Annotated in this window: 108 protein-coding genes, 3 pseudogenes and 1 riboswitch (1 of these 112 running past the window's edge); of the genes and pseudogenes, 65 read left to right on the top strand and 46 right to left on the bottom strand. The window is 61.0% G+C overall.

Translation table 11 applies throughout. The features are described from left to right. The first annotated feature begins 299 nt into the window (after positions 1-299). The 11 genes from GA0061105_RS00885 to GA0061105_RS00935 all read left to right on the top strand — a co-directional run bounded on the left by GA0061105_RS00885 (position 300) and on the right by GA0061105_RS00935 (position 14,737). A complete protein-coding gene (locus tag GA0061105_RS00885; RefSeq protein ID WP_092747419.1) occupies positions 300-1,535 on the top strand; it encodes an ABC transporter substrate-binding protein in 1,236 nt (411 codons plus the stop codon). A gap of 142 nt (positions 1,536-1,677) precedes the next feature. Then, on the top strand, positions 1,678-2,583 hold the full coding sequence (locus tag GA0061105_RS00890) for a carbohydrate ABC transporter permease (protein WP_064691904.1): 906 nt from the start codon (positions 1,678-1,680) through the stop codon (positions 2,581-2,583). Further along, a complete protein-coding gene (locus tag GA0061105_RS00895; protein ID WP_064691903.1) occupies positions 2,576-3,520 on the top strand; it encodes a carbohydrate ABC transporter permease in 945 nt (314 codons plus the stop codon). The genes GA0061105_RS00890 and GA0061105_RS00895 overlap by 8 nt, the downstream gene beginning before the upstream one ends. Positions 3,521-3,524: 4 nt before the next feature. Then, positions 3,525-4,631: an ABC transporter ATP-binding protein gene (locus GA0061105_RS00900; protein WP_064691902.1), complete on the top strand. Its 1,107-nt coding sequence runs from the start codon at positions 3,525-3,527 to the stop codon at positions 4,629-4,631. A gap of 335 nt (positions 4,632-4,966) precedes the next feature. Continuing rightward, on the top strand, positions 4,967-7,423 hold the full coding sequence (locus GA0061105_RS00905) for a beta-mannosidase (RefSeq protein WP_167358501.1): 2,457 nt from the start codon (positions 4,967-4,969) through the stop codon (positions 7,421-7,423). Between the two features lie 38 nt (positions 7,424-7,461). Continuing rightward, on the top strand, positions 7,462-8,223 hold the full coding sequence (locus GA0061105_RS00910) for a sugar phosphate isomerase/epimerase family protein (RefSeq protein ID WP_092748261.1): 762 nt from the start codon (positions 7,462-7,464) through the stop codon (positions 8,221-8,223). Positions 8,224-8,231: 8 nt separating this feature from the next. Then, positions 8,232-9,365 carry a Gfo/Idh/MocA family protein gene (locus tag GA0061105_RS00915; protein WP_064691899.1) on the top strand — a complete coding sequence of 378 codons (1,134 nt, stop codon included), beginning with the start codon at positions 8,232-8,234 and terminating at the stop codon, positions 9,363-9,365. Positions 9,366-9,662: 297 nt separating this feature from the next. Beyond that, positions 9,663-10,694, top strand: coding sequence for an L-glyceraldehyde 3-phosphate reductase (gene mgrA / locus GA0061105_RS00920; protein WP_092747423.1), 1,032 nt, complete (start codon positions 9,663-9,665; stop codon positions 10,692-10,694). Between the two features lie 209 nt (positions 10,695-10,903). Then, positions 10,904-12,517, top strand: coding sequence for a glycoside hydrolase family 43 protein (locus GA0061105_RS00925; protein ID WP_092747425.1), 1,614 nt, complete (start codon positions 10,904-10,906; stop codon positions 12,515-12,517). A 535-nt stretch (positions 12,518-13,052) separates the two neighbouring features. Continuing rightward, a complete protein-coding gene (locus GA0061105_RS00930) occupies positions 13,053-13,979 on the top strand; it encodes an ABC transporter ATP-binding protein (protein ID WP_092747427.1) in 927 nt (308 codons plus the stop codon). After that, positions 13,976-14,737 (top strand): ABC transporter permease, encoded by a 762-nt coding sequence (locus tag GA0061105_RS00935; protein ID WP_064691895.1) that lies wholly within the window; start codon positions 13,976-13,978, stop codon positions 14,735-14,737. The genes GA0061105_RS00930 and GA0061105_RS00935 overlap by 4 nt, the downstream gene beginning before the upstream one ends. A gap of 34 nt (positions 14,738-14,771) precedes the next feature. Here the strand turns inward: GA0061105_RS00935 and GA0061105_RS00940 are convergent, their stop codons facing one another. Beyond that, positions 14,772-15,209, bottom strand: coding sequence for an EamA family transporter (locus GA0061105_RS00940; RefSeq protein ID WP_092747429.1), 438 nt, complete (start codon positions 15,207-15,209; stop codon positions 14,772-14,774). Positions 15,210-15,638: 429 nt separating this feature from the next. Here GA0061105_RS00940 and GA0061105_RS00945 point away from each other — a divergent pair, with 429 nt between their 5' ends. After that, the gene (locus tag GA0061105_RS00945) at positions 15,639-16,922 is read left to right on the top strand and encodes an MFS transporter (protein ID WP_092747431.1); all 1,284 of its coding nucleotides are present in this window, start codon (positions 15,639-15,641) and stop codon (positions 16,920-16,922) included. Positions 16,923-16,934: 12 nt separating this feature from the next. Here GA0061105_RS00945 and GA0061105_RS00950 read toward each other — a convergent pair whose 3' ends face one another. From GA0061105_RS00950 to GA0061105_RS00960, 3 genes are read right to left on the bottom strand one after another with little or no spacing between them, the layout of a single operon-like run. Beyond that, entirely contained in the window at positions 16,935-17,636 is a 702-nt protein-coding gene (locus GA0061105_RS00950; RefSeq protein ID WP_064691892.1) for a TIGR02281 family clan AA aspartic protease, read from the bottom strand. Beyond that, positions 17,633-17,848 carry a DUF1289 domain-containing protein gene (locus GA0061105_RS00955; protein WP_064691891.1) on the bottom strand — a complete coding sequence of 72 codons (216 nt, stop codon included), beginning with the start codon at positions 17,846-17,848 and terminating at the stop codon, positions 17,633-17,635. The genes GA0061105_RS00950 and GA0061105_RS00955 overlap by 4 nt, the downstream gene beginning before the upstream one ends. 18 nt (positions 17,849-17,866) lie before the next feature. Further along, a complete protein-coding gene (locus GA0061105_RS00960; RefSeq protein WP_064691890.1) occupies positions 17,867-18,649 on the bottom strand; it encodes an adenosylcobinamide-GDP ribazoletransferase in 783 nt (260 codons plus the stop codon). 158 nt (positions 18,650-18,807) lie between these two features. On the opposite strand from GA0061105_RS00960, the gene cobT reads away from it, so the two are divergent. Both cobT and GA0061105_RS00970 read left to right on the top strand, forming a co-directional pair. Continuing rightward, positions 18,808-19,824: a nicotinate-nucleotide--dimethylbenzimidazole phosphoribosyltransferase gene (cobT, locus tag GA0061105_RS00965; protein ID WP_092747433.1), complete on the top strand. Its 1,017-nt coding sequence runs from the start codon at positions 18,808-18,810 to the stop codon at positions 19,822-19,824. Positions 19,825-19,834: 10 nt separating this feature from the next. Continuing rightward, entirely contained in the window at positions 19,835-20,224 is a 390-nt protein-coding gene (locus GA0061105_RS00970; protein ID WP_064691888.1) for a diacylglycerol kinase, read from the top strand. Between the two features lie 15 nt (positions 20,225-20,239). On the opposite strand, the gene GA0061105_RS00975 is transcribed toward GA0061105_RS00970, so the two are convergent. After that, positions 20,240-21,775, bottom strand: a complete 1,536-nt coding sequence (locus GA0061105_RS00975; RefSeq protein WP_092747435.1) for a sensor histidine kinase — start codon at positions 21,773-21,775, stop codon at positions 20,240-20,242. A 106-nt stretch (positions 21,776-21,881) separates the two neighbouring features. Between GA0061105_RS00975 and GA0061105_RS00980 the strand changes: the two genes are divergently transcribed. The 5 genes and pseudogenes from GA0061105_RS00980 to GA0061105_RS32260 form a co-directional block, all read left to right on the top strand. Further along, on the top strand, positions 21,882-22,439 hold the full coding sequence (locus tag GA0061105_RS00980; protein WP_092747437.1) for a thermonuclease family protein: 558 nt from the start codon (positions 21,882-21,884) through the stop codon (positions 22,437-22,439). 4 nt (positions 22,440-22,443) lie between these two features. Beyond that, positions 22,444-23,076 (top strand): uracil-DNA glycosylase family protein, encoded by a 633-nt coding sequence (locus tag GA0061105_RS00985; protein WP_092747439.1) that lies wholly within the window; start codon positions 22,444-22,446, stop codon positions 23,074-23,076. A 69-nt stretch (positions 23,077-23,145) separates the two neighbouring features. Then, positions 23,146-23,634 (top strand): Lrp/AsnC family transcriptional regulator, encoded by a 489-nt coding sequence (locus tag GA0061105_RS00990; protein WP_004678404.1) that lies wholly within the window; start codon positions 23,146-23,148, stop codon positions 23,632-23,634. Between the two features lie 712 nt (positions 23,635-24,346). After that, positions 24,347-25,369: a porin gene (locus GA0061105_RS00995; RefSeq protein WP_064691884.1), complete on the top strand. Its 1,023-nt coding sequence runs from the start codon at positions 24,347-24,349 to the stop codon at positions 25,367-25,369. 287 nt (positions 25,370-25,656) lie between these two features. Continuing rightward, positions 25,657-25,740: pseudogene (locus GA0061105_RS32260) on the top strand (LysR substrate-binding domain-containing protein); the annotation flags it as partial. A 39-nt stretch (positions 25,741-25,779) separates the two neighbouring features. Here the strand turns inward: GA0061105_RS32260 and GA0061105_RS01000 are convergent. Together GA0061105_RS01000 and GA0061105_RS01005 are read right to left on the bottom strand one after the other, a co-directional pair. Further along, the gene (locus tag GA0061105_RS01000; protein ID WP_092747441.1) at positions 25,780-26,463 is read right to left on the bottom strand and encodes a DNA alkylation repair protein; all 684 of its coding nucleotides are present in this window, start codon (positions 26,461-26,463) and stop codon (positions 25,780-25,782) included. Then, positions 26,460-27,329 carry an NAD(P)-dependent oxidoreductase gene (locus GA0061105_RS01005; protein WP_092747443.1) on the bottom strand — a complete coding sequence of 290 codons (870 nt, stop codon included), beginning with the start codon at positions 27,327-27,329 and terminating at the stop codon, positions 26,460-26,462. Before GA0061105_RS01005 ends, GA0061105_RS01000 begins: the two co-directional genes overlap by 4 nt. A 162-nt stretch (positions 27,330-27,491) precedes the next feature. Between GA0061105_RS01005 and GA0061105_RS01010 the strand changes: the two genes are divergently transcribed. From GA0061105_RS01010 to GA0061105_RS01035, 6 genes are all read left to right on the top strand, one after another. Next, positions 27,492-27,863 (top strand): hypothetical protein, encoded by a 372-nt coding sequence (locus GA0061105_RS01010; protein ID WP_092747445.1) that lies wholly within the window; start codon positions 27,492-27,494, stop codon positions 27,861-27,863. 308 nt (positions 27,864-28,171) lie between these two features. Continuing rightward, positions 28,172-28,495, top strand: coding sequence for an ArsR/SmtB family transcription factor (locus tag GA0061105_RS01015; RefSeq protein ID WP_064691881.1), 324 nt, complete (start codon positions 28,172-28,174; stop codon positions 28,493-28,495). Beyond that, the gene (locus GA0061105_RS01020; RefSeq protein WP_064691880.1) at positions 28,492-28,902 is read left to right on the top strand and encodes an SRPBCC family protein; all 411 of its coding nucleotides are present in this window, start codon (positions 28,492-28,494) and stop codon (positions 28,900-28,902) included. The genes GA0061105_RS01015 and GA0061105_RS01020 overlap by 4 nt, the downstream gene beginning before the upstream one ends. Before the next feature lie 48 nt (positions 28,903-28,950). Further along, a complete protein-coding gene (locus tag GA0061105_RS01025) occupies positions 28,951-29,160 on the top strand; it encodes a hypothetical protein (protein ID WP_092747447.1) in 210 nt (69 codons plus the stop codon). A gap of 11 nt (positions 29,161-29,171) precedes the next feature. Then, the gene (locus tag GA0061105_RS01030) at positions 29,172-29,642 is read left to right on the top strand and encodes a DUF1801 domain-containing protein (RefSeq protein ID WP_092747449.1); all 471 of its coding nucleotides are present in this window, start codon (positions 29,172-29,174) and stop codon (positions 29,640-29,642) included. A 34-nt stretch (positions 29,643-29,676) separates the two neighbouring features. Further along, on the top strand, positions 29,677-30,129 hold the full coding sequence (locus GA0061105_RS01035) for a DUF1801 domain-containing protein (RefSeq protein ID WP_092747451.1): 453 nt from the start codon (positions 29,677-29,679) through the stop codon (positions 30,127-30,129). 4 nt (positions 30,130-30,133) lie between these two features. Here the strand turns inward: GA0061105_RS01035 and GA0061105_RS01040 are convergent, their stop codons facing one another. The 4 genes from GA0061105_RS01040 to GA0061105_RS01055 form a co-directional block, all read right to left on the bottom strand. Further along, positions 30,134-30,610, bottom strand: a complete 477-nt coding sequence (locus tag GA0061105_RS01040; RefSeq protein ID WP_064691876.1) for an SRPBCC family protein — start codon at positions 30,608-30,610, stop codon at positions 30,134-30,136. After that, positions 30,607-30,948: an ArsR/SmtB family transcription factor gene (locus tag GA0061105_RS01045; protein ID WP_064691875.1), complete on the bottom strand. Its 342-nt coding sequence runs from the start codon at positions 30,946-30,948 to the stop codon at positions 30,607-30,609. Before GA0061105_RS01045 ends, GA0061105_RS01040 begins: the two co-directional genes overlap by 4 nt. Continuing rightward, complete coding sequence (locus GA0061105_RS01050; RefSeq protein ID WP_064691874.1) at positions 30,945-31,631, bottom strand: glutathione S-transferase family protein; 687 nt, start codon at positions 31,629-31,631, stop codon at positions 30,945-30,947. Before GA0061105_RS01050 ends, GA0061105_RS01045 begins: the two co-directional genes overlap by 4 nt. Before the next feature lie 103 nt (positions 31,632-31,734). Continuing rightward, positions 31,735-32,553, bottom strand: coding sequence for a class I SAM-dependent methyltransferase (locus GA0061105_RS01055; RefSeq protein ID WP_092747453.1), 819 nt, complete (start codon positions 32,551-32,553; stop codon positions 31,735-31,737). 114 nt (positions 32,554-32,667) lie between these two features. Between GA0061105_RS01055 and GA0061105_RS01060 the strand changes: the two genes are divergently transcribed. Then, complete coding sequence (locus tag GA0061105_RS01060; RefSeq protein ID WP_064692094.1) at positions 32,668-33,390, top strand: DUF2270 domain-containing protein; 723 nt, start codon at positions 32,668-32,670, stop codon at positions 33,388-33,390. Here the strand turns inward: GA0061105_RS01060 and GA0061105_RS01065 are convergent, their stop codons facing one another. The 4 genes from GA0061105_RS01065 to GA0061105_RS01080 form a co-directional block, all read right to left on the bottom strand. Continuing rightward, complete coding sequence (locus GA0061105_RS01065; RefSeq protein ID WP_064691872.1) at positions 33,391-33,657, bottom strand: usg protein; 267 nt, start codon at positions 33,655-33,657, stop codon at positions 33,391-33,393. A 200-nt stretch (positions 33,658-33,857) separates the two neighbouring features. Then, positions 33,858-34,688: an ABC transporter permease gene (locus GA0061105_RS01070; protein WP_064691871.1), complete on the bottom strand. Its 831-nt coding sequence runs from the start codon at positions 34,686-34,688 to the stop codon at positions 33,858-33,860. Continuing rightward, the gene (locus tag GA0061105_RS01075; protein ID WP_092747455.1) at positions 34,685-35,491 is read right to left on the bottom strand and encodes an ABC transporter permease; all 807 of its coding nucleotides are present in this window, start codon (positions 35,489-35,491) and stop codon (positions 34,685-34,687) included. Before GA0061105_RS01075 ends, GA0061105_RS01070 begins: the two co-directional genes overlap by 4 nt. A gap of 112 nt (positions 35,492-35,603) precedes the next feature. Further along, a complete protein-coding gene (locus GA0061105_RS01080; protein ID WP_092747457.1) occupies positions 35,604-36,377 on the bottom strand; it encodes a transporter substrate-binding domain-containing protein in 774 nt (257 codons plus the stop codon). Positions 36,378-36,709: 332 nt separating this feature from the next. On the opposite strand from GA0061105_RS01080, the gene GA0061105_RS01085 reads away from it, so the two are divergent. Continuing rightward, positions 36,710-38,884 (top strand): OmpA family protein, encoded by a 2,175-nt coding sequence (locus GA0061105_RS01085; RefSeq protein WP_092747459.1) that lies wholly within the window; start codon positions 36,710-36,712, stop codon positions 38,882-38,884. An 85-nt stretch (positions 38,885-38,969) separates the two neighbouring features. Here the strand turns inward: GA0061105_RS01085 and GA0061105_RS01090 are convergent, their stop codons facing one another. Together GA0061105_RS01090 and GA0061105_RS01095 are read right to left on the bottom strand one after the other, a co-directional pair. After that, positions 38,970-39,728: an alpha/beta hydrolase gene (locus tag GA0061105_RS01090; protein WP_092747461.1), complete on the bottom strand. Its 759-nt coding sequence runs from the start codon at positions 39,726-39,728 to the stop codon at positions 38,970-38,972. A gap of 53 nt (positions 39,729-39,781) precedes the next feature. Then, entirely contained in the window at positions 39,782-41,557 is a 1,776-nt protein-coding gene (locus GA0061105_RS01095; protein ID WP_092748263.1) for a cytochrome c biogenesis protein DipZ, read from the bottom strand. Positions 41,558-41,903: 346 nt separating this feature from the next. On the opposite strand from GA0061105_RS01095, the gene GA0061105_RS01100 reads away from it, so the two are divergent. From GA0061105_RS01100 to maiA, 5 genes are all read left to right on the top strand, one after another. After that, the gene (locus tag GA0061105_RS01100) at positions 41,904-42,956 is read left to right on the top strand and encodes an alpha/beta fold hydrolase (protein ID WP_092747463.1); all 1,053 of its coding nucleotides are present in this window, start codon (positions 41,904-41,906) and stop codon (positions 42,954-42,956) included. Positions 42,957-43,173: 217 nt separating this feature from the next. After that, positions 43,174-43,914, top strand: coding sequence for a response regulator (locus GA0061105_RS01105; RefSeq protein ID WP_092747465.1), 741 nt, complete (start codon positions 43,174-43,176; stop codon positions 43,912-43,914). Continuing rightward, positions 43,911-45,233 (top strand): ATP-binding protein, encoded by a 1,323-nt coding sequence (locus GA0061105_RS01110; RefSeq protein ID WP_092747467.1) that lies wholly within the window; start codon positions 43,911-43,913, stop codon positions 45,231-45,233. The genes GA0061105_RS01105 and GA0061105_RS01110 overlap by 4 nt, the downstream gene beginning before the upstream one ends. Positions 45,234-45,423: 190 nt before the next feature. Beyond that, positions 45,424-45,840, top strand: a complete 417-nt coding sequence (locus tag GA0061105_RS01115) for an organic hydroperoxide resistance protein (protein WP_092747469.1) — start codon at positions 45,424-45,426, stop codon at positions 45,838-45,840. 227 nt (positions 45,841-46,067) lie between these two features. Then, on the top strand, positions 46,068-46,703 hold the full coding sequence (maiA, locus tag GA0061105_RS01120; RefSeq protein ID WP_092747471.1) for a maleylacetoacetate isomerase: 636 nt from the start codon (positions 46,068-46,070) through the stop codon (positions 46,701-46,703). A 76-nt stretch (positions 46,704-46,779) separates the two neighbouring features. Here maiA and GA0061105_RS01125 read toward each other — a convergent pair. Beyond that, positions 46,780-47,174 (bottom strand): annotated as a pseudogene (locus GA0061105_RS01125) ((R)-mandelonitrile lyase). A 164-nt stretch (positions 47,175-47,338) separates the two neighbouring features. Here GA0061105_RS01125 and GA0061105_RS32700 point away from each other — a divergent pair. Genes GA0061105_RS32700 through GA0061105_RS01135 form a run of 3 tightly spaced genes read left to right on the top strand, consistent with a single transcriptional unit; the run spans position 47,339 to position 51,202 of the window. Beyond that, positions 47,339-47,503 (top strand): hypothetical protein, encoded by a 165-nt coding sequence (locus GA0061105_RS32700; protein ID WP_167358502.1) that lies wholly within the window; start codon positions 47,339-47,341, stop codon positions 47,501-47,503. 50 nt (positions 47,504-47,553) lie between these two features. After that, entirely contained in the window at positions 47,554-49,065 is a 1,512-nt protein-coding gene (locus GA0061105_RS01130; RefSeq protein WP_092747473.1) for an ATPase domain-containing protein, read from the top strand. Continuing rightward, the gene (locus GA0061105_RS01135) at positions 49,043-51,202 is read left to right on the top strand and encodes an ATP-binding protein (protein ID WP_342587626.1); all 2,160 of its coding nucleotides are present in this window, start codon (positions 49,043-49,045) and stop codon (positions 51,200-51,202) included. Before GA0061105_RS01130 ends, GA0061105_RS01135 begins: the two co-directional genes overlap by 23 nt. Here GA0061105_RS01135 and mobB read toward each other — a convergent pair. From mobB to GA0061105_RS01150, 3 genes are read right to left on the bottom strand one after another with little or no spacing between them, the layout of a single operon-like run. After that, the gene (gene mobB, locus GA0061105_RS01140; RefSeq protein ID WP_064691859.1) at positions 51,134-51,655 is read right to left on the bottom strand and encodes a molybdopterin-guanine dinucleotide biosynthesis protein B; all 522 of its coding nucleotides are present in this window, start codon (positions 51,653-51,655) and stop codon (positions 51,134-51,136) included. The genes GA0061105_RS01135 and mobB overlap by 69 nt on opposite strands. Then, positions 51,652-52,281, bottom strand: coding sequence for a molybdenum cofactor guanylyltransferase MobA (gene mobA / locus GA0061105_RS01145; RefSeq protein ID WP_092748267.1), 630 nt, complete (start codon positions 52,279-52,281; stop codon positions 51,652-51,654). Before mobA ends, mobB begins: the two co-directional genes overlap by 4 nt. Before the next feature lie 16 nt (positions 52,282-52,297). After that, positions 52,298-53,206, bottom strand: coding sequence for a DMT family transporter (locus GA0061105_RS01150; protein WP_092747476.1), 909 nt, complete (start codon positions 53,204-53,206; stop codon positions 52,298-52,300). 339 nt (positions 53,207-53,545) lie between these two features. Here GA0061105_RS01150 and GA0061105_RS01155 point away from each other — a divergent pair, with 339 nt between their 5' ends. Further along, a complete protein-coding gene (locus tag GA0061105_RS01155) occupies positions 53,546-54,310 on the top strand; it encodes an SDR family oxidoreductase (protein WP_092747478.1) in 765 nt (254 codons plus the stop codon). A gap of 60 nt (positions 54,311-54,370) precedes the next feature. On the opposite strand, the gene GA0061105_RS01160 is transcribed toward GA0061105_RS01155, so the two are convergent. From GA0061105_RS01160 to GA0061105_RS01180, 5 genes are all read right to left on the bottom strand, one after another. Then, positions 54,371-55,153, bottom strand: coding sequence for a glucose 1-dehydrogenase (locus GA0061105_RS01160; protein ID WP_092747480.1), 783 nt, complete (start codon positions 55,151-55,153; stop codon positions 54,371-54,373). 209 nt (positions 55,154-55,362) lie between these two features. Beyond that, on the bottom strand, positions 55,363-56,151 hold the full coding sequence (locus tag GA0061105_RS01165) for an SDR family oxidoreductase (protein WP_092747482.1): 789 nt from the start codon (positions 56,149-56,151) through the stop codon (positions 55,363-55,365). A 147-nt stretch (positions 56,152-56,298) separates the two neighbouring features. Then, entirely contained in the window at positions 56,299-57,777 is a 1,479-nt protein-coding gene (locus GA0061105_RS01170) for a sugar ABC transporter ATP-binding protein (protein WP_092747484.1), read from the bottom strand. Between the two features lie 28 nt (positions 57,778-57,805). Continuing rightward, complete coding sequence (locus GA0061105_RS01175; RefSeq protein WP_092747486.1) at positions 57,806-58,735, bottom strand: sugar ABC transporter substrate-binding protein; 930 nt, start codon at positions 58,733-58,735, stop codon at positions 57,806-57,808. A gap of 114 nt (positions 58,736-58,849) precedes the next feature. Then, positions 58,850-59,830: an ABC transporter permease gene (locus GA0061105_RS01180; protein ID WP_064691852.1), complete on the bottom strand. Its 981-nt coding sequence runs from the start codon at positions 59,828-59,830 to the stop codon at positions 58,850-58,852. A gap of 212 nt (positions 59,831-60,042) precedes the next feature. Between GA0061105_RS01180 and GA0061105_RS01185 the strand changes: the two genes are divergently transcribed. The 4 genes from GA0061105_RS01185 (at position 60,043) to GA0061105_RS01200 (ending at position 64,307) form a co-directional block, all read left to right on the top strand. Beyond that, the gene (locus tag GA0061105_RS01185) at positions 60,043-60,852 is read left to right on the top strand and encodes a transketolase (protein WP_092747488.1); all 810 of its coding nucleotides are present in this window, start codon (positions 60,043-60,045) and stop codon (positions 60,850-60,852) included. Continuing rightward, positions 60,852-61,808, top strand: a complete 957-nt coding sequence (locus tag GA0061105_RS01190; RefSeq protein WP_092747490.1) for a transketolase family protein — start codon at positions 60,852-60,854, stop codon at positions 61,806-61,808. Before GA0061105_RS01185 ends, GA0061105_RS01190 begins: the two co-directional genes overlap by 1 nt. A 63-nt stretch (positions 61,809-61,871) precedes the next feature. Further along, on the top strand, positions 61,872-63,335 hold the full coding sequence (locus GA0061105_RS01195; RefSeq protein ID WP_092747492.1) for an FGGY family carbohydrate kinase: 1,464 nt from the start codon (positions 61,872-61,874) through the stop codon (positions 63,333-63,335). Positions 63,336-63,356: 21 nt separating this feature from the next. Beyond that, positions 63,357-64,307 carry a sugar-binding transcriptional regulator gene (locus GA0061105_RS01200; protein ID WP_092747494.1) on the top strand — a complete coding sequence of 317 codons (951 nt, stop codon included), beginning with the start codon at positions 63,357-63,359 and terminating at the stop codon, positions 64,305-64,307. A gap of 44 nt (positions 64,308-64,351) precedes the next feature. Here the strand turns inward: GA0061105_RS01200 and moaA are convergent, their stop codons facing one another. After that, positions 64,352-65,398, bottom strand: a complete 1,047-nt coding sequence (gene moaA / locus GA0061105_RS01205; protein ID WP_092747496.1) for a GTP 3',8-cyclase MoaA — start codon at positions 65,396-65,398, stop codon at positions 64,352-64,354. A gap of 174 nt (positions 65,399-65,572) precedes the next feature. On the opposite strand from moaA, the gene GA0061105_RS01210 reads away from it, so the two are divergent. Together GA0061105_RS01210 and GA0061105_RS01215 are read left to right on the top strand one after the other, a co-directional pair. Beyond that, positions 65,573-65,947: a gamma-butyrobetaine hydroxylase family protein gene (locus GA0061105_RS01210; RefSeq protein ID WP_064692090.1), complete on the top strand. Its 375-nt coding sequence runs from the start codon at positions 65,573-65,575 to the stop codon at positions 65,945-65,947. Positions 65,948-65,975: 28 nt separating this feature from the next. Further along, positions 65,976-67,166, top strand: a complete 1,191-nt coding sequence (locus GA0061105_RS01215; RefSeq protein ID WP_092747498.1) for a low temperature requirement protein A — start codon at positions 65,976-65,978, stop codon at positions 67,164-67,166. Between the two features lie 102 nt (positions 67,167-67,268). Here the strand turns inward: GA0061105_RS01215 and GA0061105_RS01220 are convergent, their stop codons facing one another. Continuing rightward, the gene (locus GA0061105_RS01220; RefSeq protein ID WP_064691845.1) at positions 67,269-67,736 is read right to left on the bottom strand and encodes a MarR family winged helix-turn-helix transcriptional regulator; all 468 of its coding nucleotides are present in this window, start codon (positions 67,734-67,736) and stop codon (positions 67,269-67,271) included. Positions 67,737-67,783: 47 nt separating this feature from the next. Between GA0061105_RS01220 and GA0061105_RS01225 the strand changes: the two genes are divergently transcribed. Together GA0061105_RS01225 and GA0061105_RS01230 are read left to right on the top strand one after the other, a co-directional pair. After that, positions 67,784-68,758, top strand: coding sequence for an alpha/beta hydrolase (locus tag GA0061105_RS01225; protein ID WP_064691844.1), 975 nt, complete (start codon positions 67,784-67,786; stop codon positions 68,756-68,758). Positions 68,759-68,794: 36 nt separating this feature from the next. Further along, entirely contained in the window at positions 68,795-69,406 is a 612-nt protein-coding gene (locus tag GA0061105_RS01230; protein WP_092747500.1) for a pyridoxamine 5'-phosphate oxidase family protein, read from the top strand. Positions 69,407-69,580: 174 nt separating this feature from the next. On the opposite strand, the gene GA0061105_RS01235 is transcribed toward GA0061105_RS01230, so the two are convergent. Next, positions 69,581-70,648: a GGDEF domain-containing protein gene (locus tag GA0061105_RS01235; RefSeq protein ID WP_064691842.1), complete on the bottom strand. Its 1,068-nt coding sequence runs from the start codon at positions 70,646-70,648 to the stop codon at positions 69,581-69,583. A 348-nt stretch (positions 70,649-70,996) separates the two neighbouring features. Here GA0061105_RS01235 and GA0061105_RS32705 point away from each other — a divergent pair, with 348 nt between their 5' ends. Continuing rightward, entirely contained in the window at positions 70,997-71,161 is a 165-nt protein-coding gene (locus GA0061105_RS32705) for a hypothetical protein (RefSeq protein WP_167358503.1), read from the top strand. 246 nt (positions 71,162-71,407) lie between these two features. On the opposite strand, the gene GA0061105_RS01240 is transcribed toward GA0061105_RS32705, so the two are convergent. Next, complete coding sequence (locus GA0061105_RS01240; protein ID WP_064691841.1) at positions 71,408-73,015, bottom strand: fumarate hydratase; 1,608 nt, start codon at positions 73,013-73,015, stop codon at positions 71,408-71,410. A gap of 203 nt (positions 73,016-73,218) precedes the next feature. Between GA0061105_RS01240 and GA0061105_RS01245 the strand changes: the two genes are divergently transcribed. Next, positions 73,219-74,046, top strand: a complete 828-nt coding sequence (locus GA0061105_RS01245; RefSeq protein ID WP_092748269.1) for an Ig-like domain-containing protein — start codon at positions 73,219-73,221, stop codon at positions 74,044-74,046. Between the two features lie 333 nt (positions 74,047-74,379). Here GA0061105_RS01245 and fumC read toward each other — a convergent pair whose 3' ends face one another. After that, on the bottom strand, positions 74,380-75,771 hold the full coding sequence (gene fumC / locus GA0061105_RS01250; protein ID WP_092747502.1) for a class II fumarate hydratase: 1,392 nt from the start codon (positions 75,769-75,771) through the stop codon (positions 74,380-74,382). Here fumC and GA0061105_RS32270 point away from each other — a divergent pair. Both GA0061105_RS32270 and GA0061105_RS01255 read left to right on the top strand, forming a co-directional pair. Next, entirely contained in the window at positions 75,770-76,099 is a 330-nt protein-coding gene (locus tag GA0061105_RS32270; RefSeq protein ID WP_141130173.1) for a hypothetical protein, read from the top strand. The genes fumC and GA0061105_RS32270 overlap by 2 nt on opposite strands. 94 nt (positions 76,100-76,193) lie before the next feature. Continuing rightward, on the top strand, positions 76,194-78,101 hold the full coding sequence (locus GA0061105_RS01255; RefSeq protein WP_092747504.1) for a L,D-transpeptidase family protein: 1,908 nt from the start codon (positions 76,194-76,196) through the stop codon (positions 78,099-78,101). A 206-nt stretch (positions 78,102-78,307) separates the two neighbouring features. Here GA0061105_RS01255 and GA0061105_RS01260 read toward each other — a convergent pair whose 3' ends face one another. Further along, positions 78,308-79,012: an HAD family hydrolase gene (locus GA0061105_RS01260; protein ID WP_064691838.1), complete on the bottom strand. Its 705-nt coding sequence runs from the start codon at positions 79,010-79,012 to the stop codon at positions 78,308-78,310. A 226-nt stretch (positions 79,013-79,238) separates the two neighbouring features. Here GA0061105_RS01260 and rpiA point away from each other — a divergent pair, with 226 nt between their 5' ends. The 3 genes from rpiA (at position 79,239) to GA0061105_RS01275 (ending at position 80,888) form a co-directional block, all read left to right on the top strand. Further along, entirely contained in the window at positions 79,239-79,937 is a 699-nt protein-coding gene (rpiA, locus tag GA0061105_RS01265; RefSeq protein WP_092747506.1) for a ribose-5-phosphate isomerase RpiA, read from the top strand. Positions 79,938-79,952: 15 nt separating this feature from the next. Beyond that, positions 79,953-80,510 carry a DUF2059 domain-containing protein gene (locus GA0061105_RS01270; RefSeq protein ID WP_064691836.1) on the top strand — a complete coding sequence of 186 codons (558 nt, stop codon included), beginning with the start codon at positions 79,953-79,955 and terminating at the stop codon, positions 80,508-80,510. Positions 80,511-80,603: 93 nt separating this feature from the next. Beyond that, positions 80,604-80,888 carry an acylphosphatase gene (locus tag GA0061105_RS01275; protein ID WP_064691835.1) on the top strand — a complete coding sequence of 95 codons (285 nt, stop codon included), beginning with the start codon at positions 80,604-80,606 and terminating at the stop codon, positions 80,886-80,888. A 42-nt stretch (positions 80,889-80,930) separates the two neighbouring features. Here GA0061105_RS01275 and GA0061105_RS01280 read toward each other — a convergent pair whose 3' ends face one another. Then, the gene (locus tag GA0061105_RS01280; protein ID WP_064691834.1) at positions 80,931-81,149 is read right to left on the bottom strand and encodes a hypothetical protein; all 219 of its coding nucleotides are present in this window, start codon (positions 81,147-81,149) and stop codon (positions 80,931-80,933) included. 178 nt (positions 81,150-81,327) lie between these two features. Here GA0061105_RS01280 and gor point away from each other — a divergent pair, with 178 nt between their 5' ends. Next, complete coding sequence (gene gor, locus GA0061105_RS01285; protein ID WP_064691833.1) at positions 81,328-82,713, top strand: glutathione-disulfide reductase; 1,386 nt, start codon at positions 81,328-81,330, stop codon at positions 82,711-82,713. A gap of 5 nt (positions 82,714-82,718) precedes the next feature. On the opposite strand, the gene GA0061105_RS01290 is transcribed toward gor, so the two are convergent. Further along, positions 82,719-84,008 (bottom strand): vWA domain-containing protein, encoded by a 1,290-nt coding sequence (locus GA0061105_RS01290; RefSeq protein ID WP_092747508.1) that lies wholly within the window; start codon positions 84,006-84,008, stop codon positions 82,719-82,721. Positions 84,009-84,228: 220 nt separating this feature from the next. On the opposite strand from GA0061105_RS01290, the gene GA0061105_RS01295 reads away from it, so the two are divergent. Beyond that, positions 84,229-85,602 (top strand): class II 3-deoxy-7-phosphoheptulonate synthase, encoded by a 1,374-nt coding sequence (locus GA0061105_RS01295; protein ID WP_064691831.1) that lies wholly within the window; start codon positions 84,229-84,231, stop codon positions 85,600-85,602. Positions 85,603-85,659: 57 nt separating this feature from the next. Here GA0061105_RS01295 and GA0061105_RS01300 read toward each other — a convergent pair whose 3' ends face one another. After that, positions 85,660-87,498 carry an ABC transporter ATP-binding protein gene (locus GA0061105_RS01300; RefSeq protein ID WP_092747510.1) on the bottom strand — a complete coding sequence of 613 codons (1,839 nt, stop codon included), beginning with the start codon at positions 87,496-87,498 and terminating at the stop codon, positions 85,660-85,662. Positions 87,499-87,801: 303 nt separating this feature from the next. Here GA0061105_RS01300 and GA0061105_RS01305 point away from each other — a divergent pair, with 303 nt between their 5' ends. Continuing rightward, positions 87,802-88,200 (top strand): GFA family protein, encoded by a 399-nt coding sequence (locus GA0061105_RS01305; RefSeq protein WP_092747512.1) that lies wholly within the window; start codon positions 87,802-87,804, stop codon positions 88,198-88,200. An 11-nt stretch (positions 88,201-88,211) separates the two neighbouring features. Here GA0061105_RS01305 and GA0061105_RS01310 read toward each other — a convergent pair whose 3' ends face one another. Next, positions 88,212-88,742: a DUF1003 domain-containing protein gene (locus GA0061105_RS01310; RefSeq protein ID WP_064691828.1), complete on the bottom strand. Its 531-nt coding sequence runs from the start codon at positions 88,740-88,742 to the stop codon at positions 88,212-88,214. 177 nt (positions 88,743-88,919) lie between these two features. Between GA0061105_RS01310 and GA0061105_RS01315 the strand changes: the two genes are divergently transcribed. Beyond that, on the top strand, positions 88,920-90,599 hold the full coding sequence (locus GA0061105_RS01315) for an NAD+ synthase (RefSeq protein WP_092747514.1): 1,680 nt from the start codon (positions 88,920-88,922) through the stop codon (positions 90,597-90,599). A gap of 56 nt (positions 90,600-90,655) precedes the next feature. After that, positions 90,656-91,483, top strand: coding sequence for a TolB family protein (locus GA0061105_RS01320; RefSeq protein WP_092747516.1), 828 nt, complete (start codon positions 90,656-90,658; stop codon positions 91,481-91,483). Between the two features lie 63 nt (positions 91,484-91,546). Here the strand turns inward: GA0061105_RS01320 and GA0061105_RS01325 are convergent, their stop codons facing one another. The 3 genes from GA0061105_RS01325 to GA0061105_RS01335 form a co-directional block, all read right to left on the bottom strand. After that, positions 91,547-92,611 carry a 3-deoxy-7-phosphoheptulonate synthase gene (locus GA0061105_RS01325; RefSeq protein WP_092747518.1) on the bottom strand — a complete coding sequence of 355 codons (1,065 nt, stop codon included), beginning with the start codon at positions 92,609-92,611 and terminating at the stop codon, positions 91,547-91,549. A gap of 313 nt (positions 92,612-92,924) precedes the next feature. After that, positions 92,925-93,506: a hypothetical protein gene (locus GA0061105_RS01330; protein ID WP_064691824.1), complete on the bottom strand. Its 582-nt coding sequence runs from the start codon at positions 93,504-93,506 to the stop codon at positions 92,925-92,927. Between the two features lie 58 nt (positions 93,507-93,564). After that, positions 93,565-95,439 (bottom strand): methyl-accepting chemotaxis protein, encoded by a 1,875-nt coding sequence (locus tag GA0061105_RS01335; protein WP_092747520.1) that lies wholly within the window; start codon positions 95,437-95,439, stop codon positions 93,565-93,567. 297 nt (positions 95,440-95,736) lie between these two features. Further along, positions 95,737-95,922, top strand: a riboswitch (cobalamin riboswitch). A gap of 42 nt (positions 95,923-95,964) precedes the next feature. Here GA0061105_RS01335 and bluB point away from each other — a divergent pair. Continuing rightward, positions 95,965-96,654 (top strand): 5,6-dimethylbenzimidazole synthase, encoded by a 690-nt coding sequence (gene bluB / locus GA0061105_RS01340; RefSeq protein ID WP_092748271.1) that lies wholly within the window; start codon positions 95,965-95,967, stop codon positions 96,652-96,654. A 3-nt stretch (positions 96,655-96,657) separates the two neighbouring features. Here the strand turns inward: bluB and GA0061105_RS01345 are convergent, their stop codons facing one another. The 3 genes from GA0061105_RS01345 to GA0061105_RS01355 form a co-directional block, all read right to left on the bottom strand. Further along, positions 96,658-97,749: a DUF2865 domain-containing protein gene (locus GA0061105_RS01345; RefSeq protein WP_092748273.1), complete on the bottom strand. Its 1,092-nt coding sequence runs from the start codon at positions 97,747-97,749 to the stop codon at positions 96,658-96,660. A 264-nt stretch (positions 97,750-98,013) separates the two neighbouring features. Next, positions 98,014-98,922, bottom strand: coding sequence for a myo-inosose-2 dehydratase (gene iolE / locus GA0061105_RS01350; protein WP_064691820.1), 909 nt, complete (start codon positions 98,920-98,922; stop codon positions 98,014-98,016). 96 nt (positions 98,923-99,018) lie between these two features. Beyond that, positions 99,019-100,014 carry a LacI family DNA-binding transcriptional regulator gene (locus GA0061105_RS01355; protein ID WP_092747522.1) on the bottom strand — a complete coding sequence of 332 codons (996 nt, stop codon included), beginning with the start codon at positions 100,012-100,014 and terminating at the stop codon, positions 99,019-99,021. Between the two features lie 174 nt (positions 100,015-100,188). Between GA0061105_RS01355 and GA0061105_RS01360 the strand changes: the two genes are divergently transcribed. From GA0061105_RS01360 to GA0061105_RS33870, 6 genes are all read left to right on the top strand, one after another. Further along, positions 100,189-101,142 (top strand): sugar ABC transporter substrate-binding protein, encoded by a 954-nt coding sequence (locus GA0061105_RS01360; RefSeq protein ID WP_092747524.1) that lies wholly within the window; start codon positions 100,189-100,191, stop codon positions 101,140-101,142. 126 nt (positions 101,143-101,268) lie between these two features. Further along, the gene (locus GA0061105_RS01365) at positions 101,269-102,390 is read left to right on the top strand and encodes an ABC transporter permease (RefSeq protein WP_092747526.1); all 1,122 of its coding nucleotides are present in this window, start codon (positions 101,269-101,271) and stop codon (positions 102,388-102,390) included. Then, positions 102,390-103,178 carry an ATP-binding cassette domain-containing protein gene (locus tag GA0061105_RS01370; protein WP_092747528.1) on the top strand — a complete coding sequence of 263 codons (789 nt, stop codon included), beginning with the start codon at positions 102,390-102,392 and terminating at the stop codon, positions 103,176-103,178. Before GA0061105_RS01365 ends, GA0061105_RS01370 begins: the two co-directional genes overlap by 1 nt. A gap of 88 nt (positions 103,179-103,266) precedes the next feature. Further along, entirely contained in the window at positions 103,267-104,061 is a 795-nt protein-coding gene (locus tag GA0061105_RS01375) for a TIM barrel protein (RefSeq protein WP_092747530.1), read from the top strand. Positions 104,062-104,088: 27 nt separating this feature from the next. Further along, on the top strand, positions 104,089-105,108 hold the full coding sequence (locus tag GA0061105_RS01380; RefSeq protein WP_092747532.1) for a Gfo/Idh/MocA family oxidoreductase: 1,020 nt from the start codon (positions 104,089-104,091) through the stop codon (positions 105,106-105,108). A 178-nt stretch (positions 105,109-105,286) separates the two neighbouring features. Then, a complete protein-coding gene (locus GA0061105_RS33870; protein WP_342587627.1) occupies positions 105,287-105,451 on the top strand; it encodes a hypothetical protein in 165 nt (54 codons plus the stop codon). A 21-nt stretch (positions 105,452-105,472) separates the two neighbouring features. On the opposite strand, the gene GA0061105_RS01390 is transcribed toward GA0061105_RS33870, so the two are convergent. Then, complete coding sequence (locus GA0061105_RS01390; protein ID WP_092747534.1) at positions 105,473-107,785, bottom strand: NADP-dependent malic enzyme; 2,313 nt, start codon at positions 107,783-107,785, stop codon at positions 105,473-105,475. Between the two features lie 271 nt (positions 107,786-108,056). Between GA0061105_RS01390 and GA0061105_RS01395 the strand changes: the two genes are divergently transcribed. Continuing rightward, on the top strand, positions 108,057-109,496 hold the full coding sequence (locus tag GA0061105_RS01395; protein ID WP_064691811.1) for an FAD-binding oxidoreductase: 1,440 nt from the start codon (positions 108,057-108,059) through the stop codon (positions 109,494-109,496). A gap of 351 nt (positions 109,497-109,847) precedes the next feature. On the opposite strand, the gene GA0061105_RS33205 is transcribed toward GA0061105_RS01395, so the two are convergent. The 3 genes and pseudogenes from GA0061105_RS33205 to GA0061105_RS01410 all read right to left on the bottom strand — a co-directional run bounded on the left by GA0061105_RS33205 (position 109,848) and on the right by GA0061105_RS01410 (position 111,441). Continuing rightward, a complete protein-coding gene (locus tag GA0061105_RS33205) occupies positions 109,848-110,162 on the bottom strand; it encodes a hypothetical protein (protein ID WP_245304199.1) in 315 nt (104 codons plus the stop codon). Between the two features lie 39 nt (positions 110,163-110,201). Beyond that, the gene (locus tag GA0061105_RS01405; RefSeq protein WP_092748275.1) at positions 110,202-110,951 is read right to left on the bottom strand and encodes a histidine phosphatase family protein; all 750 of its coding nucleotides are present in this window, start codon (positions 110,949-110,951) and stop codon (positions 110,202-110,204) included. Between the two features lie 158 nt (positions 110,952-111,109). Next, positions 111,110-111,441, bottom strand: a pseudogene (locus tag GA0061105_RS01410) (hypothetical protein). Positions 111,442-111,685: 244 nt separating this feature from the next. On the opposite strand from GA0061105_RS01410, the gene GA0061105_RS01415 reads away from it, so the two are divergent. Further along, positions 111,686-111,882, top strand: partial view of a UDP-2,3-diacylglucosamine diphosphatase gene (locus tag GA0061105_RS01415; RefSeq protein ID WP_092747536.1) — the start only. It continues 616 nt past the right edge of the window; 197 of the gene's 813 nt are visible here — the first part of the coding sequence; it begins with the start codon at positions 111,686-111,688; its stop codon lies beyond the right edge, outside the window.

Raw genomic sequence — 111,882 nt, forward strand, 5'->3', positions numbered from 1 at the left:
CATCCTTCGCTCAGGTTGAATCGGCGACGTGCGCTCCATTTTTCTGCGGGTGCGAAAAGAGCGGAATACGCTCCAGGCCTGACACGGGAAAAATATCGAGCTTTTTCAGTTTGATGCAGATATCTCGCACATGCGATAAATTTTGTGTAGTTGCTGATTCACTGGATGTGTGGGGTCTTCCTATGCATTCAGAAGTGGTAAACCGGCTCTTTAAAGAAAAATTTACGGGCGGGCAGTTGCGTGGGGAAATCGATTGATCTAAGTTTTTCCGGCAACGTTTCAGTGAGGGAGGAGAACTCATGAAAATCCGTATGATGGCGGCCATGCTTGCCGCTTCGGCAGCACTGCCGCTCAGCGCCGCCAGCGCGACCGATCTCGAAGTCACGCATTGGTGGACATCCGGCGGCGAATCCGCTGCCGTCGCCGAGCTGGCAAAGGCATTCGACGCCACCGGCAACCACTGGGTGGACGGCGCTATCGCCGGTTCCGGCGGCACCGCGCGTCCGATCATGATCAGCCGGATCACTGGCGGCGATCCGATGGGCGCCACCCAGTTCAACCATGGCCGCCAAGCCGAGGAACTGGTTCAGGCGGGTCTGATGCGCGACCTGACCGATGTCGCCACCGCCGAGAAGTGGAAAGACATCATTCGTCCGTCGAGCCTGCTCGATTCCTGCACGATCGACGGCAAGATCTATTGCGCTCCGGTCAATATCCACTCGTGGCAGTGGCTGTGGCTTTCGAACGCGGCCTTCAAGAAGGCCGGCGTCGAGGTTCCGAAGAACTGGGACGAATTCGTCGCCGCTGCTCCGGCTCTCGAAAAGGCCGGCATCATCCCGCTCGCCGTCGGCGGCCAGCCGTGGCAGGCCGCAGGCGCGTTCGACGTGCTGATGGTTGCGATCGCCGGCAAGGATACGTTCAACAAGGTCTTCAAGGACAAGGACGCCGAAGCTGCCGCCGGTCCTGAAATCGCCAAGGTCTTCAAGGCTGCCGACGACGCCCGCCGCATGTCCAAGGGCAGCAATGTCCAGGATTGGAACCAGGCGACCAACCTCGTCATCACGGGCAAGGCCGGCGGCCAGATCATGGGTGACTGGGCGCAGGGCGAATTCGCGCTCGCCGGTCAGAAGGCCGGCACCGACTACACCTGCCTGCCGGGCCTCGGCGTCAACGAAATCATCTCGACCGGTGGCGACGCCTTCTACTTCCCGTTGCTGAAGGACGAGGAAAAGTCCAAGGCGCAGGCAGTCCTTGCCAAGACCCTGCTCGATCCCAAAACCCAGGTTGCCTTCAACCTGAAGAAGGGTTCGCTGCCGGTGCGCGGCGACGTCGACCTCGCCGCCGCCAATGATTGCATGAAGAAGGGTCTCGACATCCTGGCGAAGGGCAACGTGATCCAGGGCACCGACCAGCTGCTTTCGGCCGACAGCCAGAAGCAGAAGGAAGACCTCTTCTCCGAATTCTTCGCCAATCCGTCGATGACGCCGGAGGACGCCCAGAAGCGTTTCGCCGAAATCATCTCTTCGGCCGACTGATCGGCAGACTTGCTGTCCTTGTGGTCCGGCTCCTCGGAGCCGGATCCTCCCGGATGGTTTCGCCGGTAATTCCGGCAGATCACGGGGCAGGGATGAGAGACGGCCGTCACCGGCCGCAGCTGCCATTTGAGGAGGAGCGCTCATGACGGGTCAAGCGCAAGCAGGCCGGCCAAACAAGTTACTACGCAATCTGAACGCCAAGATTGCGTCCATCCCGATGATCCTGACAGCGCTGGTGATCTTTGTCGGCGGCACACTCTGGACGGTTTTTTATTCCTTCACCAATTCGAAGCTCCTGCCGCGGTTGAGCTTCGTCGGTTTCGATCAGTACGAGCGGCTCTGGGCCGCGCCGCGCTGGGTGACGGCGATCGAGAACCTGGCCCTCTACGGTATCCTCTCGCTGATCTTCAGCCTGGTCATCGGCTTCCTGCTCGCCGCGCTGATGGATCAGAAGATCCGGTTCGAAAATACCTTCCGCACCATCTTCCTTTATCCCTTCGCGCTGTCCTTCATCGTGACGGGTCTCGTCTGGCAATGGGTTCTTAACCCGGATTTCGGCATTCAGTCGGTGGTGCGTTCGCTCGGTTGGACGAGCTTCACCTTCAATCCGCTCTATACGCCAGAGATCGTCATCTACGGCATTCTGATTGCGGCGCTCTGGCAGGGGACGGGGCTGGTCATGTGCCTGATGCTTGCCGGCCTGCGCGGCATCGACGAGGATATCTGGAAGGCGGCGCGTGTCGACGGCATTCCGATGTGGAAGACCTATCTGCTCATCGTCATACCGATGATGCGGCCGGTCTTCATCACGACGATCGTCATCATCGCCTCCGGCATCGTAAAGGTCTACGATCTCGTCGTGGCGCAGACATCGGGCGGACCGGGTATCTCCTCGGAAGTGCCGGCAAAATACGTCTACGATTATATGTTCCAGGCGCAGAACCTGGGGCAGGGCTTCGCCGCATCGACCATGATGCTGGTCACGGTCGCGATCATTATCGTTCCGTGGGCCTATCTGGAATTCGGAGGAGGGCGCAAGCGTGGCTAATATCGGAACCCTCAACACCACCGCAGCCGGTATCGATGCGGTCGCGCCGAGACTTGGCGACGGCCCGAGCGGCCCGAAGCCGCGCCCGAGGCTGTCTGCCCGCAATATCATGCTCTACGGCACTCTGACGGTGGCAGCACTCTACTATCTGCTGCCGCTCTATGTGATGGTCGTCACCTCGCTCAAGGGCATGCCGGAAATCCGCCTTGGCAACATCTTCTCGCCGCCAATGGAAATCACCTTCCAACCCTGGGTGAAGGCTTGGGCGGAGGCTTGCACCGGCCTCAATTGCGACGGCCTGTCGCGAGGTTTCTGGAACTCCGTGCGCATCACCGTGCCGTCTGTGATCATCTCGATCGCCATCGCCTCGGTGAACGGTTACGCGCTGGCAAACTGGCGCTTCAAAGGCTCGGAACTGTTCTTCTCCATCCTGATCATCGGGGCGTTCATTCCCTATCAGGTGATGATCTATCCAATCGTCATCATCCTGCGCGAAATCGGCATCTACGGCACGCTAAGCGGCCTCGTCATCGTGCATTCGATCTTCGGCATGCCGATCCTGACGCTGCTCTTCCGCAACTACTTCGTGTCGTTGCCGGAGGAGTTGTTCAAGGCGGCGCGTGTCGACGGGGCGGGCTTCTGGCAGATCTTCCTGAAGATCATGATGCCTATGTCGCTGCCGATCTTCGTGGTCGCGATGATCCTGCAGGTGACCGGCATCTGGAACGATTTCCTGTTCGGCGTGGTCTTCACCCGGCCGGATACTTATCCGATGACCGTACAGCTCAACAACATCGTCAATTCCGTCCAGGGCGTGAAGGAATACAACGTCAACATGGCTGCGACGATCCTCACCGGTCTGGTGCCGCTGATCGTCTATTTCGTCTCCGGCCGGCTTTTCGTTCGCGGCATCGCCGCAGGCGCAGTGAAGGGGTGATCACATGAACATGAATTCAACCGTCTCCAATTCGAGCGTCTCGATCAAGGATCTGTCGCTGAACTTCGGATCGGTCAGCGTGCTGAAGGATCTCAACCTCGACATCAATGATGGCGAATTCCTGGTGCTGCTCGGATCGTCCGGCTGCGGCAAGTCGACCTTGCTCAACTGCATCGCCGGCCTGCTCGACGCCTCGGAAGGCCAGATCTTCATCAAGGGCAAGAATGTCACCTGGGAAGAACCGAAGGACCGCGGCATCGGCATGGTCTTCCAATCCTATGCGCTTTATCCGCAGATGACCGTCGAGAAGAACCTCTCCTTCGGTCTTCGCGTCGCCAAGGTGCCGCAGGCAGAGATCGACAAGCGCGTGGCGCGCGCAGCCGAGATCCTGCAGATCCAGCCGCTCCTGAAGCGCAAGCCAGCCGAACTATCAGGCGGCCAGCGCCAGCGCGTGGCGATCGGCCGGGCGCTGGTGCGCGATGTCGACGTCTTCCTGTTCGACGAGCCGCTGTCCAACCTCGACGCCAAACTGCGCTCGGAACTTCGCGTCGAAATCAAGCGCCTGCACCAGTCGCTGCAGAATACGATGATCTACGTCACCCACGACCAGATCGAGGCGCTGACGCTTGCCGACCGCATCGCCATCATGAAGAGCGGCATCATCCAGCAGCTCGACGATCCGACGACGATCTACAACCGGCCGCGTAATCTCTTCGTCGCCGGCTTCATCGGCTCGCCGTCGATGAATTTCCTGCGCGGAGAGCTGGTCAAATCAGGCGACGGCATCGCTTTTGTCGCGAACGGGGTGAGCTTCTCGCTCGCCGCCTATGATGCCAACGAGAGGCTGCAACCCGGCCGAAAGGTGGTGCTCGGCGTTCGCCCCGAACACATCAAGGTCAACGAGAATACCGGCGGCGAAGAACATGACGCCACCGTCGATATCGAGGAACCGATGGGTGCGGACAATCTTCTGTGGCTGAAACATGCCGGTCACACGATGTCGGTCCGCGTCAACGGCGCTCGCCGCTTCAATGTCGGGGCCAAGGTGAAGCTCAGCTTCGACATGACGGTCGCTTCGGTGTTCGATGCGGAGAGCGAGTTGCGTCTTTAGAGGAATTCTGCGGGCGGCGCCGGAGATGGCGCCTGCCTGATGTGAGGCCAACAGGCTGGAGCGAGTTCGGCGAGAAGCCCAACCCCGTTCTCCGTCATCCTCCGGCTTGACCCGAGGATCTATGCCCGCTGCTGCTGGTGGATGCGGTTTGGATCCTCGAGTCAAGCCCGAGGATGACGGAGCGCGTTGCGGACGGAGGGAGACAAGGCGCTGCCACACATCTCTTCTCCCCGCTGGGGAGAAGAGGGAGCAAACCGCCCCTGACGAACGACAGCTACGGGACGGCGATCATCCGCCGTCCATATCCAAAAACGTAATTCGGAATGAACATCGTGATGCAACAATCGACCCCCTCCAGCATTGACCTTTCCGGTTCGTGGCAGCTCACCTCCGTCGACGGCGAAATCCGAACCGTCATCACCTTGCCCGGCGACGTGCACACGGCGCTGCATCGGGCAGGGCTGATCCCCGATCCATATTTCGGCCGTAACGAGGAGAAGGTGCAATGGGTCGCCCAGCGTGAATGGGCGGTCGAACGCAGCTTCACGCTGCAGGAGGTCGAAGGCGACTGGTACCTCGATATCGACTATCTCGACACTGTCGCCAGCGTCCATGTCAATGGTTTCCTGGCCCTCGAAGCCGACAACAGCTTCCGCCGCTACCGGCCTGATGTTTCCAGCATGCTGAAATCAGGCGACAACAGCATCCGCATTGTCTTCGCCTCCAACCCCGCCATCGGCGCCGAGCGGCAGAAGCAGCAGCCTTTCTACATTCCCTACAGCACCGGCAATTCGCCGATCCCCGACGGCAATATGCTGCGCAAGCCGCAATGCCATTTTGGCTGGGACTGGAACATCGCCATTGCCCCCTTCGGGCTCTACGGCACGATCGCGCTGAAGAAGCTCGAGACGGCGCGCATCGAACATGTTGTCACCCGACAGGTCCACAACAATGACGGCTCGGTCGACCTGACGGTGACGGCGAGCCTGTTTTCCAAACATGCCGGCGTCGCCCAGGTCTATTTCGATCTGGACGGCGAACGCGCCCGCCTCGATGTCGGCGTCAAGGGCGAGACCGATGTCAACTATCTCTTCCACATCGATGAACCGCGCCTCTGGTGGCCTTCGGGCAGCGGCGAGCAGGCACTCTACACGCTTTCGGTGGAAGTGTCGGACGAAGTGGTGATCAGGCAAATCGGCCTTCGCACCATCGAACTGATCACTACGCCGGATGCAGCAGGCGCCCGTTTCGCTTTCAAGGTTAACGGCCGCGAGATCTTCTGCCGCGGCGCCAACTGGATCCCGGCCGACGCGCTTTATTCGCTGTCTTCGCCCGAGAAAACGGAAGATCTGCTGCAATCGGCAAAAGCCGCCAACATGAACATGATCCGCGTCTGGGGCGGGGGCTTCTACGAGCAGGATCATTTCTACGATCTCTGCGACCGGCTCGGCCTCCTAGTCTGGCAGGATTTCATGTTTGCCTGCAACCTCTATCCCTCGACCGAAGACTTCCTCGACAATGTGGCAATCGAGGTGGATTACCAGGTGCGCCGGCTCTCCTCGCATCCTTCGATCGCGCTCTGGTGCGGCGACAACGAACTTGTGGGAGCGCTGACCTGGTTCGAGGAATCGCGGAAGGACCGCGACCGCTACCTCGTCTCCTATGATCGCCTCAATCGGACGATCGAGCAGGCGGTCAAGAAGGCGCTGCCCGGCGCGCTCTGGTGGCCGTCGAGCCCGGCTTCCGGCTATCTCGATTTCGGCGATGCCTGGCATGCCGATGGCTCGGGCGACACGCATTACTGGTCGGTCTGGCACGAGAACAAGTCGTTCGACAATTACCGTTCGGTGCGGCCGCGCTTCTGCTCGGAATTCGGCTTCCAGTCCTATACGTCGCTGCCTGTCATCAGGACTTATGCCGAGGAGAAGGATATGAACATCGCTTCTCCCGTCATGGAGCTGCACCAGAAGAACGCTGGCGGCAATGAGCGTATCGCCGCCACGATGTTCCGCTATTTCCGCTTCCCCAAGGATTTCCCGAACTTCGTCTATCTCAGCCAGATCCAGCAGGGACTCGCCATCAAGACGGCGGTGGAATATTGGCGGTCGCTCAAGCCTCATTGCATGGGCACGATCTATTGGCAGCTCAACGACACCTGGCCGGTCGCCTCATGGTCGAGCCTCGATTACGGCGGGCGCTGGAAGGCGATGCATTATCTCGTAAAACGCTTCTTCCAGCCGATCGCGGTTGCCGCCATTCCAGCCGAGGACGGCAAGACGATCCGCTTCTCGCTTGTTAACGACACGCTTTCGGATGTCAGCGTCGATCTTTCGATCTCGCTGCTGACGATGAAGGGCGAGCGGCGGCACCTTAAGGACGTGCAGGCGGTCTGCTCTCCGGATGCGGCGGTGACGGCTGCGACGATCGATGTGTCCGATATCGCCGAAAGAACGCTGCTCGCCTGGCATTTCACCGCCTCGAACGGCATGGGCGGCGAGGGGCACTATGTTAACGGCACCTATAAGGCGCTGGAGCTGGAGCCGCCGGGGCTGACCGTTACCCATGAATATGTCGAGGCGAGCGGCGCCGTCGACATCAACGTCACCGCCAGGGGACTTGCGCTCTTCGTGATGATCGAAAGCGAGACGGACGGCAAATATTCCGACAACGCCTTCGATCTTGCGTCAGGCGAGAGCCGCCGCATCACCTTCACCCCGGCGCATCAGCTTGAACGCGGCAAACTGCCGGAGTTCCGGTTCTACGACCTGCATTCCTGCCAATCGGCGGATTGATCCTTCCAAGAAATGGGCACGAAGCCCAAGGAGATATGATGACGAAACTCAGCTACCAGCTCTATAGCGCCCGCAACTTTCAGCCTTATTCGGCAGTTTTCGAAAAGCTCGGCAAGGCGGGCTATGCGGAAGTCGAAGGCTTCGGCGGCATTTATGCTGATCTCGATGATGCGGGGCTGAAGAGCCTTCGCGCCGAGCTCGACAAGAACGGCCTTGTGATGGCGAGCGGCCATTTCAGCCCCGACTTCCTGGAAAGGGAAGTCCAGAAGTCGCTCAACATTGCCAGGATTCTCGGCATGGACTCGATTTATGCTCCACATCTGGCGGCCGACCAGCGTCCCTCGGACGGAGCCGGTTGGCTCGCATTCGGCAAGCGTCTTCAGGAAATGAGCAAGCCTTACAAGGACGCCGGCTATGAATTCGGCTGGCACAATCACGATTTCGAATTCGTCAAGCTGGCCGACGGCTCGCTGCCGATCGAGCGCATTTTCGAAGGGGCGCCCGACATTTCCTGGGAAGCCGATATTGCCTGGGTCATTCGCGGCGACGGCGACCCCTTGGCCTGGATCGAGAAGCCCGGCTCGCGCATCACTTCGGTTCACGTCAAGGACATCGCGCCGGCCGGCGAGGCGAAGGACGAGGACGGCTGGGCCGATGTCGGCCATGGCGAGGTGGAGTGGGCCAAACTGATCGCGGCGCTGCGCGCCACCAAGGCGAAGCACTTCGTCGTCGAACATGACAATCCTAAGGACATCGATCGCAACATCAGCCGCTCGATCGCATCCTTCCAGACCTATTGAGGCACATCATGACCAGGGAACTTGGCGTCGGCATCATCGGATGCGGCAACATCTCCACCACCTATTTCTCGCTGGCACCGCTCTTCAAGGGGCTGAAGGTGCTGGCCTGCGCCGATATCAATATTCAGGCCGCCGAGGCGCGCGCCAAGGAATATGGCGTTAAGGCGCAGACGATCGACGCGCTGCTCGCCAATGACGAGATCGACGTCGTCGTCAATCTGACGATCCCGGACGCGCATTTTCCGGTGTCGAAGGCGATCCTCGAAGCCGGCAAACACGTTTATTCCGAAAAGCCGCTGGTGCTTTCGCTGGAGCAGGGTGAGGAGCTTCGCCGTCTCGCCAAGGCCAAGAACCTTGCCGTCGGCTGCGCGCCCGACACCTTCCTCGGCGGCGCCCACCAGCTCGCCCGCAAGTTCATCGACGACGGCGGCATCGGCCGGGTGACCTCGGGCGCCTGCTACGTGATGAGCCCCGGCATGGAGATGTGGCATCCGAACCCGGATTTCTTCTTCCTGCCGGGCGGCGGCCCGATCCTCGATCTTGGCCCCTATTACATCGCCAACCTGATCAACCTGATCGGCCCGGTGAAGCGCGTCGGCGCCATGACCTCGATGGCATCGGAAACCCGCACCATCACCAGCCAGCCGCGCCATGGCGAGATCATCCCGGTCAAGACGCCGACGACGATCCAGGCGCTGCTCGAATTCGTCAGCGGCGCCACCGTGACGCTGTCGGCGAGCTGGGATGTGTGGTCGCACCGCCATGCAAACATGGAACTCTACGGCACCGACGGCTCGCTCTATGTGCCGGACCCGAACTTCTTCGGCGGCACCGTCGAGGCGAGCGGCCGCGACAAGGACATCAAGCCGCTGGAAGACTGGGAGCATCCGTTCGGCAAGATCAACCAGGAAAACCCAAACGGGGCGCGGGCCAACTACCGCACGGCCGGCCTTGCCGATATGGCGATGGCGCTGATCGAGGGCCGCGACGCGCGCTGCTCGCTCGACCGCACGCTTCACGGCGTCGACGTCATGACCTCGATCCTGAAGTCGGGCGAGGAGGGTCGCTTCATCGACCTGACGACGACCTGCACCCAGCCGGCCGCGCTCGGCATCGAAGAGGCGCAGGCGCTGTTGAGATAGCCGAGGCGTATTGATATGGGGCTCGTTTCGCCCGAGACTTTTACCCTAAGGACGCCACGTTAGCGTCGTCGTCCTCGGGCTTGTCCCGAGGATCTATCGAGAGCACGGCAAGATGCTCGGCGCAAGGCCGAGCATGACGACGTCTGAGGCAGTGCCTGCCGTCAAGGAAGGTCGGCGCGCGCAATCATGGAGCGCGCGCGGTATGCTTGCCGGACCGGTCCGCTTGCTCCAATAGTGCCATTACGCCCGGGCAAGTGCCTGACATGATGACTACAAAGTTTATCCAAGGAGAGTTTCATGAGCTGGCAACCGGCCGCAGACCGTTATTCGAAGATGAAATATAACCGCACAGGCCGTTCGGGCCTGAAACTGCCGGCCGTCTCGCTCGGCCTCTGGCACAATTTCGGCGGCGACACGCCGCATGACCGCAAGGTCGACATGTGCCGCACGGCATTCGATCTCGGCATCACCCATTTCGATCTCGCGAACAATTATGGCCCGCCTCCCGGCAGCGCAGAGACCGCCTTCGGTGAGATCCTGCGGAGCGAATTTTATGGGCTTCGCGACGAGCTGATCATATCCTCAAAAGCCGGCTACAATATGTGGTCGGGGCCTTATGGCGAATGGGGCAGCCGCAAGTACCTGATTGCCTCCTGCGACCAGAGCCTGAAGCGCATGGGCCTCGACTATGTCGACATCTTCTATTCCCACCGCTTCGATCCGGAGACGCCGCTTGAGGAAACCTGCGGCGCGCTCGACCATATCGTCCGCTCCGGCAGGGCGCTCTATGTTGGCATCTCCTCCTATAATTCGCAGCGTACCCGCGAAGCAGCCGCCATCCTTAGGGAACTCGGCACGCCCTGCCTGATCCATCAGCCGAGCTATTCCATGCTCAACCGCTGGGTCGAGGACGACAGGCTGCTTGACACGCTGGACGAGGTGGGCATGGGCTCGATCGTATTCTCGCCGCTGGCTCAGGGCATGCTGACGGCGAAATATCTCGGCGGCATTCCCGAAGACAGCCGGGCGGCGCAGAACCACTTCCTCAAACGCGAGTTCATCCGCCCCTCGATCATCGACAATATCAGGAAGCTCAACGAGATCGCCGAAAAGCGTGGCCAGACGCTGGCGCAGATGGCGATCGCTTGGGTCCTGCGCGGCGGACGCGTGACCTCGGCGCTGATCGGCGCCAGCCGCTCGTCACAGATTGTCGATTGCGTCAAGGCGCTGGATAATATCGATTTTTCGGCTGAGGAGCTGAAGGAGATCGATGTGTATGCCCGTGAGGCTGATATCAATCTCTGGGCGAAGTCGGCGGAGCGGGTATGAAGTCGGGGAGCACATTGGTTGCTCCCTCATTCCTGTGCTCGTCACAGGAATCCAGCCACCGCGCGTCCGCCGGGTGAGAAGATATCTTTCCGGCCCAAGGACTGGGGCCGGCGAATGACCTAGGCAAAGCAATGGAGATGGGGGTGGGGAGGCAAGTAACCCGCACCTTCCTGATGTACGTACCGCAATAATAGCTTAGAGGAGCCGCCATGATCCGCAATCCCATCCTGCCCGGGTTCAATCCCGATCCATCGATCTGCCGCGTCGGCGACGATTATTACATCGCCACCTCGACCTTCGAATGGTATCCGGGCGTGCAGATCCATCATTCGCGGGATCTGGTGAACTGGACGCTGGTGCGGCGGCCGCTGGAGCGCGCGTCGCAGCTCGACATGCGCGGCAACCCCGACAGTTGCGGTGTCTGGGCTCCCTGCCTTTCCTATGCCGACGGGCAGTTCTGGCTTGTTTATACCGACGTCAAGCGCTTCGACGGCAATTTCAAGGATGCGCATAATTACATCGTTACTGCGCCCTCGATCGAGGGCGAATGGTCGGAGCCCGCCTATGTCAATTCCTCCGGGTTCGACCCTTCGCTCTTCCACGACGACGACGGCCGCAAATGGTTCGTCAATATGCAGTGGAACCACCGTACCGAAAGCTATGGTGGCTCGCCGAAATCGCCCGCTTTCGACGGCATCCTGCTGCAGGAATGGGACCCGCTGACGAAGGCGTTGAAAGGACCAATCAGAAACATCTTTTCCGGCAGCCCGCTTGGCCTCGTCGAAGGCCCGCATCTCTTCAAGAAGAACGGCTGGTACTATCTGACCACCGCCGAGGGCGGCACCGGCTACGACCACGCCGTCACCATGGCACGCTCGCGCGGGATTGAAGGGCCTTATGAGATGCATCCGAACATGTATCTCATTACCTCGAAGGAGCATCCGGGCGCCGTGCTGCAGCGGGCAGGACATGGGCAATATTTCGAAACATCAGGCGGCGAGGCCTATCACACCCACCTCTGCGGCCGGCCGCTGCCGCCGAAGCGCCGCTGCACGCTTGGGCGCGAAACGTCCCTGCAGAAATGTGTCTGGCGTGATGATGACTGGCTCTATCTGGAAAACGGCACGTCGGTGCCCGATGTCGATGTGCCAGGTCTCTTCGACGCGGCACCGATGGAGAAACCGATGCGCACCGAGTACGGTTTCGATGGGGCAATGCTGCCGACCGATTTCCAGTGGCTGCGTACACCCGAGCCCGCCCGCATCTTCAATCTCACAGAGCGTCCCGGCCACCTGCGCCTGATTGGTCGCGAAAGCATCGGCTCCTGGTTCGAGCAGTCGTTGGTCGCCCGCCGCCAGGAGCATCATAGTTTCCGCGCGGAAACCGTAGTCGAGTTCTCGCCCGACACCTACCAGCAGGTCGCGGGGCTGACGCATTACTACAACCGCCACAAGTTCCACGCGGTCGCCGTGACGCTGCACGAAACACTCGGCCGCTGCGTCACCATCCTCTCCTGCAATGGCGACTATCCGAACGGCCGCCTCAGCTTCCCCGCCGGAAGCGGCGTGGCAATTCCCGCCGAGGGGAGGGTACAGCTTGCCATGGAAATCCGCGAAAACGACCTGCAATTCTTCTGGCACACGGAAGGCAAGGGCGCCTGGCAAACGATTGGCCCGCTCCTCGACGCCGGCGTGATTTCCGACGAGGGCGGGCGCGGAGAGCATGGCTCCTTCACCGGCGCCTTTGCCGGCCTGTTTGCTTTTGATACGTCGGGGCGGGGAAAGACGGCGGATTTCGATTGGTTCAATTATGATGAATTGTGAGAGTGGCATCTGCCGCCTCCACCCGCCCCCGTCCTTCGGAGCCCCGCAGGACGAGGTCGGTCAGCCGCTTCAACGACGACACAAAAAGAAAGCCGGCGCAGAGGCCGGCTAAGACGAACGCGGCCCAACAGGATAATGGCCGGTTCAAAACGCTTCGTGAATGAACAATAACTTTCATTACATGCCGAGGCAGCGGAAAAGGGCGCAACGAGAACGCTGGGAAGACGGCTCCGCAAAGGAATGGGCGGCGGGGCGGATGCCGGTGCTTGCCTCGGCTCTCTTATCGGGCACAAATATCACCGGATGATGACATCCCGAACCGGCCGCTGCCTTTCTTTTCACAGGAGGGTGCGCGTGGTGCCTGAGCAATCGAAAGCCGCTATCGCAAGCTTGTCACCGGTGGGTGATCGGGTCGACGAGTGTGACGGTGTTGGCGAGGCTTGAATGCAGTGTTCACGTTGCCGAAGGATGTCAAAGCGTCAAAGAGCGACTATATAGCGGGCCGAAATACTTCGAGAATCTGCAAGAGTCCTGCATGGCCCCCATTATTTCCGTTCGAAATCTGACCAAGACCTATGCCAACGGGTTCGAGGCCCTGAAGGGCATCAGCCTCAACGTGGAGAAGGGCGAGATCCTGGCTCTGTTAGGGCCGAACGGCGCCGGCAAGACGACGCTGATCTCGATCATCTGCGGCATTGCCAATCCGAGCGGCGGCCAGGTGCTGGTGGCCGGCCATGACGTCGTGAAGGATTTTCGCGCCACACGCTCGATGATCGGGCTGGTGCCGCAGGAGCTGACCACGGATCAGTTCGAGACGGTGTTCAACACGGTGAGCTTTTCGCGCGGACTGCATGGCAAGAAGGCCAATCCAGCCCATATCGAGAAGGTGCTGCGGGCGCTCTCGCTCTGGGACAAGAAGGACAATATGCTGCGTCAGCTCTCCGGCGGCATGAAACGACGCGTGCTGATCGCCAAGGCGCTCTCGCATGAGCCGGATATTCTTTTCCTCGATGAGCCCACAGCCGGCGTCGACGTGACGCTGCGCAAGGATATGTGGCACGTCGTCGAAGAACTTCGGGCTGCGGGCGTCACCATCATTCTGACCACCCACTATATCGAAGAGGCCGAGGAAATTGCCGATCGCGTCGGTGTCATCAATGGCGGCAAACTGCTGCTTGTCGAGGACAAGGCGGAGTTGATGGCGAAGCTCGGTCGCAAGCAACTCATTCTCGATCTAGCTGAACCGCTCGACCGGCTGCCGGATTGTTTTGCCGGCAACGGCCTGACGCTGGAAGCGGACGGGAGCCGCCTGACTTATGATTTCGACGCCGATAACGAGCAGGAAAGCATTGCGGCGCTGCTGACCCGGCTCAGCGAGAACAATATCCATTTCAAGGATCTCTCGACGCGGCAGAGTTCGCTGGAAGACATCTTCGTAGCGCTGGTGGGAGCGGGAAAATGAACTTCGAAGCGGTCAAATCGATCTACTTCTTCGAGATGGCGCGTACGCGCCGCACACTGCTGCAGAGCGTCATCTCGCCGGTCATATCGACCTCCCTCTATTTCATCGTCTTCGGCGCCGCGATCGGCTCGCGCATCCAGGAAGTGGAGGGGGTCTCCTACGGCGCTTTCATCACGCCGGGCCTCATCATGCTGACGCTGCTCGGCCAGTGCATCAGCAACGGCTCCTTCGGGATCTATTTCCCGAAATTCACCGGCACGATCTACGAGGTGTTGTCGGCGCCTGTGGCGATGACGGAGATCCTGCTCGGCTATGTCGGGGCGGCGGCGACCAAGGGGATGATCATCGGCGTCATCATCCTGCTGACGGCCAATCTCTTCGTGGACGTCAGGATCGAGCATCCCTTGATGATGATCCTGTTTTTCCTGCTGACGGCGATCACCTTCAGCCTGTTCGGTTTCATGATCGGCATCTGGGCCGGCAATTTCGAGCAGCTGAACCTCATTCCGATGCTGGTCGTGCCGCCGCTGACCTTCCTCGGCGGCAGCTTTTATTCGATCAACATGCTGCCGCCCTTCTGGCAGGCCGTCAGCCATTTCAACCCGGTGCTTTACCTCGTCAGCGGCTTCCGCTGGAGTTTTTACGGGATTGCCGACGTCAATCCCTTGGTGAGCCTCGCAATGATCTCGCTGTTCCTGGTCATCTGCCTCTGTACGCTCGGCTGGATCTTCAAGACCGGCTACCGACTGCGCAACTAATCGTTAGTTCGGGCGCAGAATAACGGCATCTCCGTCAGGCGCTGCTGACGAGCAGGGCGCCTGACAGGATGAGGAGGGTGCCTATGGCAAGCTTGACCATGTTCAGTTCGGAGGCTTCGCCGAGATAAACGGCAGCGATTGCCAGCGTCACCAGCACGTTGCAGCTCCAGATCGGAGCGAGTTTTGAGACCGGGACGCCGTATGCGATGAGCGCGAAGCTGATGAGACCGGTGCCGAGGGCGAAGCAGGCGCCGGCGGTGGCGACAAAACCAAAGCCCTCAACCGTCCACGGCTGGGGACGCCAGATGAGTGCGGCGATCAGGCCGACAACAGCACAAGCCGCGCCGAAAGCGATCAGGTAGACGGCGGAGCCGGTGGCTGCCATGCCACTCTGCTTCTGGAAGATGGCGGTGATGCCCCAGAAAATGGCGGGCAGAATGCCGCCGATGACGATCGGCCAGGATGAATGCATGGCGAAACTCCTGTCGCACCCATGGGTAAGGCCTTCGCCTGAAGCGAGGGCCGGTCGGACATGCGGGGTGCCACCAGACTAGGAGTTTCTTCTTGCTCTTTGTGGTCTTGTTGTTTTGCGCTTGAAGGTGCCAGATCCGCCTGCCGCCGTAAAGCCGCGTCGCGCCAGCGCGGGCGCGTCGACTCGTATTTTCAACCAGCATTGAAACCGCACGTTGACGCGGCGGAAATTTCGCTCTAGCTGTACGGTCATGAAGATCGCAATGGTTCTTGTCGTGGTGATAGGGCGCATGGGCAGGATGGTGTAACCATCCGGCGATCAGCCCATGCGCGGTAAATCAAGCTCCTGACGGGGCTTTTTTTGTGCCCTGAATTTGCGCTCCGCCTCGTCAGACTCCCGAAAATCTCGCTGACAAAACCGGGCAAGACCATGACACGCGACAGTTCTGCTCAAATTTCCGGCAACCGCCTGGCCGAGAAAACGGCTGCGACTTCGGCCCCGGCGCCTCGGCGCACGATCCTTCTTCTGTTGACGGCGCTCTCGGTATTGCCGGTCAACATATATCTGCCGGCGCTGCCAAATATCGCCGCGACCTTTCAAGCCGATTTCGCGCTCGTCAATCTTTCGATTGCCGGCTATGCGATCATCAACGCCATGACGGAAATCGTCGCTGGCGCGATGTCTGATCGCTACGGACGTCGGCCGGTCGCGCTGATCGCCGTATCCATTTTCATCGTCGCGTCGATAGGCTGCGCGCTGGCTCCCAATATCGTCATCTTCCTGTTGTTTCGCGTGATGCAGGCGTCGATCGCCGCCTGCTTCTGCGTCGCTCTCGTCGCCATCAAGGAGACGGCGGGCGACCGTGGGGCTGCCAACAGGATCGGCTACGCCGCCATGGGATGGGCCATCGCGCCGATGCTCGCTCCAAGCTTCGGCGGCGTTCTGGATGAAGCGTTTGGATGGCGGGCGATCTTCGTCGCTCTTGCGCTGCTTGGCGCAGCCATCCTCGCCATTTCGATGCACGAGCTAAAGGAAACCGCCAGTTTTGCATCGAGGCCGAGAGGCAATTACTTTGCCTCCTATCGGCAGCTTATCGGTTCATCTCGATTCTGGGCGTATACGCTGTGCATGGCCTGCTCCACCGGCACTCTCTATATCTTCCTGGGAGGCGCGTCCCTGGCCGCCAATTCGTCGCTCGGCGGATCGAGCGCGAAACTGGGCTTCTTCATGGGAATGGTTCCGGCTGGATTCATTCTGGGCAGTTATCTCGCTACCCGATTGACGAGGAAATCGCTCGGCACCACGCTCGTCATTGCGCGTTTGTCGACGTGCATGGGTCTGCTCCTGGGGCTGATCCTGTCGATCTCGGGCGTTACGCATGTCCTGGCATTTTTCGGCCCCTGTATGTTCATCGGCATCGGCAACGGCTTGACCTTTCCGGCCGCCAATCTGGGCGTGATGTCGGTTCGCGCCCATCTCGCCGGCACCGCTGCAGGCCTTGCTGCAGCCATGTCGATCGCCGGCGCCGCGCTGATCGCTTCGATCGCCGGGCTGCTTCTCCGGGAGCCAAGCGCAGTGTCGACGCTGTTCGCGGTGTTGCTGGGATCGGCGTCACTTGCCTTGTCGGCGGCGCTTTTTGCGGCTTTTGTCGATCGGCGACTTGCGATCCGCGCTCTTGATAGAGAGCGTGCCGAAAGCCGATCGGGGGGATGATCTTCTGCCCGCTCAATCCCGCATGCGCAGTTCATCCGTCTGCATCTGCAACGAGCCCAACGTTTCCAGGAAGCTCATGCCGAGCAGGCTCTGGTCGAGCCGACCGTCCTCGGCGACGCTGGCTGCGACATTGTTGCGGACGATCGGACCGATCGCCACCTGGTCGAGCGTGATCGGGGCTGCGCGGCTACGGCCGTTGGCGGTCATGACTGTCATCGAATAGGTCAGGCCGGTGAGATCGATGCCGATGCGTTCGGCATCCTCGTGCGAGAGCGCCACCATGCTGGAGCCGGTGTCGACGAGCATCTCGACCATTCGGCCATTGACATTGACCTCGGCCTCGAAATGTCCGTTCAACAGCTTGTGCAGAATAATTTCCTTGCCCCCCTCGCTCGTCATGACGACGACGGCGCGGCCGGGAATGAGGCCTGCGAGCACTCGATTTCCGACGCCGAGCGCTTCCTGGCGATAGAGATAGACGGTCACAAGCGCCAGGATGATGACCAGCCAGATCATCATCTGGCGCATGGTTTCACCGACGGTGCGCCGGCTCGCCCAGATCCCGGCCGACAGCATCAACGCGATCGGCAGCAGGTAAACGACGCGGCCGAAATCGTCGCTTTGCAAGCCAAGAATGCGGCCGCTGTCGTCGTTGAGGATCAGCACGGCGAGGCCGATGCCGATCACGGCGAGAAAGAGGGTCAAACGGATCATAAAGGCCCCTCCGGCCGCTCGACGAGGCTTGATTTCATCGGGTTCCTCACGGCGGCCGTCGCGAGCCTCGCCGGCAGCTGCGCCATGATCCGGCGCTGCTCGGTATCGGTATAGTTCATCCAGCCACCGATTTCCTGAAGAGTGCGGCCGCAACCGGCGCAAATTCCGGTGGCCGAAACCAGGGAGCAGACGTGAATGCAGGGTGTTTGCATGGAGGATATATCGGAGTTTCAAAGAGCGGTGGCAAGGGCGCAAAGGGTGGCGATTTCGCAAATCTGCTGCGTCGCGCCCAGCGTGTCGCCGGTATGGCCAGCAAGCTTGCGGCGGATGATGGCGGTGAAGGCTAATCCTGCAACGCCCGTGGCGAGCAAGCTGGCGACGAGCGGTCGCAGGCCGAATGCCGGCCAGATCAGAAGCGCGGCGAGCAGACCGGCCGAGACGAGCGCAAAATGCATCGCCGCCTCATTCGGCTGGCCGGTCGAGGCGGCCACGCCATCGGCCTTTGCCGGCGGCAGCCGTTGCCAGTGCCAGGCTATGGCGCCACGGCTCAGCGCTGCGACGGCGGGAACGGCGAGGGCTGCGGCGAGCGGCGAGGAATGGCGGACGATGGCGGCGAGTGCGGCTGCGCGGATCGCGAAGGAGAGAATCAGCGCTATCGCGCCATAGGTGCCGATCCGGCTGTCCTTCATGATGATGAGGCTCTGTTCGCGGCTCTTGCCGCCGCCGATGCCGTCGGCCGTATCGGCCAGGCCATCTTCGTGCAGCGCGCCAGTGGCAAGAGCCTGGACGGAAAGCGCGATCAGCGCCGCCATCAGGGGGTCGGCACGCAGGCCTGAAAGAAGGAGGAGGGCGAGCGCTGGAATAAGGCCGATGACAAGGCCGGCGAACGGAAAGGCGCATACCAAGCGGCCGAGCCTGCCGTCATAGCTTTTAAATAGCGTCGGCGGCATTGGAAGGCGGCTCAGAAAGGCGACGGCGCGAGCGGTATCGACCGCATAGTCCTTGATCTTCATTTGTTTCGTTCTGCCGAGGGGAGGTGCGGCGCTTTTGGTGTTGTTCGCTTCGTCAGCCAGCTTTAAGAGAGAGCCACCGCAAAGAAGCTGATTTGCTCGACGCAAACAAGTGGTTTGCGTGAAAACAAGACTAGCCGATTCATAGGAACACCGCACAGATGAGCGTTTCAGGCCTGCCGTTCGACGATTTCCGTACCCTGCTCCGCGACCTGCCGGGGCCGGATGCCCGCGCGCTGGTGGCCGCACGCGAACGCGACGCGCAACTGACCAAGCCGCCCGGTGCGCTCGGAAGGCTCGAGGAGATTGCCTTCTGGCTTGCCGCATGGACGGGTCGCCAACCTGCCGTCAACCGGCCGCTGGTGGCAATCTTTGCCGGCAATCACGGCGTCACCAGGCAGGGCATCACCCCGTTTCCGCCGGCGGTGACGCAGCAGATGGTCGAAAATTTTGCCGCCGGCGGTGCGGCGATCAACCAGATTTGTGTTGCCCACGACCTCGGCCTGAAGGTCTTCGATCTGGCGCTCGATTATCCCACGGGCGACATCACCGAGGAAGCGGCGCTTTCCGAGCGTGACTGCGCCGCCACCATGGCCTTCGGCATGGAGGCGATCGCCGGCGGTACCGATCTGCTCTGTATCGGGGAGATGGGCATCGGCAACACGACCATTGCGGCAGCGATCAACTACGCGCTCTACGGCGGTTCGGCGCGAGACTGGGTGGGACCCGGTACAGGCTCGGAAGGCGAAATGCTGGAGCGCAAGATCGCGGCGGTGGAAAAGGCGGTTGAGCTGCATAGCGACCATCTCGACGACCCCTTGGAGATCATGCGCCGGCTTGGCGGCCGCGAGATTGCGGCGATGGCCGGAGCCATCCTTGCCGCGAGGATGGAGCGCATCCCGGTGCTGATCGACGGCTATGTGGCGACCGCCGCGGCGGCGATCCTCAAAGCCGCCAATCCCTCCGCGCTCGATCATTGCCTGATCGGCCATGTCTCCAGCGAGCCCGGCCATTTGCGCGCGATCGAGATGCTCGGCAAGACACCGCTTTTGGCGCTCGGCATGCGGCTCGGCGAGGGCACCGGGGCGGCGCTTGCCGCCGGCATCGTCAAGGCGGCCGCTGCCTGCCATTCGGGCATGGCGACGTTTGCACAGGCAGGTGTGAGCAACAAGCATTAGGGGATCAATCTTGACGAAGCCCGCGGTGACGAAAGAGACCGGATTTCGACATTTCATCGCCGCCGCCAGCTATTCCTGGGCGGGCTTCTTGCGCGTGCTGAAAGAAGCGGCCTTCCGCCAGGAGCTCGGCTTCTTCGTTATTTCGATGGCGGCGCTGGTACTGGTGGGGGCGAGCGTCGGCGAAATCGTCGTCGCGGTGCTGTTGTTTCTCGGGCTCTTTTCAATGGAAGCCATGAATACCGCCGTCGAAGAGGTGATCGACCGGATTTCGCCGGAGATTTCGATTGTCGGCAAACATGCCAAGGATCTCGGCTCCTTCGCGGTGGCCTGCATGATCGCCGCCTGCTGTCTTTATCTCGGCTTCGTCATCGGCAAGCACCTGTTCTTCGGCCCCGCGTGACATACCCAAGTTCAATCAGGCAAAACTCTTGCGCTTGCGTGCGACAGCCTGAGCCTCTTCGACGGCGGGTAGGCTCTGGAGCACGCGCTTGGCGGGCAGGATGGCGATGACCTCGGTGCCTTCACGCAGCTTCGATTTCAGCAGGAACTGTCCGTCATGCTTGGCAAGGATTGCCTGAACGATCGGCAGGCCGAGACCGGTGCCTTGTTCGGCGCTCTTGATGGCGATCGAGCCCTGGCCAAAGGCCGACAGGACAACGGGAATCTCTTCTTCCGGAATGCCGGGGCCATTGTCCTTGATTGAGATGTACTGTCCGCCGCCGGCCGTCCAGCCGACCTTGACGTGGATTTCGCCTCCCTGCGGCGTGAATTTGACGGCATTGGAGAGGAGATTGAGCACCACCTGGCGCATCGACTTCTCGTCTGCCCAGATGGCCGGCAACTGCCGCTCGAATTGATCCGAAATGGCAATATTCTTGGCGCGGGCGCGCAGCTGGACCATGCCGATGCAATCCTCGGTGATATCGAGCAGCGAGATCGCTTCCTCGCTCAGTTCGTATTTGCCGGCCTCGATGCGCGACAGGTCGAGGATTTCGTTGATGAGATCGAGCAGATGCTGGCCGGAGCGATGGATATCGCCTGCATATTCCTTGTAGGTCGGGTTGGCGAGTGGTCCCATGACTTCGGCCGACATCACCTCGGAGAAGCCGAGGATGGCGTTGAGCGGCGTCCTGAGCTCGTGCGACATGGAGGCAAGGAAGCGGGACTTGGCGAGGTTTGCCTCTTCGGCGCGGCGGCGGGCCTCGTCAGACATCGATTTTGCCACTTCGAGCTCGGCGATCAGGTCGTCCTTCTCCGACTGATAGGAGAGGATCTTGAGGTTCGATTTGAAGAGCCGGTCGCTGATATAGTTGAAGAAGACGAGGGTGGTGGTGAAAAGCCCGGTCAAGCTGATTTCGAGGAGGTCGCGCGACAGGCCGCTCTTGACGCCAAGCGCCACGACCGCCGGTGCGAAGGCAACCAGCACGGCAGGCGTCAGCATGAAGTTCGACATCGCCGTGACCGAGAGCGCAATCAGCAATGTAGCGCCCTTATAGAGAATGAAGCTCGACGGCTCGCAGGTGTCACATTCCTGCAGCGCGAAGACGGCCCAGCAGCAGCCGACCAGGAATTGACCGAGCAGCAGCAGGCGGCGCCATTTGCGGGCGCTTTCGGAGGTGATCTCCTGCCGGCGCGCCCGGCGCGCGAGCAGGATGTTGCCTGCATGACAGGTGAGCGTCAGCAGCGCCCAGAAGAGCAATTGGGTCTCTTGAGTGAAATAGACGCCGAGAGCGGTGGTGATGACGACGAAGAGCGGCATGATCGTCGCGCCCTGCAGCATCGACGCTATGTACATTCTGAGGACATCACGGTCGAATACGGAATTCGACGCATGACCGGACTGCAGGCGTTCGCGCGTCTGCCGCACAGCCTTGGAAACGGCCTTATTGCGGTGGCTGCGCGACCTGTCGACGATAATCTTGTCGGTCGATGTGCTTACGCCGGTACTCATGTGCACGTTGAAACTTCATCCCTGGGTGGATAAGAGCTTAACCGGCAATTCTTAAGAAGATGTTTGCCATCTTTGCCAAGGATTTGTTTTTTAAGGAGGCGAAAGCGTGACACGGGGCCTGCGCCTGATTCGCGACGGGGTGACCGCTTTTGCCCTGCTGGCGCTCCTGGCGCTGATTGCCGCGAAGGTCAACGATAGCGCTGCCATCAGGCGGGCGGGCGCCTTTCATGCTGCCGATGGCGACAGTCTGACATTGGGGCAGGAGCGCTTGCGCCTCGAAGGCATTGATGCGCCCGAGCTTAACCAGAGCTGCGAGCGGGCGGGAAGGGCCTGGGCTTGCGGACACGTGGCGCGCGAGGCGCTGCAGGCGATGGTGCTGGCATCGGGGACGTTTTGCCAGGGCGACCGGCGCGACCGCTATGATAGGCTGCTCGTCGTCTGCCGGAGCGGGACGGACGGCGACATCAATGCCGCCATGGTGCGCCGGGGTATGGCCGTTTCCTACGGCGGTTACGGCAAGGAAGAGCTCGAGGCGAGGGGTGCGAAGGCGGGGCTGTGGGCCGGGACATTCGAGCGGCCGCGTGATGTGCGCGATCACGCCGGTGATAATTCCGGTTACGACGAGGCGCTGCGCTTCATCGGGTGGATCGTTGGCTGGGAGTAAAGCAATGACCGACGAAGCCGAGCTGGAAACTCTGCGGCGGGAAATTGCCGCCTGTCGCATCTGCCGCGACGCCCCGGCAAAAGGGCCTGTGCACCGGCTGCCGCACGAGCCGCGGCCGGTGGCGGTGATTTCGTCAAGCGCACGCATCCTGATCGCCGGGCAGGCGCCTGGCCTTCGGGTGCATGAGAGCGGTCTGCCATTTGACGATGCCTCGGGCGACCGGCTGCGATCATGGCTCGGCGTTGACAGGGTCAGCTTTTACGACCGCAACCGATTCGCCATCGTGCCGATGGGCTTCTGCTTTCCCGGCTACGACGGCAAGGGCGCGGACCTGCCGCCGCGTCGCGAATGTGCGCCGTTCTGGCGGCAAAGAGTAATGTCGGCGATGCCGCAGATCGAGCTGGTGCTGGTCATCGGCCAATATGCTCAGGCCTGGCATATGGCAGGCGAAGAACGGGGCACTATGACCGAGACGGTATGGGCGTGGCGTGAGGGCCTCCTGTCCGGTCGGTCGCCCGCGGTGCTGCCGCTGCCGCATCCGAGCTGGCGCAACAGCGGCTGGCTGAAGCGCAATTCCTGGTTCGAGCAAGAATTGCTTCCTTACCTGCAGGAGCGGGTAAAAATGCTGCTTTCCTGAAACAAAATTCTTTTCCTCGCGCGGAATCGGGTTATACAAAGAAAATAATTCGAAAGGACCGACGTGCGCATGGACCGCCTCGACCGCAAAATACTGCGTCTGCTGCAAGAAGATTCAACCCTGGCTGTCGCCGACCTCGCGAAAAAGGTGGGGCTTTCGACGACGCCATGCTGGCGGCGGATCCAGAAAATGGAGGAGGATGGCGTCATCAAGCGTCGGGTTGCCATCCTCGATCCAGAGAAGGTCAACACCAAGGTCACGGTTTTCGTGTCGATTCGCACGGCGACTCATTCGATCGAGTGGCTGCGCCGCTTTTCCGAGGTGGTCGCCGAATTCCCCGAAGTGGTCGAATTCTATCGAATGAGCGGCGATGTCGACTATCTCCTGCGAGTCGTGGTGCCCGACATCGCGGCCTATGACGCCTTTTATAAGCGGATGATCGCGAAGATTGAGATTCGCGACGTCTCCTCAGCCTTTGCGATGGAGCAGATCAAGTATTCCACGCAGCTGCCGCTCGACTACATGATTCTTGAGAACGCCAAATCCAACGAGGATTGAAGCTCGGGTGTGCGATCAGCGATCACTCGCGTGTCGCCAATAGGTTGCGTCCGAGGCGCGGCCAGCAGTCCTGTAATTTGCCCGGAAAGCGGGCCGTCTGAGACTATTCGGCCGCATGCAGCAATGCTTCGCCGAAATGCGGCTTTCAGACGAATGTGGACCCGGCCTGCAGAAAAAGCCGGAAAAACCGCGAGAAAACGCTCCAATTTCGCCAAAAAGGTCGAAAAATATATAGCTTGATAACAATTGCGGCGCTATGATCTGTGGCATCAGTGAGCGTCATGTCATGATTTTGACTCATTGGTATCGAATTCAGAACACCATGTTCTACACCGCTACCTTGTATATGTTCATTTGTCGGCGGTAGAATTTATATGCTTCACCAATAGTGTTCGATGGGATCGGACGGTGAAGATTTGAGATGGGGCGTAGCGTTTGCGGCTTGCGATGGAGGTTTCCATTGCGAGGCCGTTTTTGTGCGTTATTCTCTTAAATATCTGAAGTTGTTGTATAAAAATCACGTTGCTGGCGAAAGTTGCTCCGATGAACCCCTCTCACATGTATCGAGAATTGCTTGATAGAGCCTTCTATGTGATGACGGTTTGGCGGTTCGATCGATCCGCACGCCGAGATGGCTGTTCAAACTGGGCCGGCTTCGAATTGACTACCCGACGAGACGTCAGCCCCGATCGACAAAGGAATGGATTGGTAAATGAACATCAGAATGGTTTTGCTTGCATCAGCAGCAGCATTTGCTGCATCGACGCCGGTTCTTGCAGCTGACGCTATTGTTGCTGCTGAGCCGGAACCGGTTGAATATGTTCGCGTCTGCGACGCTTACGGCACCGGCTACTTCTACATCCCCGGCACCGAAACCTGCCTCAAGATCGAAGGCTACATCCGTTTCCAGGTTGATATTGGTGAAGAGCCGCTCAACGGTTCGGTCAGCAACGACTCGGATTGGGATGCCCGTACTCGCGGTCAGGTTCAGTTCACGGCCAAGAGCGACACCGAGTATGGTCCGCTGACCGGCGTCATCGTCATGCAGTTCAATGCTGACAATGCCTCCGACCAGAGCGCCATCCTCGACTCCGCTTACCTCGACATCGCGGGCTTCCGCGCTGGTCTGTTCTACAGCTGGTGGGACGACGGTCTCTCGGGTGAAACCGACGACATCGGCTCGATCGTAACGCTGCACAACTCCATCCGCTATCAGTATGAAAGCGGCGACTTCTACGCTGGTATCAGCGTCGACGAACTGGAAGACGGCTTCTACAAGACCGGCGAAGAGCCGAACAACGTTGGCGTTGCCTTCGGCGTTGGCGGCACTGCAGGTGCCTTCAGCTACCAGGTCACCGGCGGCTGGGACTTCGACAACGAAGACGGCGCTATCCGTGCAATGGGTACGGTTGAAATCGGTCCCGGTACGCTCGGCCTCGCAGCCGTGTACTCTTCCGGCCCGAACTCCTACTACTCCGCAGCTGAATGGGCTGTCGCTGCCGAATACGCTATCAAGGCAACCGACAAGCTCAAGATCACTCCTGGCGTCCAGTACTACGGTGACTACTACGTCACCGGCGACGACTTCAGCGACGGTGATGCCTGGAAGGTTGGTCTGACGGTTGATTACCAGATCGTCGACAACTTCTACGCCAAGGCTTCGGTTCAGTACCTCGATCCGGAAGATGCTGACGACTCCACGACGGGCTACTTCCGTCTGCAGCGTTCGTTCTAATCCACTTGGTGGATGCCCCCGGTCTTCGGGCCGGGGGCACTTCAAAACAGTTTCTGATCCGAGTGACCTCCGATCAGCTACGGGGACGGGTCCGGTCTTCCCTGCCGGACCGTCCTTGCAGCGTTTTAACACGCATCTTGCGGCCGTTTTTTCAGGTCGCCATCCAGGCAGGTAGATCGGCATGTCGTGTACCGGCCGTCGGCAACTCGCCAGCCGCCATTGAGGCCATTTCTTAATATCAATAGATTTTGGATCGACCGCTGGACATCGGTTGGCTTTGCCGCAACATCGCCTTCACGACAGCCAAGGGCATGCCGCCGGCTGTAAGAGTGCTGATCGATTTTCTGGTCGAAAAATCCAGACCCCATTGACGACGCGGCGAAAGCCTCAGCCTTTGACGCGGCATTGCTTTAATTCAGCCGGGCCATCAGCTTTTCGCCGCTCAGTTCCCTGACCGCATCCCTACCGATCCAGCGGGCGGTTCTGTCAGGACTTTCGGCCAGAAGCTTCGCCAGCCCCAGCGCCGGGCCGTGGCAGGCGCGATTGCGCTTGCCGATGCTGCGCAGTGCCCAATTGACCGCCTTGCGAACGAAGTTGCGGGAATCGCCGGAATGCGCCTCGATCAGCGGCAGCCAGACGAGTATGGCCGCGTCGGTCTCTTCCTTCCGATGGACGGCGGCGCCGGCGATCATGGCGAAGGCGGCGCGACGGACAAATTCGCGCTCGTCGGCAGCGAATTCCGGGATGAGGTCATCGAGGTGCGCCTCAACGAAGAGATCGGCGGCGCAGTCGACGACCTCCCAGGAATTGAAATCATTGGCCCAGTTTCTTGCCTCTTCCACCGTCAGCCGCTTCGGCTCGGCGGTGTAGAGAGCGAGCAGGCGGGCCTCGCGGATATCGCTTTGCCAGAGCTGCGTTGCCCTGGCGTGATCTCTCTTCGCCAACCTGGCGACCGCCCTGATGTCGGGATTGGAAATGCCGAGGGCGCGGCCGGTGACGATGCCGAACCGTACCATCGCGGCGATAGTCTCCTCCGAGCGCAGCGTTTCGAGATGCGCGATCAGCTCAGCCGGATCGGAGGAGGGACCGATCATTTCTCAAGTCTGGCGAGCAGCGAGGATGTGTCCCAACGATTGCCGCCCATTGCCTGCACGTCGCCGTAGAACTGGTCGACAACGGCCGTGACTGGCAGCTTGGCGCCGTTGCGGCGCGCTTCCGCAAGCACGATGCTGAGATCCTTGCGCATCCAGTCGACCGCGAAGCCGAAATCATATTTGCCTGCATTCATGGTCTTGTGGCGATTTTCCATCTGCCAGGAACCCGCCGCACCCTTGGAAATCACCTCAACGACTTTCTCGATATCGAGGCCGGCCCGCTTGCCGAAATGCAGCCCTTCGGCAAGCCCTTGGACAAGGCCGGCGATGCAAATCTGGTTGACCATCTTGGTCAACTGCCCGGAACCTGCCGGCCCCATCAGGCCAACCATTCGGGCATAACTTTCGATGACGGGGCTGGCGCGCTCGAAGACAGCCTCGTCGCCGCCGCACATGACGGTCAGGACCCCGTTTTCGGCGCCGGCCTGGCCGCCGGAGACCGGGGCGTCGATGAAGTCGACACCTCTTTCCTTCGCCGCGGCATAAAGTTCGCGAGCAACTTCGGCGCTGGCGGTCGTGTTGTCGATCAGGACCGAACCCGGCTTCATGCCGCGCAGGGCACCGTTCTCGCCAGAGGTCACCGACCGAAGATCTTCGTCGTTTCCGACGCAGACGAAGACGAAATCAGCACCCGCCGCCGCCTCGGCCGGAGTGGCGGCGGATTTGCCGGAGAATTTCTCGGTCCAGGCAGACGCTTTTTCGGCCGAACGATTGTAGACGGTGACATCATGGCCGCCCTTCGTCTTCAGATGACCGGCCATGGGGAAGCCCATGACGCCGAGACCGATGAACGCGACTTTAGCCATATGTCCTATCCTTTCCTGAGTGTGAGGCCCCGAGGATTAACCGAAACGGGGCGAGCAGAAAAGCCGTGAAGACGGACTTCCTGCCGATTGGCGCATATGAGCTGGTCGCCACTCGGCCAAGCCCTAGATGGGAACGAAGAATAATGTTTCCCGGGGGATGACATGACCGAAATTCCGACGATCGAGCCGCGCCGCAGGGGGCGCAGCGGCACGCAGGCGATGCTTATTCCGTCGCGGCAGATGGTCGAGGAGCAGATTCGATCGGCGCCTGAAGGTGTTCTCACCGAGGCCGGCGTCTTGCGCCGCCGTCTCGCCACTAAATACGGAGCGGATGCCTGCTGCCCGGTGACGGTCCAGCGGCAATTGCGTGCGATCGCCGAGCTCTCCTTTAATGCGCTGGAAAAGGGCGAGCCGGTTTCGATGGTGACACCCTATTGGCGCATGGTGGATCCGGCGAGCCTGCTTGCGACGCGCCTTGCCGGCGGTCCCGCCTTCATTCGCGAGCGATTGGCCGCCGAACTCCGAGAGAAGTAGCGAGGCGGGCGAGAGGGCGCGAGGAACCCGTCTGAGGTGATTTCGGGCGAGTTTGCGGAAGGCGGTATGCCGGGAGCCTTCATCACGTCAGAAGCGAGGCCTGGGATGCGGCCGAAGCTGGCGGCTGGCGATGACGTATAGCTTATGAGCTATATTTTATCTGTCCGTAACCTTTCCAATTATCTCGTCCGTTGCGGGGTCGACAATGAAACGTACCCCTCGGCTTGCAGGTCTTCTCCCCGGCGCTTGACATTCGCATCGCTCGATGGCTATAGGTTAATTCATAGTTATATAGATATGGATCTTCAATGGCGCACGTTCAGGATGTACTCTTCAGAACGCTTGCCGATCCCACCCGGCGGGCCCTCTTCGAGCGGCTGTGCCGGGAGGGGGAGAAGACGGTTGGGGCGTTGACGGCGCAGGCCGGCGTCTCGCAGCCGGTCGTTTCGAAGCATCTCGGGCTGCTGAAGCAAGCCGGCCTGGTGCGCGACCGCCATGAAGGGCGGCAGACGCATTATAGCGCGCAGCTCGGGGCGCTGGCGCCGCTGGTCGACTGGACGAGCGAGATGGCCGGCTTCTGGCAAAGCCGCTTCAATGCGCTCGAAGATTTGCTGAAGAGGATGGATCAATGACAGACATATCGACCGAAACGCGTTCCGTCGTCATCGAGCGGGAGATGCCTTTTCCCGCAGAAAAGATCTGGCGGGCGCTGACTCAGCCGCACCTGATGCAGGAGTGGCTGATGAAGAGCGATTTCAAGCCAGTCGTCGACCATCGTTTCAACTTCACTGCCGACTGGGGCGCGGTCGACTGCCGGGTTCTGGAGGTCGAGCCGAACAGGACCCTCGCTTACAGCTGGGGTGCATATGGCCTCGAAACCGTCGTGACCTGGACGCTCACGCCGACGGGAGTGGGCACGCATTTGCGCATGGAACAGTCGGGTTTCCGGCCGGATCAGCGACAGGCTTATGGCGGCGCCAGGACCGGATGGCCGCAGTTCTTCGACAAACTGGAACAGGTGCTGGCGCGGGTTGACTGAGCCTCGCCGACGGACGGTACGTCGGGCTCATTTGAGGAGAACGTTTCATTGAACTGGACAGCCGGTTACGGTCGGCTGTCGGTTGCCTTTACGCTGGCCGTCATGATCAATATCGTCGCAATGGTGCAGGAGAAGTCGGCGTTCTGGGTGAGGTTCTTGGTGCTCCTGCCGCTCGGCCTGCCTCTCGTTACCGGTCTCACCTTGCTTGTGCTGCCCTATGCCGTCAAACGGCGCGACGCGGTACGCATCGGCGAATAGGAGGAAGTGCTATGGCGAGTAGAAGCTCTAAGGGCGCGGAGAAGGTCACGAAAAAGACCGCCGCCACGTCGGCGGCCGCGGAGCCAATCCTTCTTTCGGGAGGCAATCCGCAAATCCCCAAGGGTTATGGTGACGCGCCCGTGCAAGCCTATATCGCCGCCATGCCGGGTTGGAAAAGCGACATTGGTCGTCGCCTCGATGCACTCATTACCCGCACGGTGCCTGGCGTTTCCAAAGCGGTCAAATGGAACTCGCCTTTTTATGGCATGGAAGGCCAGGGTTGGTTCCTCGGCGTTCATTGCTATGCGAGGTACGTGAAGGTGGCTTTCTTCAAGGGCGCGTCGCTGCATCCTCTGCCGCCAGGCGAGTCCAAGCAGAGGGAGGTGCGCTACCTCGACATCCGTGAGGACGATCCTTTCGACGAGGCGCAGATCGCCTCCTGGGTGGCGCAGGCGAGCCGATTGCCGGGCGAACGGATGTGAGGTTTTCGATGCGCAGCGACGGGAAAATGTGAACATGAAGAAGGCGACAGCAACAATGAAGAAGATCGATTCCGGCAATGGAAACCATGGAGCCTCCCCCTCGCAACTGATCGATGCGAGGATCGAGGAGCTCAAGGATTGGCGCGGCGAAATGCTTGCTCGGGTCCGAGCGCTCATCAAGGAGGCCGAGCCCGAAGTCGTCGAGGAGTGGAAGTGGCGAGGGGTACCGGTGTGGGAGCGCGCCGGCATCATCTGCACCGGCGAGACCTACAAGAGCGTGGTCAAGCTGACTTTTGCCAAGGGCGCATCGCTGGAGGATCCCAATGGCCTTTTCAATTCCAGCCTCGAAGGCAACACCCGGCGCGCCATCGATTTTCATGAGGGCGACGAGATCGATGGAGAGGCGTTGAAGGCACTCATTAGCGCTGCCGCTACGCTGAATACCTCGATGAAGCCGGGCGCCTCGCGGAAGAAATCAAGCGGCTGAGGCTCTAATGGATCGGGCTCGTCTCGCGTTCGAGAAAGAGCGCGAGATTGTCGAGGCCGATCTCCGTGCCTTGGAGGCGGGCGCCGTTATCGGCGTAGCCGTCGAGGAAGACCACCTGCTCGGTGAAGACCATTCTGGTGCCGGTGGCTTCGGATTGGAAGGCCACGGTGGCGAGCGAGGCGGAGATCCGGGTTTGCCCGAGCTTCATCTCATAGGCATAGATGATGCGGGTATCCGGCACGATGTCGATGTAATGGGCGTCATAGGCGTGCAGAAGGCCATCGGTGTCGGCGGTGTAGTTCCTTTCCGCGCCGCCCGGTCTGAAGTCGAGAGCGTATTCCAGCGGCACCCATTCGCCGTGGCAGGCAAACCATTGCCGCTTGGACTCCGGCATCGACCACGCGCGGAAGACGCGGGCGACCGGCGCCTTCAGGCGGCGCTCGATGACGAAGGTGGTATGTTCGGCGGAGCGTGTCGTCATTCTGGAAGGGTCTCCGTTTCATCGGCGAGAAGTTGGTCCAGCCTGTCGAAGGCGGCGGTCCAGCGGACTTTTCGCTGTTCCACCCAGCGCTCGACGGCGGCAAGCGCGTCCTGCTGCAAACGGTAAGTGCGCACGCGACCGGACTTTTCCGAAAGCACGAGGCCGCTCTCCTCCAGCACCTGAAGGTGCTTCATCACGGTCGGAAGGGCGACGGCGAGCGGCGCGGCGAGTTCCGTGACGGAGGCGGGGCCGCGGCCGAGCCGGTCGATCATGCCGCGGCGGCTACGGTCGGAAAGCGCGTGGAACATGCGGTCGAGATCCGCCTGGCTGTCGATCATTCCGCCGCATCCCGAAAGCGGGCGGGAAGCCTGTCATGATAGGGGTAGAACTTGAAATAGGGGCGGGCCTCTTCCAGCGTCCTGGCTACGGAAGGACGCGCCAGCAACTGCTCGTAATAGGCGCGCAGCTTCGGCTGCTCCTCGCAAAACGGGACCAGCGTCTCGGCATAGAAGAGCGCGGGGGCTGCGGCGCAATCGGCGATGGTGAAGGCCTCGCCTGTTATCCATGAGCTTTCGTCCAGCTGCTTTTCGATCATCGCATAGGCAGTCGTGAGCGTCGCCCGGCAGGCGGCCACCTCTATCTCGTCTGCCTTGCCCTCAGGCCGCCGGCGGTGGCTGACGATCGTCTGCATCGGCACCTGGACATAGTGGTCGAAGAACCGGTCCCAGAGGCGGACCTGCAGCGCCCGGTCGATTTCGAGCGGCAGCAGGCGCACCGGGCCTGGGTAATAATGGTCGAGATATTCGATGATGATCGTCGTTTCGGGGATGGTGCTGTCGCGCGCTTCGTCCCTGAGCAACGGCATCTTGCCGATCGGCCAGAAGCGGAAGAGATCGGCGCGCGAGGTCTCGTCGGAAAGATCGACGAGACGATTTTCGAAGGGTGTCGCGTTTTCATAAAGCGCGATCAGCACCTTGTGGCAGAAGGAGGCGAGCGGATGCCCATAGAGCACGAGCGACATGCGGCGACCTTTCCTGTTTGGCTGAAAACTTTGCCGACCGACTAAGTATCAGGTCCGCAACCATCGCGCAACAGATAGTTCACCGATCGTGCAACTATTCTATTCAGCCGATGTATCTGGCGATCACCAGATGGCCTGGCGTCGGCTGCCCGTCTTCCATGCGCACATTGATATCGGATATCTCGACAAGGTCGAAACCTGTGGCGGTCAGCCGTTCTTTCACATAGGCGTCGGCATGGGCGAAGCGCTGGTGCGGTCCGACCATATAGGCGCGGCCGGCGAGCAATTCGTCCGGCAGGGTCTCCGAAGAGAAAATGAAGAGACCGCCCGGCGTCAGGTTTTCGGCAGCGCCGAAGAAGAGCGGTTCGAGCGCGCCAAGATAGGGCAGCACATCGGTCGCAGTGATGATGTCGAAAGCCTCCTCGTCATTGTCGTCGAGGAAATCCTCGACCTCGGCGACGAAAAGCGTCGCGTAGAGATCCTTCTCGTGAGCGATCTCGACCATCTTCTCCGAGATGTCGATGCCGGTCATGTCTTCGCAGAGATCCCGAAGGGCGCCGCCGGTGAGGCCGGTGCCGCAGCCAAGATCGAGCAGCCGCTTGAACGGCCCGAGCTTCAAGGCCTGCAGGCGCTGGCGCACGAGCATCGGCACGTGATAGCTGAGCTGCTCTACGAGCACGTCCTCGAACACCTCGGCATGCTGGTCGAACAGGGTCTCAACATAAGCATCCGGCGCCTTGGCCGGCGTTTCGCCGCGGCCCATCGCGGCAATGCGAACGGCGGCTCCGCCATGGTCGTCGGGATCGATCGCCAGGACTTCCTCATAGGCCGCCACGGCCGCGTCGACATCACCTGATTTCTCCAGCGCCAGTGCGCGGTTATAGGCCTCGGCAAGGGCTTCTTCGTCAATCTTCTTGGCCATCGCGGTCTACGTCCTTTTGTTTTCAGGCATGGCTCTACGGCGGCTTTGGATGTTTTGCAATGGCGCCGCTACGGGCGCAGAATGGCCAAAAAGAAGACGATGGAAGGAAATGCCATGAAAGCGGAGCAAGACAGGATGCCACTGGCAAGGGAAGCAGAGGGTGAGCGCCCCTTGCTGCTGCCCACGACGCCGGGCGAGATCACCAATTCCCTCAGCCATTATTACCGCGGTGAGCTCGGACGAATGACGAGCTGGCGCGACCGCATCGACCGGACGTCCAACTGGGCGATCACCGTGGTGGCGGCGCTGCTCTCGGTCTCGCTGTCGACGCCAACTTCGCACCACGGCGTACTGCTGTTCGGGGTGATGCTGATCACGCTGCTTCTGATGATCGAGGCGCGACGCTACCGCTTCTTTGATATCTACCGCGCCCGAATCCGGCAGATCGAACGCTGTTATTTCGCGCAGATCATGGCGCCGAACGCGGCGGTCGGCAGCGAATGGGCCGCGGTGATCGCCAACAGCCTGCGTCATCCGCGCTTCCTGCTCAGTTATGGAGAAGCAATGCATCGGCGGCTCAAACGCAATTACGGCTGGATGTATTTTATCCTGCTGCTTGCCTGGTGCCTGAAGATTTCGACACCGAAATTGCAGACGGAGGGCGCGCCGCTGCAGGCGCAGTCCTGGACCTATGTTATTGACAATGCCGTGCTCGGACCGCTTCCCGGCCTTGCGGTCATTTCGATCGTCGTTATCTTCTACCTCGGCATGCTCTATTTCGCGCTGCGTCCGGACCGGGACGAAGGCGAATTCGGCCGTGGCGAGGCGCATGTCTGATCAGTGAAGGATGAACTCACCCTTCAAGGCCCGCCACTCGGTTGCCGAGATCAGCTTGCGGTGGACGTAGCGCACCGAATGCAACGGCCCATCGAGCTTTTCCTGCCAGAATTGCAGGAAACCGCGCATCTCGGGAAAGTCGGGGGCGAGGTCGTAATCCTGCCAGACGTAGGTCTGCAGGATCGTCGGGTGGTCCGGCAGGTGGTAGAGGATCTGGGCGGTCGTCAGACCATAACCTTGCAGTTGTTTTTCCATGTCTTTGTGCATCGTATTCAGCTTCTTGTCGTTCCCACTCGCGCTTTATTAGCGCCACGTGAAATGGAAGCACGCGAATGGTTAACGCAAGCTTAACAGATGCTTTGCTGACGAAGTATTGTTTTTTATTTCAATAACTTGGCAGCATCCTTATAGAAGTGCTGCCAAGCGCCCGCATTGCCCCAATGCGTCCATTATTCCGAAGCCGCGATTCAGCGTTTCAGATGCCGCGTCAATCGACGCTCGATCCAGGCCCAGAGATGGCGCAACGCCTCAACGATGGTGAGGTAGAAAATCGCGGCCCAAAGATAGGTCTGGTAGTCGAAGGTGCGGGAGAAGGCGTAGCGGGTCTCGCCCATCAGGTCGAGCACGGTTATAATGGCGACGACAGCCGAGCCCTTGATCAGCAGGATGATTTCGTTGCCGTAGGGGCGAAGCGCCACGATGAAAGCCTGCGGCAGGATGATCTTGCGGAAGGCGATCGTCTTATGGATGCCGAGGGCTGCTGCTGCCTCGCGCTGGCCATGGGGGACGCTCTCGATCGCGCCGCGCAAGATTTCCGCTTGATAGGCTGCGGTGTTGATGGTCATGGCGAGCAGGCCGCAATACCAAGCGTCGCGGAAGAACCACCAGACGCCGACAGCTTCCAGCTGAAGACGGAAAACACCGAGGCCGTAATAGACCAGGAAGAGCTGGGCAAGCAGCGGTGTGCCGCGGAAGAAATAGATATAGCCATAGGACAGCCAGTTCAGCAGCTTGTTTTTCGACAGGCGCGCCATGGCAAGCGGCAGCGACAGGACGGCACCGCAGACTACCGAAATGGCAACAAGACTGAGCGTTACCCAAAGGCCGTTCAGGTAGCGCGGCCCGTAGCGGGTGAATTTCTCGATATCCCAGCCATTGATGACGGTGAAGATCAGCAGCGCGGCTAGCAAGGCCCAAAAAGCGACGAAGATATAGCCGGCGAGGCGCGCCATCGTCATCGGCTTCGCCGCCTCACGTGGGGCAGGCTGCGGCGGGATCAATGTTTCGGCGTAACTCATCGGCGCACCTCCGAACGCTTGGCCCAGCGATCGATATAGGCGAGCAGGAAGGAGGAGAGGATGGCGAGCACCAGATAGAGACCGCAGGCGATGCCGTAGAAGAAGAAAGGTTCCTTGGTCACGCGCACGGCGACATTCGTCTGGCGCAGGATATCGGCAAGACTGATGATCGAGACGTAGGACGTGTCCTTCAGCAGCACCATCCAGAGGTTCGTGAGGCCGGGCAGCGCAATGCGTACCAGCTGCGGCAGAACGATCAAGCGGAGCGTGCGGCCGCGATGCAGGCCGAGCGCGTCTCCGGCTTCATATTGGCCCTTGGGAATGGCGCGGAAGGCCGAGAGCAGCACTTCCGAGCAATAGGCGGAAAAGACGACCGACAGAGCGATGACGCCGGCCAGGAAGGCGTTGATCTCGACCGGCGGCCCGACATAGCCGGCAAGCTCCAGAAGAGATTGAATAAGCATCTGCATGCCGTAATAGATGATGAAGAGCGTCAAAAGCTCCGGCAGGCCGCGGAAGATCGTCGTGTAGATGCCGGCCGCCAGTCGCAGCGATTTCTCTTGCGACTGCTGGCCGAGCGCTACGAGGAAACCGATGACGAGGCCGATCGGCAAGGTGACGATTGCCACCGATACGGTAACCTGCAGGCCAAGAGCGATCTCATCGCCCCAGCCGGTGTCGCCGCAGGCAAGGATCGTCGACTGACCCAACCAGGTGAAGATGCCAACGGGTCCGCATAGCGGATCGAAAATGTGCACAAGTGAGCTCCAGAAGGAGCCGAGCGCGGAAAACAATCCGCCCATGCGAGAATTCCCCTCACGGCTTTTGCCGTTTTGATCTTGCCACCGTTGTCAAACAAAAATGGCGGAAGAGCAAGCTTTCCGCCATTCGCTTGATCGGCAGATACCGAATTTCTCATTCGCCGTAAACGTCGAAATCGAAGTACTTGTCCTGGATCTTCTTGTACTCGCCGCTGGCGCGGATCGCTGCGATCGCCGTGTTGAGCTTTTCCTTCAGCGGATCGCCCTTGCGGATGGCGATGCCTGCGCCTTCGCCGTTGATTTCCTTATCGACCGGCAGGGTCGTCAGGATCTTGCAGCAGGCGCCGGCGTCGGACTTGACCCATTCGGAGAGAACGACGACGTCGTCGATGACGGCATCGACTCGGCCGCTGGAAACGTCGAGCTTGTATTCGTCAGCCGTCGGATAGAGCTTCAGCTCGGTGTCGGCGAGGTGCTTTTCGGCATAGTTGGCATGCGTCGTCGAAGTCTGCGCGCCGATCACCTTGCCCTTGAGGCCGGCGACGTCCGATATCTTGGAGTCCTTCGGCACGGCGATCGCCGGCGGGGTGTTGTAATACTTGTTCGAGAAGTCGACGAGCTTGAGGCGCTCCGGCGTGATCGACATGGACGAAACGATCATATCGAACTTCTTGGCGTTCAACGCAGGGATGATGCCGTCCCAGTCGGTGCTGACGAAGGAGCATTCGGCCTTCATCTCGGCGCAGAGCGCTTTGGCGATATCGATGTCGAAGCCCTGGATGGTGCCGCTGGCATCAACGAATTCGAAGGGCGGATAGGTCGAATCGGTGCCGATCACGTATTTCTCGCCCTCGGCCATGGCCGAGCCGGCAAAGAGCGACATTGCCGCGATCGAGGCTGCCGCGAAGATACGGGTGGAGATAAACATGGAGATCCTCTCTGTTGGTAGCCGTCGCGCTTTTTTCTCTGGGGCTGACGGCTGCTGTTCAACGGTGACGGGCACCGCCTTGCGGCGATAATCAGACTTTTTTTCATGGAAATGCAATAGAAATTCCCGGGTTATTCGCGCCGCAAACAGCAGGCGAGATGAACGGCGGCAGACTACAACATTCACCTGAGGTTAATCCCCGGCTTTCTAGAACCGGAACAAATCGGCGGCTCGGCGCTTTGCCATTTCGCCGTTTCGCCTCAATGCGACGCTAGGGGCGGAACCAGGGCCTGTCGGCCTTCAGGAAGCTCAAACAGGATCGAGGAAACCCGATGGGCAAGAAATCAAACTTATTTGCGAGCGCAGCTTTCCCGCTGCTTTCCCTTTCGCTGGCACTCCAGCCGGCATCGGCAATGGCTGCTACAAGGGGTGCTATGGGCGAGGCTGCAGCCGTGCGGCAGATTGAACAGGGCAGCTTCGAAGTGGCGCAGGACGCGCCCTCCGAGGAGGAGCTCTTGAAGAAGAAGCGCAAGCAGAAGGAGGAAGCTCCGGCTGAACAGGCGCCGGCCGCCGAGCAGCCGAAGGAAGCGCCCGCGGAGAAGCCGAAGGCCGAGCGGAAAGAGGCGCCCGCGCCCGAACCCAAGGCAGAGCCGGAACCGCCGAAGGCCGAAGCGCCGCAGGAGGAGCCTGCGCCCGAAAGCAAACCGCAGCGGAAAGCCAAGCAGGCAGCCCAGCCGCAGGCCGAGCCGCAGCAGGAAGAGCAGCAGCCGGTAACGCAGGAAAAGCCGAGAAAGCCGAAGAAGCAGCAGACCGAGCAAGCCGAGCCGGAAGCTCAGCCGGCGCCTGAACAGCAGCCGGCCGCAAAGCAAGCTCAGCCGGAGACGGAACAGGCCGAGCCCGAGGTCAAGCCGGAGGGCAGCAAGAAGGGTCAGGACAAGGCCCAGAGCCGAGATAAGGGCAAGGCTAAGACCGAGACTGCCGCTCCGGAGGCGGTGACGCCGGCCGAGGAACAGGCCAAGCCGGCAATCGAGCCGGAGGCCAAGCCCGCTGCCGAAGCGCCAGCCAAGAAGCCGAAGAAGGGCGAGGCTGCAGCACCGGCGGTTAAGCCAGCCGAAGACAAGGCGGCCGCTCCTGATGCTGCGCCCGCCGAAACCTCCACGGAGGGCACGGCTGCAAAGCCTGCGGCCAAACAGCCCGCCGCTGAGCAGCCCGCCGGCGAACAGCCCGCCAGCGGACAGCCGGCTGCGCCCGCCACCGACACGGCTCAGCCGCTGCCGGATGCCAGCGGCGGACAGCAGGTCGAGCAGGCCATTCCGGCGCCGGAAAAGGTTTCTCCCGAGGAGCTGGAGCGCCGCAAGCAGATCGCCGCAGATCCGGCCAAGAGCAACGAGACCGTCGTGCTGCCGGTCGAGAACGGTGCAGCCGTGCTCGACAGCGACAAGGATGCCGACCGCAGCAAGGGGCGGGAAGGCCGCCGTGACCGCGACAAGCTGCGCGCCGAGAGCCAGGAGGTAAAGGTGCCGACCTCGGATGCGGATGCGCAGGCTCCTGCCGCCGCTGCGGCGCCAGCGATCAAGCTCGAGGCGGTCACCAGCGAGAAGGGCACGAGGCTCGACACGCGGCCGCAGTTTGCCAGTCCCGAGGGGGCACGCATCGACGACCGCACCGACGACAACCGGGTGATCATTCAGTACAACAATCAGGTGATCGTGCGCAGTGACGACGACAGGCGGTTCCTTCGTGACGGCGAGCGGCCGACCTATGAGCAACTGTCGGGCGATCGCTACCGCGAGACGATCACAAGGCCGGAGGGCTATCGCATCGTCACGATCCGCAACCGCTACGGCGACATCATCCAGCGGTCGCGCGTCGATGCCCGCGGGCGCGAATATGTGCTCTACTACTCGCCCGATCTCTACGAGGATCCCGACCGCGACTATTTCGAGGATCCGGGCGCCGATCTACCGCCGATGCGGCTGCGCGTGCCGCTCGACGACTATATCATCGACACCAGCAGCGATCCGGACCGGGATTATTACGAGTTCCTGAGGGAGCCGCCGGTCGAGCAGGTGGAGCGTGTCTATTCGCTTGACGAGGTGAAATATTCCGCCCGTATTCGCGACAAGGTGCGGCGCATCGATCTGGACACGATCACTTTCGCCACCGGCAGCGCCGAAATCCCGATGGCCCAGGCGCGCACCTTGCGCAAGGTCGCCGACGCGATCAACCAGGTGCTGGAGAAGGATCCGAGCGAGACCTTCCTGATCGAAGGCCATACGGATGCTGTGGGGTCCGACCAAAGCAACCTGATCCTCTCCGACCAGCGGGCGGAGTCGGTCGCCAACGTGCTCACCGACGTCTACGGCATCGCGCCGGAAAACCTGGCGACGCAGGGTTATGGCGAGCGTTACCTGAAGGTCAATACACCAGAGCCAGAGCAGGAAAACCGCCGCGTCACCATCCGACGTGTCACGCCGCTGGTTCGCCCCGTCGCTGCCAAGCAGTAAATGATCTCGCCCCTCCCTTGCATGAGGGAGGGGCGTTGATTTCCTCTTCTCCGGCTGGAGAGGGTATGGACGGGCCTTCCTCTCTCTATTCGCCGGCTTTCGTAGCCGCTTTTTCGATGAGGTCGGCGACTTTTTCCGGCTGCGACGCGAAGACGGCGTGGCTGGCCCTGATTTCCGTCACTTCGCTGCCGGCTCGTTTCGCCATATCGCGCTCCAGCTCCGGGTTGATGGAGCGATCCTCGGTGGCGACGACCGACCAGCTTGGCTTCGTCCGCCATGCCGGCTCTCCGACCTTGGCTGAAAAGGCCTGCTTGGAGGCGAAGACTTGCGACTTTGCCAGGAAATCGGCTTCGGCTTTCGGCAGGTCGGCGGCGAAAGCCGCGGCAAAGGCGCCGGGGTCGAGATAGAGATATTTGCCGTCCTTTGTTTCCCTGATGTCCATACTGCCGGCGGGCTTCGAACTTGCCAGGCTCAGCAGGCTCTCGCCCTTATCCGGCTGGAATGCCGCGACATAGACGAGGCCCACGACGGCGGGATCGTTGCCGGCTTGCGTGATGACCATGCCGCCATAGCTGTGGCCGACGAGCAGGACCGGTCCGGTCTGGAGGTCGAGAACCCGCTTCGTTGCCGCCACGTCGTCGTCGAGCGAGGTGAGGGGCTCCTGGACGATGGTGACGTTGAAGCCGCGCTTTTCGAGGATCTCAGTTGCTTTGCGCCATCCCGAGCCATCGGCAAGGGCGCCGTGGACGATCACGATGTTCTTGACCGCGGCAGCCTCGGCCGCGAAGGCAATTCCGGCGGTGGCAAAGGCAAGGCTTGCGATGAAAGTCAGATGCTTGTTCATGGGTCACTCCTTTGTTTCGATGTTGAGGGTCGGGATATCAGATGGTCTCGGGTTCAGCCGAAGGTGAAGGCGTAGGCCTGGACGCCCGGATCGAGGAAGCGGATTTCGAAGGTGCGGGGGGCGACGGTGCCGGACTGGCGAACGAGCTGGTAAAGCCTCGTTTCGGTGACCGTTCCGTTGCCGTCGGCATCGATGTCGGAGCCATGATCGGGTCCCGGCGCCTTGCCGTCGATCTTCACCTGGAAACGGATTGGTCCGGCGCCGGCGCCGGAACCGAGAACGAGATGCAGATCACGGGCGCTGAAATGATAGGTGATGCCGCCGCCCGGCTGGTCGAGTGTTGCCTGTTCCTTGCCGACGGTCCAGGTGCCGGACAGGCCCCATGCGTTGATGCCTGGCTTGGTGACCGAGTAGCTCTGCGGCGCATCGGCCTGCAGCCCTTCAGGCGAGATGAAATTGGCAGCCTGTCCGTAGCCGAGGTAGGTCTCGCCGGAGCGGATATTGGCAAGATCCGGACCGGCCTCCACGCCCCTGGCGTCGGGCGCAACCGGCGGCGTTTCCGCCATCTGGCTGCCGGCCTCGCGCAACAGATCCTGAATGGCTGTTTCAGTCCTGCCGTAATTGCCTTCGCCGAAATGGTGATAACGGATCTGACCTTTGGCATCGATCAGATAGGCGGCAGGCCAGTAACTGTTTTCAAACGCGCGCCAGATTTTGTAATCATTGTCGATCGCGACGGGGTAGCCGATCTGAAAATCGCCGACAGCCTCTTTGACGTTGTCGATCTTCTTCTCGAAGGCAAATTCCGGGGCGTGCACGCCGATGACGACCAGCCCCTGATCAGCGTATTTTTCCGCCCAGGCCCTGACATAGGGAATGGTGCGAATGCAGTTGATGCAGGAATAGGTCCAGAAGTCGACGAGCACGACTTTGCCGCGCAGCTGCTCCTTGGTCAGAGGTTTCGAGTTCAGCCATTCGACCGCGCCGTCGAACGACGGCGCATAACCTTCGACGGGCAGGTCACTGCGGAAAGGCTTCGTGTCATCGGCGGCGGGAATGATTGCGTCGTTGCTCACCACCTCGGAAGGTGTGCCGCCGACGGGCTTGGCATGTAGCCTGTCCAGAACGGCCTGTTCCAGCGAGGTGGTGCTGGCGTAGGAAAGTCGCGCCAGCAGGCTGGTGTCGAGACCGAGCGCGATGACCGCAACGCCCGCCAGCACGGCGGCGCCGACTGCCTGGCGAATTCGGTCGCCAAGGCCGAGCGAGCGCTTCATCGCGGCGAAGATCTTAGCGCCGACAAGCAGTGCCACCGCAAGCGAGGTCGCAGCACCGGCGGCATAGGCGATCAAGAGGACGGTCGTCTGCAGATTGGCGCCCTGCAATGCCGCGCCGGTCAGCACGAGGCCGAGAATCGGCCCGGCGCAGGGCGCCCAGAGCAGGCCGGTGGCGACGCCGAGAATGAGCGCACTCCTGACCGTCGGGGCCGCGCGTCCGCCACCGCTGGCGTTCAGAAGATTGTTGCCGAGGTCGACGATCGGACGGGCAAGCGTACTTGCAAAGCGCGGAGATAGCAGGCTCGCTCCGAAGAGCGCGAGCAGTACGATCGCGGCAAGGCGGCCATATTCATTGGCGCGGATCGCCCAGCTGCCGCCGACCGCGGCCAGCGTGGCGACGAGCGCAAAGGTGGCGGCCATGCCGACCAGCATCGGCAGTGTGCTCTTGACGAAAGGCTCGCCGGCGCGGGCGAAAACGAAGGGGAGGATGGGCAGGATGCAGGGGCTGAGGATCGTCAGCACGCCTCCGAGATAGGCAATGATCAGCAGTGTCATCATCGTTTCCTTTGAAACCGATTGATCGGGCTCTGGACGGCGATGGGCCTGAACCAGCAATGGCTGTGAGATAGCCGGGCGGAGGTATCTCCGATGTGTCTGGTCTGGCGGGAAAATGTACCGAACTATTGCGTCGGGGCACCGGCGATACAAAAGAATACAAACCGTCTTGCCCGCAGAGGCGGCGGCAGCCGGCCGGACGTCCTGCCGAGGAAGCGCAATTGTATCGGAATGTATCTCGGCAGGCGAAGGTTACACTCGCATTCAAAAACTCCAGCCTGTGACATACGGGCGATACAAGCCGAACGCTTTCTGAACACCGTGATCCATTCGACAGGAGAGACCGATGTCAGAGCAAATCAACCATCACCGCCGCCGTTTCTTCGGCATGACGGCCATCGCCCTTGCGGCGGTTGAATTCGGCGTGGCAGGCACCGCCGCCGCACAGCAGGCGCAGGCTTCCTCCGCAGCCTTGCCCGAGATTAAGACCGGAACCAACACGAAATTCGAAGCGCTGAAGCAGATCAAGACCGATGTGCTCGATATCGGCTACGCCGAGGCGGGCAAGGCCGATGGTCCGGTCGTGCTGCTGCTGCACGGTTGGCCCTATGACATCTATAGTTTCGTCGACGTTGCGCCGCTGCTTGCCTCTGCCGGCTACAGGGTAATAGTGCCTTATCTGCGCGGCTACGGCACCACCCGGTTCCTGGACGACAAGACGCCCCGCAATGGGCAGCCTTCGGCGCTAGCCGCCGATATGATCGCGCTGATGGACGCGCTCAAAATCGAAAAGGCTGTCATTGCCGGCTACGACTGGGGCGGGCGAACCGCCAATATCATGGCCGCACTCTGGCCGGAGCGCTGCAAGGCGATGGTATCGGTGAGCGGCTATCTGATCGGTAGCCAGGAGGCCAACAAGAAGCCGCTTCCGCCGAAGGCGGAACTCGCCTGGTGGTACCAGTTCTATTTCGCCACCGAGCGCGGCCGTCTGGGCTACCAGAGCAACACTCATGATTTCGCAAAGCTGATCTGGCAGACGGCATCGCCGAAATGGAATTTCGACGATGCGACATTCGACAGATCGGCGGCCGCCTTCGACAATCCCGACCATGTGGATATCGTCATCCATAACTACCGCTGGCGCCTGGCGCTTGTCGAAGGTGAGGCGAAGTATGATGCCTATGAGAAGAAGCTTGCCGCCCTGCCGATGATTTCGGTGCCGACGATCACCATGGAAGGCGATGCAAACGGTGCGCCGCACCCGGAGCCCTCCGCCTATGCCGGAAAATTCTCCGGCAAATATGAGCACCGTACGATCGGCGGCGGCATCGGCCATAACCTGCCGCAGGAGGCGCCGCGGGCCTTCGCGCAGGCGGTCATCGACGTTGATCGTTTCTGATCGGCGCTAGAACAGCATGATTTTAGGGCGGGGCCTAAAATCATATTCTAAGTTAAAGCTTACAGCATGATGGCGTCTGAAAACCGCTCACACTTTTCGGCATCATGCTCTGGAGGCTCGTTGCTCGGGCCGGCGGAATATGCGTAGGTCGCGTCTAGCGCTTCGACATCTAAGCGAGGCGTGGGGCGCGGCCGTAATCGTTGAGGAATAGGCAAATATGGATCATGTCGATCACATCCTGATCGTCGACGACGATCGTGAAATCCGCGAGTTGGTCTCGGGCTACCTGCAGAAAAATGGCCTCCGAACCAGCGTTGCGGCGGACGGGCGACAGATGCGCAGTTTCCTGGAAGCCAACGCCGTCGACCTGATCGTGCTCGATGTGATGATGCCTGGCGACGACGGGTTGGTGCTGTGCCGGGAGTTGCGCGCCGGCCGGCACAAGGCAATCCCGATCCTGATGCTGACGGCCCGCACCGACGAGATGGACCGGATCCTTGGTTTGGAGATGGGCGCCGATGACTATCTTGCCAAGCCCTTTGCCGCGCGGGAGCTTCTCGCCCGCATCAAGGCGGTGCTGCGGCGCACGCGCATGCTGCCGCCCAACCTGCAGATCAGTGAGGCCGGACAATTGCTGACCTTCGGCGACTGGCGGCTCGATACCGTCGCCCGTCACCTTCTCGACAAGGAGGGGACCGCGATTGCGCTGAGCGGTGCCGAATACCGCCTGCTTCGTGTCTTCATCGACCATCCGCAGCGCGTGCTCAACCGCGACCAGCTTCTGAGCCTGACGCAGGGCCGCGATGCCGAACTCTTCGATCGCTCGATCGATCTTCTCGTCAGCCGCCTGAGGCAGCGTCTGGGGGACGATGCGCGCGAGCCGACCTACATCAAGACGGTGCGCAGCGAAGGTTATGTCTTCTCGGTTCCTGTCGAAATTTCGGAGCCGCGCCGATGAGGACGGGACTGTCGATCCTGTCGGGTCTGATGTGGCCGAGAACGCTCAGATCGCGGATATTCCTCATTCTTTTGGTCGGCCTGGCCTTCGCCTATGGGCTCTCTTTCAGCGTTCTCTACATGGAGCGCTACATGTCGGCCAAGGCGGTGATGCTCGGCACGCTGGAAAATGACGTTGCTACATCGATCGCCGTTCTTGACCGGCTTCCGGCAAATGAGCGCGGCGACTTCTTGGACTGGCTGAGTCGCGGCAACTACCGTTTCGAACTCGGGCCTGGTCTGGCCGGTGTGCCCGACAACTCCAACAAGGCGAGGGAGATCGCAGGAAAGATAGAGGCGGCTGCCGGGCATCGCTTTCCGATCCGAATCGAACGGATTCCAGGCGAGGTGAACCGGCTGCAGGCGCATCTGACGCTGAGCGACGGAACGCCTCTGACGATCGATGTCACACCGAGAGGCGTCATGCCGATCGCCGCATGGCTGCCCTATGTCTTCGCGATCCAGATGGCGCTACTCATTCTCTGCACCTGGTTCGCGGTCCGCCAGGCGACCCGGCCGCTCGGCGATCTTGCCGCCGCTGCCGATGCGCTCGATCCTGATAAGGACGGTCAGGCTTTGAGCGAGGGCGGGCCGAGCGAGGTCGCGCATGCCGCAAGGGCGTTCAATGCGATGCGGGAGAGGATTGCCCATTATCTCGAGGAACGCGTGCAGATATTGGCGGCGATCTCGCATGATCTGCAGACGCCGATCACCCGCATGCGGTTGCGCGTCGACATGGCTGAGGATTCACCCGAGAAGGGCAAGCTGGTGCATGATCTCGCCGAGATCCAGCGTCTCGTCCAGGACGGTATTGCCTATGCGCGCAGCGCCCATGGCAGTGGAGAGAAAAATGCCCGCATCGATCTCGCCTCGTTCATCGACAGCATAGCCTATGACTATCAGGACACCGGAAAGGCCGTCACGGTCGTCGGGCTGGTTGAAGGCGCCGCCTTCACCAGGCCGCATGCCCTTCGCCGCATCCTGTCGAATTTCATCGACAATGCGTTGAAATTTGCCGGCGCCGCCGAGATAAGCGTCGAGCGCGGTGCTGACAACGCCGTCGTCATCAGCGTTATGGATCGCGGACCCGGCATTCCGGATGATATGCTCGAAGCCGCGATGCAGCCGTTCTTCCGGCTCGAGCAATCCCGCAACCGGGAGACCGGCGGCACGGGCCTCGGGCTGGCCATCGCCCAGCAGCTGACCGCCAAGATCGGCGGATCTCTGAGGCTCTACAATCGGGCTGGCGGAGGACTTGCGGCGGAAATCACCATCCGGTGATGTCGGTGGTTGCCTGACGTCCAGGATCCCTTTGTACGGAAAAATGTCCTCGCTGCCGGATGCTACGTTCAGTGACATTTCGGCCGTTTCCGGAAACATGCCGGATATATCGATCCGTCAAACCACACTCCGTCAACCGGTCGCGGCAGCGGCCAGTCGCCAAAAGCGACACAAAACAAGGAGTGTTTCCATGACCAAGATCGACAAGGTTCTCTATACCGGCAGGACCCACACCACCGGCGGGCGCGACGGCGCTTCGCAGAGCGATGACGGCGAACTCGATATTAAGCTTTCGCCTCCCGGCAGCGCCCGGCCCGGCACCAATCCCGAACAGCTTTTCGCAGCCGGCTGGTCGGCCTGCTTCATCGGCGCGATCGGCATTGCCGCCGGCAAGCTGAAGGTCAGGGTCCCGGCAGAGACCGCCGTGAGTGCCGAGGTCGACCTCGGCACGACCGAGGGCGACTACTTCCTGCAGGCCCGCCTAAAGGTCAGCCTGCCTGGCATCGAAGCGGATGTCGCAAAGGCGCTGGTGGATGAGGCGCACCGGACCTGCCCCTACTCGAAGGCGACGCGCGGCAATATCCAGGTCGAATTGAGCATCGCCTAAAGGGCAGGAGCCGCAGCAGAAGGGAGCGAGGCCGGCCGGGCCTCGCCACGGAGGATTTAATGAGACTGATGATCATCTGCGTTCTGGGAGCGGCAGTGTTCGCCGCGCCTTGCATCTACGACATGAGTTCGCAGGAGCCTTCGCCGCTTGTGAGCCTTGTGACCGCGGCATCGGCAGGTTCTTCGGCGCAAGCGGCCGTTCATCCGAGACCGTAAAGGAGAAAGATAATGAAGCTCTATGAGAATGAAATCTCCTCGGCGACGTCGCGGGTCAGGATCGCACTGGCCCTGAAGGGGCTGACGGCAGAGGCGTTGCCAGTCACCATTCTTGGCGAAGAGGCCGAGAGCCGACAGGAGGGATACCGCAAGATCGATCCGCAGGGGCTGGTGCCAGCCCTGCTGACGGATAGCGGCGTTCTTATCAGCCAGTCGCTGGCCATCATCGAATACCTCGATGAGCTTCGGCCTGAACCGCCGCTGTTGCCCGGCACGGCAGAGGGTAGGGCGCTGGCGCGCTCGATCGCTCTGGCGATCGCAGCCGAAATCCACGCACTGCTGCCGCCGCGGATCGGCCTGCATCTCCGCGCGGCCTTCCAGGCCGATACCGATGCCATTGCCAGATGGAGCCGCCATTGGGTCTGTGAGGGAATTGCTGCCGTCGAGACGATGCTCGCCGGCCGCAGGCAGGGGGCTTTCGCCATCGGAGATCGGCCGGGGATTGCGGAGATTTTCCTCTTTCCGCAGGCGGTCAGCGCCAAGCGCATGGGTTTCGATCTCGCGCAGTGGCCGAATATTGCAGGGATTGTCGCAAAGCTCGAGGCGATACCGGCCTTCCAGGAGAACGCGCCCGCGCCTAGACGGTGATGCCATCGGAACGCGGCCGCCGCTAACGACTGCGGCCGCCTCCTTACCGATTGAATCCGCTTTTGCCTCGTCCTTTTCAGCCCTGATACTGGGCGTCGGTGACGTGCTCCATCCAGTCGACGATCTTCCCGTCGAGCTGTTCCTGGATCGCTACATGGCTCATTGCGGTCGTCGGCGATGCGCCGTGCCAGTGGCGCTCGCCCGGTGCGAACCAGACGACATCGCCGGCGCGGATCTCCTCGATTGGGTCGCCCTCGCGCTGCACGCGACCGCAACCCGACGTAACGATCAGCGTCTGGCGAGCGGATGGGTGTGCCAGGCGGTGCGGGCGCCGGGCTCGAAGGTGACGCTGGCGCCGGCCGCGTGTGCGGGGGCGGTCACTGCAAACAGAGGATCGATGCGCACGCTGCCGGTAAACCAATCGGCCGATCCCTTGGCTGAAGGCTGGGAGCCGCTTCGCTTGATGTCCATGTCTTACCTTTCCGATGCCGGATCGCGCGGGGCTGGATCTGTCCGCCCTCTGTGATCATTCAGCACATTATGTAGCGCGCGCGGATCAAGTTGATTAGATCGCGTAAACCACAAGAGCTTATGAAGGGCATTCATGAATGCCGCGATCCACAGTTAGTGACCTCATGGCCTTCCTTGCCGTTGCCTGCGAGCTGGACTTCCAGACGAAAGCGCCGGGCTGGTTTGTGCTCGCACTCGCTCTGGCGGTCGATCAGCTCGCTATCGCCGATAGATCTGGCCGCTTCCGCACCACCGATTCACACGCGAAATCATCCCTTCCGGCGATTTGACATTCCCTAGCGCGCCACTAATTCACCGTTCAAGGTAAAGGAAACGATGAATGAACAGTGCCGCGCCTGCCACGAAAGCCCGGACCGGTGTGTCCGGTTTGGACACCATTCTGGCAGGGGGCCTTTCCACGGGCCACGTTTTCCTCCTGGAGGGGAATCCGGGAGCGGGCAAAACCACGATCGCCCTGCAGTTTCTGATCGAAGGTGCGCGGCTTGGCGAGCAGGGGCTCTACATCACGCTTTCCGAAACCGAGAGCGAATTGCGAGCCGGCGCCGCATCGCACGGCATGGTAATCGACGGCAATATCGAGGTGTTCGAAGTCGTGCCCCCGGAAAGCCTGCTCGATGCAGACCAGCAGCAGAGCCTGCTCTATTCTTCGGAGCTTGAGCTTGGAGAGACGACGAAGGAGATTTTCGCCGCGTTCGAGCGGGTCAAGCCCCGTCGCGTCGTGCTTGACAGCCTATCGGAGATCAGGCTGCTTGCGCAAAGCTCGCTCCGCTATCGCCGGCAGATCCTTGCGCTCAAACATTATTTTGCGCGGCACGGAGCAACGGTTCTTCTGCTCGACGATCTGACGTCCGACGTGCTTGACAAGACCGTGCACAGCGTCGTCCACGGCGTGATCCATCTTGAGGAACTGGCGCCGAACTACGGCTCCGAAAGACGGCGTCTGAGGATCGTCAAATATCGCGGGCAGGCTTTTCGCGGCGGTTATCACGATTTCGTCATCAAGACCGGCGGCGTGGTTGTGTTTCCTCGGCTCGTCGCCGCCGAACACAGATCGAGTTACCTTCGCGATCAAATCTCCTGTGACATTCCGAAGCTGGATCTTCTTCTTGGCGGCGGCCTTGAACGGGGTTCCAGCACGCTCATCCTCGGTCCAGCCGGCACGGGCAAAAGCACCTTTTCGTTTCAGTACCTCGTTGCGGCGATCAAGCGGGGCGAGAAGGCGGCAGCCTTCATTTTCGACGAAGAGCTCGGTCTGCTCTTTGCTCGTCTGAAGGTCCTCGGAATGGACCTTGAAGCCATGAGGGACGCTGGTCAGCTCCACATCGAACAACTCGACGCCGCCGAACTTTCGCCGGGGGAATTTGCCCATCGCGTGCGCGACTGCGTCGACGAATCGGGTGCGAAAACCGTCATCATCGACAGTATCAACGGGTATCAGACTTCGATGCCGGATGAGAATTCGCTGATCCTTCACATGCATGAGCTGTTGCAATATTTGAACAGGCAGGGCGCCAACACCTTCCTCACCGTCGCCCAACATGGGTTGGTCGGCGACATGAAGGCACCCGTTGACGTCACCTATCTCGCCGATACCGTCATTCTGCTGCGTTACTTCGAGGCTGCTGGAAGGGTGCGGCGGGCCGTTTCCGTGATCAAGAAGAGGACCGGCTTTCACGAGGAAACCATTCGAGAATATCGTATCGATGCTACGGGGCTAACGCTCGGAGCACCTCTCGTGGGGTTCCAGGGCGTGCTTCGCGGCGTTCCCGAATTCATCGACACCGGAACGTCGCTAATGTCGACCGACAGTGAGGGTCGCGGCGATTCCTGATCACGGCAAACCGAGAGCGCTGATCTACACTCCCGCAGGTCGCGATGCCTCGGTGGCGGTTTCACTGATCGATGAGGCCGGATTGGCATCGATTGCCGCCACCGACCTTTCCATGTTTTCCTCGTCTCTCAGCGACGACATCGCGCTTGGCGTTCTGGCGGAAGAGGCGGTTCGATCGAGCGATCTGACGGCGATCGCCGCCTGGGTTTCGGCCCAGCCGAGCTGGTCGGACCTGCCTTTCATCGTGCTCACCACGCGAGGCGGGGGGCCAGAGCGAAATCCAAGCGCCGCCAGACTTTCCGAAGTGCTCGGCAACGTCACCTTCCTGGAGAGGCCGTTTCATGCGACCTCCTTTATTAGTATCGTCCGAACAGCTCTAAAGGGGCGCCATCGTCAGTATGAGGCGCGTGCCCAGCTCGAAGCTCTCAGCGAAGGAGAGCGTCGGCTGCAAACTGCCCTCGTCGCCGGTCGTCTCGGGGCATGGGAGCTGGAACTATCCTCCAAGGCCTTGTCAGTCTCGCCGACCTGCAAGGAGATCTTCGGCCGAAGCGCTGACGACGAGGTCACCTATGAGGGTTTGATTGAAAGCATCTACCCCGACGACCGGCCTCTTGTGGAGGCGCGCCTGCGCCAGACCATCGACACAGGACGTGACTACTCCATCGAGCACAGAACGATATGGCCGGATGGATCGTTACATTGGACCGAGGTCCATGCGCAGCTTTATACCGACAGATATGGTGCCGCCAGGAAGCTTGTCGGTGTCTGCTCCGATACCACCGCCCGGAAGACCGCCGAGGATAATCTCAAACGGCTGAACGAAACGCTCGAAGAGCGCGTCAGGGAACGGACCACAGAGGTCAACGCCGCCCATCAGACCCTGCTCGAGGAGGTAGCTCAACGTGAGCGAGCCGAGGAGCAGCTTCGTCAATCGCAGAAAATGGAAGCGATCGGCCAGCTTACGGGTGGTGTCGCACATGATTTCAACAATTTGCTGATGGTGGTTCTTGGGAACCTGGAGCTACTGGGCAAACATGTCGCCGGGGATGCCAAGGCGACGCGTCTGGTCGATGGCGCACTGCAGGGCGCGCGTCGGGGTGCGGCGCTGACGCAGCGGCTGCTGGCTTTTGCCAGGCAGCAGGATCTGCAGGTCAGGCCCGTCGACCTTGCCGAGCTGGTGACCGGAATGAACGATCTGCTGCAGCGTTCGGTCGGATCCTCGATCAACATCGACGCCATTCTGCCGGCGGCGTTGCCGCCGGCGATGGTTGATGCGAACCAGCTCGAACTGGCGCTGCTCAACCTTGCCGTAAATGCCCGCGACGCGATGCCGGAGGGTGGAAGGTTGGCAATATCGCTGCGCGAGGAACAGGTTGTCGGCAAGGATGGCGGCCTCCGCGAGGGAAGCTATCTCGTGCTAGCGGTGGCCGACAGCGGCACCGGCATGGACCCGGAGACGCTGAAAAGGGCGGTCGAGCCGTTCTTCTCGACCAAGGAAATCGGAAAGGGCACGGGTCTCGGTCTGTCGATGATCCACGGGCTCGCCGTTCAGCTCAACGGCGCTCTCGTACTGACAAGCGAGCTCGGGGTAGGAACGACCGCAGAGCTGTGGCTTCCTGCGACAGAATGGTGCCTTGAACGCCCGGCCGAGGAATTGCCAGTCCCGGAGGCTGCGCCCAGGCTGAAGATACTCCTGGTGGACGACGATACGCTGATCGCCATGAGTTCCGTCGATATGCTCGAAGATCTCGGCCATGAGGCCGTCGAAGCAAATTCTGGTTCGGAGGCGCTCGCTTTGATCAGGAGCGGTGAACACTTCGACTTGGTGATTACCGATTATTCGATGCCAGGCATGACCGGCGCACAGCTCGCCCAGTCCGTGCGGAACATGCTTCCGACTCTCCCGATCGTTCTGGCGACTGGTTATGCCGACCTTCCCGCTGGCAGCGATGTCGATCTGCCGCGACTGGCGAAGCCCTATGATCAGGCGCAGCTTGCCAAGGAAATCGCCAAGGCGATGTCAGTGGAAACGACTCCGATTTTGAGATCCAGTCGCATCGCAAACGCTTCAGTGCCTCGCTTTGCCAAGGCCGACGACTGCTGCGATGAAATCGGCGATGGCGTCCGTGTCGTCTAGATCGAAGACCGGCAGGGCCGTATCCGCTACGGCATGATCGGCGGCAATGGCGCAGATATGAGGATCCGTCGGTGCGAGCGGTTGACGATTGGCGGCTTCCAGGCGACGAGCCTCGATCTTCGGAATCGGCTCACGCTTGTAGCCCTCGATGAGGACGAGATCGCAGGGGGCAAGGCGGGCGAGGATCTCCTCGAATGCGGGTTCGGCGGCGCCGCGCAATTCGTGCATGATGGCGTAACGCGTGCCGGAGACGATGGTGACCTCGTGGGCGCCGGCCTGGCGGTGGCGGTAGCTGTCGGCTCCTACCTTGTCGATGTCGAAATCATGATGAGCGTGCTTGATCGTGGAGATCCGGTACCCGCGGCTGGTGAATTCCGTCACCAGCCGGACGGCAAGCCCTGTTTTGCCGGAGTTCTTCCAGCCGGCGATGCCGAAGATTTTCGGTGCGGTCATGCGCGAAGGGCCTCCAGCCAGCGTTCCGCCTCGACGAGATCGTCCGGCGTGTTGATGTTGAAGAAGGGGTCGAGCAGGCTGGCGCGCGTCGGATGCAGCGGAAACGAAACTTCCGTAACGTCATGCCGCAACAGGAAGTCGCGTACGCGGCGCTTTTCGTCGGTGGCGATCCACGCTTCGAGCTCGGCGGCGAGTGTCACCGGCCACAGACCGAAGACCGGGTGGCTGCGGCCTTCGGAAGCGGCAATGGCGATCTGCGATGGGCGTTCGAGCGCTGCCGCCATCCGGGTGACGAGATCGGCGGGGAAGAATGGGCAATCCACAGAGACGGTGACGACATGGGTGACCGAGGGAAGGCCGGCGGCGTAAACCATGGCCGCATGGATGCCGGCGATCGGCCCGGCTTTGCCGGCAATATGGTCGGGAACGACAGGCACATTCTCGCTGGCCGCATCGGCATTGACGGCAATGGAAAAGACCTGCGGAGCGAGCCGGGCGAGCACATGGCTGAGCAGGCTCTCGGCGCCGAGCATCACGCGGGCCTTGTCGCGGCCCATGCGTTGCGAGCGGCCGCCGGCGAGCACCACGCCCGCTATGTCGGATCGGTCCAACGGGAACTCAGCCATCATCCTGCCTCTTTCGTCACACCGGTGAGCGCGGCGCGGATTCCTGCGCAATCGGGGGCACGCGGCGCTTGGCTTCACGATAGAACGTATAGAGGCCGGAGGCGATGACGATTGCGGCACCGAGCAGCGTCCAGCTGTCGGGCACCTCGGCGAAGAAGAAAAAGCCGAGCAGCGAGGAAAAGATCAGGCTGGTATAGCGGAAAGGCGCGACGAAGGAGATTTCGCCGGTGCGCATGGCGAGGATGACCGACTGGTAACCGACGAGAACCAGCACCGAGGCGAGCAGCAGGTGCCCGAGCGAAGTCGCGCTGACCGGGTGCCAGCCGCCGAGCACGGGGATGAGCAAGGCGCCGAAGAAGGAAATGGAGATGGCAGTGATGACGGTGATCATCAGCGAGGGAATCTCCGGGTCGATCGAGCGGGTGGCGAGATCGCGGCCGGCTGTCGTCAGCACGGCGCCGACGCACAGCAGGGCGGCGGCGGTGAACCCTTCCGGTCCGGGGCGGATGATGATCATCACGCCGACGAGGCCGACGAGGATCGCCGACCAGCGCCGCCAGCCGACAGGTTCGCGGAAGAAGAGCGCGGCACCGAACGTGACGACCAGCGGCAGCGACTGCAGGATCGCCGACGCATTGGCGATCGGCATCATGCCAAGCGCGGTGATATAGGTAACGGCGGAGAGCATCTCGCAGAAGATGCGCAGCAGGATGATCGGCTTCAGTACAATGCGCCAGGAGCGCAGCGCGCCCATCTTCCAGGCGATCAGATAGACGAGCAGGCTGGTGAAAAGGCCGCGCAGGAACATGATCTCGCCGGCATTCATATAGGCGATCACCGATTTGGAGAGGGCGTCGCTCGCGGAAAAGCCGGCCATCGCCATGCTCATATAGATGGCGCCCTCAGTATTGCGTGACCGCGGCATGAAGAGATTCCCTTTACCTGTGCGTCCCTTCTTAGTCGGGAAGATACTTGAAGGGAATCGAATGAATGCCACACCCGGGATAAATCTATGACGCAGCGCACAATGGTGCTGACGTAACGGCATGTGTCTATGCGGAAACCGCGGCAAATAACCGTTTTGTCCAGCGAATCCGGTATTTTCCGAGGAGCGATCACCGCTTCAATTCCAAGGCGGATGCGAAACTCGCTGATCAGGATCATCCGCCATCGGTGGCTTTTGCTTTTTGCGCGCGCGAAACGGGTGGCTGCAGCGTCTGATGTCTGAGATTTGGGATGCCTCAACAACTGAGGAGAAACGGACATGACACTTCTGAACGACAAGATCGCGATCGTCACCGGCGCAAGCTCCGGCATCGGCCGCGCAGCCGCGAAGGTCTTTGCACGGGAAGGCGCGAAGCTGGTGATCAGCGGCCGGCGGCAGGATGCGCTCGAGGCCGTCGTCGCCGAAATCGAGGCGGAGGGCGGAAAGGCTGTCGCCGTTGCCGGCGACGTCAGGGACGAGGCGTTGCAGGCAAGGCTCGTCGAGACAGCGGTTTCGCGTTTCGGCAGGCTCGACATCGCCTTCAACAATGCCGGCGTCGTTGGCGAGATGGGGTCGGTTGCCGGATTGTCGCTGGAGGGCTGGCGCGAGACGATCGAGACCAATCTTACGGCCTCTTTCCTCGGCGCCAAACATCAGTCGCCAGCGATGGGAAAAGGCGGATCGTTGATCTTCACCTCCACCTTCGTCGGCCACACCGCAGGCATGCCCGGCATGGGCGCCTATGCGGCGAGCAAAGCCGGCCTGATCGGTCTCGTGCAGGTGCTTGCCGCCGAACTGGCGTTGCGCAACATCCGCGTCAACGCGCTGCTGCCCGGCGGCACCGATACGCCCGCCAGCATCACCAATGCGCCCGATGCGACGCCGGAGGTACTTGCCTTCGTCAACGGGCTGCATGCGCTGAAACGCATGGCGCAACCGGAAGAGATCGCCAACGCGGCGCTTTTTCTGGCATCCGACCTGTCGAGTTTCGTGACGGGGACGGCGATGCTGGCGGATGGCGGGGTTTCGATCAGCCGGACGTAGGGTTGGTGCACGGGAGATACTTCGGTCCGGCTTCAGCGCCTCCGCCTCCCAAGCTCCTGCTTACGACATAATCAAGCCGCCATCGACATTGATCGTCTGGCCGGTGATGTAGGCGGCGTCGTCGCTGGCGAGGAAGGTCACCAGGCCGGCGACGTCCTCGCCGGAGCCGGCGCGTTTCATCGGGATGCCCTCGACCCATTCCTTCATCAGTTCGCCGGGCGCGTAGGTGCCGAGCAGCTTGCCCCAGACCTGGTCGTTATAGGCCCACATGTCGGTCTCGATGATGCCGGGGCAGAAGGCGTTGACGGTGATGTTCTCGGTCGCGACTTCCTTGGCGAGGCTCTGGGTGATGCCGACGACGCCCATTTTCGAGGCGGCGTAGTGTGGCGTGAAGATGAAACCGTCACGGGCCTGGCCGGAGGCGGTGTTGATGATGCGGCCGCCGCGCTTGTGCTTGCGCATTCTCGCAATGGCCTCCTGGGCGCAGAGGAAGACGCCCTTGGTGTTGACGGCCATCACCTTGTCCCACTCGTTCTCGGTCAGGTCCTCGACGCGGGCGATGGTGATGACGCCGGCGTTCTGGATCGAGACGTCGACCGCGCCGAATTCCTTTTCGGCGGCATCATAAAGCGCAATGACACTGGCTTTATCGGTGACATCGCCGATGAAAGAGATTGCCTTGCCGCCTTCGGTCCTGATCCCTTCGGCAACGCTGTGGACGAGGTCTTCATTGGCCGAGACGACGAGATTGGCGCCTTCGCGCGCAAAGCGCCTGGCGATCGCAGCGCCGATACCGCGGCTGGCCCCGGTGATGACGACAGTCTTTTGCTCAAAGCGTTTCATGGTCTTTCCTCGTTTCCTTCGATAAACAGCAAATCTGGGCGCGGCCTACTAACCTGCGATCGTTATGGGAGCTGGAACGGTTGCTCGGCGTGAAGGGCGGGTAGACGACGATATCGCACGCCGTCATGCCCTTGGCCCCTTCACCGCCTCGATCTCAGCCAGGGAGGAGGTGAGATCATGCATTTTTCAGCGGCCGGCTTTTCATCGCATCACCAGCAGCAGAAACCGCCATCGACGAGAAGATCGACGCCGGTCACGAAACTTGCCGCGTTCGACAGCAAGAACACCGCCGGGCCGACCATCTCGTCGACCGCTGCCATGCGCTGCATAGGCGTCTGTTCTTCGAAGAGCTTGGTCTGGTGGACCATCTCCGGACGGGTGTTCATCGGCGTTGCGGTATAGCCGGGGGAGATGGTGTTGACGCGAATGCCGCGTCCGACCCATTCCATGGCCAGAGACTTCGACATGTGGATGACGCCCGCCTTGGAGGCGTTGTAATGCGCCTGGCTCAGCCCGCGGTTGACGATCACGCCGGACATGGAGGCGATGTTGACGATGGAGCCGCGTCCATTCTTCAACATGGCGCGGGCCTCGGCCTGGCAGGACAGGAATATGCCTTTGAGGTTGATATCCATAAGCGTCTGATATTGATCCTCTTCCATCTCCTCCGCCGGATTGGCGTTGGCGATGCCTGCAGCGTTGACGGCGAGCGTCAGCGCACCGAGATCGGCTTCGGTCCGTGCCACGGCATCCGCAAGGGAGGATTTGTTCGTGACGTCAGCGGCGATCTGGATCGAGCGGCGGCCGGCGGCGCTGATATGTTCAGCCGTGCTGGCCAGTCCGTCATCGGTCCGGCGGTCGAGCAGGGCCACGTCGGCGCCGCACTGCGCAAGGCCGATGGCAATGCGCTGCCCGATGCCGCTCCCGGCACCGGTGACCATGGCCACCTGGCCGCTGAGATCGAAAAGCTTCGGGGCGTTCAGAGTGATGTCGGACACCGCTCTTCCTTTCTCTGTTTGTTCAGAGCATTTCCGTTTTTCTTGGAGCCACGAAAATGCTCTACCTTTTTGTTTTCACGCAATTCCCGGGAGAATCGCTTCGCGCTTTGCCTGGCAAAACCGCTGCACAGTTTTGCTGGAACTGCTTTAGATGGTAGCTAGCTCCATGACCGAAACGTCATTTGCCTGGTCACGATCAAGGATCCCCGCCTGCTTGCCTTGCGAAAGCACGAGAATGCGATTGGAGACGCCGAGAACTTCCTCCAAATCGGAGCTGACGACGATGACCGCCACACCCTGTTTGGCAAGATTGACGATGATGTCGTAGATGCCGGCGCGGGCGCCGACGTCGATACCTCGCGTCGGCTCGTCGAGCACGACGACCTTGGGGTCGCGCAAGAGCCACTTCGCGATCACGACCTTCTGCTGGTTGCCGCCGGAGAGATCCGAGGCGTACTGCTCGGCACGGCCCTTGACGCCGAACTTGGCCACCGCCTTTTCGGCAAAAGAGCGCTTGGCGCGCGGCGTGATCCAACCGCCACCGAGTTTGTCGAGATTGGCATAAATGATGTTCTCGCTGATCCGGTGTCCGACGATCAGACCCTGTGCCTTGCGGTCCTCCGGAACCATCACGATGCCCTTGGCGATCGCGTCCGCCGGATCGCGCAGCCTGAGTTCCTCGCCTTCCAGCTTGATCGAGCCAGCACTGATGGGATCTGCGCCCGAAATCGCACGCACCAGTTCGGTGCGGCCGGCGCCGACCAACCCGGCGATGCCGAGAATTTCGCCGGCCCGCACCTCGAAGCTGACGTCACGGAACGAGTTGTCCGGCGAGCTTAGGCCGGAGACTTGAAGTACCGGACGGTCCGTCGGAACGGGCAGGGCCGGGAACAGGCGGTCAAGCGGGCGTCCGACCATGCTCTCGACAATCGTTCGCACCGGGGTGGCGCTGTCTGAGAATTCCTGCACCCGCTCCCCGTCGCGAAGCACGACGATGCGGTCGGTTATCTGCTTGATCTCTTCCATACGGTGGGAAATGTAGACGATGCCGACGCCTTCCGACCGAAGCTTCCGGACCTGTTCGAAGAGGGCTTCGGTCTCGGCGCCGCCTAGGGCGGCTGTCGGCTCATCGAGGATCAGAAGTTTCGCGTTTAGAGCCAACGCCTTGGCGATCTCGATGAGTTGTTGGTTTGCGGTGGAAAGGCCGGCGACCGTCCGCGTTGCGGGTATGTGAAGGTTCAAGCGCGCGAGCTGGTCCTGGGCCCGGCGAACCATGTGGGCACGGTCGACGACGCCATTCTTCATCGGCCAACGACCGATGAAGACGTTTTCGGCGATCGACAGCTGCGGCAGAAGCTGCAGCTCCTGGTGGATCAGGACAACACCCTTGTCGATGGCTTCTCTTGGGGTGGCTGGGGCATAAGGCTGCCCCAGCCATGTCATCAATCCTTCGGAGGGCGTGCGGGATCCGGCGATGATGCCCGACAGCGTCGACTTGCCCGCTCCGTTTTCACCGAGAAGTGCAACCACTTCCCCCGGATAGACGTCCAGGCTGACATTCTTCAGAACCTGGAGCGGCCCATACCACTTGGATATGCCCCTCAGGGAAAGAACCGGATCAGTCACGGCACACCTCCTCAAGACCTTGAGTTCATTACGGATGGTTGGCGATGAAGCCTGCGACGTTTTCCTTGGTTGTCAGCGTGGCATCCAGGAGCTGAACCGGGGGAACCTTTTCTCCGGCGACAAGCTTTGCGGCATTTTCAACCGCATCGCGGCCCATCTTCTGGGTCTGCTGTGTCGCAGTCACGTTGAAGACGCCCTTGCTGAGGGCTTCTAGCGCTGCGGTGTCGCCATCGAAGCCGCCGACCACGATCTTCTGCGACGGATTGGCGACCTTGATCGCCTGGGCGGCGCCAAGGGCGAGACCATCGGCCTGTGCGAACACGATCGAAACGTCCGGGTTAGCCTGCAGCATATTCTGCATGATCTGGAAGCCTTCGTCCTGGCTCCAGATGTTGGAGAACTGCTCGGCGACGACCTTGACATCAGGATATGCCTTCAGAGATTCACCGCAGCCCTTCGAGCGATCGACTTCCGGCGTCGTACCCTTCTGGCCATGGATGATCACCATTTTCCCCTTGCCGCCGGCTTCCTTCAGAATGTAGTCGCACACGGCCTTGGCAGAGGCGACGGAATCCGTTGCAAGGAATGTATCGCCCGGTGCGCCCTCGGCGTTGCGGTCGACGTTTACGACCGGGATGCCGGCGTTCTTCGCGAGCTTGACCGGAACCGTCGCAGCGGCCGCACCTGCCGGAATGTAGATCAGCGCGTCGATATTTTGGGTCAGAAGATCCTGGATCTGGTTGACCTGTGTCGGCCCATCGCCCTTTGCATCGACCGTGATGACTTCGATGCCGCGCTTCTTGGCTTCGGCTTCGACCGATTGCTTGATCTGGTTGAAGAAGTTTGCCTGAAGGTTGGCAACGGCGAGGCCGAGCTTCTTCAGTTCCGCCGCCTGTACGGGTCCGAGCATGAGACCGAGCAGGGCAGCTGACGCGAGCATGGTGCGCGCAATTTTCATTGTAGTTCCTCCGTTGTTGATGGACCCTCGGGTATGTCCTCCCCCTCGGGGTATTGATCCGCTCCGACTTCCGGGGCGGAATTCCGGGTCCGCCAACGCGGCGGACCCCGTTCGTCAGGCGCGACGCCGACGAATGGTCTCCGCGCCGACCGCAAGCACGATGACGATGCCGATGATCACCTGCTGAAGAAACGGCGAGACGTTGAGTAGATTGAGGCCGTTGCGAAGCACGCCGATGATGAGAACGCCGATCAGCGTTCCGCCGATGCCGCCGGCGCCGCCGGAAAGCGAAGTGCCGCCGATGACGACCGCAGCGATGGTGTCCAGTTCATAGCCCAGGCCACTGGAGGGCTGAACGGAATCCAGCCGAGCGGCGAGCACGATGCCGGCAAGTCCCGCAAGGACGGCGCTCACGACATAGACGCTGATCGTCACGAGCGGGACGTTGATACCGGCCAGCCGCGCGACTTCCGCGTTTCCGCCCACCGCATAGAGCATGCGACCTTCGGACCGGAAGTGGAGGAAAAGCCAGGCCGCAAGAACGACAGCCAGCATAAGGAACACCGTGGCCGTGATGACGCCGAAATGGCGATCGATCGCCAGCATCATGAACCAGTCGGGAAATCCGACGATCTGCTGGCCGTCCGTGATCATGTTTGCAACGCCGCGGGCCGCCGACATCATTGCAAGAGTGGCAATGAAGGCTGGAACCCTGAACTGCGTCACCAGGAGTCCGACGATCAGGCCTGATACCGCCGAAGCAATCAGCGCAAAGGCGATTCCCACGGGCAGCGGAAGGCCGGCGACATTGGCGGTCCAGCCCATGACCATCATCGCCAGGGCGAGTGCCGAGCCGACGGAGAGATCGATGCCGCCGATCAGGATGACGAACGTCATTCCGACCGCCATGATGCCGAGAACGGTGATCTGGTCGAGGATGTTGAGGCCGTTTCGAACCGAAAGAAACGTGTCCGTGCTGAGGCTCAGAAAGATGCAGAGCGCAAGCAGCCCCACGAGCGGGCCGGTAGCTCCCTTGAGCTTGCCCAGCCAGGCACCGGAAGAAAGCCTGTGTTCATTGATATCGAGCGCCACCATTGCTCCTCCCTATGCTTAGGCCTGTATCCGATATTCGTTTCAGCTGAGAATAAATATTCACCACTGCTGGAAAATTCATTAACAACTTGTTTTCCGGCTGTCAACAAGATTTGCCCAAGTGTACGCTGTCGATGCTTTCGCTTAGGGGCTTGACTAATCGGCTTGTTATGCAAAAATATTGAAGAGTGAATATTTATGCACACGAGGAACCCATGGATACGACAGAACTTGAGCGTATCGCCCGCGAGATCCGGTTGCGCGATCTACAGGCGGTTTTTGAAGCTGGCGCCGGCCACATCGGCGGCGAGATGTCGGTCATCGACATTTTGACGGCGCTCTATTTTCGTGTGCTGAAAGTGTGGCCGGATCAGCCCAAACATCCCGATCGCGACAGGTTCGTTCTTTCAAAGGGGCATACGGCCTGCGCTCTGTATGTGACGCTCGCAAAACGAGGCTTCATCCCGGAGGACGAGATTTCCACCTTCCTGCAGCCGCATTCGAGGCTGAACGGGCACCCGAATTGCAACAAGGTTCCCGGCGTCGAGACGAATACCGGGCCGCTCGGCCACGGTCTTCCGGTCGCAGTCGGAATGGCGAAGGCCGCCAAGCTCGCCGGCGCGAAATATCACACCTACGTCGTCACGGGCGACGGTGAGATGCAGGAGGGCTCCAACTGGGAGGCGATCATGGCGGCAGCCCAGTTCAACCTCGACAACTTGACGCTGGTCATCGATCACAACAGGTTCCAGCAGGGCGCCGCGCTCGCCGAAACCAATGATCTCGCCCCGCTTCGTCCCAAGCTCGAAGCCTTCGATTGGGAGGTTACCGAGATCAACGGCAACACTATGAGCGAAATCGTTCCTGCTCTCGAACACCGGGGATCAAGGCCGCATTGCATCGTCGCCCATACCAACAAGGGTCATGGAATCTCATTCATGCAGGACCGGGTCGAGTGGCACCATAAGGTACCGACTAGGGAACAATACGAAATCGCATTGGCAGAATTGTCGGAGGCACTGTAATGAACGCCCCAGTAAACCCACCCAAGCTCCACGACTGCCGCGACGCATTCGCTGCCACGCTTGAGCGTCTTGCCGCTGAAAACGAAACGCTCGTTGCCGTCTGCAACGACTCCGTCGGTTCCTCCAAGCTCGGCGGCTTCAAGTCGAAATTTCCCGAACGTCTCGTCAACGTCGGCATCGCGGAGCAGAATATGGTTGGCGTTGGAGCAGGTCTCGCCAATGGCGGGCGGCTTCCCTTCGTCTGCGCCGCCGCTCCGTTTCTCACCGGGCGGTCGCTGGAGCAGATTAAGGCCGACATCTCCTACTCGAATGCCAACGTCAAGCTGGTCGGCATTTCCTCGGGAATGGCCTATGGCGAACTCGGTCCGACGCATCACTCGATCGAAGACTTCGCCTGGACGCGGGTCCTGCCCAATCTTCCGGTCATTGCTCCTTGTGACCGCATCGAAACCGCCGCTGCCGTCGCCTGGGCCGCGACCTATGACGGGCCCTGCTTCCTGCGTCTGTCACGGGTTGGCGTGCCCGACCTGCTTCCGGAAGGCCATAAATTCGAACTTGGCAAGGCAAATCTCCTTCGCCAGGGGGGAGACGTCACTCTTATCGCGAACGGCACCTTGACGCATCGCATTCTGAAGGCGGCCGAAATCCTCGCTGAGCGCGGCATCCAGGCCAGGGTGCTCAACCTTGCGACTGTTCGTCCGATCGACGAGGAGGCTATCATCGCCGCGGCAAGGGAAACCGGAGCGATCGTCACAGCCGAAGAGCATTCGATCTTCGGCGGGCTCGGCTCCGCCGTTGCCGAAGTGGTGGTCGACAATGCGCCGGTGCCGATGAAGCGTCTCGGCGTCCCCGGCGTCTATGCCCCGACCGGTTCGGCAGAGTTCCTGCTCGACGAATTCGGGATGGCGCCGGCAGCAGTCGCCGACGCCGCGCAGGCGCTGATCAAGCGCAAGTAACGGGATCAAGACTGGCCGAAACGCTTTTGCCATTTCGGCCGCCACCTGATCCGGGAGGATAGCATGCGGGCAATTCTGGCAATCGACCAGGGCACGACCAATTCGAAGGCAGTTCTCGTTTCCGAAAAAGGAGAAATCGTCGGCAGAGGTTCGGCTCCTGTCGGCATCTCCTATCCGAAGCCGGGCTGGGTCGAACAAGATCCGCGCCGGCTTTACGCATCGGTCTGCGAAGCGGTCGACGCCTGCCTGAAGGCCGGCCCCGATGTGACTATCGAGGCCGTGGCCATTTCCAACCAGCGCGAGTCGGTCACAGCCTGGGACGCCGATACGGGGGAGGCGCTTGGACCGGTGGTCAGCTGGCAGTGCCGCCGAACGGCGCAGGATTGCGAACGTCTCATTGCCGAAGGCCACCTTGACCGGGTGCAGGCGCTCACCGGCCTACCATTGGATCCGATGTTCCCGGGTTCGAAATTTCGCTGGCTGCTCGACCGTATTCCGGCCGGGCCGGTGCGGCTGGGAACGATCGACAGCTGGCTCATTCACTGCCTGACGGGCGGGCGCCGGTATGCCTGCGACGCTTCGAATGCCGCCAGGAGCCAGTTGTTCGATCTCAGGGACCAGAGATGGAGCGAAGAACTCGGCGAGATCTTCGGCGTCGATATCGCGTTGCTGCCCGAGGTCCTCGACAGCTCCGCCGATTTCGGCAGAACGCAAGGATTGCGGGGGGTGCCGGATGGCACTCCGATCATGGCAGCGATCGGGGACAGCCACGCTGCCCTATTCGGCCATGGCGCATTCAAGCCGGGCGATGGCAAGGTGACCTTCGGAACTGGCTCTTCGGTCATGAAGACGCTTTCGCAATTCATTCCGCCGCGTAACGGCGTCACCACCACCGTTGCATGGCGTATCGAGGGCAAGCCAACCTTCGCTTTCGAAGGCAATATTCTCGTTTGCGCCGCCAGTCTTCCTTGGATGACTGATATACTCGGTCTCCCGGATGTGGCGGCCCTCGTCGAACTTGCGGCGAGCGCCGAGCCGGGCGGACCTGGCTTCGTGCCGGCATTCGTCGGACTGGGTGCCCCTTACTGGAATGCCGATGCCCGCGCGCTGTTCTCCCAGATAAACTTTAATACGACACGCGCGCAAATGGCTCGGTCGGTAACCGACTCCATCGCATTTCAGGTTAATGACGTGATCTCGGCGATGCGCACACAGAGCGGCGGCGCGCTTGGCACGCTCTATGTGGATGGTGGACCGAGCCAGAACCGCTTCCTGATGCAATGTGTCTCCAATCTCATCGAACATCCCGTGATCCAATGCGAAGCACCCGAGGCCTCGGCTCTCGGCGCCGCGTATCTGGCGGGGCTGTCACTCGGCTTGTGGAGCGATCTCGAAATTGTCGCGGCGTTGCCGCGAAACACGCGAACCATCGAGCCGCAACCCGTGGATCGCGCGGTGTTTCTCGATACCTGGAATGATGCGCTCGCCCGCTCGACGTTCCGCGAAACAAAGGCTAAAGGTGAATAAAAATTCAATCTGGGATTAGCGATGACTCGCCTCAACGAACTCCGCCTCATTTCAAGGGTCGCCCAGATGTACCATATCGAGGGACGGCGACAGGCGGAGATCGCGGAGCATCTTCGTTTGTCGCAGGCGACGGTGTCGCGCATGCTGAAGCGCGCCGAGGCTGAAGATATCGTACGAACCAGCGTGATCCCTCCCGTCGGCACCTATAGCGACCTTGAGGGGGCGCTGCGCGAGAAATACAACCTGCCGGAAGCGATCGTCGTCGAGTGCACGGAAGACCGGGACGGCGCAATCATGGCTCGCATCGGAGAGGCAGCAGCTCATCTCCTGGAGGTGACGCTTTCGCCAGGGGAGATTATCGGCGTTTCGAGCTGGAGCCAGACCATTTTCAAGATGGTCGAGAACATCCACCCTTCGAAGAGCGCTCAGGTGAAATACGTCGTCCAGACCCTTGGAGGCATGGGCGATCCTTCGGTGCAGACGCATGCGACACAGCTGACCACGCGGCTTGCACGGCTGACCGGCGCCGAGCCGAAACTGCTCCCCGTGCAGGGCGTGACGTCGTCAAGGGAGGCAAAGCTTCTCATGCAGGCCGACCCGTTCGTCCGCGAGACGATGGACCTGTTCGGCAGCATAACGCTCGCGATCGTCGGCATTGGAGCCGTCGAACCGTCCGAACTTCTTGCCCGGTCCGGCAACATCTTTTCGTCTCGCGAACTCTCCGATCTCGCGGAAGCGGGAGCCGTCGGCGATATCTCTCTTCGCTTCTTCGATAAGAACGGCAAGCCGGTCAAGACACCCCTGGACGACCGGGTCATCGGGCTTCCTCTCGAGGATCTGGAACGGGTCGACCGGGTCATCGCCCTTGCCGGCGGAGCCAAGAAGACGGCCGCGATCGCAGGCGCGCTCCGCGTCGGGGTGATCGACATGCTGGTGACCGACAAGTTTACCGCGCAGCGATTGATCGACTGACGGCGCGGGGTGGCGGAGCGTCCGCCTCGTCCTTCCCTAACTTATCACCCACCCGTGACACTCATATGCCGCGCTACCGCCGGCCGGTTATGCGTGCGGTCGATGATGAAGTCGTGGCCTTTCGGCTTGCGGGTGATGGCTTCGTCGATGGCGGCGTGCAGGAGGGCGTCGTCTTCGGTAGCGCGGAGTGCGGCGCGGAGATCGGCGGCGTCGTTCTGGCCGAGGCACATATAGAGGGTGCCGGTGCAGGTGAGGCGGACGCGGTTACAGCTCTCGCAGAAATTATGGGTCAGCGGCGTGATGAAGCCGAGGCGGCCGCCGGTTTCCTCGACCTTGACGTAACGCGCCGGGCCGCCTGTCTGGTAATCAATGTCGGTTAGCGTGAACTGACGTTGGAGATCGGCGCGCAGCTCGGAGAGCGGCAAGTACTGGTCGGTTCGATCCTCTTCGATCTCGCCCATCGGCATGGTTTCGATGACGGTGAGGTCCATGCCCTGGCCATGGGCGAAGCGCAGGATCTCGGGCATCTCGACGTCGTTGAAACCTTTGAGCGCCACGGCGTTGAGCTTGATCCTGATGCCGGCCTTCTGCGCCGCGTCGATGCCTTCCATGACCTTGTCGAAATCGCCCCAGCGGGTGACCTTGCGGAACTTGTCGGGATTGAGCGTATCGAGCGAGACGTTGATGCGGCGCACGCCGCAATCGTAAAGCTCGGCGGCATGGCGCGAAAGCTGCGAGCCGTTGGTGGTCAGCGTCAGTTCGTCGAGGCCGGAGCCGATCTTTTCGCCGAGCTTGCGCACCAGATACAGGATGTTCTTGCGCACCAGCGGTTCGCCACCGGTCAGCCTGATCTTGCTGACACCCTTGGCGATGAAGGCGGAACAGAGACGATCGAGCTCTTCGAGCGTCAAGAGATCCTTCTTCGGCAGGAACGTCATATTCTCCGCCATGCAATAGGTGCAGCGGAAATCGCAGCGGTCGGTGACGGAGACGCGGAGATAGGTGACTGCCCGGCCGAGAGGGTCGATCATCGGATGTGCATCTGCGGCGAGCGGCGATGCGTTGCCTATCGTTCCGACTCTCGTATTCACAAATTCCTCCGCAACGGACCCGCCAGATGGGATCGTTGCCTGTTTTCAAGCGCTATCGTTCTATTTGTGCATATGTGATTGCCACGTCAAGGGAAACGGAATTCGCACACGCGAATTTGCGCTTGCCTCGAAAAAGCCGAGCGCCTACTTCTCCAAGGGAAAGAGGTGATAGAGATGAGCGATATCTGGCCGAGTGAACTTCGCGTTTCGAAAGACCGTCAGCGGCTGGTTGTGACTTTCAACGACGGCCAGAGCTTCGACCTTTCAGCCGAACTCTTGCGCGTCCTGTCGCCCTCGGCCGAAGTGCAGGGCCATGGGCCGGGACAGAGGGTGACGGTGCCGGGCAAGCGCAATGTCGCCATCGTCTCGATGACGCCCACCGGCAATTACGCGGTCCGGATCGGCTTCGACGACATGCACGATACCGGTATCTACACCTGGACTTATCTGCGTGAACTCGGTGTCCGAGGGGCAGAGCTGTTTTCGGCCTATGAGGACGAACTCAGGGAAAAGGGCATGAACCGCGACACCGCGGAAAAGCCGCGCTGAAATCCAATAGATAGCCATCGGGGGACACATGGCGAAAGCGAATAGAAAGAACTGGCTGCGCGCCAAGGGCAGCGCCGCCGGCAGCAAGGTGACTTTTCTCGAACTGTTCTTCGATCTGGTCTTCGTCTTTTCGATCTCGCAGCTTTCGCATGCGCTTGCCGCCCATTATACGCCGCTCGGTGCTGCCGAAGCGGCAGTGATGACCTTCGCCGTCTGGTGGGTGTGGATCTTCACCACCTGGGTGACGAATTGGCTCGATCCCGACAGGATGCCGGTGCGCGGCATGCTGGTGGCGCTGATGATGCTGGGGCTGGTGCTGTCGGCCTCCATCCCCGAGGCCTTCGGCGACAAGGGACTGCTCTTTGCCGGCGCCTATGTGACGATGCAGGTCGGCCGCTCGCTGTTTGCGACCTATGCGATGACGCGTGTCGACCGGGCCAATACGCTTAATTTCTCGCGCATCACAAGCTGGCTCGCGGTCGCCGCCGTCTTCTGGATCGCCGGTGGGCTCTTGGAGCATGAAGCCCGGCTTATCGCATGGCTGATCGCCCTGGCGATCGAATATGCCGGTCCGGCCGCGGGCTTTGCGGTGCCTGGGCTCGGCCGCTCGAGGCCAGGCGACTGGGATGTTTCCGGCGCGCACATGGCTGAGCGCTGCGCGCTCTTCGTCATCATCTGCCTCGGCGAGGCGATCCTGGTTTCGGGCCGCACCTTTTCCGAACTGCCGATTTCGGGTCTGACCAGCGTGATCTTCGTGACTGCCTTCATCGGCACGGTGGCCATGTGGTGGCTCTATTTCCGTTTCGGCCACGGGCGCGCAGCTCATCGCATCGAGCATGAGGAGACGCCGGGGGCTCTGGCGCGGCAGGCTTTCACCTACGCGCATATCCCGATTCTGGCCGGCATCATCGTGCATGCGGTGGCGGTCGAATTCATGTTCTCGCATCCGCACGAGACGGGCGCTTTCGGCGTCGCCGCGGCGGTGCTCGGCGGCTCCGGCCTGTTCCTCGCCGGCAATCTCTGGTTCAAGGGCGCGACCAGCGGGCGGATACCGCTGTCGCATCTTGCCGGCCTCGTACTGGTGATCCTGCTGGCCTTCGTGGCGCCCTTTATCGAGCTCTATTTGCTGGGAATCCTGGCGACGCTTGTGCTGATCATTGTCGCCGCCTGGGAATACCGGTCGCTGAGCGGCACATCGGCGGCACCGTCGCTGCATTGAACTCAAGCGCCTCGCCTCGAACTTGGTTCATGCGAGGCGTTTGAAGGTCCTTTTATGCATGTCGTCCTCCCAAACCCGCTGCACACTTTTGGGCGACATGCATTAATCGTCGTCGCGTAGGTCCTTGAGCAGCACGGTGATGATGCGCTCCATCGAGGTGGCGGTCGCCATGCATTGCTCGATCGGTTCCTCGGAGAGCGTGCGTTCGATGAGATCGGTCTGAATCGCCATCGCCGCCTCGGTCACTCTGCGGCCTTCGTCGGTGAGATAAAGGCGCAAAACGCGCTTATCGCGCTCGTCGCCGCGCCGCTCGATCAGCCCGCGCGTTTCCATCTGCGGCAGCAACATGCTCATATTGGAGCGGCCGACGAGGAGCTTGCGCGCCAGCTCCTGCTGCGAAATGCCTTCGAAACGGTAGAGATTGACGAGGATATCGAGATGCGGTGGCTTGATGTCGAGATCGGCAAGCGAGCGGGCCAGGGATTGCTGCATGAGCTGGCAGGCGCGTGCCACCGCGATCCAGCTGCGAAAACGCGGATGATCCCACGGTAGGGATTGATTTTTGTTCATCGTTGTACTTTATTGTTCAGTGTTGAACAGTCTTTTGGATTCCCACTATGACAAATTTCACGCTTAAGGTCACCCGCCTCGGATTCCGGGTTTTGCAGGCGATTTCGCCTGATCTGGCGGGCAGGGCGGCATTCCGGCTGTTCTGCCGAACGCCATCGCCGCGGCCGAAGGGCGAGAAGGCAAAGGCGGCGCATGCGGCGGGTGCGGCGCGGCTTGCAGGCGCCGAACGCTTCGTCCTCAGGCTTGCCGGCGGCGCCAAAGCGCATGCCTATCGCCTGAACGGCGGGGCGATCGGCCAGCGCAAGCGCTATCTTGTCACACATGGCTGGGGCTCGAGCGCTGTTTACATGACCGATCTCGTCTCGATGCTGGCGGCGACGGGTGCCGAGGTGGTGGCGCTTGATTTTCCCGGCCACGGGCATGCGGGCGGACGCTTCCTGCATATGGGGCTTGCGGTCGAGGCGATCGCGGCGGCAGGGGAGCGGTTCGGCGCATTCGACGCAGCGATCGGCCATTCCTTCGGCGGCGCGGCACTGATGGTCTCGGCGGGAGGCCTGATCCCTGATGCGGCGCCCGTTACCGGCGAGCGACTGGTGCTGATCGGCGCACCGAGCGAGATGGCTTGGCTTTTCACCGATTTCGGCCGGATGATCGGCCTTCTCCACCCTGCGCAGGCCGTGCTGGAAAATGAGGTTCATCGCGTCACAGCGCGGAGACTCGGGGATTTCGACGCGAGCAATACGGCGGGCTCGATCGGCCGGCCGATCCTGGTGATACACGCCGAGGACGACAAGGAAGTGTCAGCGGCCCATGCCCGGCGTTACGGCGCGGCGGGAAATAGAGTGCGGCTGTTCTGGGCAAACGGATTCGGTCACCGGCGCATCATCGGTGCGCCTCCGGTGCTCGGCGTGATCGCGGCTTTTCTCGACGGCGGCGTGGACGAGGACGCCTATGAAAGCATCAAAAAAGATGCGGAGATCATTCCGTTTTTTGACCTTCCGGTGAGGCGCGCGGCATTGTAGCGTCCGCCGCAAGATCAAGCCGCTGCGGAACGCCTCATGAAAATCATCGACAGCATCGAAGAGCTCAATACGATCTATGGCGCCGGCCTGTCGCAGGCCTCTGTCGACAAGGTGACCAAGCGGCTGACGCCGCTCTATCGCGAGATGATCGAGATCTCGCCGTTCGCGGCGCTTGCGACCGTCGGGCCGGAAGGGCTTGATTGTTCGCCCCGTGGCGATCTCAGCGGCGTGGTGCGCGTCATCGACGACGAGACGCTTCATCTGCCGGACTGGCGCGGCAACAACCGGGTCGATTCGCTCTCCAACATCGTGCGCGACCCCAGGCTTGCGCTGATGTTCCTCATCCCGGGCTCGAATACAACGATGCGCATCAACGGCCGCGGTGTCGTGTCGAACGACGAGGCCCTGCTTTCGAGTTTCGAGATGGATGGCAAACATCCGCGGACCGTCATCGTCATCTCGATCGACGAGGTCTATTTCCAGTGCGCGCGCGCCGTGATGCGGGCCGAACTCTGGAATGGCGAGCACTTTGCCGATCCGGCGCGGCTGCCGACGCCGGGTCAGATGCTGAAGGCCGCCGTCGGCGAATTCGACCAGGAAACCTACGACCGGGAATGGCCCGGACGGGCGGCGAAGACGATGTGGTGAACGGCCGTCATCATTGTGACGGTTCGGTTTTGACAGAGCTCGCCGTTTACTCGACGGAATCGTCGGTGCCGAGGATCTGCTGCCGCATATGCGGATGCTCGGAACAAGCCCGAGCATGACGGAAGAGAGGTTGTCACCTATTGGCGACAGCGGACTTAACGCGAGGGTTCGCCGTCAGGCCTTGTAGATCAGCCAGCTCTTGCTGAAGTCCTTCTGCATGCCGTCCTGATAGAGGACTATGCAGTTGCGCCCGGCGTTCTTGGCGCCGTAGAGGGCGATGTCGGTCTTGCTGTAGAGCTCGCCGGCATCCTCCGCATGCGAGGCCATGCAGATGCCGATCGAGACGGTGATCGGGCCGTAATTCACTCGCGTGCGGGAATTCTTGAACGGGGTCGTTTCCAGCGTGTGGCGGATGCGCTCGGCGATCGCCGTCACTTCCTCGGCTGTGTTCCCGTCGATGATCAGGGCAAATTCCTCGCCGCCGGCGCGGGCGACGAAGACGTCTCGCCGGACATTGCTGCGGATGACGGAGGCGACGGTGGCGAGGATCTTGTCGCCGACCGGATGGCCGTAGGTGTCGTTGATCTTCTTGAAATTGTCGATGTCGGCGAGCAGCAGCGCCGTCACCGGCCGCATGCCGGGATTGTTGAAGACGGCGGCGAGGCGGTCGTCGAAGGCGCGGCGATTGGAAAGGCGCGTCAGCGAGTCGGTGTTGGCGATGCGCTTGTATTCGTCGAGTTCCTTGCGGACCTGGTCCATCTCCTGCGAGCGCTGGACGACGTCCTCGACGGTGCGTTCGCCATGCGCCATGGTGTCGCCAGTCGCCTGGCTGAGCAGTTCGATGGCGCTTTCGATCAGCTCGACGCTGGCGTTGCTCTTGGAGGTGATGCGTTTATGGGTCTCGCCGAGCAGCCGGGTATAGCTTTCGAGAGAGCTCTGCTCCTGCCTGAGGATCCGCAGCAGCCCGTCGAGTTCTCCCGATATGCGGGTATGGGCGTCGTCGAAGACGCGGGCCGGGCCAGTGGTGAAGTATTGAGAGCCGAGCGCATCGAGTTCGGCTTGGGTCGCTTGGCTGCCGAGGGCTGCGAGTTCGCGGGTGAGGGCGGGATTGGAGCCGATATAAGCCTCGTAAAAGAGTTCGTAATTACGCGGTATCGGCGCAACGCCCATCGAGCGCATGGCATAGGTGATCTGACCCGCGACGTCGGGAACCTGCACCTTGGGCGCGACAGCCGTATTCATCCGGCGAACTCCTCATGTATTCAAAGGCAATATTTTATTTGTTAGCTTAAATTTCTTGGGAAAAGATTAAAGCGACATATACCAAAGATTACATGCGACAACTACGTATCGGGTCAATACTTCAATTATGCCTATGATTTTCCATGGAAAAACGTATCTTTGCCGAAACAGTGCATACTCGTTGTACGGGAGCAGTGTTTAAAAAACTTACAGTTCTTTTCTCGCTGATGATCGTATTCATCTTGTCGACATCCAGTTTTGGTCGCCTCCTATTTGAGTCTGCATATTCGGGGATGATAAATTCCAGTGGTAAACCCGACCGCCGGCAGAAAACCGGGGCGTGAGATCATGGAAAGGTCCCGTGCCATTTCTGTCGCCATCCTCGGTTTCACCATCTTCGCAGGCGGCGCTCTGCTGCTGGAGAACACCGGCCTCTTTGCCGGCGCATTCCGAACGGAGATCCTGGCGAGGGTGGATGAAGGGGACGTGGTAAGCGCTGCAGATGTTCAGTAATGCAGTATCGGAAGGTGGTGCCGTGTGGCCCCCTCATCTGCCTGCCGGCATCTTCTTCCCGGTGGGGAAAAGGGACTCGCGGCGGCGTCTCGCTCCTCTTGGAAGGAGTCATTGTGGAAACGAGGGCAAACGGCTTGCTCCCCCTTCGCCCCAGCGGGGAGAAGGTGGCTCGAAGGGTCGGATGAGGGGGCGGCACGGCACGCCATCGATTGCCCTTCACCAGGCTTCAATCACAGCTGCACCCAGTCACCCCAAATTCAGCTCCTGGAAGAAATCATTGCCCTTGTCGTCGATAACGATGAAGGCGGGGAATTCTTCGACCTCGATCTTCCAGACCGCCTCCATGCCGAGCTCGGGATACTCGAGTACCTCGACCTTGCGGATGCAGTCCTGTGCGAGGCGGGCGGCGGGGCCGCCGATCGAACCCAGGTAGAAGCCGCCATGTTTCTTGCAGGCCTCGCGCACGGCGCGCGAGCGGTTGCCCTTGGCGAGCATCACCATCGAGCCGCCGAAGGCCTGGAACTGGTCGACGTAGCTATCCATGCGGCCGGCCGTCGTCGGCCCGAAGGAGCCGGAGGCGTAGCCGGCCGGGGTTTTGGCGGGGCCGGCGTAGTAGACCGGGTGGTTCTTCAGGTAATCGGGCATTCCTTCGCCCTTTTCCAGCCGTTCGCGGATCTTGGCATGGGCGAGATCGCGGGCGACGATGATCGTGCCGGTCAGCGAAAGGCGCGTCTTGACGGGATGCCTGGAGAGTTCGGCGAGCACTTCGGCCATCGGCTTGTTGAGGTCGATATGCACGGTCGATTCCGACAGCTTCGCTTCGTCGATCTCGGGCATGTATTTCGACGGGTCGGTTTCGAGCTGCTCGACGAAGATGCCGTCGCGGGTGATCTTGCCCTTGGCCTGACGGTCGGCGGAACAGGAGACGCCGAGGCCGATCGGCAGCGAGGCGCCGTGGCGGGGCAGGCGGATGACGCGCACGTCATGACAGAAATACTTGCCGCCGAACTGGGCGCCGACGCCCATCTGCTGCGTCAGTTTGTGGATTTCCTTTTCCATTTCGACGTCGCGGAAGGCGTGACCGCTCTCGGACCCCTCGGTCGGCAGTTCGTCGAGATAACGCGTCGAGGCGAGCTTGACCGTTTTCAGGTTCATCTCGGCCGAGGTGCCGCCGATGACGATCGCCAGATGGTAGGGAGGACAGGCCGCTGTCCCTAACGTCAGGATCTTCTCCTTAAGGAAGTCGATCATCCGGTCGTGGGTCAAGAGCGAGGGCGTGCCCTGATAGAGGAAGGTCTTGTTGGCCGAGCCACCACCCTTGGCCACGAAGAGGAAGTCGTAAGAGTCCGTGCCTTCCTCATAGATATCGATCTGCGCCGGCAGATTGTTCTTGGTATTCTTCTCCTCGAACATTTTTATGGGTGCAAGCTGCGAGTAGCGCAGGTTCTTTTTCTCATATGCGTCGAGTACGCCCCTGGAGAGTGCTGCCGCATCTTCGCCCTCCGTCCAGACCCTGCGGCCCTTCTTGCCCATGATGATTGCCGTGCCGGTGTCCTGGCACATGGGCAGCACGCCGCCGGCGGCGATATTGGCGTTCTTCAGGAGATCGTAGGCGACGAAGCGGTCGTTGTCGGTCGCCTCCGGATCGTCGAGGATCGAGGCGAGCTGTTTCAAATGGCCGGGGCGCAGCAGGTGGTTGATGTCGGCAAAGGCGGTTTCGGCTAGCAGACGCATGCCCTCCGGCTCGACGGTCAAAATTTCCTGGCCCTTGAAGGTGTCGACCGAGACGTGATCACCGCTGATCTTGCGATAGGGGGTGGCATCCTTGCCGAGGGGGAAGAGATCGTCAGCCATCGAAGTGACCTTTCTGCTGGGCGCGCGTCGCTAAATTGGAACCGGTCTAAAACTACCGCCAGGCAAAAGCAATCTGAGCCCAAGCTTTCGTTTCTAATGTGTCGGCGCGATGGGTCGTCCGCCATCCTGACGAGACGACTGCAAGTTGATTTGCAGTGAAGGTCGGTTCATATTTCGGCGGCGTTAACCTGCGGGGGCTTCCGATGGCGAATGCAAAGCCGATTGCTAACGACGACCTCTTCATTTCATTCGAACATGACCCGATCAGAGGGAACCTGCTCGGCAACGACAGCGATCCCGAGGGAGCGACCCTTTATCTCCGCTTTTTCGATGGTGTCCGGGTCGATGCGAAACAGGGACTGATGCAAGAAACGATCATACAAGGGAAGTACGGGACCTTCACCGTGCGGCCCGACGGCCATTTCACCTACGAGCTGGATTACACGCTCGACGTGGTGAAGAACCTGCGGGCGCACGAACAGCTGATCGAGGAGATCCGCTACAAGATCTCCGATGGCGTCGGGGGGACGGATGTCGGCGTTTTGACCCAGGCGATCGACGGCGTCAACGAAGAAGACAAGTACCACGAGGTCCTCGATTTCGACGATATGGGCGTCTTGTCGAGGGCGGATAATTTCTCGCTCCCCAATTACCGGGGCTTTGCGCTCTCGGTGAACGGCAGCCACGACGTGACGCTCCTGAACGGCATCGTCTACGATACGATTGCGGGCGTCGATGCCATTACTGAGGATGGATTCAGCGATACCGTTCTATCTCCCGGTTCTGCGCCCGTAAGCTTGAAATTGCTCGATGGCGGGGAATTCACCTTTCAGAGCGTCTCGATCGCCGAATTGTCGGCAGCGCCCTTCCACTTGACGCTCACCGCCCTGAACGACGGCCAGATTGTCTATCAGCAGGAACTCGAGGTCACCGGCCCCAGTCTCGAGGTCAATCTCGAAGACATCGAGGAAATCCGTTTCGACTTCATGGGGAGTTCTGTGGTGATGGACAATTTTTCGTTGTTGGTTTGAGGCTGTCTGATGTGCTGTGGGATTACCCACTATTCGGTGCCAGCAGGGGGCGGGGTTTTGACCGCGATGGTGAGAAATACAGGGGAGGCGCCTCACTCATCCTTCCTGTGCTTGTAACAGGAAGGACGGAGCAAGTGGCTACCTAGTCCATTCGCTCATGCTCATCGTGTGCCTCTCACCCTAACCATCTCCCCGTAAAAACGGAGAGAGGGGACGCGCCCTGTGAGAGGTGGGCGAGCGGGGAGCAGAGAGTGTGCGGCATGGTCCCTTCGCCCCGTTTACGGGGGAGAAGGTGGCGGCAGCCGGATGAGGGGCTTGCGTATCGCGGCCCTTTTACTTCGGCCCGATCATAGTTTCCGGGCGGACGATCGCGTCATATTCTTCCGATGTCACCAGTCCGCTGGCAAGCGCCTCTTCCTTCAGCGTCGTGCCGTTCTTGTGCGCCGATTTGGCGATCTTGGCGGCGGCGTCGTAACCGATCTTCGGGGCGAGGGCGGTGACCAGCATCAGCGAGCGTTCGAGGCCAGCCTTGATGTTGTCCTCGCGCGCCTCGATGCCGACAACGCAATTGTCGGTGAAGGAGACGGCGGCGTCGGCGAGCAGCTGCACCGACTGCAGGAAGTTATAGGCCATCATCGGATTGTAGACGTTGAGCTCGAAATGACCTTGGCTGTTGGCGAAGGTCAGCGCGGCGTGATTGCCGAAGATGTGAATGCAGACCTGCGTCAGCGCCTCGCACTGGGTCGGATTGACCTTGCCGGGCATGATCGATGAGCCGGGCTCGTTTTCCGGCAGCGCCAGCTCGCCGAGGCCGGCGCGTGGGCCGGAACCGAGCAGGCGGATATCGTTGGCGATCTTGAAGAGGGCGGCAGCCGCCGCATTGATGGCGCCATGGGAGAAGACCATGCTGTCATGCGAGGCAAGCGCCTCGAATTTGTTCGGCGCGGTGACGAAGGGCATGCCTGTGATATCAGCAATCTCTTCGGCGACCTTTTCGGCAAAGCCGACCGGCGCATTGAGGCCGGTGCCGACGGCGGTGCCGCCCTGAGCAAGTTCGCAGAGGCCGGGCAGCGTCATTTCGATGCGCCTGATGGCGGAGCCCACTTGGGCGGCATAGCCGGAAAATTCCTGGCCGAGCGTCAGCGGCGTCGCATCCTGGGTGTGGGTGCGGCCGATCTTGATGATGTGGCTGAATTCCGTGACCTTCATGTCGAGGGCGGCATGCAGGTGCTTCAGGGCCGGCAGCAGATGATGGGCGATCCGTTCGGCGCAGGCGATGTGCATAGCCGTCGGATAGGTATCGTTCGACGACTGGCTCATATTAACGTGATCGTTCGGGTGCACCGGCTTCTTGGAACCCATGACTCCGCCAAGCATTTCTATGGCACGATTGGAGATGACTTCATTGGCGTTCATGTTCGACTGCGTGCCGGAACCTGTCTGCCAGACGACCAGCGGAAAATGGTCGTCGAGCTTGCCGTCGATGACTTCCTGGGCGGCATCGACGATGGCCTTGCCAAGGGCCGGATCGAGCTGGCCGAGCGACATGTTGGCGCGGGCAGCGGCCTGCTTGACGATGCCGAGCGCACGGACGATCGACAGCGGCTGCTTTTCCCAGCCGATCCTGAAATTGCCGAGCGAACGCTCGGCCTGGGCGCCCCAATATCGGTCGGCGGCGACGTCGATTGGGCCAAAAGTATCGGTTTCGGTGCGGGTAGCGGTCATGGAGTTTGCCTTCCTGTCGCATGCTGTTTTCGGGCATCTACGAAAGATGAGGTCTTATAGGTTGGAAAGCCCGACAAGAAAACCGGATGCGGCGCGAAATATTGAAGGCGGTAGTCATGTTTGCGCTGATGGGTGGCCGTGCTTTTTCGGCCACGTTGAAAATTTTATGCGCCGGGACGTTTTTAGCGCACTGGTCTGGCGGCAAAAATTCGGTAAAAAATTAACTAATAATTTCATAATTTTGTGTGAACTGCTGCACGGCGCCGTGCAGAATTTCCGTCACATAGAATTGAGTCCGCCGGCGCTGGCGGCGAAGGCCGGTTTCTGATCAATGGGGCCCTACGCTGCTTGCATTTCGCGGGATTTGAACTTGAGCCTTGCGCTCGTGACAAGAACAGCATGACACCGGGACTGGAATATATATGACGTTCGTTTTGAAAAGCGCGGTATCCGCAATGGCAATTTCCTGCGGGCTGACAGTGATGATTGCCGCTCCCGCGCACGCCTATACGCTGATGGATATGCTGCGCGGTGACAGGCAGCGGAACCAGAGCACCATTTTCATGGACCAGATGCCGCCCGGGCGTGTGGGGCCGCGTGGCAGCGCCGGCACGCTCGGCGGGCTCGATCCGGAGGCACCGCTGCCGAAGGTGAGCGGTCCACGTTATTACACCTATAAGACCGAGACGCTGCAGTTCGTCGATACCAGCAGGTTCGCGGACCCCATCGTCACCGGTGCGGTTGCCGAAGTTTCTCCAGCCGGCGAAGCCATCGCGGAACCGGTGGTGCAGCGCCGATTCCTGGCGCAGGCCAAGGTCCGCGCCAATGCCGACGTCGCCAAGGCGCTCGAAGCCTATTATGGCGACAACCGCAATCCGCTTGTCTGGGTCGATGGCAACCAGATCAACGAGCGCGCCAAGTCGGCGATGGCGACGCTTGCCGATGCGTCCTCGGTCGGGCTCGATCCTGCCGATTACGCTATTCAAGCGCCTGCGATCGATCCGGCAAATCCAGACCCCGCCGCCCGTGACCGGGCGCTGACGCAATTCGAGCTCGACCTCTCGGCCAAGGTGCTGGCCTTCGTCCAGGATACGGTGCGCGGCCGCATCGACCCCAACAAAATTTCCGGCTATCACGATTTTCAGCGCAAGGTCGTCAACCTGACGCCGATCCTGAAGCTCGCCCGCATGAGCCCCGATGTCGGCGCTTACATCGCCAGCCGCTCGCCCGATAGCCCGCAGTTCCTGGCGCTGAAGACGGAGCTTGCCAAACTTCGCGCCGTCGACGGCAATGAGGAGCGGATCGTCATTTCGCTCGACAAGCTGCTGAGGCCCGGCGAAAGCTCGCCGGAGATCGCCAATATCGTCAAGGCGCTGCAAAAGCATGGCTCCGAGACGCTGAAGACCGATCATGCCACGACATTTGCAGCCTATGCGGGCGGCAGCGATTATTCGCCCGACATCGTCTCCCTGGTCGAAGATTTCCAGAAGGAGCGCGGCCTGAAGTCCGATGGCGTCATCGGCCAGGCAACGGTGCGCGCAATGATTGGCGGGGACACGAACGCCTCGAAAATCGACAAGCTCGTCGTCGCCATGGAGCAGGCGCGCTGGCTGCCGGAAGACCTTGGTTCCCGCTACGTCATGATCAACCAGCCGGCCTACATGGCCTACTACCATAATGACGGCAAGGAACAGCTGTCGATGCGCGTGGTGGTCGGCGGCAAGAACAATCAGACCTACTTCTTCAATGACGAGATCGAGACGGTGGAGTTCAACCCTTTCTGGGGCGTGCCGCAGTCGATCATCATCAATGAGATGTTGCCGAAGCTGCGCTCGGACCCGAACTACCTCGATCAACTGGGTTATGAGGTTGAGGTGAACGGGCACGCTGTCGCCTCGTCCAGCGTCGACTGGTACGGCTCGACCGATAATGTTTCGGTGCGTCAGCCGCCAAGCAGCGACAATGCCCTTGGCGAACTGAAGATCCTGTTCCCGAACAGCCACGCCATCTATATGCACGATACGCCGTCGAAGAGCTTCTTCAAGCGTGACATGCGGGCGCTCAGCCACGGCTGCGTGCGCCTTGCCGACCCGCGCGCGATGGCGGCGGCCGTCCTCGGCACGAGCGTTCAGGACATTGCCAAGCAGATCGCCAGCGGCCAGAACCATGCGGTGAAGGTGCCGCAAAAGATCCCGGTCTACGTCTCCTATTTCACCGCCTGGCCGAACAAGGATGGCGTGGTGGAATATTTCGACGATGTTTACGGGCGCGACGCTTATGTCGACAAGGCTTTCGATGCGACCACCAAGGCGCGTGGGGCGCAGATCTGACGCCTGATTTTGTGATGGTTTTGACGGGTGGGCGGTCCTTGGACCGCCCGTTTTGTTTTGGCGGTGGTCCTTCGGATGGGCAAGGGTGTGCCGTGTGGCACCCCCTCTGTCCTGCCGGATATTCCCCCTTGAGGGGGAGATGGTCGGCAGGACAGAGGGGGGGCGCCTTACGGAATGCCGTCAGAGGATAAGAGCCAGCCCCGCCTTTAAACTGCTACCTTTGCCGCAGAACCCTTCAGCAAACTTTCCACCAGTTCCGGGGTCAGCTCATCGTAATGGGTGATGATGACATCCGGATCGAGGCTCGAGACCGGCACATCGGAATAGCCGAAAGGCACGGCGATCGACGGCACGCCGGCGTTTTTAGCGACGGCGATATCGTTGATGCTGTCGCCGATCATGACAGTTCGGGAAACATCGCCGCCGGCGCGCTCTATGGTGCCGGTCAGGTGGCGGGCGTCGGGTTTGCGGTATTCGAAGCTGTCGCCGCCGGTGACGGCGTCGAAATAGTGGGTGAGGTCGAGCTTGTCGAGCAGACCGAGCGCGAGGTTCTCCATCTTGTTGGTGCAGACGGCGAGGCGGTAGCCGGCGGATTTCAGGCGATCCATTGCGGCGACCAGGCCAGGATAGGGCTGGGTGGCGCCCGGCATGTTGCCGGCATAATGGGCAACGAAGCGTTCCACCAGCGGCGGCAGGGTCTCCGCCGAGACCGGATGGCTGCGCAGCCGGCAGGCGCGCTCGATCATGACGCGGGCGCCCTGGCCGACGAGATGGGTGAGGTCGTCATAACTGACAGGCTCAAGGCCGAGGGCCGCGATCGTATGGTTCAGGCTTTCGACCAGGTCAGTGTGCGTGTCGAGGAGCGTACCGTCGAGATCGAAGACGACGAGCGGAGCAGGGGCAGGTGTCAAGGGGCTTGCCTTTTCGAGCGGTGTCCAGGGGAACGAACGCTCGTCCCGGGAGCGATGGGTGCTCCTGAGGTAGGCGATTGCGCGGCGGAAAGCAACGTCCGGGTAACGGCCGGGGAAGCCGCAGACGTTTGTTTCGGCTTTTCATTTTCCGTGATGATTTGACTTTCGTTTGCCTGACGAGCCGTGTAAACAGCACATCCAACGCAATATCGGGAGCTGGCTGCGCATGGATGCGCGCGAAATAAAGATCAAGGCCGCCGAGGCAGCACTCGCTTATGTCGAAAGCGGGATGCGTCTCGGCATCGGCACGGGGAGTACGGCGGAGGAATTCGTCCGCCTGCTGGCGGAGAAGGTCGCGGGCGGATTCAAGGTCGAAGGTGTTCCGACCTCCGAACGAACGGCGAGGCTCTGCGTCGAGCTCGGTGTTCCGCTGAAGTCGCTTGACGAACTGCCGGCGCTCGATCTGACGGTCGACGGCGCCGACGAGGTCGATTCCGCGCTCCGGCTGATCAAGGGTGGCGGCGGCGCGCTGCTGCGCGAAAAGATCGTCGCCGCCGCTTCGGAGCGGATGATCGTCATCGCCGACGAGAGCAAGCTGGTGGATACACTGGGCGCCTACGCGCTGCCGATCGAAGTCAATCCGTTCGGCCTCGTCTCGACACGGATCGCCATCGAAAAGGTAGCCGCCAGGCTGGGTCTTTCCGGCGAACTCAACCTGCGCCAGTCCGGTGACGGAGAGTTTACCACGGACGGCGGTCATCACATCATCGATGCATCTTTTGGCCGCATTCCTGATGCAGAGGCGCTTTCGAGCGAGCTGAATTCCATACCCGGCGTCGTTGAACACGGGCTCTTTATCAATATGGCGGCACTTGCGATCATTGCCGGTCCTGCGGGTGCGCGCACGTTGCAGGCAAACAGATAACAGGAGCATACACTCATGATGAACATTGCAGGTCTTGGCCGTTTCGCCGCCGCGACCCTCGTTCTTTCCGGGCTTGCCTTCGGCTCTGCCGTTAAGGCGCAGGAGGTTTCTGAGGAGCAGTTGAAGGCGTCTCGTGCCGCGATCGACGCCATCGGCGCCACTGCCCAGTTCGACAATATCCTGCCCGGTCTCGCCGAACGCCTCAAGGCTGGCCTGATTCAGGATTCGCCGAACTACCAGGACATCATCTCCTCGACGGTCGACGCGCAGGCGCTGGCGCTGGCGCCGCGCCGCGGCGATCTCGAGAAGGAAGCAGCGCTCACCTATGCCAAGACCTTCACGGTCGACGAGCTGAAGGCGATCGCCGACTTCTACAATTCCGACGTCGGCAAGAAGTTGCTGAAGGACGGGCCGGTCGCTTCCCGCGAAACGGCGAAGGCCGCCGATATCTGGGCGCAGGGCATTTCCCGCGACCTGGAAAGGCAGAGCAATGCCGAGCTTTCGAAGGTCATCAAGGCCCCGCCGCCGGCAACCGACAGCCCGGTTGCTCCGGCTCCGGCCGCCCAGCAGTAAGATCTGCTGGTCAGAATTCGCGAAAGGCCCGGCATCGACCGGGCTTTTTTGTTATGATGCCGCAACTGTCCGGCGGAGCTTGGTGTGGCAGATATGTCCGATCATTACGAGGCTGTGCGAGTGCGCATATCAGGCCGGGTCCAGGGCGTCGGGTTTCGCATGTGGACGCGCGGTGAAGCGTCACGTCTTGGGCTGACCGGTTGGGTGCGCAACGAAGCGGACGGATCTGTCGCCGCCTTGATCGCCGGATCGGAGAGCGCGGTTTCGACGATGATCGAGCGTTTGAGACGCGGGCCCGCGGGGGCATCGGTTTCAGGCGTCGAGACGGAGGCGGTCCGGCTTGAGCGAATGCCGGTGGATTTCAACATCACCGGCTGACAGCGACATTCCGCCGAGGGATGCGATCGCAAGCACGCCGGCTCAGCCCCAATCTTTCGAGCTCTTTGCCAGTTGCCACACGCCTGTCTCATCCGGCTCGACCCGCTTGTTACCGCGGTAAAAGATCGGCACTCCGGTTTGCTTGTCCATTGCGAAGCGGCTCGGCGTGAACTTCTCATTCTCGTGGCCCTGGATGGCGAGGTTGAGGGCCTCCTTGAACTTGCCGGCCCTGCACAGGTTGGCGAAGAGAATCTGATCCATCTTTTGCTCCGGCATTTTTTTGGTCCGCCAACTGCCTGCCAGTCTGATGTGACCGGGTCAACCGCTTATGGAGATTCGCCAGGAGAGAACGTCATGACGCGGGAGCGGGCTTTTGTTTTCATGACGATCGCCCCTATATCAGGAACGTCCTTCCTCTGATTCCCTCCCGGAGCTTCTCATGTCTTCCTATGATTACGACCTTTTCGTCATCGGCGGTGGTTCCGGAGGCGTGCGCGCTGCGCGCGTCGCCGCCTCGCTCGGCAAGAAGGTGGCGATCGCGGAGGAATATCGCTACGGCGGCACATGCGTCATCCGCGGCTGCGTGCCGAAGAAACTCTTCGTCTATGCCTCGCAGTTCCACGAGCATTTCGAGGATGCGGCAGGCTTCGGCTGGACTGTCGGCGAAAACAGCTTCGACTGGAAGAAGCTGGTGGCCGCAAAGGATGTAGAGATCGCCCGGCTGGAAGGCCTCTACAAGAAGGGACTCGCCGGCGCCGATGCGGAGATTCTGGAAACGCGTGCCGAGCTTGTCGACACTCATACAGTACGGCTTGTGAAAACAGGACAGATGGTGACGGCAAAGACGATCGTTATTGCGACCGGCGGACGGCCGAATCCGCATGTCGCACTTCCCGGTCACGAGCTTTGCATCTCCTCCAACGACGCCTTTCATCTCGAAGAACTGCCGGGATCGATTGTAATCGCCGGCGGCGGCTACATCGCCGTCGAGTTTGCCAATATCTTCCATGGCCTTGGGGTGGCGACGACGCTGATCTACCGCGGCGCCGAAATCCTCTCGCGCTTCGACGAAGACCTGCGGCGAGGTCTTCACGAGGCGATGGTTGCCAAGGGCATTCGCATCCTCTGCCACGACACGCTGCAGCAGGTTTCGAAGGGCGAGGACGGACTCGTTCTGGAGACGCTGAACAGCGGCACGCTGCAGGCCGATGTGGTGATGCTGGCGCTCGGGCGCGATCCCTACACGGAGGGCCTTGGCCTCGAGGCGGCCGGCGTTGCCGTCGACGAGCGCGGCGCCATCATCGTCGACGACTATTCCCGCACCAACATCGAAAACATCTACGCGCTCGGTGATGTCACCAATCGGGTACAGTTGACGCCGGTCGCGATCCACGAGGCGATGTGCTTCATCGAGACCGAGTACAAGAACAATCCCACCCGGCCGGATTACGATCTGATACCGACTGCGGTCTTCTCACAGCCGGAGATCGGCACCGTCGGCCTTTCTGAAGAGGAGGCAGGCAAGCGTTATGGGGAGCTCGAGGTGTACCGCGCCCAGTTCCGGCCGCTGAAAGCCACTCTTTCCGGCCGGCCCGAGCGGATGATTATGAAGTTGATCGTCGATGCGGCGAGCCGCAAGGTGGTGGGCGCCCATATCCTCGGCCACGATGCCGGGGAAATGGCGCAGCTGCTCGGTGTCACGCTGAAGGCCGGCTGCACCAAGGATGATTTCGACCGGACGATGGCACTGCATCCGACCGCGGCCGAAGAACTCGTCACCATGTATGCGCCGAGCTACCGTATCCGTGATGGGCAGCGCGTCTGAGCCTTTTAACTCGTGATGCGCGGCGCGCGAATGACCTTGAGGAAAAGCGCTTTCATCGCGTCGGCGATACCTTCGGTCGGGGTCACCTCGAAATAGAGGCCGGGTGAGGCGCATTCCTGCATCTTGGTCGGGATCTGGCTCTGGAAGGGGCTGATCCAGGTATTGTACCAGCTGTTTTTGGGCAGAGGCAGGTAGGTCGTGTAGAGTACCGCAATCCTGATGCCCTTGTCCTTCAGCGGCTTGCAGAAGGAGGTGTCGATCGGCTCCTGGCAACGTTTGCCCGTGAGTTTCTTGGTGCAGCCCTTCGGCTTCTCGCTGTCGCCAACGCCGTCAGAGACAAAGAACAGGATTTTCTGCGGCGTCGTGGAGGTGCTGCCGTCGCCCGGGGTGGTGATGATGTCTTTCATCTGCGTTAGCGCGTTGTCGAAGCTCGTCTGCTGGTCGTTGTTATAGCCCTGATACGGTATTGTCATCAGATCGACGGCGTCGGTGTAGCTGCGTACCTGGTCGAGATTGTCGGTCGGCGTGGATATTGTAGTGAGCTTTGCGTCTTCGGCCTTGGTGCCGAAGGTGTAAACCCCCATGCGGAATTGATTGGTGGAAACGCGCGTGGCCTTCGCAGTCAGCGTCAGTTCCTTGGTCGCCTGGCGCACGACGTCGATGCGCATGCTGACGCCGAGTTTCTTGGCGAGATTGTAGTAGTTGTTGCTATTCTGCGTTTCGTGACAGGCGAAGGCGCAGCTGTCACTCGTGTTCTTTTCCATCGTGGCGACGTCCTTCGCGGTGGCGCCGACGCCCATCGAGGGCGTATTGTCGAGCAGGATGTAGAAATCCATGAAGGCGGCGGTCTGGTATTCGGCTGTCGCCGTGCCGGAGATGGTGATGGAATCCCGGCCCAAAACGCGCATGAAGGTCGTCGGTAAGGTCGCGGTGAAGGAAACCTGCGAGTTCAGCTTGTTGGCGGTCTTGGTGACGTCGATGCCGAGATCAACCTGAATGTCAGTCAGTTCACCCGACATCTGAGCCATGAAGATGTTGCGGGCATCGGCCTTTCCAAGGGAGACCGCGCCGTTGCCGCTCATGGTCATCGCGGCGGCGACCGCTCCGGATTTTTCGGCGATTGAACCGACGGCGGCCGCATCGGCGGCGGCGTAGAGCTGCGTCCTCAGGCTGAGCGCATGGGCGAAATCCACGGCCATGCCGGCCGCGCCAAGGAGCGGCGCCATCAGCAATGCCGTCATGATGCCGAAATTGCCCGAGCGGTCCGATATGAAGCCGGGCGGAAGGATCGACATGTTATTTCCCCGATGTTGAACTCTCCCGGTTCTACATTCAAAGTCTAAAATATAGGGAAATCGACATGGTATATGCTGGTTTAACCGGTGAAGGCGGACAGTGGCGGCGTGAGGGTTAAGCTTCCGGCGATTGGCCTTTGCAAGCCTGATCTAAAAGTCTATAAGCCGCCGGATATCAAGACAGGGCATCCCAGGGACGGATGTGAATGAGGTGAGTGAGATGGCAGAGAATTGGACCCCGAGCAGCTGGCGGCAAAAACCCATCCTGCAGGTTCCCGAATATCCGGATGCGGCCGCCTTGGCGGCAACGGAGGCCACGCTCGCCAGCTACCCGCCGCTCGTCTTTGCCGGTGAAGCGCGCCGGCTGAAGAAGCATCTCGCCAATGTCGCGGAAGGCAACGGCTTCCTGCTGCAGGGCGGCGACTGCGCCGAGAGTTTCGCCGAACATGGCGCCGATAATATTCGCGACTTCTTCCGCTCCTTCCTGCAGATGGCCGTCGTTCTGACTTTTGGGGCGCAGCTGCCGGTCGTCAAGGTCGGCCGCATCGCCGGCCAGTTCGCCAAGCCGCGCTCCTCGAATGTCGAAAAGCAGGGCGAGGTGACATTGCCGGCCTATCGCGGCGATATCATCAACGGCATCGAGTTCACCGAAGAGTCGCGCATTCCCAACCCGGAACGCCAAGCCATGGCCTATCGTCAGTCGGCCGCGACGCTGAACCTTTTGCGCGCCTTCGCGATGGGCGGTTACGCCAACCTCGAAAACGTGCATCAGTGGATGCTCGGCTTCGTCAAGGACAGCCCGCAGGGCGAGCGTTACCGGAAGCTTGCCGACCGCATCAGCGAAACCATGGATTTCATGAAGGCGATCGGCATCACTTCGGAAAACCACCCGAGCCTGCGCGAGACCGATTTCTTCACCAGCCACGAGGCGCTGCTCCTCGGCTACGAGGAGGCGCTGACCCGGGTCGATTCCACCTCGGGCGACTGGTATGCGACATCAGGCCATATGATCTGGATCGGCGACCGTACGCGCCAGGCCGACCATGCGCATATCGAATATTGCCGCGGCATCAAGAACCCGATCGGCCTGAAATGCGGCCCGTCGCTGCAGGCCGATGATCTCCTGCAGCTGATCGACATCCTGAACCCCGGCAACGAAGCCGGGCGCCTGACGCTGATCTGCCGCTTCGGCCACGAAAAGGTCGCAGAAAACCTGCCGCGCCTCATTCGCGCCGTCGAGCGCGAAGGCCGCAAGGTCGTCTGGTCCTGCGACCCGATGCATGGCAACACGATTACGCTCAACAACTACAAGACCCGCCCCTTCGAGCGGATCCTGTCGGAGGTCGAAAGCTTCTTCCAGATCCATCGCGCCGAGGGCACGCATCCCGGCGGCATCCACGTCGAGATGACCGGCAAGGACGTGACGGAATGCACCGGCGGCGCCCGCGCCGTCACCGCCGACGATCTGCAGGACCGCTACCACACGCATTGCGACCCGCGCCTCAACTCCGATCAGGCGCTCGAACTCGCCTTCCTGCTTGCCGAGCGCATGAAGGGCGGCCGCGACGAGAAGCGCATGGTCGCCAATGGCTGAGGACAGCCCGAGACGGATGACGAAAAACCCGGCGTGACGCCGGGTTTTTTATTGCCTTCAGATACTGGCTTGGACGCTGTGCAGGTTGGCGTAGACCCCGTCCTGCGCCATGAGTTCGTCGTGGGTACCCTGTTCGACGATGCCGTCTGCCGTCAGAACCAGGATGCGATCGGCATGGCGGACGGTCGAGAGGCGGTGGGCGATGACGAGCGTGGTTCGGCCGTTCGCCAGGCTCAGCAGCGCCTGCTGTACTGCCCGTTCACTTTCGTTATCGAGTGCGCTGGTCGCCTCGTCGAAGATCAGGATCTCCGGATCCTTCAGGAAGGCGCGGGCGATGGTGATGCGCTGGCGCTGGCCGCCTGACAATTTGACACCGCGCTGGCCGATATCGGTGTCATAGCCATTGGGCAACGCCAAGATGAAGTCGTGCGCATTGGCCGCGCGCGCCGCCGCTTTGAGCTCGGCATCGGTCGCATCCGGCCTGCCGTAACGCAGATTTTCCGCCACGGTGCCGGCAAACAGGTAGACATCCTGCTGCACCACCCCGACATGGCGCCGCAGTGACGCCAGCGTCACGTCGCGAATATCGGTTCCGTCGATGCGGATTGCACCTGCCTCGACCTCGTAGAAACGCGGTATGAGCGCACAGAGCGTACTCTTGCCCACTCCCGAAGGGCCGACCAGCGCGACGAATTCTCCGGGGGCGATGGTGAGGGATAGCCGTTCCAGCACCTTGGGGCCATCGGCCTCGTAGCCGAAGCCGACGTCGGAAAAGCTGATCTCACCGCTTGGCGCCGGCATCGGACGGGCGTCCGGCCGATCGGTGATATCAGGATCGATCTCCAGGATTTCCATGGCTCTGATGAAACCGGTATAACCCTCCTGCCAGAGCCTCACGAAATTCGCGAGCCGCTGCACAGGATCAACCAAAACGCCGACGCAGAGCAAGAAGGTCAGCATGTCCGGGACGGTCAGGTCCGCTGCCAGGATGCGCAAGCCTCCTGCGACGATTACCAATATGGTGACAAGCTGGGCGAAGGTTTCCGTGCCGACGGAAAACCATGCCTCGCTGCGGTAGCCATCAGCGCGGCTTTGCAGGAAACGCTGGTTCTGCTCGGCGAAGCGCCGGCGTTCCAGTGCCTCGTTGGCGAAGGACTGGACGACACGGATTCCGGCAAGCGCATCCTCGACACGCTCGTTGACGGCCGCGATCTGCCGCTTGCTGGCTTCAAGCGCACGGTTCATGCGCCGGTTGAAATAGAGGGCATAGGCCACCGCCACCGGTGTCAGCAGCAGGATGAGGGTCGCCAACAGCGGGTCGATGAAGAACAAGACCAGCATAGCGCCGCCATATTTCAGAATTGCGATGGAGATATCCTCGGGGCCGTGGTGAAAGAGCTCGCCCAGCCAGAGGGAATCGTTGGTGATGCGGCTCATCAACTGCCCGGTGCGCTGGCGGTCGTAGAAGCTGAACGAGAGCTTCTGGCAATGCTCGAAGAGTTCCTGGCGCACCGTCGCTTCGATGCGGGCGCCCATCACGTGGCCGCGATAATCGACGAAGAAGATCGCCGCTATCTGGACAGCCAGAACGGCCAGCATCACACCGCCCATCGCAAGGATCTGAGCGAAGGCCTGCGGCGCGTCCGGGAGAGACAAAAGTCGGCTTGTGACGATGTTGGCGCAAAGCGGCAATGCCACCGCGGTGCCGGCGACGAGGATGGCGCAAAGCAGATCCGCCAGCAGCAGAGGCAGATGCGGGCGGTAGTACGAGAGGAATTTCCGCATACGCGACCAGCGCCGCTTGCGGTCGGCGTCGTGCAAACAGTCGCGGAAAAAATTCAGGAAGAGGTTACGACGGCGGGAGCTTTTCCTCGCGCGGGAGAACCGAATATTCATGAGGCAGAATGTCCTTGTGGGCGATGTTTCCTTTCTGTTTGGACAGGGTCGCTCTCATGTCAGTCTCCCAACGGTTGAATAAATCGAGGCTGTAGTATCACCGAGAACGGCCGCCGGTTCAACGCCATGCGAGAAGAGAACGGCGGTTGTTGTCGGCGGGCAACAGCGACGGCTCGCCAGCCACGCTTGCGCGGTGTGCATCCAAGCCTGCACCTTCAAGATTTCTGATCACTCGTTCAGGGGAATGGATTTGACGAGAAGGCCTTGTGGCCGCAAGTTCCTCCGGGATCGAGGAGAGAGATCATGGGCGAGCAACATACGGGCGGCTGTCTTTGCGGCGCTGTGCGATTTTCAATTCGGGCAAAGCCCGGACCTGTCGTCGGTTGCCACTGTTCCCAATGCCGCCGGCAGACGGGACTCTATTATGCCGCGGTCAATGTGCCGCGCACGGCGCTTTCGTTGGAAGACGACAAGGCGGTCCGTTGGTATCGCTCGAGCGGTGAGGCCCAACGCGGCTTCTGCCCGAATTGCGGTTCCGCGCTGTTTTGGCAGGGCGACGAATCGCCGGAGGTTTCGGTCCTGGCCGGAGCCTTCGACGAACCGACCGGTCTTGCCTTCAGCCATCACATCTACTGCGCCGACAAGGGCGATTTCTACGAGATGTCAGATGGCCTGCCGCAATATGACAAATATCCCGTCTAGGTTACCTTGCGTCAGGTCTTGTTGGCGAGCGCGGCGCTGAGGCGGGCTAGGTCTTCGCGCAGCGCCGTCAGTTCAGTGAGCACGCTCATGTCGATTTTCTGATGCAGCGAGAGCACCTCGAGTTCGGCTTTCAGATTGACCTCATAATCCTTGGCGGCCTCGAAGCGATCGCGTTCGGCTTGGCGGTTCTGCGACATCATGATGATCGGCGCCTGGATGGCGGCGAGCATCGAAAGGATCAGGTTCAGGAAGACGAAGGGATAAGGGTCGAAGGCGCCGCTCGCCAGGACGGCCGTATTGATCAGCGTCCAGGCGACGAGGAAAACCAGGAATGCGATGATGAACGACCAGGAGCCGCCGACGCGGGCGATGCCATCGGCGACACGCTCGCCGAAGGAAGCTTCGGCAGAGAAGGCGGCATTGACATCGGTCGAGATGATCTTGCGCTCGTGCGCTTTCTTCAACACGCGCTTTTCGATGATGCCGAGCTCATCGGCCGGCTTGTCGAAATGATGATGGAGGAAATTCGAAAGAGTATTCATGGCCGTGGTTTCCGATGTTGTCGGTTTGGCGCAGTATTCCGCTCCGCCGGTAAATTGCAATCTGTATCGATAGGCGCGGCGCTCTGGCGCACCCTTCACAAAAATTTCGTCACTGCCAGGTGGAGCTTTCGGAGCGAACATGTTGCCGTCGCCGAAGCTGCGAGCTAAATAAATGACATGACACAGGAAAACGCTCTCTCTGATATCTTCCGCATTGCCGTCGGTCAGCTCAACCCAACGGTTGGCGATGTCGCCGGCAATCTCGTCAAAGCTCGCGAGGCGCGCGCCGATGCGGCTCGGGAAGGCGCCCATCTGCTTATCCTGACCGAACTCTTCATCTCCGGCTATCCGCCGGAGGATCTGGTGCTGAAGCCGGCCTTCATCCGCGCGTGCTGGAAGGCGGTCGAAAGCCTGGCGGCTGATACCGCCGACGGCGGGCCGGGCGTCATTATCGGCTTTCCTCGGCAGGATGAGGCTGGACGGTACAATTCCGTCGCTGTGCTCGACGGCGGCAAGGTCATTGCGGTGCGCGACAAGGTCGACCTTCCGAATTACGGCGAGTTCGACGAGAAGCGCGTGTTCGATCAGGGCGCCATGCCGGGGCCGGTGAATTTCCGCGGCGTGAGGCTCGGCATCCCGATCTGCGAGGATATCTGGGGCGATCTCGGGGTCTGCGAGACGCTGGCCGAAAGCGGGGCCGAGATCCTGCTGTCGCCGAATGGTTCTCCCTATTATCGCGGTAAGGTCGATATCCGTCACCAGGTGGTGCTTAAGCAGGTGATCGAGACCGGTCTGCCGTTGATCTATGCCGCGCAGCTCGGCGGCCAGGACGAGCTCGTCTTCGACGGGGCTAGTTTCGCCTTCAATGCCGATAAGTCGCTTGCTTTCCAGATGAGCGAGTTCGAGACGGCGCTTGCGGTGACGACGTGGAAGCGCGGCGAAAGCGGCTGGCACTGCGCCGAGGGGCCGATGGCGCGTATCCCCGAGGGCGAGGAGGCCGACTACCGCGCCTGTCTGCTCGGCTTTCGCGATTACGTCAACAAGAACGGCTTCAAGACCGTCGTGCTTGGCCTTTCCGGCGGCATCGATTCGGCGATCTGCGCGGCCATCGCCGTCGATGCACTCGGTGAGGAGCGGGTGCGCACCGTCATGCTGCCTTACCGTTATACGTCCGAGGATTCGCTGAAGGACGCGGCCGATTGCGCGCAGGCGCTCGGCTGCCGCTATGATATCGTGCCGATCGAAGAGCCGGTGACGGGCTTCAGCAGCGCGCTTTCCGGTCTCTTCGAAGGCACGGAGAGCGGCATCACTGAGGAGAACCTGCAGAGCCGGGCGCGCGGCGTTATCCTGATGGCGATCTCCAACAAGTTCGGCGCGATGGTGGTGACGACGGGCAACAAGTCGGAAATGTCGGTCGGCTACGCCACGCTCTATGGTGACATGAACGGCGGCTTCAACCCGATCAAGGACCTCTACAAGATGCAGGTCTATGCGCTGGCCCGCTGGCGCAACGAAAACGTGCCGCCGAGTGCGCTCGGGCCGTCGGGCGAGGTGATCCCGCGGAATATCATCGACAAGGCGCCGTCGGCGGAGTTGCGCCCCGACCAGAAAGACCAGGATTCGCTGCCGCCCTATCCCGTTCTCGACGATATTCTCGAATGCCTGGTGGAAAAGGAGATGGCGGTCGAGGAGATCGTTGGACGCGGCCATGACGTCGCCACCGTTCATCGTGTCGAACACCTGCTCTATCTCGCCGAATACAAGCGCCGGCAATCGGCGCCGGGGGTGAAGATCACCAAGAAGAATTTCGGGCGCGACCGGCGCTATCCGATCACCAACCGGTTCCGGGATCGCTGACGCAATCGGGACGCTGGCGCGATCGGAATTGCTGACAGCATCTAAAAGGAGGAAGCATGCGCAGCTCCGTCGAGATCTACAATGTCAGGACGGGGAGGGCCCGCGAAGTCTGGCAGACGGACAGGCTGGTGGAGGCGCCGAACTTCTCGCGCGATGGTTCCTACCTGCTGCTCAACGGCGACGGGCTGCTCTACCGGCTGCCGCTAAATGGCGGTGAGGTGGTCACCGTCGATACCGGCTTTGCCGTCAACTGCAACAATGATCATGGAATTTCACCCGACGGCACCGAGATCGTCATCTCCGACAAGACCGAGTTCGGCAAATCGGCGATCTATGTGCTGCCGATCGCCGGCGGCACGCCGCGGCTCGTCACCCAGAACCAACCATCCTATTGGCACGGCTGGTCCCCCGACGGGCGCCAGCTGGCCTATTGCGGCATCCGCGACGACCTCTTTGATATCTACACCATCTCCGTCGACGGCGGCGTCGAGACGCGGCTGACGCATGGTGAAGGCCGCAACGACGGGCCGGATTATTCCGCCGACGGGCAATGGATCTATTTCAATTCCAGCCGCACCGGGCTGATGCAGATCTGGCGTATCCACCCCGACGGCACGGGCCTTGAGCAGGTGACGTCGGACAACCAGGGCAACTGGTTCGCCCATCCGTCGCCGGGAAACGACAAAGTGCTGATCCTGTCCTATGACCCCTCGGTTTTCGACCACCCGCGTGATCTCGACGTGCGGCTGCGGCTGATGGATATGGACGGCGGTAACTTGAAGACGCTGTTCGAACTTTTCGGCGGGCAGGGCACGATCAACGTGCCCTGCTGGTCTCCTGACGGCGAAGAATTCGCCTATGTGCGCTATTTTCCGGCGGCCTAGAGCATGTCGCGCAAAAGTGTGCAGCGGTTTTGCGATAAGCTAATCTAAAAGATCGCGACCCGCTTACGCGGCCTCTTTCCTGCGCCTCGCAATAGCTGCTTTCGCCAAGTCTTCCAGCGCTGTCACCGACATGTCCCAGTCGATGCAGCCATCCGTGATGGACTGCCCGTAGACCAGCGGCTTGCCGGGAACGAGATCCTGGCGGCCGGCGACGAGATTGCTTTCGATCATCATGCCCTTGATATGGCGGTTTCCGCCGGCAAGCTGGGAGGCTACGGATTTGACGACGCGCGGCTGGTTCATCGGATCCTTGCCGCTATTGGCGTGGCTGGCGTCGATCAGGATGCGGGGGGCCAGGCCGAGCTTGACGGTTTCGCCGGCAACGGCCGCGATGTCGGCCGCTTCATAGTTCGGCTGTTTTCCGCCGCGCAGAATGACATGGCAGTCCTCGTTGCCGGTGGTTGAGGCAATAGCGGCCTGCCCGTCCTTGGTAACGGCCGGGAAATGGTGTGGCTGTGATGCTGCGAGAATGGCGTCGAGTGCGACGCGCGCACTACCATCAGTGCCGTTCTTGAAGCCGATCGGGCAGGAGAGACCAGAGGCAAGCTGGCGATGGATCTGGCTTTCGGTCGTACGCGCGCCGATCGCGCCCCAGCTGACCAGGTCGGCAATGTATTGCGGCGTGATGGTATCGAGGAATTCGACGCCGGCCGGAAGCTCCATGGCATTGATGTCGAGCAGCAGGCGTCTGGCAATCCTCAACCCTTCCTCGATGCGGTAGCTGCCGTCGAGATGCGGATCGTTGATCAGGCCCTTCCAGCCGACAGTCGTGCGTGGCTTTTCGAAATAGACGCGCATCACGATCTCAAGATCCTCGGCGAAGCGCCGTCGCTGCGCTTCCAGCCTTGTCGCATATTCCCTGGCGGCAACGGGATCGTGGATGGAGCAGGGGCCGATGACGACGACGAGGCGATCATCGTTGCCGTGAAGAATTTCATGGATCGCATCACGGTTGCTGGTCACGGTTTCGGTGACGACAGCGCCTGGGGGGATTTCCGCAATGATATCGGCGGGTTTGGTCAGTGGCGTGATCTCGCGGATTCGCAGATCATCGATGGCATCGGACACGGCATGGCTCCTGTTTGGTCATACCGTGCGGAACAAAAAGCCGCCAGGTAGACTAGCGGCTGTTCGGGTTGTCGTCGCGTCGAATTCAGTTACGCACGGACCCGCATCCGCTGGGAGCAGCGGTACGAATAAAATCGCGAGGCGTAGATTGAAGTCGTCGACATCACGCGTATGTAGCGTCGCGGCCGCCGATTGTCACGCAGAATTTGCGACCCAGGTCACTCGTTCGGAGGAGCAGCTTCCTTCTTCAGGAGGCTCAAAGCGTATCGCCCAGAAGCGTCCGCTTCCGGGCAATACGGCTGCAAATCCGAAATCAGAGGGCGTCGACGTTGACGCCGACAGTGACGGCGCCGATCGGCGTTCCCGTTTCGTCTGAAATCGTGATGCTCGCCTGCGACTGCAGTGTCTGGGTCGATTCGTCCTTTTCGATCTCATCGACGAAGATGGCATCCTTGCCGGCGCCGAAGGACTTCTGGAATTTCGCCTCATCGCCCTGCCAGTAGTCGGAGGTGACGTCGCTTTGACCGACGTTTAGGCCCTTTGCGTCCATGACAAAGATCTCAGTGATCTTGCCACCCGACGCTTCCTTCTTCGACTGAAGGAACTTCGACAGCGCATTGCCAAGCACGCCATTGATCATCGTGTGGTCGGAGCCGTCGACCTCGGCGCGCCACTTCTTGTCGAGGGCGTCGATGTCGGCTTCGTTCAGATTGGCGTTCGCAGTATCCTGCGCCTTAAGGGCATCGATAATCGCGGGATCGTTCAGCCAGGGCTTCACGTCGCTCTTCACATAGTCGGCGATCGGGGCGAGCTTGGCATCCTCAGCCATCGCCACGCCCATCGGCGCGGCGAATGCGGCAGAGGCGAAAAGCAATGCGGTCACAACTCTCTTCATAACTGTTCCCTTCCTGTGATCAGTTGCTGAGAAATAAGGCGTATCGGGTGGGGCGACGTCAGAACTCCTCCCAGGCTCCGGGAGAAGCGGCAACGGCTGCATTTCCTGAAAGCCGCGGCACGACGGCTCTGGTTTCCGGACGAGATTGATGGGCCATCGGCTGGACCGGCCTGGATTGGCTTGCCACCGACGCGACGACGAACCGGCCGGCGGAATCCTGCAACTGGCGTCCCTGCGACAGCAGTTCCTGGCAGGCTGCGTTCGTTTCTTCGACCATCGCCGCGTTCTGCTGCGTCGCATGATCCATCTGGTTGATAGCCCCATTGATCTCCTGCAGTCCGGTCGCCTGTTCGCGATAGGACTGAACGAGGGACGCAATACTGTCGCTGATGCGATTGATCTGTTCCTCGATCTTCAGGAGGGCATCGCCGGTCTCGTTCACCAGCCCGACGCCTGCGGCGACCTCCTGGCCGGAAACGTTGATCAGGTTCTTGATCTCCTTTGCCGCATTTGCCGAACGCTGGGCGAGCTCTCGAACCTCCTGTGCGACAACCGCAAAACCCTTGCCGGCCTCGCCGGCGCGTGCGGCCTCGACGCCGGCATTCAACGCCAGCAGGTTCGTCTGGAATGCGATTTCGTCGATGACGCCAATGATGCGGCCGATCTGGCTGGAGGAGGTTTGGATCCGATCCATCGCGCCGATCGCGTCGCGTACCACGGTGGCGGAGAGGTAAGCACTGCGCTTGGTTTCCTCGACCAACTGTCCGGCATTTTCAGCCCGCTGCGACGATGTTTTGACTGTCGTGGTTACTTCATCCAGTGCCGCAGCTGTCTGCTCCAGCGCTGCCGCCTGCTGTTCGGTCCGTTTGGCGAGTTGATCAGCGGAGGAGGCCAGCTCGCTCGATCCGCCCTCAACCGCGACGGAAGCGATCTTTATCTCTGTCAGTGCGGCGGCGACGGCCTGGACCATGTTGTTGAAGTCCTGCCGCAACTTATCGAATTCAGGACCGAGATCGGCAAGCTGAATCGAGAAGTCGCCGGCGGCAAGCTTTTCCAATGCGTTCGCAAGGGTCGTCATCACCAGCCGCTGCCTGTTGCCGGCTTCTTCCGTCAACAATGCGTTGCGGGTCCGTTCAGCGTCGAACGAGGCGGTCTGCTCGGCAGCGACCTGCTCTCTTTCGACCTTTGCGATCGCCTCGTGACGGAAGACTTCCAGCGCACGCGCCAGAAAGCCGATTTCGTCGCCGTTTTCCCTGTAAGCGACGGGGGAGGCGAGGTCGCCATTCTGCAGCGCGCCAATTCGTTTGCTGAGGATCCTGAGCGGCCGACCAACGAGGTTGCGCATGGCGAGAAGGAAGGCGGTCACGGCGAGGGCGGTGATGACGGACTGGGTGAGCAGTGAAACGAGAACCTTCTGGCGGACTTCAGAAGCGATTTTTTCGACAGACCAGTTCGTAACGATGTAGCCGGTCGTCTTGCCTGACTTGTCCAGCGGCAGCGGCGCGATGATCGTGACCAAACCGGCGGACATTCCGCCGTCATCGACTGTCGTTTTGTCGGGTTTCGCGCTGAGGCGCGTCGCCAGGTCGGCCGGTGTTGGCAAACCGGAAATGCCGTCGCGTGTCCAGGTGTCGACGGCGGCAGGCTCCGCGTTGAAGGCGGCAAACTGGACGAGATCGAGCGAGGGGTCGTCACGGTACAGCGAATAGGCTTCGCGAACGGCGTTCGCCTTGCCCCATTTGACACCGCCAGCCGCCAGAGATGCAAACTGTTCCGCATCCTTGGACCAGTTCGCCTTGGCGCTGTCGATCAGCGCCCGCGTTTCGTACATCCACGTATAGGTGGCCAAGGCGGAAATGCCGCAGAGATTGACGGCGACGATTATCGCCGCCAGCTTGGCTGTCAGGGGCATCGTTTTCAAGAATTGGAACATCCGCGGAGCCTGGAATTGCGGCTCGGTCGACTATCTTTGCGACCGGCATATCAGCACGGCATCGACGCCGACGGTCACATCATGAGCGCTCATGCCCATGTCGGAGTTGCGACCCAAAACGCGCAAACGAAGTGTGTATTCGATGTATGAAGAAATCATAAAGTAGAAGAGGATGAGTGGGCACGCACAGGCTGTTTCCTCCCGCGGCTTCAGATTGCGGAGGGAGGCTACGTCCGCCGGACGATCAGCGGTGTTCAAGGCTCGCTCTGGCTGCACTTGCCGCGGCGCCGGTTTCCTGGAATAGATGCGCCGTCAGGTGCTCGCCCTCCAGGCGGGAGAATCGGGAATCCGGTGCAAGACCGGAACGTGCCCAACGCTGTAAGGCCGACATCTGCCGCTTCATCGTGCCACTGGCTTTGCCGGGAAGGCCGCGGCAGATGGATGAAGCCAAGTCAGAAGACCGGCCTGGCGAGATAGACCCAACCCGCGCGGACGGCGGGCGGTTGCGTTGTTGGGGATATGACGATGCGACCCTTTGATGTGGATGCCCTTTCGGCGGCATCCGGTTTTTCGTTGGCCGAGCGCGAAGCCGTGTATCACGCGATCATGACGCGGCGTGACGTGCGCAGCCAGTTCCTGCCCGATCCCTTGCCCGACGATGTCGTGGCGCGGCTTCTGACCGCCGCGCATCATGCACCGTCGGTCGGCTTCATGCAGCCGTGGAATTTCATCCTGGTGAAAAGCGACGCCGTGCGGGCGCGCGTAAGGGATGCATTCGCGAAGGCGAATGAGGAGGCGGCACTGATGTTTGAAGGCGAGCGGCGGCAGGCGTACCGCTCCCTCAAGCTCGAAGGCATCGTCGAGGCGCCGCTCGGCATATGCATCACCTGCGATCCCACCCGCGGCGGCAGCGTGGTTCTGGGGCGGACGCATAATCCGCGGATGGACTCCTATTCGACCGTTTGCGCCATCCAGAATCTCTGGCTTGCGGCCCGGGCCGAAGGGGTCGGCATCGGCTGGGTCAGCATCTTTCATGAAGGCGACATGAAAAACATTCTCGGCATCCCCGAGCATATCGAGGTGGTCGCCTGGCTTTGCGCGGGCTTTGTCGACCGGCTCTATGACGAACCGGAACTTTCGGTCAAGGGCTGGCGTCAGCGGCTGCCGCTCGACGAACTGGTTTTCCACGATGGCTGGGGACGCAGCGATCCGTAGCAATTATTGCTGTAGTGGTTGTGGGCCCGGTGTTGCCGGATTGGCAAGATCGATCGAGCCCTGGTCGCCGGCAAGAAATTGCGGGCCAACCTGACGGACCTTTTTCTGCGTGGGGTCGTAGGGACGCTCGGGAACGGATGGCTGCGGCGGGGCTGCTGCTGCAGTATCTTTCGCCGGCGGGTTGGTGCGGACCGTTGTGATCGAACCCTGCTGCGGCGGCTCGCTCGGGCCATGCTTGCCACGCATCTCGTCGTAATAGGCGGTGAGATTGCAGGCGCAGGAGTTTTTCTCGCCGGGCGCGCGGTTCTTGTAGGCAAAGGCGTTCGTCATCGCGCTGTACGGCGCGCCTGTTGCGACCGAGATCATATGCGAGGCGTCGGTGCTGGTCACTTCGCGATAGTAGAGTTCAGTCTCGATGCCAGGGCACATCTTGGCGCAAGTCTGGGCATCGCGGTCAAAGTCGACCGAGGTCGTGTTCGAGCTGATCGGGAAGAAGCCGCCGTCGCAACTGCGCACGCAGATGGTGCTGACCGGCGAAAACATTTCGGTCCTCGGCAGGTCATGAAGCGGATCGGCCTCTTCACCACCGAGCGGGATGAAGGTGTCGGTACGCATCGCCTGCTCCTCGACGCTTGGGGCGAGGTCGTTGGCGCTGCGCTCTGTCGGCGCATAGAAATTTTCGCTGTTGCAGCCATTGCGTTCGAGTGCCGCCGTCAATTCCCGACGCGCGTCGTCATCGCCGGCCTGGCTGCGCAGCTCGTTGCGGCGGTCCTGGAGATAACGGATATTGTCGATCATCCGGGCTTCGGCGTCAGAGAGCTCGGCGCAAAAATCGGCATTCTCACCGCCAATCACCACCATGCTGCCCGAGGTGCAGCCGTAGCTGCGCAGATCGTTGCGGACCTTGCGCAGCTCGAGGTTCTGCTCGGCGATCGCACTGGCATATTGGCGCGTTTCCGGACCGTTGCCGTTGCCGATTGACCGCGGCAGATCGGCAAGACGGCCGCGCAGGTCGTTGCAGACGGCGCTGGACTGCGCGGCGGCAGGTACTGCCAACGCAAGAAGAAATGCAAGAGACAGGTTTCGGCGTTTCACGACTCGTCCCGGAATAAGCAAACGGTGGGGTTGCGACGTCAATCCTCACGCGTTTCCCATAGCCTATTTCTCTTAATAAGCTCAGAGAATTTCTTAGCGTATTTTCGCGATCTTATCCAGCAGAGCGCTTGCCACTCGTCCGCGAAGGAGTTTTCCGGAAGCTTTGTCTTTGCAAGCCGATACGCCAGTGTCGGATGGCTCGCGCCCCAAAAACCTGAGGCGGCTTCCTTCCTCTCTAGGCAATATCGATGAAAGCGGATGCGGTCATTGGCCGAAGATTGTGCCAAGATAATTGAAGGCACGCAGCACCGCTGCCTTGGGAGGCGCGACTGCCGGGTCCTGTTCTGCCTCGACGACGAGCCAACCGCGATAGCTGCTTTCTCTGACGAAGTCTGCAACCGGGCGGAAATTGACGATACCGTCGCCCGGGACCGTGAACATGCCGGCGCGAACTCCAGCATTGAAGCTGAGATCGCCGCGGCGGACGGATTCGAGCACCGGGCCGCGGACATCCTTCAGATGAATATGGGCGATGCGGTCTCCGAAACGATCGACGAGGCGGGCATAGTCGAAGTCGCCGGCGGCGGCATGTCCGGTGTCGAGAAGCAAACCGGTCTCGACGCCGGTTCGGTCGAACAGTTGCGAGATCTCGTCGAAGGTTTCGGCAACCATCATCAGATGGTGATGATAGGCAAGCCGGAGTCCATACTCGCTTTGAAGACGCTTGGCGAACTCCGTCAGGCGCAAGGCATATCCGGAAACATCTTCCTTGGGCATGATCATGCGTTGCGACATGGGCGCGTCGAGCGGCGATCCCGGCGTCATCATCGCGACCTCTCCATAGACCATGACCTCGCAGCCCATGGTGCGCAGCAGTTCGGCATGTGGTGCGACGGCTGTCATTTCCTCGTCGACGCCGCGTTCGGCCAGTTGTCCCGAATGCCAGCCCGACGCGAGGGAAAGTCGATATCTTTCCAGGAGAGGACGCAGGGTCGCAACGTCCCGGGGAAATTTTCGCCCAAGTTCGACGCCGTGATAGCATGCGTCCGCGGCATCGCCCAGGCACGTCTCAAGGGAGATGTCGGCGCCAAGGTCTTCAAGGACATCGTTCGTCCAGGAGAGCGGGCTGACCGCAAGCCGAACGCCGGCGGGCAGGAATTCGATGCTTTTCATATTTCCTCCATGTGAGATGACGGGCGCGGCGCAACGCTGCGTGCGCAGTCGCAAATTTGGCTGGATTTGGCGATCGGGCGGCGTTGAGAAGCAGGCTCATGTCGAGCTGCGCATGACGAGCTTGCCGGGCAGCGTGACGGTCTCCGCATCGACGCGTCCCGTGATCATCCCGACGATCACTTCGACCATTTCGTGCCGCGGCTGCTCGTATGTGGTGAGGCCATAGGCGGAGGATCCGCCGAGTTCGTAGTTGTCGAAGCCGACGATTGCCATGTCTTCCGGCACTCTCAGGCCGTACTTCCCTCGCATTTCATCGATTGCCCCAATCGCAAGAATGTCGTTCTCGCACATGAGGACATCGACGCGATCGGTTGCGTTCGTGGTGTTCAAATAGCGGCGAACCGCCTCTGCTCCCGCCTGTGCGCTGTACTTCTCCGCCGACAGCACTGCGACGTCGTGGACACCTTTTTTTCCCCAGAACTCGACGAAATGTTGGCGGCGTCGGAGCGCGGTCGAAAGCACGGTTGCCCCGGTCATGAATCCTGGTCGCCGATAGCCGCGTTCATGGAGGTGATCCACGATGTCCTTGAGCGCCAGCTCGGCATCGCAAACCACGGCCGGAACGCCATCGATCTGACTGTCGCGCGCCAGAACGAACATGGGCGGCATGCCGCGTCCGAGCTGATGATCCGTTAACGTTTCGTCGCGGAAGGCTGTCCCGAACAGGACGATGGCATCGACCTGTCGTTGGTCGGCATGGAGCAGGGCATGAACATGGTCGAAATGATTGTTGATGTTGATGAGCATGACGACCAATCCGGCGGCCTGCAGCCGCTCGGTGAGCGTCTCCAGAAATGGCAGCTTTTGGGGATTGGCAAAGTCGTCGACGAAGACGGCAACCTGGTGCGTCGCATTCGTGGCGAGACTGCGGGCGAGAAGGTTCGGCGTGTAATTGAGCGATGCCGCTGTTTCCAGCACTTTGCGTTTGCTTTCCTCCGTTATGGATGCGCCGGGTGTGAAGGCCCTGATAACAGTCCATTTCGACACTCCGGCTGCTTCCGCCACCTGCTTTGCAGTCGCCCGCTTGCGCATTACGCCTCCCGACGAGAATGGAACATATATTCCATTTTCCGATTCTGATGAAATGACTGCTTGATTTTAGTTCATCTCCGCATATGATGCACCTGTTTGCACCCGGTAGCAAGCAATTTGCACCCGGTAGCAATCGTACAGCCGCCAATGTATGGGCGGTGGGAGGAGGACAACATGAAGACTATTCTGAAGAAGCTCGCCTGTGGCGTCGTCGCGGTCGGGATCGCTGCCTCGTGGTCCGTGGGGGTGAAAGCACAGGAGCAGCCGAGCATCATCGCCGTTACGCACGGCCAGGCGTCTGATCCGTTCTGGTCGATTGTCAAGAACGGCATGATGCAGGCGGCCAAGGACAGCAATCTGAAGGTCGACTACCGCGCGCCGGAGACCTTCGACATGGTGGCGATGGCACAGCTCATCGAGGCCGCCGTCAACCAGAACCCCGCCGGTATCGTTGTCTCCAATCCCGATCCGGATGCTCTTGGCCCGGCAATCGAGAAGGCGGTCGCCGCCGGCATTCCCGTCATCTCGATGAACTCCGGCATCTCCGCTGCCGAAAAACTCGGCATCAAGCTGCATGTCGGCCAGGATGAGCAGCCGGCGGGCATCAAAGTCGGAGCGAAGCTGAAATCGCTCGGCCTCAAGCACGTCCTTTGCGTCAACCAGGAAGTCGGCAATGCAGCGCTCGATCAGCGCTGCGCCGGCACGGAGAAGGGATTCGAAGGCGGAAAGGTGACGGTTCTCCCGACTACGGCGGATCCCGCCGAGATCGAATCCAAGGTTCAGGCGGCACTGACCTCCGATCCGTCGATCGATCTCGTGCTCGGGCTCTCCGCTCCGCTGGTGGGTGAGCGTGCCGTTGCCGTCGTCGAAAAGATGGGCGCCGCCGACAAGGTGAAGGTCGCGTCATACGACCTTTCGGCGGGCTTCCTCAAGGCTGTCGCCGACGGCAAGGCCTTGTTTGCGGTCGATCAGCAACCCTACTTGCAGGGTTACCTACCAGTGACATTCCTCGCACTCAACGCCCGCTACGGGACGATGCCGGCAGGGAACGTCGCCTCCGGCCCGAGCTTCGTCGAAAAGGACACAGCCGCGCAGGTCATCGAAAAATCCTCCCAGGGCATCCGCTGAGCGGACGCCAAGGCAGTCCCCGTGAGCTGGGGGCTGCCACCATCATTGCGAGCGGCGCAGGCATGACGACATCGTTCGCCCTGTGACCCGCCCGTACGGACAACGAATAATTCTTGAGGACCAACCATGACGCTGGCGAACGAACAGAACGGGGCTGCGACCCGATCAGATGAGCGCCTGAAAAAGGTTTCGATGGTGACCGCCCTGCTGCGGCGGCCTGAACTTGGTGCGGTTGCCGGTCTGGTGCTTGTAACCATTTTCTTCTTTTTCACCGCCAATCCTGCGATGTTCACTCTGGCCGGGGTGATCAATTTCATGGCTCCGGCAGCGCAGCTTGGAATTCTCGCCATCGGTGCGGCCTTGCTGATGATCGGAGGGGAATTCGACCTTTCGATCGGATCGATGGTGGCGTTCGCCGGCCTCGTCTTCGGTACCGCCCTGATTGTGCTGCAACTTCCTCTGAGCGTCGCCATTCTGGCGGCGCTGGGCTTCGCCGTAGTGATCGGCGTGACCAACGCCCAGATTACGATGCGAACGGGGCTTCCCTCGTTTATCGTCACGCTTGCCTTTCTCTTCATTCTTCGCGGCTTGACTCTGGTCGGCCTGAAATGGGCGAGCGGCGGCGCCACACAGCTGCGCGGAATGAAAGAGGCTGCGGGCGACAGCCCGCTCGCGCCGATCTTCTCGGGCGACGCCTTAACCGGGTTGTTCGCCTGGCTCGGCAGCCACGGGTTCATCGAGACCTTTCCGAACGGCCTTCCGAAAGTGGCGGGCATACCGGTCGAAATCCTGTGGTTCGTTGCAATCGCGCTCGTAGCGACCTGGGTGCTGCTCAGAACCCGTTTCGGCAACTGGATTTTCGCCGCCGGTGGCGACCCGCGGGCCGCGCGAAAGTCGGGCGTTCCGGTGGCCCGCGTGAAAACCACGCTCTTCATCATAACCGCGCTCTGTGCAACGCTGGTGGCAATCCTCACCGTGCTGGACGCCGGCTCCACCGATGCTCGCCGTGGCTTTCAGAAGGAGTTCGAGGCGATTATCGCCGCGGTCATCGGCGGATGCCTGCTGACCGGCGGTTACGGCTCAGCGATCGGCGCCTTCTTCGGTTCCATCGTCTTCGGCATGGTTCTGATCGGCCTGACCTACACCTCGATCGATCAGGATTGGTATCTCGTCTTCCTCGGCGGCATGCTGCTGATCGCCGTCATCTTCAACAATGTCATTCGCAAACGCGTCACGGGAGAACGCTGATGAGCACGTCTCAGACGCCACTTATCGAGGTCAGGAACCTCGTCAAGCACTTCGGATCAGTAATCGCCCTCAATGGCGTCTCCATGAGCGTGAAAGCAAATGAAGTGCTTTGTCTTCTCGGCGACAATGGCGCCGGCAAGTCCACCCTCATCAATACGCTGGCCGGCGTATATAAGCCGACGTCCGGAGATTTTCTGGTTGCAGGTCAGCCGCGGCTGTTTTCGGGTCCGCGTGATGCGCTCGACGCCGGAATCGCGACGGTCTACCAGGACCTCGCCATGATCCCGCTGATGTCGGTAACCCGGAATTTCTTCATGGGACGCGAGCCCTTGAAGGGCTTCGGACCCTTCAAAAACATGGATATGGAGCTGGCAGACAGCGTCACGCGCGACGAGATGCACAGGATCGGTATCGACGTGCGTGATCCTCAGCAGGCAGTCGGCACACTGTCCGGCGGAGAACGCCAATGTGTCGCGATCGCCCGCGCCGTCTACTTCGGCGCCAAGGTTCTGATCCTCGACGAGCCGACTTCAGCGCTTGGCGTCGCCCAGACATCAATGGTTCTCAAATATGTTAGCCAAGTGCGCAATAGGGGGCTTGGCGTGATTTTCATTACGCACAACGTCCGCCACGCATACGCGGTCGGTGATCGCTTCACCGTGCTCAACCGGGGCCGAACTCTTGGCACCTATGCGAAAAGCGAAATCGGCATCGAGGCGCTGCAAAATCTGATGGCCGGCGGCAAGGAACTGCAGTCGCTGTCGGAAGAACTTGGCGGAACCATCTGAGCAACTGTTCCCGAACGCAATCCAGCCGGTGCGGCGCTTCAGTGCCGCTCCGAGCCGCAATGATATTCAAAACACAGGAAAACACCCCATGACGACCGCCAGTAACTCTTCCTTCCCGCTTGCGGCCTGCGCCGAAATGCTGTGGCGCGACAAGCCGATCGAGTGGCGCGCGTCGCGCCTCAGGGAAATGGGTTTCGGCGTCGGTCTCTGGAATTGGCCGGAGCACGACCTGAACAAATTGAAGGCGACAGGAGCGACGTTCACGATCATGAACGGATATCTGAGCGGTCGGCTGACGGACGACGAAGGCGCGGACGAACTTCTGAGGACCGCGCGGGAAACCGCGCACGTGGGAAAACGCCTCGGCGTTCAACGGCTCAATCTGCATGGCACGGGGCTCGGAGATCGCGGGTTACCCGTGCAGCCGGTCGAAGTCGTTACGGGTGGGATGTGGCTGAAGGCGCGCGACACGCTCTGCCGCATCGTCGACCTTGCCGAAGAAGAAGAAGTTACGTTTACGCTCGAAAACCTCAATCTGCCGGTGGACCATCCCGGCGTGCCATTCGGACGCGCCGAGGACACGCTGGCGCTGGTCTCCAGCGTCGATCATCCCCGGCTCCGGCTCAACCTCGATCTTTACCATGCTCAGATCGGCGAGGGGAATTTGATCGAGCTTTGCCGGAAATGCCTGCCCTGGATCGGCGAAATTCAGGTCGCCGACGTGCCCGGCCGATGCGAACCTGGGACAGGCGAGGTGAACTGGAACGGCATAGCCAGGGCACTGAGCGCCATGGGTTATTCCGGCCCTGTCGGCATGGAGGCCTGGGCCGCCGGCGATCCGGACGCCGCGCTCGAAGCCTTCCGCGCTGCATTCACCCTCTAAACGATCTCAATCATACAGGACCTTCAAATGCCCAAGACCAAATCCATCAATGTCGGCCTCATCGGTGCCGGCCGCATCGGATCTTTTCATGGTGAAACCATTGCCCGCCGCCTGGTCGATGCGGAGCTCGTTGCCATTGCAGATCCCGCGCCGGGTGCTGCCGGCAGATTGGCGGAGACACTCGATGTCGGTGCCTCCTACAGCGATGTCGCCGAGTTTCTTTGGCATCCCGGCCTCGACGCGGTGATCATCGCGACACCCGCCCGATTTCATACGAACGTTCTTGTGCAGGCGGCCGAGGCAGGCAAAGCCATCTTCTGCGAGAAACCAATGGCATTGACGCTCGAGGATGCCGATCGCGCGATCGCCGCGGCACGCGCGGCCGAGGTTCCGCTTCAGGTAGGCTTCAACCGGCGCTGGGATCAGTCTTTCGCGGAAGGACGCGCCGCCATTGACGCCGGGAAGATCGGTGCGCCGCAACTCATCCGCTCGCTCACACGTGATCCCGGTCCCTTCGGCGCCGATCCCGACCGCATCCCGCCAGGGACCATCTTCTACGAAACGCTCATCCACGACTTCGACACCTTGCTCTGGCTCAACCCGGGAGCAAAACCAGTCGAGGTCTTTGCGGTCGCGGACGCGCTCATTCGCCCGGACGCCAGGGAGAAGGGCTTCCTTGATACGGCCGTCGTGACCATTCGTTTCGACAACGGCTCCATTGCGGTTGCCGAAGCCAACTTCTCGGCGCTCTACGGTTACGACATCCGCGGTGAGGTGTTTGGCTCCGCCGGCATGGTGACGATGGGGGACGTCAGGCGTTCCAGCATGACCCTGTTCGATGGAAGCGGTGTCTCGAACAACACCTGGCGGCGTGACACCGCTCATTTCATCAAGGGTTACACGGCACAGCTCGCCGCGTTCGTACAGTCCGTTCGCAACGGCAAACTTACCCAAGGACCGACTGGAGATGATGCCCGTAATGCGCTGGCGATTGCGCTCGCCAGCATCGAATCGGTCTCACGGAAACAGCCTGTCGCCATTGTATAGCACTTCGATGCGCCGCTTCTGCGGCGCACCTCATTCCCAAGCGGAGCACGCCAATGGATCCGAACAGCACGCTGAAGCGGCCGAGCGACATCGGTAAACTGAAGAGCATGATCGCCGCGGTCTGCGGCTTCCGGAGCAGCAGGAGCGGGTAGCACGGATCGCCCTTGCCCGGCCTGAGATGATCGCCTTCGGAACCATCAGCTCCGTCGCCGTCGCGTGCCACGTTTCTCCCTCGACGGTTGCGCGTGTCGCCACCTCTCTCGGCTTCGACAGCTTCAAGCAGTTCCAAGCGTGCTTCCGCCAGCACTTGCGAAACAGGTCAGCGAGTGCTGGTTATCCGTGAATCTCTTGATCGAAAGCCGGCTTATGCCGGCTGCGATGCCTCGACGACGGCGAGGGCGGCCATGTTGACCACGCCGCGGGAGGTGACCGAGGGAGCGAGAATGTGAGCGGGCATGGCGGTGCCAAGCAGAATCGGACCGACATGCAGCCCATCCGTCATCGACTTCACCACGCCGAAGGTGATGTTGGCGGCGTCGAGGTTCGGGAAGACTAGCAGGTTCGCCTCGTCGTGCAGCGTCGTATCCGGCATGACGCGCTTGCGCAGCGCTTCGGTGATGGCGCTTTCGCCGTGCATTTCGCCATCGACCTCAAGATCAGGCGCGGTTTCGCGAACGAGCTGCAGGGCGTTGCGCATCTTCGTCGCACTCTCGGACTCGCGTGAGCCGAAGTTGGAGTGCGAGACAAGCGCGGCGCGCGGAGTGATGCCGAAGCGGCGGATTTCCTCCGCCGCAAGCACTGTTGCCTCGGCAACCTCTTCTGCGCTCGGGTTGAAGGTGACGTAGGTGTCGGTGAAGAAAGTGGCGCCGCGCTGCGAGATCATGAGGCTGAGGGCGGAGAAATCACGGACGTCCTTGCGCTTGCCGATGATCTGGCGGACGTCGCGCAGGTGCTTCTCGTACCGGCCTTCCAGGCCGCAGATCAGCGCATCGGCCTCGCCGCGCCGCAGCGCCAGCGCGCCGATGACGGTCGTGTTGGTACGCACGATCGTACGGGCGGCTTCCGGAATGACACCGCGGCGGCCGACGAGCGAGAAATAGAGATCGACATATTCACGGAAGCGCGGGTCGTCTTCCGGATTGATGACCTCGAAATCCTGCAGCGGCCGTATCCGCAGGCCGTAGCGCTTGAGACGCGTCTCGATGACCTGCGGGCGGCCGATCAGGATCGGCTTGGCAAGGCCTTCCTCGAGCAGCACCTGGGCGGCGCGCAGCACGCGCTCATCCTCGCCTTCGGAGAAGATGACGCGCTTGCGCTCGGCTGCCTTGGCCGCGGTAAAGATCGGCTTCATGACGAAGCCGGAGCGGAAGACGAAGCGGTTCAGCTGGTCGAGATAGGCGTCGAAATCCTGGATCGGACGGCGCGCCACGCCGCTCTGTTCGGCTGCTTTGGCGACCGCGGGGGCGATGCGCAGGATGAGGCGCGGGTCGAAGGGCGAGGGGATCAGGTAATCCGGGCCGAAGACCGGAGTCTCGCCCGAATAGGCGCGGGCGGCGACGTCGGACGGCTCTTCGCGGGCGAGTGCTGCGATGGCGCGCACGGCCGCCATCTTCATTTCCTCGTTGATCGTCTCGGCGCCGCAATCGAGCGCGCCGCGGAAGATATAGGGGAAGCAGAGGACGTTGTTGACCTGGTTGGCGAAATCCGAGCGGCCCGTGCAGATCATCGCATCGGGTCGAGCAGCGCGGGCGAGATCCGGCATGATCTCAGGCGTCGGATTGGCGAGCGCCATGATCAGCGGCTTGTCGGCCATCTGCGCCAGCAACTCCGGCTTCAGGACGCCAGCGGCCGACAGGCCGAGGAAGACGTCAGCGCCACCGATATTCTCGGCGAGCGTGCGCGTCTCGCTCTTCTGAGCGTAGACGGCTTTCCATTCGTCCATCAGCTCGGTGCGGCCCTCATAGACCAGGCCTTCGAGATCGTGGACCCAGATATTTTCGCGTTTGGCGCCGAGGATCACCAGAAGATTGAGGCACGCGAGTGCTGCGGCACCCGCGCCGGAGGCGACGATTTTGACGTTCTCGATCGCCTTGCCGGCGAGTTCCAGCCCGTTCAGGATCGCGGCGGCGACGATGATCGCCGTGCCGTGCTGGTCGTCGTGGAAGACCGGGATTTTCATCTTCTCGCGCAGGCGACGCTCGACCTCGAAACATTCCGGCGCCTTGATGTCTTCGAGGTTGATGCCGCCGAAGGTCGGCTCCAGCGAGCTTACGGTCGAGACCATCTGGTCGACGCTTGCCGCGTCGATCTCGATATCGAAAACGTCGATGCCGGCGAATTTCTTGAAGAGCACGGCCTTGCCCTCCATGACCGGTTTGGAGGCGAGCGGGCCGATGTTGCCGAGGCCGAGCACGGCGGTGCCGTTGGAAATGACGGCGACGAGATTGGCGCGCGAGGTATATTCGGCCGCCATTTCGGGATCGTCGCGAATGGCAAGGCAGGGGGCGGCAACGCCGGGCGAATAGGCGAGCGCGAGGTCACGCTGGTTGCCGAGCGGCTTGGTCGCCTGGATCTCCAGCTTGCCGGGGCGGGGATAGCGATGGAAGAAGAGCGCCTGTTCGTCGAGATCGCCGCTCGGTGCGTTCTTGTCCGTCTTGGATTTATCCTGGTGATCCATTGCCGCCTCCGTGCACGTCTTTTTCTGGAGTTCCCTCCATACATCAATCGGATACGGGCGACAGTATGGAAATGAGGGCCGAGAGAAGTTTTCGTCGAGAGGGTATGCCGTGGATACCCCTCTGCCCCACCGAGCCTGCGGTCGAGCCACCGGTCTTGACTCGTCCTTCGGACCCGCGCCGGACTAATCCTTTTGAAAACTTGTTTGACGCCCCTCGCAAGCGCAAGATGCCGACCGCGGCGGTGCGGGGCGCCGGCGCATGGAGGAAATCATGGACAATTTGAACCTGACGACCCTGCAACGGGGTCAGACGATGGTCGATGACGTGGCCATGGATGCGTTTGCCGCCGGATTTCGGGGCAGTCTCCTGACCAATAAAGACATGGACTACAACGAAGCGCGGGCGATCTGGAATGCGATGATCGATCGGCGGCCGGGCCTGATTGCGCGTTGCGCGGGGGCGGCCGACGTCGTGCGGTCGGTGCGCTTTGCGCGCGATAACAATCTGCTCGTTTCGGTGCGCGGCGGCGGACACGGCATTGCCGGCAATGCGATGTGCGAGGGCGGTGTCGTCATCGATATGTCACCGATGAAATCGGTGCGAGTGGACCTTGAGACCCGCCGCGCCAGGATCGAACCGGGCGCCACGCTCGGCGACGTCGACAAAGAAACGCTTGCCTTCGGGCTGGTGCTGCCGACCGGCATCAATTCCACGACGGGTATTGCCGGCCTGACACTTGGTGGCGGTTTCGGCTGGCTCACCCGAAAATTCGGGCTGACGCTCGATAACCTGATTTCGGTTGATGTGGTGACTGCCGATGGCGAGCTGGTCAAGGCAAGCGAGACGGACAGGCCGGACCTCTTCTGGGCGCTGCGCGGCGGCGGCGGCAATTTCGGCGTCGTGACTTCCTTTGAATTTCAGCTCAACCCGCTCCATCACGAGGTTTTCGCCGGGCTGGTCGTGCATCCCTTCGAGGATGCGGAAAAGGTGCTCAGGGAATATCGGCAGGCGCTGGAGGCCGCACCCGACGAGCTGACCTGCTGGGTGGTGATGCGCCAGGCGCCGCCGCTGCCGTTCCTGCCGGCCGAATGGCACGGCAAGGAGATCGTGGTGCTGGCCATGTGTTATTGCGGAGACATGGCGGCGGGTGAAAAGGCGGCGGCGAGATTGCGCGGGATCGGAAAGCCGATCGCCGACATTGTCGGTCCGATGCCGTTCATCGGCTGGCAGCAGGCATTTGACCCGCTTCTGACGCCCGGCGCGCGCAACTATTGGAAGAGCCAGGATTTCGCTTCGCTTTCGGATCCGGCGATCGAGGTTCTCCTCAATGCGGTGCGTGGGCTGCCAGGGCCGGAATGCGAAATATTCATCGGCCATGTCGGCGGTGCTGCCGGCCGCGTTCCAAACGAGGCCACCGCATTTCCGCAGCGCAGTTCGCATTTCGTCATGAACGTGCATGCGCGCTGGCGGGAGCCCGTGATGGACGCAGGCTGCATCGGCTGGGCGCGCAAACTCTTCGAAGCCACCAAACCGCATGCAGTCGGCACGGCCTACATCAATTTCATGCCTGAGGACGAGACCGATCGGGTCGAAACGGCTTACGGCGCCAATTACGCCCGGCTTGCCGAAATCAAGCTGCGCTATGATCCGGATAATCTTTTCCGCATGAACCAGAACGTGAAGCCGATGGCGGCCGTTCGGGCTGGGTGACGGTGGCAAATCTCACGTCTGGGACGCGATAGGAAAGCTATTGAAATTCAGCATGGACGCGAAATTGGAAATTACGCAGCAACTGTGATTGGCGCCGCCGGATTGCCCGAGAACCAGACGTCGCGAAAGATCGCAACTGCGCTTTCGTCGGGGTTGCGATCTCCGGTGAGCCAGACGGAGCGGATGGTCCGTGCGGCGGCGCGATCGGGTGCCTTAAGGGTCTGGTGAGGGACACTTGCGCCAATGCAGGGAATGACAAGGCCGGCATTAGCGGCCTCGCCGAGAATTCATCTTGACCTCGAGTGATGAGCATTGTGACGGCAACATCCTCGCTCGGGCGCCAAGGAAAGATCATACGACCGCCTGGACGCAGGATACCAGCCAATGTGCCGGCGGGGCCACAACGCCGGCATTTACGTAGATCAAGTCAGACGGTGGCAGCGTTAGGATAGTAGCGTCACCGTGCGTAACCGAAGCAGCTTCGAACGTGACGAGGTTCTCACGCGCCCGCTCGGCAAGATCCTCGTCGATTTCAAAAGCATGCACGTTGCCGTTTGGGAGCGTCAGCATCGAGAGAATTGCGGTGTAGTAGCCGGTGCCTGCTCCGGTACGGCTGACCACTTCTCCGCGCTGAGGATTGACGCTGCCGAGCCAGCCCGCATGCAACAGGGGCTCGCCGTTGTTAATGCCTTTCGTCCGATCACGTTATCCGCCGCGCTTCGGCGTCATTGTTACATCGGCGCCGTAGGCATCGCGCAATTCACCTTCCTGCCCCGGTTGCCGGTCGCCGGCCTGATGCAGCAAGATCGTGCCGTAGCCTTGCGAGCGGGTTCCCTCGATCAGCGTCACATCGGCATTTCCGGGATTGTCGGAGCGCTCGAACCAGTCGACCGAATGGTGGAGAAAGTTCATTTCGACCGCCCGGTTGGTGACGCCGTGGCCGACGATCGCGACGTTGTGGTTGTTATGTTCGGCGTCGCGCATGACGGTCTGGAGGAACAGACGCACCCGCTGCGCCACATCAGCCCGGCTTTCGCCGTCCGGCGGCCGCGCATAGAATTTGCCGCTGTTGTTGCGCAGTCTTGCCCATTTTTCGAATTCCTCGGGGAATTTCTGCTTCCGCTCGGCGTGATCGTAGATCTCCGTGAAGAGGCCGAAATCCTGCTCGCGCAGGAGATAATCTTCCCTGACGTTGCCGACGAAGTTTTCCGGCAGAGCTGCGAGCAGCGCATCCTTGCTCTGGCGTGTCCTTAGAAAGGGCGAATACCAGATATGAAGCCTGCCTAGCTCTGCGCTCGGCAATGCTTTCAGGTAAGAGGCAATGGCGCCGCCTGCCTCAGTCGCCTGGCGATAACCCCATTGCGTCAACGGCACGTTGTGATCGCCGAACTGGCGGTATGCCTGTTCGTTGATGTTGCCGAGGGATTCGCCGTGGCGAACGAGGAAGAGACGCATCGGCCATCCCGCTTTGTCGGATATGGAATCGCCGTCATCATGAACGCGCTCCACCGGCAGGGCAATGTTTTCGGCCGAAAAAGGGACGAGCGTCTCGTCGCCGCTTGCCCCAAATCCGCTTGGCCCTCGATCTTGTCCTGAGATCGTCTTCCGGGCTATCAGCGGCCTTGGAAGATCTTGATGAGCTTTGGCGTAACCGGTGGGTCTTAATATCGAGGAGATCCTGATACGTGGCGCGACCGGAGATCGCGGCCGCCAGATATCGCTGGCAGGCGACCCTCGGAGCGTCTTTGTCCGAGACGCTTGTCACGATCCCGGCGGTCCGACGCTCATTTGCATCGAAACCCTTTGCGCACACTTTAACGAACTCATTTCTCGCTCTCGCGCTGCCTTGCAGCAGCGTGACGGTCGCATCATAGTCCTGCTGCGTCGGCGCACAGCCTGCAAGCAGTGCAATAGACATCATTATCGTTGCGGTGCGGGAGCGCATCATTAATTCCCCCAGGGTTACGCCTTGATCGGCACCCGCGGTGTTAAATTGATTCTCGGCATGCGGGAAAGATCCAGAGGCTCGCGGCAAGAATTTATTATGATGGAGTTCCGAAGTTGATCTTGCCAGCGACGGAATGGTTGGGTCTGCAGGGCTTTTCCCCAGCTTGTCATCTTCCTGAAACACGAGTCTGGTTTTGGAAGGCTAGATGAAAGATGGGGCACGAACACTGTTCGTGGCAGACATGATGGAACCCAAACATTTCCGGACGCTCTTCATTTCCGATGTCCATCTCGGCTCGAAGGCCGCGAAGGCTGATTTCCTGCTGGATTTCCTGCGCTACCACGAAGCCGATACGATCATACTCGTCGGCGACATCGTCGATGGATGGCGCCTGAAGCGCAGCTGGTATTGGCCGCAAGTCTGCAACGACGTCGTCCA

This window comes from Rhizobium aethiopicum (assembly GCF_900094625.1).
GTDB lineage: Bacteria > Pseudomonadota > Alphaproteobacteria > Rhizobiales > Rhizobiaceae > Rhizobium > Rhizobium aethiopicum.

Excerpts from the sequence above, each read along its gene's own strand:
- GA0061105_RS01300 (WP_092747510.1), bottom strand. The coding sequence starts at position 87,498 with ATGAATATTCGGTTCTCCCGCGCGAGGAAAAGCTCCCGCCGTCGTAAC.
- GA0061105_RS01100 (WP_092747463.1), top strand. The coding sequence starts at position 41,904 with ATGTCAGAGCAAATCAACCATCACCGCCGCCGTTTCTTCGGCATGACG.
- GA0061105_RS01395 (WP_064691811.1), top strand. The coding sequence starts at position 108,057 with ATGGACAATTTGAACCTGACGACCCTGCAACGGGGTCAGACGATGGTC.
- GA0061105_RS01070 (WP_064691871.1), bottom strand. The coding sequence starts at position 34,688 with ATGAGTTACGCCGAAACATTGATCCCGCCGCAGCCTGCCCCACGTGAG.
- GA0061105_RS01085 (WP_092747459.1), top strand. The coding sequence starts at position 36,710 with ATGGGCAAGAAATCAAACTTATTTGCGAGCGCAGCTTTCCCGCTGCTT.
- GA0061105_RS01280 (WP_064691834.1), bottom strand. The coding sequence starts at position 81,149 with ATGGATCAGATTCTCTTCGCCAACCTGTGCAGGGCCGGCAAGTTCAAG.
- maiA (WP_092747471.1), top strand. The coding sequence starts at position 46,068 with ATGAAGCTCTATGAGAATGAAATCTCCTCGGCGACGTCGCGGGTCAGG.
- GA0061105_RS01045 (WP_064691875.1), bottom strand. The coding sequence starts at position 30,948 with ATGATCGACAGCCAGGCGGATCTCGACCGCATGTTCCACGCGCTTTCC.
- GA0061105_RS01240 (WP_064691841.1), bottom strand. The coding sequence starts at position 73,015 with ATGGCTGACGATCTCTTCCCCCTCGGCAAGGATGCCACCCCCTATCGC.
- GA0061105_RS00910 (WP_092748261.1), top strand. The coding sequence starts at position 7,462 with ATGACGAAACTCAGCTACCAGCTCTATAGCGCCCGCAACTTTCAGCCT.
- GA0061105_RS00925 (WP_092747425.1), top strand. The coding sequence starts at position 10,904 with ATGATCCGCAATCCCATCCTGCCCGGGTTCAATCCCGATCCATCGATC.
- GA0061105_RS00985 (WP_092747439.1), top strand. The coding sequence starts at position 22,444 with ATGACCGACGAAGCCGAGCTGGAAACTCTGCGGCGGGAAATTGCCGCC.
- GA0061105_RS01050 (WP_064691874.1), bottom strand. The coding sequence starts at position 31,631 with ATGTCGCTCGTGCTCTATGGGCATCCGCTCGCCTCCTTCTGCCACAAG.
- GA0061105_RS01225 (WP_064691844.1), top strand. The coding sequence starts at position 67,784 with ATGACAAATTTCACGCTTAAGGTCACCCGCCTCGGATTCCGGGTTTTG.
- GA0061105_RS01090 (WP_092747461.1), bottom strand. The coding sequence starts at position 39,728 with ATGAACAAGCATCTGACTTTCATCGCAAGCCTTGCCTTTGCCACCGCC.
- GA0061105_RS00955 (WP_064691891.1), bottom strand. The coding sequence starts at position 17,848 with ATGCAAACACCCTGCATTCACGTCTGCTCCCTGGTTTCGGCCACCGGA.
- GA0061105_RS01335 (WP_092747520.1), bottom strand. The coding sequence starts at position 95,439 with ATGTTCCAATTCTTGAAAACGATGCCCCTGACAGCCAAGCTGGCGGCG.
- mobA (WP_092748267.1), bottom strand. The coding sequence starts at position 52,281 with ATGGCTGAGTTCCCGTTGGACCGATCCGACATAGCGGGCGTGGTGCTC.
- GA0061105_RS32700 (WP_167358502.1), top strand. The coding sequence starts at position 47,339 with ATGGCCTTCCTTGCCGTTGCCTGCGAGCTGGACTTCCAGACGAAAGCG.
- GA0061105_RS01075 (WP_092747455.1), bottom strand. The coding sequence starts at position 35,491 with ATGGGCGGATTGTTTTCCGCGCTCGGCTCCTTCTGGAGCTCACTTGTG.
- GA0061105_RS01095 (WP_092748263.1), bottom strand. The coding sequence starts at position 41,557 with ATGACACTGCTGATCATTGCCTATCTCGGAGGCGTGCTGACGATCCTC.
- GA0061105_RS01015 (WP_064691881.1), top strand. The coding sequence starts at position 28,172 with ATGGCGCACGTTCAGGATGTACTCTTCAGAACGCTTGCCGATCCCACC.
- GA0061105_RS01245 (WP_092748269.1), top strand. The coding sequence starts at position 73,219 with ATGGCGAATGCAAAGCCGATTGCTAACGACGACCTCTTCATTTCATTC.
- GA0061105_RS32270 (WP_141130173.1), top strand. The coding sequence starts at position 75,770 with ATGGAGTTTGCCTTCCTGTCGCATGCTGTTTTCGGGCATCTACGAAAG.
- GA0061105_RS00935 (WP_064691895.1), top strand. The coding sequence starts at position 13,976 with ATGAACTTCGAAGCGGTCAAATCGATCTACTTCTTCGAGATGGCGCGT.
- GA0061105_RS01035 (WP_092747451.1), top strand. The coding sequence starts at position 29,677 with ATGAAGAAGGCGACAGCAACAATGAAGAAGATCGATTCCGGCAATGGA.
- GA0061105_RS01320 (WP_092747516.1), top strand. The coding sequence starts at position 90,656 with ATGCGCAGCTCCGTCGAGATCTACAATGTCAGGACGGGGAGGGCCCGC.
- GA0061105_RS01000 (WP_092747441.1), bottom strand. The coding sequence starts at position 26,463 with ATGATCGGTCCCTCCTCCGATCCGGCTGAGCTGATCGCGCATCTCGAA.
- GA0061105_RS01130 (WP_092747473.1), top strand. The coding sequence starts at position 47,554 with ATGAACAGTGCCGCGCCTGCCACGAAAGCCCGGACCGGTGTGTCCGGT.
- GA0061105_RS32705 (WP_167358503.1), top strand. The coding sequence starts at position 70,997 with ATGGAAAGGTCCCGTGCCATTTCTGTCGCCATCCTCGGTTTCACCATC.
- GA0061105_RS01330 (WP_064691824.1), bottom strand. The coding sequence starts at position 93,506 with ATGAAGAGAGTTGTGACCGCATTGCTTTTCGCCTCTGCCGCATTCGCC.
- GA0061105_RS00960 (WP_064691890.1), bottom strand. The coding sequence starts at position 18,649 with ATGAAGATCAAGGACTATGCGGTCGATACCGCTCGCGCCGTCGCCTTT.
- GA0061105_RS01305 (WP_092747512.1), top strand. The coding sequence starts at position 87,802 with ATGGGCGAGCAACATACGGGCGGCTGTCTTTGCGGCGCTGTGCGATTT.
- GA0061105_RS00975 (WP_092747435.1), bottom strand. The coding sequence starts at position 21,775 with ATGAGTACCGGCGTAAGCACATCGACCGACAAGATTATCGTCGACAGG.
- GA0061105_RS01270 (WP_064691836.1), top strand. The coding sequence starts at position 79,953 with ATGATGAACATTGCAGGTCTTGGCCGTTTCGCCGCCGCGACCCTCGTT.
- GA0061105_RS01155 (WP_092747478.1), top strand. The coding sequence starts at position 53,546 with ATGACACTTCTGAACGACAAGATCGCGATCGTCACCGGCGCAAGCTCC.
- GA0061105_RS01080 (WP_092747457.1), bottom strand. The coding sequence starts at position 36,377 with ATGTTTATCTCCACCCGTATCTTCGCGGCAGCCTCGATCGCGGCAATG.
- GA0061105_RS01065 (WP_064691872.1), bottom strand. The coding sequence starts at position 33,657 with ATGCACAAAGACATGGAAAAACAACTGCAAGGTTATGGTCTGACGACC.
- GA0061105_RS01360 (WP_092747524.1), top strand. The coding sequence starts at position 100,189 with ATGAAGACTATTCTGAAGAAGCTCGCCTGTGGCGTCGTCGCGGTCGGG.
- GA0061105_RS01010 (WP_092747445.1), top strand. The coding sequence starts at position 27,492 with ATGACCGAAATTCCGACGATCGAGCCGCGCCGCAGGGGGCGCAGCGGC.
- GA0061105_RS01370 (WP_092747528.1), top strand. The coding sequence starts at position 102,390 with ATGAGCACGTCTCAGACGCCACTTATCGAGGTCAGGAACCTCGTCAAG.
- bluB (WP_092748271.1), top strand. The coding sequence starts at position 95,965 with ATGCGACCCTTTGATGTGGATGCCCTTTCGGCGGCATCCGGTTTTTCG.
- GA0061105_RS00995 (WP_064691884.1), top strand. The coding sequence starts at position 24,347 with ATGAACATCAGAATGGTTTTGCTTGCATCAGCAGCAGCATTTGCTGCA.
- GA0061105_RS00915 (WP_064691899.1), top strand. The coding sequence starts at position 8,232 with ATGACCAGGGAACTTGGCGTCGGCATCATCGGATGCGGCAACATCTCC.
- GA0061105_RS00905 (WP_167358501.1), top strand. The coding sequence starts at position 4,967 with ATGCAACAATCGACCCCCTCCAGCATTGACCTTTCCGGTTCGTGGCAG.
- GA0061105_RS01230 (WP_092747500.1), top strand. The coding sequence starts at position 68,795 with ATGAAAATCATCGACAGCATCGAAGAGCTCAATACGATCTATGGCGCC.
- GA0061105_RS01150 (WP_092747476.1), bottom strand. The coding sequence starts at position 53,206 with ATGCCGCGGTCACGCAATACTGAGGGCGCCATCTATATGAGCATGGCG.
- GA0061105_RS01055 (WP_092747453.1), bottom strand. The coding sequence starts at position 32,553 with ATGGCCAAGAAGATTGACGAAGAAGCCCTTGCCGAGGCCTATAACCGC.
- GA0061105_RS01160 (WP_092747480.1), bottom strand. The coding sequence starts at position 55,153 with ATGAAACGCTTTGAGCAAAAGACTGTCGTCATCACCGGGGCCAGCCGC.
- GA0061105_RS01175 (WP_092747486.1), bottom strand. The coding sequence starts at position 58,735 with ATGAAAATTGCGCGCACCATGCTCGCGTCAGCTGCCCTGCTCGGTCTC.
- rpiA (WP_092747506.1), top strand. The coding sequence starts at position 79,239 with ATGGATGCGCGCGAAATAAAGATCAAGGCCGCCGAGGCAGCACTCGCT.
- GA0061105_RS01105 (WP_092747465.1), top strand. The coding sequence starts at position 43,174 with ATGGATCATGTCGATCACATCCTGATCGTCGACGACGATCGTGAAATC.
- GA0061105_RS01355 (WP_092747522.1), bottom strand. The coding sequence starts at position 100,014 with ATGCGCAAGCGGGCGACTGCAAAGCAGGTGGCGGAAGCAGCCGGAGTG.
- GA0061105_RS01030 (WP_092747449.1), top strand. The coding sequence starts at position 29,172 with ATGGCGAGTAGAAGCTCTAAGGGCGCGGAGAAGGTCACGAAAAAGACC.
- GA0061105_RS00945 (WP_092747431.1), top strand. The coding sequence starts at position 15,639 with ATGACACGCGACAGTTCTGCTCAAATTTCCGGCAACCGCCTGGCCGAG.
- GA0061105_RS01115 (WP_092747469.1), top strand. The coding sequence starts at position 45,424 with ATGACCAAGATCGACAAGGTTCTCTATACCGGCAGGACCCACACCACC.
- GA0061105_RS01390 (WP_092747534.1), bottom strand. The coding sequence starts at position 107,785 with ATGGATCACCAGGATAAATCCAAGACGGACAAGAACGCACCGAGCGGC.
- GA0061105_RS01210 (WP_064692090.1), top strand. The coding sequence starts at position 65,573 with ATGAGCGATATCTGGCCGAGTGAACTTCGCGTTTCGAAAGACCGTCAG.
- GA0061105_RS01185 (WP_092747488.1), top strand. The coding sequence starts at position 60,043 with ATGGATACGACAGAACTTGAGCGTATCGCCCGCGAGATCCGGTTGCGC.
- mobB (WP_064691859.1), bottom strand. The coding sequence starts at position 51,655 with ATGACCGCACCGAAAATCTTCGGCATCGCCGGCTGGAAGAACTCCGGC.
- GA0061105_RS01040 (WP_064691876.1), bottom strand. The coding sequence starts at position 30,610 with ATGACGACACGCTCCGCCGAACATACCACCTTCGTCATCGAGCGCCGC.
- GA0061105_RS01190 (WP_092747490.1), top strand. The coding sequence starts at position 60,852 with ATGAACGCCCCAGTAAACCCACCCAAGCTCCACGACTGCCGCGACGCA.
- GA0061105_RS33870 (WP_342587627.1), top strand. The coding sequence starts at position 105,287 with ATGATCGCCTTCGGAACCATCAGCTCCGTCGCCGTCGCGTGCCACGTT.
- fumC (WP_092747502.1), bottom strand. The coding sequence starts at position 75,771 with ATGACCGCTACCCGCACCGAAACCGATACTTTTGGCCCAATCGACGTC.
- GA0061105_RS01215 (WP_092747498.1), top strand. The coding sequence starts at position 65,976 with ATGGCGAAAGCGAATAGAAAGAACTGGCTGCGCGCCAAGGGCAGCGCC.
- gor (WP_064691833.1), top strand. The coding sequence starts at position 81,328 with ATGTCTTCCTATGATTACGACCTTTTCGTCATCGGCGGTGGTTCCGGA.
- GA0061105_RS01020 (WP_064691880.1), top strand. The coding sequence starts at position 28,492 with ATGACAGACATATCGACCGAAACGCGTTCCGTCGTCATCGAGCGGGAG.
- GA0061105_RS01375 (WP_092747530.1), top strand. The coding sequence starts at position 103,267 with ATGACGACCGCCAGTAACTCTTCCTTCCCGCTTGCGGCCTGCGCCGAA.
- GA0061105_RS00900 (WP_064691902.1), top strand. The coding sequence starts at position 3,525 with ATGAACATGAATTCAACCGTCTCCAATTCGAGCGTCTCGATCAAGGAT.
- iolE (WP_064691820.1), bottom strand. The coding sequence starts at position 98,922 with ATGAAAAGCATCGAATTCCTGCCCGCCGGCGTTCGGCTTGCGGTCAGC.
- GA0061105_RS00930 (WP_092747427.1), top strand. The coding sequence starts at position 13,053 with ATGGCCCCCATTATTTCCGTTCGAAATCTGACCAAGACCTATGCCAAC.
- GA0061105_RS01315 (WP_092747514.1), top strand. The coding sequence starts at position 88,920 with ATGACACAGGAAAACGCTCTCTCTGATATCTTCCGCATTGCCGTCGGT.
- GA0061105_RS01200 (WP_092747494.1), top strand. The coding sequence starts at position 63,357 with ATGACTCGCCTCAACGAACTCCGCCTCATTTCAAGGGTCGCCCAGATG.
- cobT (WP_092747433.1), top strand. The coding sequence starts at position 18,808 with ATGAGCGTTTCAGGCCTGCCGTTCGACGATTTCCGTACCCTGCTCCGC.
- GA0061105_RS01380 (WP_092747532.1), top strand. The coding sequence starts at position 104,089 with ATGCCCAAGACCAAATCCATCAATGTCGGCCTCATCGGTGCCGGCCGC.
- GA0061105_RS01235 (WP_064691842.1), bottom strand. The coding sequence starts at position 70,648 with ATGAATACGGCTGTCGCGCCCAAGGTGCAGGTTCCCGACGTCGCGGGT.
- GA0061105_RS01405 (WP_092748275.1), bottom strand. The coding sequence starts at position 110,951 with ATGCGTCTCTTCCTCGTTCGCCACGGCGAATCCCTCGGCAACATCAAC.
- GA0061105_RS01255 (WP_092747504.1), top strand. The coding sequence starts at position 76,194 with ATGACGTTCGTTTTGAAAAGCGCGGTATCCGCAATGGCAATTTCCTGC.
- GA0061105_RS01295 (WP_064691831.1), top strand. The coding sequence starts at position 84,229 with ATGGCAGAGAATTGGACCCCGAGCAGCTGGCGGCAAAAACCCATCCTG.
- GA0061105_RS01195 (WP_092747492.1), top strand. The coding sequence starts at position 61,872 with ATGCGGGCAATTCTGGCAATCGACCAGGGCACGACCAATTCGAAGGCA.
- GA0061105_RS01180 (WP_064691852.1), bottom strand. The coding sequence starts at position 59,830 with ATGGTGGCGCTCGATATCAATGAACACAGGCTTTCTTCCGGTGCCTGG.
- GA0061105_RS01290 (WP_092747508.1), bottom strand. The coding sequence starts at position 84,008 with ATGTCGATCCTTCCGCCCGGCTTCATATCGGACCGCTCGGGCAATTTC.
- GA0061105_RS01365 (WP_092747526.1), top strand. The coding sequence starts at position 101,269 with ATGACGCTGGCGAACGAACAGAACGGGGCTGCGACCCGATCAGATGAG.
- GA0061105_RS00940 (WP_092747429.1), bottom strand. The coding sequence starts at position 15,209 with ATGCATTCATCCTGGCCGATCGTCATCGGCGGCATTCTGCCCGCCATT.
- GA0061105_RS00950 (WP_064691892.1), bottom strand. The coding sequence starts at position 17,636 with ATGATCCGTTTGACCCTCTTTCTCGCCGTGATCGGCATCGGCCTCGCC.
- GA0061105_RS00990 (WP_004678404.1), top strand. The coding sequence starts at position 23,146 with ATGGACCGCCTCGACCGCAAAATACTGCGTCTGCTGCAAGAAGATTCA.
- GA0061105_RS01275 (WP_064691835.1), top strand. The coding sequence starts at position 80,604 with ATGTCCGATCATTACGAGGCTGTGCGAGTGCGCATATCAGGCCGGGTC.
- GA0061105_RS01060 (WP_064692094.1), top strand. The coding sequence starts at position 32,668 with ATGAAAGCGGAGCAAGACAGGATGCCACTGGCAAGGGAAGCAGAGGGT.
- GA0061105_RS01220 (WP_064691845.1), bottom strand. The coding sequence starts at position 67,736 with ATGAACAAAAATCAATCCCTACCGTGGGATCATCCGCGTTTTCGCAGC.
- GA0061105_RS00890 (WP_064691904.1), top strand. The coding sequence starts at position 1,678 with ATGACGGGTCAAGCGCAAGCAGGCCGGCCAAACAAGTTACTACGCAAT.
- GA0061105_RS01005 (WP_092747443.1), bottom strand. The coding sequence starts at position 27,329 with ATGGCTAAAGTCGCGTTCATCGGTCTCGGCGTCATGGGCTTCCCCATG.
- GA0061105_RS01110 (WP_092747467.1), top strand. The coding sequence starts at position 43,911 with ATGAGGACGGGACTGTCGATCCTGTCGGGTCTGATGTGGCCGAGAACG.
- mgrA (WP_092747423.1), top strand. The coding sequence starts at position 9,663 with ATGAGCTGGCAACCGGCCGCAGACCGTTATTCGAAGATGAAATATAAC.
- GA0061105_RS00885 (WP_092747419.1), top strand. The coding sequence starts at position 300 with ATGAAAATCCGTATGATGGCGGCCATGCTTGCCGCTTCGGCAGCACTG.
- GA0061105_RS01310 (WP_064691828.1), bottom strand. The coding sequence starts at position 88,742 with ATGAATACTCTTTCGAATTTCCTCCATCATCATTTCGACAAGCCGGCC.